Origin of the sequence: Paenarthrobacter sp. UW852 (assembly GCF_024608385.1) — a bacterium.
Taxonomy (GTDB): domain Bacteria; phylum Actinomycetota; class Actinomycetes; order Actinomycetales; family Micrococcaceae; genus Arthrobacter.
In genome coordinates, this window is the sequence record NZ_JAMSGY010000007.1 from 1 (window position 1) to 115,343 (window position 115,343).

96 protein-coding genes, 4 tRNA genes, 1 pseudogene and 2 riboswitches (1 of these 103 running past the window's edge) are annotated in these 115,343 nt (G+C 63.7%); of the genes and pseudogenes, 49 read left to right on the forward strand and 52 right to left on the reverse strand.

Features of this window, described 5'->3' with window-relative positions; translation table 11 throughout:
• Positions 1-303 precede the first annotated feature (303 nt).
• Genes NEK97_RS13135 through NEK97_RS13145 form a run of 3 tightly spaced genes read right to left on the reverse strand, consistent with a single transcriptional unit; the run spans position 304 to position 7,848 of the window.
• Positions 304-3,966: a 1,4-alpha-glucan branching enzyme gene (locus NEK97_RS13135; protein ID WP_257370338.1), complete on the reverse strand. Its 3,663-nt coding sequence runs from the start codon at positions 3,964-3,966 to the stop codon at positions 304-306.
• Position 3,967: 1 nt separating this feature from the next.
• Positions 3,968-5,764: a maltose alpha-D-glucosyltransferase gene (gene treS, locus NEK97_RS13140; protein ID WP_257370339.1), complete on the reverse strand. Its 1,797-nt coding sequence runs from the start codon at positions 5,762-5,764 to the stop codon at positions 3,968-3,970.
• A complete protein-coding gene (locus NEK97_RS13145; protein WP_308292484.1) occupies positions 5,764-7,848 on the reverse strand; it encodes an alpha-1,4-glucan--maltose-1-phosphate maltosyltransferase in 2,085 nt (694 codons plus the stop codon). Before NEK97_RS13145 ends, treS begins: the two co-directional genes overlap by 1 nt.
• Positions 7,849-7,973: 125 nt before the next feature.
• On the opposite strand from NEK97_RS13145, the gene glgP reads away from it, so the two are divergent.
• A complete protein-coding gene (gene glgP, locus NEK97_RS13150; RefSeq protein WP_257370340.1) occupies positions 7,974-10,598 on the forward strand; it encodes an alpha-glucan family phosphorylase in 2,625 nt (874 codons plus the stop codon).
• On the opposite strand, the gene NEK97_RS13155 is transcribed toward glgP, so the two are convergent.
• The 7 genes from NEK97_RS13155 to glgX all read right to left on the reverse strand — a co-directional run bounded on the left by NEK97_RS13155 (position 10,501) and on the right by glgX (position 18,524).
• Entirely contained in the window at positions 10,501-12,711 is a 2,211-nt protein-coding gene (locus NEK97_RS13155; RefSeq protein ID WP_257370341.1) for an ABC transporter ATP-binding protein/permease, read from the reverse strand. The genes glgP and NEK97_RS13155 overlap by 98 nt on opposite strands.
• Positions 12,712-13,210: 499 nt before the next feature.
• The gene (locus NEK97_RS13160; RefSeq protein ID WP_257370342.1) at positions 13,211-13,915 is read right to left on the reverse strand and encodes a peptidoglycan-binding protein; all 705 of its coding nucleotides are present in this window, start codon (positions 13,913-13,915) and stop codon (positions 13,211-13,213) included.
• Positions 13,912-14,769, reverse strand: coding sequence for a hypothetical protein (locus NEK97_RS13165; protein ID WP_257370343.1), 858 nt, complete (start codon positions 14,767-14,769; stop codon positions 13,912-13,914). The genes NEK97_RS13160 and NEK97_RS13165 overlap by 4 nt, the downstream gene beginning before the upstream one ends.
• Positions 14,770-14,953: 184 nt before the next feature.
• Positions 14,954-15,280: a peptidase inhibitor family I36 protein gene (locus NEK97_RS13170; protein ID WP_257370344.1), complete on the reverse strand. Its 327-nt coding sequence runs from the start codon at positions 15,278-15,280 to the stop codon at positions 14,954-14,956.
• A 259-nt stretch (positions 15,281-15,539) separates the two neighbouring features.
• Entirely contained in the window at positions 15,540-15,899 is a 360-nt protein-coding gene (locus NEK97_RS13175) for a barstar family protein (RefSeq protein WP_257370345.1), read from the reverse strand.
• Between the two features lie 6 nt (positions 15,900-15,905).
• Positions 15,906-16,385 carry a ribonuclease domain-containing protein gene (locus NEK97_RS13180; protein ID WP_257370346.1) on the reverse strand — a complete coding sequence of 160 codons (480 nt, stop codon included), beginning with the start codon at positions 16,383-16,385 and terminating at the stop codon, positions 15,906-15,908.
• Positions 16,386-16,409: 24 nt separating this feature from the next.
• Complete coding sequence (gene glgX / locus NEK97_RS13185; protein ID WP_257370347.1) at positions 16,410-18,524, reverse strand: glycogen debranching protein GlgX; 2,115 nt, start codon at positions 18,522-18,524, stop codon at positions 16,410-16,412.
• Between the two features lie 118 nt (positions 18,525-18,642).
• Between glgX and NEK97_RS13190 the strand changes: the two genes are divergently transcribed.
• Complete coding sequence (locus tag NEK97_RS13190; protein WP_257370526.1) at positions 18,643-19,452, forward strand: carbon-nitrogen hydrolase family protein; 810 nt, start codon at positions 18,643-18,645, stop codon at positions 19,450-19,452.
• Between the two features lie 256 nt (positions 19,453-19,708).
• Here the strand turns inward: NEK97_RS13190 and rlmB are convergent, their stop codons facing one another.
• From rlmB to NEK97_RS13220, 6 genes are all read right to left on the reverse strand, one after another.
• A complete protein-coding gene (gene rlmB, locus NEK97_RS13195) occupies positions 19,709-20,695 on the reverse strand; it encodes a 23S rRNA (guanosine(2251)-2'-O)-methyltransferase RlmB (protein ID WP_257370348.1) in 987 nt (328 codons plus the stop codon).
• An 80-nt stretch (positions 20,696-20,775) separates the two neighbouring features.
• Positions 20,776-22,230, reverse strand: a complete 1,455-nt coding sequence (gene cysS / locus NEK97_RS13200) for a cysteine--tRNA ligase (RefSeq protein WP_257370349.1) — start codon at positions 22,228-22,230, stop codon at positions 20,776-20,778.
• 35 nt (positions 22,231-22,265) lie between these two features.
• Entirely contained in the window at positions 22,266-22,622 is a 357-nt protein-coding gene (locus NEK97_RS13205) for a hypothetical protein (RefSeq protein WP_257370350.1), read from the reverse strand.
• Positions 22,615-23,139, reverse strand: a complete 525-nt coding sequence (gene ispF / locus NEK97_RS13210) for a 2-C-methyl-D-erythritol 2,4-cyclodiphosphate synthase (RefSeq protein WP_257370527.1) — start codon at positions 23,137-23,139, stop codon at positions 22,615-22,617. The genes NEK97_RS13205 and ispF overlap by 8 nt, the downstream gene beginning before the upstream one ends.
• Positions 23,140-23,153: 14 nt before the next feature.
• Positions 23,154-23,936, reverse strand: coding sequence for a 2-C-methyl-D-erythritol 4-phosphate cytidylyltransferase (gene ispD / locus NEK97_RS13215; protein WP_235520094.1), 783 nt, complete (start codon positions 23,934-23,936; stop codon positions 23,154-23,156).
• Between the two features lie 124 nt (positions 23,937-24,060).
• Positions 24,061-24,543 carry a CarD family transcriptional regulator gene (locus tag NEK97_RS13220; RefSeq protein ID WP_011690592.1) on the reverse strand — a complete coding sequence of 161 codons (483 nt, stop codon included), beginning with the start codon at positions 24,541-24,543 and terminating at the stop codon, positions 24,061-24,063.
• A 293-nt stretch (positions 24,544-24,836) separates the two neighbouring features.
• On the opposite strand from NEK97_RS13220, the gene NEK97_RS13225 reads away from it, so the two are divergent.
• Positions 24,837-25,388, forward strand: coding sequence for a hypothetical protein (locus NEK97_RS13225; protein ID WP_257370528.1), 552 nt, complete (start codon positions 24,837-24,839; stop codon positions 25,386-25,388).
• 103 nt (positions 25,389-25,491) lie between these two features.
• On the opposite strand, the gene NEK97_RS13230 is transcribed toward NEK97_RS13225, so the two are convergent.
• Positions 25,492-26,172 carry a response regulator transcription factor gene (locus tag NEK97_RS13230; RefSeq protein WP_211711390.1) on the reverse strand — a complete coding sequence of 227 codons (681 nt, stop codon included), beginning with the start codon at positions 26,170-26,172 and terminating at the stop codon, positions 25,492-25,494.
• Positions 26,169-27,425, reverse strand: coding sequence for a cell wall metabolism sensor histidine kinase WalK (locus tag NEK97_RS13235; protein ID WP_257370529.1), 1,257 nt, complete (start codon positions 27,423-27,425; stop codon positions 26,169-26,171). The genes NEK97_RS13230 and NEK97_RS13235 overlap by 4 nt, the downstream gene beginning before the upstream one ends.
• 199 nt (positions 27,426-27,624) lie before the next feature.
• Between NEK97_RS13235 and phoU the strand changes: the two genes are divergently transcribed.
• The gene (gene phoU / locus NEK97_RS13240) at positions 27,625-28,278 is read left to right on the forward strand and encodes a phosphate signaling complex protein PhoU (RefSeq protein ID WP_235520093.1); all 654 of its coding nucleotides are present in this window, start codon (positions 27,625-27,627) and stop codon (positions 28,276-28,278) included.
• A 94-nt stretch (positions 28,279-28,372) separates the two neighbouring features.
• Here the strand turns inward: phoU and NEK97_RS13245 are convergent, their stop codons facing one another.
• On the reverse strand, positions 28,373-29,119 hold the full coding sequence (locus tag NEK97_RS13245; RefSeq protein ID WP_235520092.1) for a phosphoglyceromutase: 747 nt from the start codon (positions 29,117-29,119) through the stop codon (positions 28,373-28,375).
• Between the two features lie 102 nt (positions 29,120-29,221).
• Between NEK97_RS13245 and NEK97_RS13250 the strand changes: the two genes are divergently transcribed.
• A complete protein-coding gene (locus NEK97_RS13250; RefSeq protein ID WP_257370351.1) occupies positions 29,222-30,043 on the forward strand; it encodes a class I SAM-dependent methyltransferase in 822 nt (273 codons plus the stop codon).
• A gap of 6 nt (positions 30,044-30,049) precedes the next feature.
• Here NEK97_RS13250 and NEK97_RS13255 read toward each other — a convergent pair whose 3' ends face one another.
• Both NEK97_RS13255 and NEK97_RS13260 read right to left on the reverse strand, forming a co-directional pair.
• Positions 30,050-30,391, reverse strand: a complete 342-nt coding sequence (locus NEK97_RS13255; protein WP_257370352.1) for a DUF2516 family protein — start codon at positions 30,389-30,391, stop codon at positions 30,050-30,052.
• A gap of 10 nt (positions 30,392-30,401) precedes the next feature.
• A complete protein-coding gene (locus tag NEK97_RS13260) occupies positions 30,402-31,586 on the reverse strand; it encodes a PLP-dependent aspartate aminotransferase family protein (RefSeq protein ID WP_257370353.1) in 1,185 nt (394 codons plus the stop codon).
• An 82-nt stretch (positions 31,587-31,668) separates the two neighbouring features.
• Between NEK97_RS13260 and tmk the strand changes: the two genes are divergently transcribed.
• Genes tmk through NEK97_RS13275 form a run of 3 tightly spaced genes read left to right on the forward strand, consistent with a single transcriptional unit; the run spans position 31,669 to position 35,056 of the window.
• Positions 31,669-32,358 (forward strand): dTMP kinase, encoded by a 690-nt coding sequence (tmk, locus tag NEK97_RS13265; protein ID WP_257370354.1) that lies wholly within the window; start codon positions 31,669-31,671, stop codon positions 32,356-32,358.
• Positions 32,355-33,506, forward strand: coding sequence for a DNA polymerase III subunit delta' (locus tag NEK97_RS13270; protein ID WP_211711397.1), 1,152 nt, complete (start codon positions 32,355-32,357; stop codon positions 33,504-33,506). Before tmk ends, NEK97_RS13270 begins: the two co-directional genes overlap by 4 nt.
• Positions 33,507-33,514: 8 nt before the next feature.
• Positions 33,515-35,056, forward strand: a complete 1,542-nt coding sequence (locus NEK97_RS13275) for an alpha/beta hydrolase (protein ID WP_257370355.1) — start codon at positions 33,515-33,517, stop codon at positions 35,054-35,056.
• Here the strand turns inward: NEK97_RS13275 and NEK97_RS13280 are convergent.
• Positions 35,053-35,784: an HAD family hydrolase gene (locus NEK97_RS13280; protein ID WP_257370356.1), complete on the reverse strand. Its 732-nt coding sequence runs from the start codon at positions 35,782-35,784 to the stop codon at positions 35,053-35,055. The genes NEK97_RS13275 and NEK97_RS13280 overlap by 4 nt on opposite strands.
• A gap of 202 nt (positions 35,785-35,986) precedes the next feature.
• Between NEK97_RS13280 and NEK97_RS13285 the strand changes: the two genes are divergently transcribed.
• The 5 genes from NEK97_RS13285 to NEK97_RS13305 all read left to right on the forward strand — a co-directional run bounded on the left by NEK97_RS13285 (position 35,987) and on the right by NEK97_RS13305 (position 40,459).
• Positions 35,987-36,059: transfer RNA gene (locus NEK97_RS13285), tRNA-Thr, on the forward strand.
• 213 nt (positions 36,060-36,272) lie between these two features.
• Entirely contained in the window at positions 36,273-37,295 is a 1,023-nt protein-coding gene (locus tag NEK97_RS13290; protein ID WP_257370357.1) for a DUF6454 family protein, read from the forward strand.
• A gap of 60 nt (positions 37,296-37,355) precedes the next feature.
• Positions 37,356-39,053: a phospholipase C gene (locus NEK97_RS13295; protein ID WP_257370358.1), complete on the forward strand. Its 1,698-nt coding sequence runs from the start codon at positions 37,356-37,358 to the stop codon at positions 39,051-39,053.
• A gap of 28 nt (positions 39,054-39,081) precedes the next feature.
• On the forward strand, positions 39,082-40,164 hold the full coding sequence (locus NEK97_RS13300; protein WP_257370359.1) for a glycerophosphodiester phosphodiesterase: 1,083 nt from the start codon (positions 39,082-39,084) through the stop codon (positions 40,162-40,164).
• 121 nt (positions 40,165-40,285) lie between these two features.
• A complete protein-coding gene (locus NEK97_RS13305) occupies positions 40,286-40,459 on the forward strand; it encodes a CsbD family protein (RefSeq protein ID WP_211711403.1) in 174 nt (57 codons plus the stop codon).
• 111 nt (positions 40,460-40,570) lie between these two features.
• Here the strand turns inward: NEK97_RS13305 and NEK97_RS13310 are convergent, their stop codons facing one another.
• The 3 genes from NEK97_RS13310 to NEK97_RS13320 form a co-directional block, all read right to left on the reverse strand.
• The gene (locus NEK97_RS13310) at positions 40,571-41,794 is read right to left on the reverse strand and encodes an amidohydrolase (RefSeq protein WP_257370360.1); all 1,224 of its coding nucleotides are present in this window, start codon (positions 41,792-41,794) and stop codon (positions 40,571-40,573) included.
• A 48-nt stretch (positions 41,795-41,842) separates the two neighbouring features.
• Positions 41,843-42,580, reverse strand: coding sequence for a hypothetical protein (locus NEK97_RS13315; RefSeq protein ID WP_257370361.1), 738 nt, complete (start codon positions 42,578-42,580; stop codon positions 41,843-41,845).
• A gap of 61 nt (positions 42,581-42,641) precedes the next feature.
• Positions 42,642-43,391 carry a DUF5058 family protein gene (locus NEK97_RS13320; protein ID WP_257370362.1) on the reverse strand — a complete coding sequence of 250 codons (750 nt, stop codon included), beginning with the start codon at positions 43,389-43,391 and terminating at the stop codon, positions 42,642-42,644.
• A 272-nt stretch (positions 43,392-43,663) separates the two neighbouring features.
• Between NEK97_RS13320 and NEK97_RS13325 the strand changes: the two genes are divergently transcribed.
• Positions 43,664-45,106, forward strand: a complete 1,443-nt coding sequence (locus NEK97_RS13325) for an amidase family protein (RefSeq protein WP_257370363.1) — start codon at positions 43,664-43,666, stop codon at positions 45,104-45,106.
• Here NEK97_RS13325 and NEK97_RS13330 read toward each other — a convergent pair.
• The gene (locus NEK97_RS13330) at positions 45,087-46,043 is read right to left on the reverse strand and encodes an Lrp/AsnC family transcriptional regulator (RefSeq protein WP_257370364.1); all 957 of its coding nucleotides are present in this window, start codon (positions 46,041-46,043) and stop codon (positions 45,087-45,089) included. The genes NEK97_RS13325 and NEK97_RS13330 overlap by 20 nt on opposite strands.
• A 246-nt stretch (positions 46,044-46,289) precedes the next feature.
• Here NEK97_RS13330 and NEK97_RS13335 point away from each other — a divergent pair, with 246 nt between their 5' ends.
• Positions 46,290-46,859: a hypothetical protein gene (locus tag NEK97_RS13335; protein WP_257370365.1), complete on the forward strand. Its 570-nt coding sequence runs from the start codon at positions 46,290-46,292 to the stop codon at positions 46,857-46,859.
• A gap of 22 nt (positions 46,860-46,881) precedes the next feature.
• Here the strand turns inward: NEK97_RS13335 and NEK97_RS13340 are convergent, their stop codons facing one another.
• Positions 46,882-47,820 carry a LysR family transcriptional regulator gene (locus NEK97_RS13340; RefSeq protein WP_235520076.1) on the reverse strand — a complete coding sequence of 313 codons (939 nt, stop codon included), beginning with the start codon at positions 47,818-47,820 and terminating at the stop codon, positions 46,882-46,884.
• A 241-nt stretch (positions 47,821-48,061) separates the two neighbouring features.
• Between NEK97_RS13340 and NEK97_RS13345 the strand changes: the two genes are divergently transcribed.
• Both NEK97_RS13345 and NEK97_RS13350 read left to right on the forward strand, forming a co-directional pair.
• Complete coding sequence (locus tag NEK97_RS13345) at positions 48,062-49,180, forward strand: PrpF domain-containing protein (protein WP_235520072.1); 1,119 nt, start codon at positions 48,062-48,064, stop codon at positions 49,178-49,180.
• A 33-nt stretch (positions 49,181-49,213) separates the two neighbouring features.
• Positions 49,214-50,644: an SLC13 family permease gene (locus NEK97_RS13350; protein WP_306673046.1), complete on the forward strand. Its 1,431-nt coding sequence runs from the start codon at positions 49,214-49,216 to the stop codon at positions 50,642-50,644.
• Positions 50,645-50,799: 155 nt separating this feature from the next.
• Here NEK97_RS13350 and NEK97_RS13355 read toward each other — a convergent pair whose 3' ends face one another.
• The 7 genes from NEK97_RS13355 to NEK97_RS13385 all read right to left on the reverse strand — a co-directional run bounded on the left by NEK97_RS13355 (position 50,800) and on the right by NEK97_RS13385 (position 57,192).
• Positions 50,800-51,639 (reverse strand): aldo/keto reductase, encoded by an 840-nt coding sequence (locus NEK97_RS13355; protein WP_257370366.1) that lies wholly within the window; start codon positions 51,637-51,639, stop codon positions 50,800-50,802.
• A gap of 121 nt (positions 51,640-51,760) precedes the next feature.
• On the reverse strand, positions 51,761-52,207 hold the full coding sequence (locus NEK97_RS13360) for a hypothetical protein (RefSeq protein ID WP_235520068.1): 447 nt from the start codon (positions 52,205-52,207) through the stop codon (positions 51,761-51,763).
• 8 nt (positions 52,208-52,215) lie between these two features.
• Positions 52,216-52,857: a bacterial proteasome activator family protein gene (locus tag NEK97_RS13365; RefSeq protein WP_257370367.1), complete on the reverse strand. Its 642-nt coding sequence runs from the start codon at positions 52,855-52,857 to the stop codon at positions 52,216-52,218.
• Positions 52,858-52,952: 95 nt separating this feature from the next.
• Complete coding sequence (locus NEK97_RS13370) at positions 52,953-53,144, reverse strand: YbdD/YjiX family protein (protein WP_257370368.1); 192 nt, start codon at positions 53,142-53,144, stop codon at positions 52,953-52,955.
• Positions 53,144-55,414, reverse strand: coding sequence for a carbon starvation CstA family protein (locus NEK97_RS13375; protein WP_257370369.1), 2,271 nt, complete (start codon positions 55,412-55,414; stop codon positions 53,144-53,146). The genes NEK97_RS13370 and NEK97_RS13375 overlap by 1 nt, the downstream gene beginning before the upstream one ends.
• Before the next feature lie 222 nt (positions 55,415-55,636).
• A complete protein-coding gene (locus NEK97_RS13380) occupies positions 55,637-56,179 on the reverse strand; it encodes a PadR family transcriptional regulator (protein ID WP_257370370.1) in 543 nt (180 codons plus the stop codon).
• Between the two features lie 29 nt (positions 56,180-56,208).
• A complete protein-coding gene (locus NEK97_RS13385; RefSeq protein ID WP_257370371.1) occupies positions 56,209-57,192 on the reverse strand; it encodes an NAD(P)H-quinone oxidoreductase in 984 nt (327 codons plus the stop codon).
• A 102-nt stretch (positions 57,193-57,294) separates the two neighbouring features.
• On the opposite strand from NEK97_RS13385, the gene NEK97_RS13390 reads away from it, so the two are divergent.
• From NEK97_RS13390 to NEK97_RS13405, 4 genes are all read left to right on the forward strand, one after another.
• A tRNA-Ser gene (locus NEK97_RS13390) sits at positions 57,295-57,385 on the forward strand.
• A 187-nt stretch (positions 57,386-57,572) separates the two neighbouring features.
• Positions 57,573-58,358 (forward strand): VOC family protein, encoded by a 786-nt coding sequence (locus NEK97_RS13395; protein ID WP_257370372.1) that lies wholly within the window; start codon positions 57,573-57,575, stop codon positions 58,356-58,358.
• Positions 58,359-58,536: 178 nt separating this feature from the next.
• Complete coding sequence (locus tag NEK97_RS13400; RefSeq protein WP_257370373.1) at positions 58,537-59,028, forward strand: septum formation family protein; 492 nt, start codon at positions 58,537-58,539, stop codon at positions 59,026-59,028.
• 180 nt (positions 59,029-59,208) lie between these two features.
• A complete protein-coding gene (locus NEK97_RS13405) occupies positions 59,209-63,741 on the forward strand; it encodes an ExeM/NucH family extracellular endonuclease (RefSeq protein WP_257370374.1) in 4,533 nt (1,510 codons plus the stop codon).
• Between the two features lie 67 nt (positions 63,742-63,808).
• Here the strand turns inward: NEK97_RS13405 and cycA are convergent, their stop codons facing one another.
• Both cycA and NEK97_RS13415 read right to left on the reverse strand, forming a co-directional pair.
• On the reverse strand, positions 63,809-65,275 hold the full coding sequence (cycA, locus tag NEK97_RS13410) for a D-serine/D-alanine/glycine transporter (RefSeq protein WP_257370375.1): 1,467 nt from the start codon (positions 65,273-65,275) through the stop codon (positions 63,809-63,811).
• Between the two features lie 144 nt (positions 65,276-65,419).
• Positions 65,420-65,518, reverse strand: a riboswitch (glycine riboswitch).
• Between the two features lie 74 nt (positions 65,519-65,592).
• Positions 65,593-67,554, reverse strand: coding sequence for an FAD/NAD(P)-binding protein (locus tag NEK97_RS13415; protein WP_257370376.1), 1,962 nt, complete (start codon positions 67,552-67,554; stop codon positions 65,593-65,595).
• A gap of 60 nt (positions 67,555-67,614) precedes the next feature.
• Between NEK97_RS13415 and NEK97_RS13420 the strand changes: the two genes are divergently transcribed.
• Positions 67,615-69,846 carry a prolyl oligopeptidase family protein gene (locus NEK97_RS13420; RefSeq protein WP_257370377.1) on the forward strand — a complete coding sequence of 744 codons (2,232 nt, stop codon included), beginning with the start codon at positions 67,615-67,617 and terminating at the stop codon, positions 69,844-69,846.
• Between the two features lie 65 nt (positions 69,847-69,911).
• Positions 69,912-69,999: transfer RNA gene (locus tag NEK97_RS13425), tRNA-Ser, on the forward strand.
• Positions 70,000-70,037: 38 nt separating this feature from the next.
• Here the strand turns inward: NEK97_RS13425 and NEK97_RS13430 are convergent.
• Positions 70,038-71,471 carry an MFS transporter gene (locus NEK97_RS13430; protein ID WP_257370378.1) on the reverse strand — a complete coding sequence of 478 codons (1,434 nt, stop codon included), beginning with the start codon at positions 71,469-71,471 and terminating at the stop codon, positions 70,038-70,040.
• Positions 71,472-71,584: 113 nt separating this feature from the next.
• Complete coding sequence (locus tag NEK97_RS13435; protein WP_257370379.1) at positions 71,585-73,750, reverse strand: ATP-dependent DNA helicase RecQ; 2,166 nt, start codon at positions 73,748-73,750, stop codon at positions 71,585-71,587.
• Between the two features lie 125 nt (positions 73,751-73,875).
• Here NEK97_RS13435 and NEK97_RS13440 point away from each other — a divergent pair, with 125 nt between their 5' ends.
• Genes NEK97_RS13440 through NEK97_RS13450 form a run of 3 tightly spaced genes read left to right on the forward strand, consistent with a single transcriptional unit; the run spans position 73,876 to position 76,254 of the window.
• Positions 73,876-75,294 carry a phosphomannomutase/phosphoglucomutase gene (locus tag NEK97_RS13440; RefSeq protein ID WP_257370380.1) on the forward strand — a complete coding sequence of 473 codons (1,419 nt, stop codon included), beginning with the start codon at positions 73,876-73,878 and terminating at the stop codon, positions 75,292-75,294.
• 9 nt (positions 75,295-75,303) lie between these two features.
• A complete protein-coding gene (locus NEK97_RS13445; RefSeq protein ID WP_257370381.1) occupies positions 75,304-75,759 on the forward strand; it encodes a hypothetical protein in 456 nt (151 codons plus the stop codon).
• 24 nt (positions 75,760-75,783) lie between these two features.
• Positions 75,784-76,254: an Rrf2 family transcriptional regulator gene (locus tag NEK97_RS13450; RefSeq protein ID WP_257370382.1), complete on the forward strand. Its 471-nt coding sequence runs from the start codon at positions 75,784-75,786 to the stop codon at positions 76,252-76,254.
• 121 nt (positions 76,255-76,375) lie between these two features.
• On the opposite strand, the gene NEK97_RS13455 is transcribed toward NEK97_RS13450, so the two are convergent.
• Positions 76,376-78,202 carry a phosphoenolpyruvate carboxykinase (GTP) gene (locus NEK97_RS13455; protein WP_257370383.1) on the reverse strand — a complete coding sequence of 609 codons (1,827 nt, stop codon included), beginning with the start codon at positions 78,200-78,202 and terminating at the stop codon, positions 76,376-76,378.
• A gap of 284 nt (positions 78,203-78,486) precedes the next feature.
• Here NEK97_RS13455 and NEK97_RS13460 point away from each other — a divergent pair.
• Positions 78,487-78,560, forward strand: a tRNA-Arg gene (locus NEK97_RS13460).
• 157 nt (positions 78,561-78,717) lie between these two features.
• On the opposite strand, the gene NEK97_RS13465 is transcribed toward NEK97_RS13460, so the two are convergent.
• Positions 78,718-79,446 carry a FadR/GntR family transcriptional regulator gene (locus tag NEK97_RS13465; RefSeq protein ID WP_235520029.1) on the reverse strand — a complete coding sequence of 243 codons (729 nt, stop codon included), beginning with the start codon at positions 79,444-79,446 and terminating at the stop codon, positions 78,718-78,720.
• Positions 79,447-79,766: 320 nt separating this feature from the next.
• Here NEK97_RS13465 and NEK97_RS13470 point away from each other — a divergent pair, with 320 nt between their 5' ends.
• The 12 genes from NEK97_RS13470 (at position 79,767) to NEK97_RS13525 (ending at position 93,991) form a co-directional block, all read left to right on the forward strand.
• Complete coding sequence (locus tag NEK97_RS13470; RefSeq protein WP_257370384.1) at positions 79,767-81,389, forward strand: ABC transporter substrate-binding protein; 1,623 nt, start codon at positions 79,767-79,769, stop codon at positions 81,387-81,389.
• Between the two features lie 93 nt (positions 81,390-81,482).
• Complete coding sequence (locus NEK97_RS13475) at positions 81,483-82,439, forward strand: ABC transporter permease (protein WP_255774092.1); 957 nt, start codon at positions 81,483-81,485, stop codon at positions 82,437-82,439.
• Positions 82,440-82,442: 3 nt separating this feature from the next.
• Positions 82,443-84,557, forward strand: a complete 2,115-nt coding sequence (locus tag NEK97_RS13480; protein ID WP_257370385.1) for a dipeptide/oligopeptide/nickel ABC transporter permease/ATP-binding protein — start codon at positions 82,443-82,445, stop codon at positions 84,555-84,557.
• Positions 84,554-85,360, forward strand: a complete 807-nt coding sequence (locus tag NEK97_RS13485; protein ID WP_257370386.1) for an ABC transporter ATP-binding protein — start codon at positions 84,554-84,556, stop codon at positions 85,358-85,360. The genes NEK97_RS13480 and NEK97_RS13485 overlap by 4 nt, the downstream gene beginning before the upstream one ends.
• A gap of 37 nt (positions 85,361-85,397) precedes the next feature.
• Positions 85,398-86,315 carry a dihydrodipicolinate synthase family protein gene (locus NEK97_RS13490; protein WP_257370387.1) on the forward strand — a complete coding sequence of 306 codons (918 nt, stop codon included), beginning with the start codon at positions 85,398-85,400 and terminating at the stop codon, positions 86,313-86,315.
• Positions 86,316-86,320: 5 nt separating this feature from the next.
• Positions 86,321-87,286, forward strand: a complete 966-nt coding sequence (locus NEK97_RS13495) for an ROK family protein (RefSeq protein WP_257370388.1) — start codon at positions 86,321-86,323, stop codon at positions 87,284-87,286.
• 11 nt (positions 87,287-87,297) lie between these two features.
• Positions 87,298-87,984, forward strand: coding sequence for an N-acetylmannosamine-6-phosphate 2-epimerase (locus NEK97_RS13500; protein WP_257370389.1), 687 nt, complete (start codon positions 87,298-87,300; stop codon positions 87,982-87,984).
• 247 nt (positions 87,985-88,231) lie between these two features.
• Positions 88,232-89,689, forward strand: coding sequence for an NAD(P)/FAD-dependent oxidoreductase (locus NEK97_RS13505; RefSeq protein ID WP_257370390.1), 1,458 nt, complete (start codon positions 88,232-88,234; stop codon positions 89,687-89,689).
• A gap of 70 nt (positions 89,690-89,759) precedes the next feature.
• Positions 89,760-90,602: an ABC transporter ATP-binding protein gene (locus NEK97_RS13510; RefSeq protein ID WP_257370391.1), complete on the forward strand. Its 843-nt coding sequence runs from the start codon at positions 89,760-89,762 to the stop codon at positions 90,600-90,602.
• A complete protein-coding gene (locus tag NEK97_RS13515; protein WP_257370392.1) occupies positions 90,599-92,635 on the forward strand; it encodes a YhgE/Pip domain-containing protein in 2,037 nt (678 codons plus the stop codon). The genes NEK97_RS13510 and NEK97_RS13515 overlap by 4 nt, the downstream gene beginning before the upstream one ends.
• Complete coding sequence (locus NEK97_RS13520) at positions 92,632-93,273, forward strand: TetR/AcrR family transcriptional regulator (RefSeq protein ID WP_257370393.1); 642 nt, start codon at positions 92,632-92,634, stop codon at positions 93,271-93,273. The genes NEK97_RS13515 and NEK97_RS13520 overlap by 4 nt, the downstream gene beginning before the upstream one ends.
• A 73-nt stretch (positions 93,274-93,346) precedes the next feature.
• Positions 93,347-93,991 (forward strand): hypothetical protein, encoded by a 645-nt coding sequence (locus NEK97_RS13525; protein WP_257370394.1) that lies wholly within the window; start codon positions 93,347-93,349, stop codon positions 93,989-93,991.
• 153 nt (positions 93,992-94,144) lie between these two features.
• Here NEK97_RS13525 and NEK97_RS13530 read toward each other — a convergent pair.
• Positions 94,145-94,498, reverse strand: a pseudogene (locus NEK97_RS13530) (FAD-dependent oxidoreductase); the annotation flags it as partial.
• Between NEK97_RS13530 and NEK97_RS13535 the strand changes: the two are divergent.
• Positions 94,455-94,580, forward strand: coding sequence for a hypothetical protein (locus NEK97_RS13535; protein WP_257370544.1), 126 nt, complete (start codon positions 94,455-94,457; stop codon positions 94,578-94,580). The pseudogene NEK97_RS13530 and the gene NEK97_RS13535 sit on opposite strands and share 44 nt — an antisense overlap.
• 43 nt (positions 94,581-94,623) lie before the next feature.
• Here the strand turns inward: NEK97_RS13535 and NEK97_RS13540 are convergent, their stop codons facing one another.
• Positions 94,624-95,535: an EamA family transporter gene (locus tag NEK97_RS13540; RefSeq protein ID WP_257370395.1), complete on the reverse strand. Its 912-nt coding sequence runs from the start codon at positions 95,533-95,535 to the stop codon at positions 94,624-94,626.
• A 72-nt stretch (positions 95,536-95,607) separates the two neighbouring features.
• Between NEK97_RS13540 and NEK97_RS13545 the strand changes: the two genes are divergently transcribed.
• The gene (locus NEK97_RS13545) at positions 95,608-96,531 is read left to right on the forward strand and encodes a LysR family transcriptional regulator (RefSeq protein ID WP_257370396.1); all 924 of its coding nucleotides are present in this window, start codon (positions 95,608-95,610) and stop codon (positions 96,529-96,531) included.
• Here NEK97_RS13545 and NEK97_RS13550 read toward each other — a convergent pair.
• The 3 genes from NEK97_RS13550 to NEK97_RS13560 all read right to left on the reverse strand — a co-directional run bounded on the left by NEK97_RS13550 (position 96,512) and on the right by NEK97_RS13560 (position 99,467).
• Complete coding sequence (locus tag NEK97_RS13550; protein ID WP_257370397.1) at positions 96,512-97,036, reverse strand: histidine phosphatase family protein; 525 nt, start codon at positions 97,034-97,036, stop codon at positions 96,512-96,514. The genes NEK97_RS13545 and NEK97_RS13550 overlap by 20 nt on opposite strands.
• 68 nt (positions 97,037-97,104) lie before the next feature.
• Positions 97,105-97,971, reverse strand: coding sequence for a winged helix-turn-helix domain-containing protein (locus NEK97_RS13555; protein ID WP_235519993.1), 867 nt, complete (start codon positions 97,969-97,971; stop codon positions 97,105-97,107).
• A gap of 563 nt (positions 97,972-98,534) precedes the next feature.
• Entirely contained in the window at positions 98,535-99,467 is a 933-nt protein-coding gene (locus NEK97_RS13560; RefSeq protein WP_257370398.1) for a hypothetical protein, read from the reverse strand.
• Between the two features lie 201 nt (positions 99,468-99,668).
• On the opposite strand from NEK97_RS13560, the gene NEK97_RS13565 reads away from it, so the two are divergent.
• The 6 genes from NEK97_RS13565 (at position 99,669) to NEK97_RS13590 (ending at position 108,624) form a co-directional block, all read left to right on the forward strand.
• The gene (locus NEK97_RS13565; RefSeq protein WP_235519987.1) at positions 99,669-100,409 is read left to right on the forward strand and encodes a response regulator transcription factor; all 741 of its coding nucleotides are present in this window, start codon (positions 99,669-99,671) and stop codon (positions 100,407-100,409) included.
• A gap of 3 nt (positions 100,410-100,412) precedes the next feature.
• Entirely contained in the window at positions 100,413-101,912 is a 1,500-nt protein-coding gene (locus NEK97_RS13570; RefSeq protein ID WP_257370399.1) for a HAMP domain-containing sensor histidine kinase, read from the forward strand.
• A gap of 109 nt (positions 101,913-102,021) precedes the next feature.
• A riboswitch (cyclic di-AMP (ydaO/yuaA leader) is annotated at positions 102,022-102,207 on the forward strand.
• 3 nt (positions 102,208-102,210) lie between these two features.
• On the forward strand, positions 102,211-103,065 hold the full coding sequence (locus NEK97_RS13575; protein ID WP_257370400.1) for a hypothetical protein: 855 nt from the start codon (positions 102,211-102,213) through the stop codon (positions 103,063-103,065).
• 131 nt (positions 103,066-103,196) lie between these two features.
• Positions 103,197-104,552 carry a glycosyltransferase gene (locus tag NEK97_RS13580; protein ID WP_257370401.1) on the forward strand — a complete coding sequence of 452 codons (1,356 nt, stop codon included), beginning with the start codon at positions 103,197-103,199 and terminating at the stop codon, positions 104,550-104,552.
• Positions 104,549-106,576, forward strand: a complete 2,028-nt coding sequence (locus NEK97_RS13585) for a glycosyltransferase family 39 protein (protein WP_257370402.1) — start codon at positions 104,549-104,551, stop codon at positions 106,574-106,576. The genes NEK97_RS13580 and NEK97_RS13585 overlap by 4 nt, the downstream gene beginning before the upstream one ends.
• Before the next feature lie 2 nt (positions 106,577-106,578).
• Positions 106,579-108,624 (forward strand): glycosyltransferase family 39 protein, encoded by a 2,046-nt coding sequence (locus NEK97_RS13590; protein WP_257370403.1) that lies wholly within the window; start codon positions 106,579-106,581, stop codon positions 108,622-108,624.
• A gap of 64 nt (positions 108,625-108,688) precedes the next feature.
• Here the strand turns inward: NEK97_RS13590 and NEK97_RS13595 are convergent, their stop codons facing one another.
• The 4 genes from NEK97_RS13595 to upp are packed head-to-tail and all read right to left on the reverse strand — an operon-like array spanning position 108,689 to position 111,921.
• The gene (locus NEK97_RS13595; RefSeq protein ID WP_257370404.1) at positions 108,689-110,080 is read right to left on the reverse strand and encodes a pyridoxal-dependent decarboxylase; all 1,392 of its coding nucleotides are present in this window, start codon (positions 110,078-110,080) and stop codon (positions 108,689-108,691) included.
• A 38-nt stretch (positions 110,081-110,118) separates the two neighbouring features.
• Positions 110,119-110,817 carry an HAD-IA family hydrolase gene (locus NEK97_RS13600; protein WP_257370405.1) on the reverse strand — a complete coding sequence of 233 codons (699 nt, stop codon included), beginning with the start codon at positions 110,815-110,817 and terminating at the stop codon, positions 110,119-110,121.
• Between the two features lie 30 nt (positions 110,818-110,847).
• Entirely contained in the window at positions 110,848-111,225 is a 378-nt protein-coding gene (locus NEK97_RS13605; protein ID WP_257370406.1) for a VOC family protein, read from the reverse strand.
• 60 nt (positions 111,226-111,285) lie between these two features.
• Positions 111,286-111,921, reverse strand: a complete 636-nt coding sequence (gene upp, locus NEK97_RS13610; protein WP_026542238.1) for a uracil phosphoribosyltransferase — start codon at positions 111,919-111,921, stop codon at positions 111,286-111,288.
• A 22-nt stretch (positions 111,922-111,943) separates the two neighbouring features.
• On the opposite strand from upp, the gene NEK97_RS13615 reads away from it, so the two are divergent.
• Positions 111,944-112,477: a nucleoside deaminase gene (locus NEK97_RS13615; protein WP_257370407.1), complete on the forward strand. Its 534-nt coding sequence runs from the start codon at positions 111,944-111,946 to the stop codon at positions 112,475-112,477.
• Between the two features lie 23 nt (positions 112,478-112,500).
• Complete coding sequence (locus NEK97_RS13620; protein WP_257370408.1) at positions 112,501-112,881, forward strand: VOC family protein; 381 nt, start codon at positions 112,501-112,503, stop codon at positions 112,879-112,881.
• 18 nt (positions 112,882-112,899) lie between these two features.
• On the opposite strand, the gene NEK97_RS13625 is transcribed toward NEK97_RS13620, so the two are convergent.
• The 3 genes in view from NEK97_RS13625 to NEK97_RS13635 are tightly spaced (at most 26 nt apart) and all read right to left on the reverse strand, a layout consistent with a single transcriptional unit that may run on beyond the window.
• Positions 112,900-114,114 (reverse strand): winged helix DNA-binding domain-containing protein, encoded by a 1,215-nt coding sequence (locus NEK97_RS13625; protein ID WP_257370409.1) that lies wholly within the window; start codon positions 114,112-114,114, stop codon positions 112,900-112,902.
• A 26-nt stretch (positions 114,115-114,140) separates the two neighbouring features.
• Positions 114,141-115,130 (reverse strand): glycosyltransferase family 4 protein, encoded by a 990-nt coding sequence (locus NEK97_RS13630; RefSeq protein WP_257370410.1) that lies wholly within the window; start codon positions 115,128-115,130, stop codon positions 114,141-114,143.
• Positions 115,131-115,343 carry the 3' portion of a 6-carboxytetrahydropterin synthase gene (locus NEK97_RS13635; protein WP_211711465.1) on the reverse strand. 186 nt of this gene lie beyond the right edge of the window, so 213 of the gene's 399 nt are visible here — the last part of the coding sequence; its start codon lies off the right edge, out of view — the gene reads right to left on this strand; its stop codon occupies positions 115,131-115,133. It lies immediately after the preceding gene.

The window sequence follows — 115,343 nt, forward strand, 5'->3', positions numbered from 1 at the left end:
CACAAGGGTCCAGGATCGCTCCGGAGCAACTTTTCAAACTTACCCGCTGCCCGCCTTCGGGTCAAATCGGCGAAGTTGACTTGATTTTCCTTGAGGATTCATGTCGGTTTCGCCTTCCTCCACTGGGGAGCAGCGCGGGTACTAACTATACACACACTCTGCCGGCTTGGCAAAGCCCCTGTCTCAGGACGGGCTTGCCTAACAACAACGCTCCCCCACCACAGTGGAGGAGCGTTGCCTGGAAGGGGGGATTACGTGAGAGAGCGTCGGCCGGAAGGGGTGATTACGTGAGAGAGCGTGGGTCTATTCGGAGGGCGCGAACCACGAGGCCCCAAGCGGCGGAAGCGTGACGGTGAGCGCGGCCGGCTGTCCATCGGTTCCCGGCGCGCTGGCCTTCAAGGTGCCGGCGTTGACGACACCCGAGCCGCCATACGTTTCGGCGTCGGTGTTCAGCACCTCCACCCACTCCCCTGCTCCAGGTACACCCAGGATGTAGTCCTTGTGCGGGCCGCCGGAGAAGTTGATGGCACAGACGAGCGGCTTGCCTTCATGGTCCCACCGGATGAAGGTGAGGACGTTGTGGTCCGCGTCCCCGCCGTTGATCCACTGGAAACCGCCGGCTTCGTTGTCGCGTTGGTACAGGGCCGGCGTGGACGTGTAGAGCCCGTTGAGGTCCTTGACCAGGAGCTGCAGCCCGCGGTGCGCCGGGATATCTGCAAGGAACCAGTCCAAGCCGTACTGCTCGGACCATTCGGCTTCCTGCCCGAACTCGGTACCCATGAAGATGAGCTGCTTGCCGGGGTGGGCCCACTGGTAGGCAAAGAAGGCACGGAGGTTGGCCAGTTGCTGCCAGCGGTCACCCGGCATCTTCCGCAGCATGGAGCCCTTGCCGTGAACAACTTCATCGTGGCTGATGGGCAGCAGGAAGTTTTCCGTGAACGCATAGACCAGGGAGAACGTGATGGTGCCATGGTGCCACTTGCGGTTGATGGGGTCTTCGGAGATGTACTTCAGCGAATCGTGCATCCAGCCCATGTTCCATTTGAGCCCAAAACCAAGCCCGCCGTGGTTGGTCGGTGCCGTCACGCCGGGGAATGCCGTGGACTCCTCGGCGATGATGATGGCTCCCGGGTGGGACTTGTAGACCGTGGCGTTGACTTCCTGCATGAAGGAGATGGCCTCGAGGTTTTCGCGGCCGCCGAACTTGTTGGGGCGCCACTGTCCTTCTTCGCGGGAGTAATCCAGGTAGATCATGGATGCCACCGCGTCCACGCGCAGGCCGTCGATGTGGAACTCCTCCAGCCAGTACAGCGCGTTGGCCACCAGGAAGTTCCGGACCTCGCTGCGCCCGAAGTCAAAGATCAGTGTTCCCCAGTCCGGGTGCTCACCGAGGGCGGGATCGGAGTGCTCATACAGGGGCTGGCCGTCGAACTTGGCCAAAGCCCAGGCGTCCTTGGGGAAGTGCGCCGGGACCCAGTCCAGGAGCACGCCGATGCCTGCCTGGTGCAGGGAATCCACGAGGAACCGGAACTCGTCCGGGTGCCCGAACCGGGAAGTCGGCGCAAAATAGGACGTCACCTGATAGCCCCACGAGCCACCGAAAGGGTGCTCGGCGACGGGCATGAACTCCACGTGGGAGAAGCCAAGCCACTTCACATAGTCGACGAGTTCCTTGGCCAGTTCCTTGTAGCCAAGGCCCAATCGCCAGGAGCCCAGGTGGACTTCGTAGACGCTCATCGGCGAATTGTGGGGATCCCTTTGTGCACGGGCAGCCATCCACTCTTCATCCTTGAAGCGGTAGCTCGGATCAACCACCCGCGAGGCAGTCAGCGGCGGAACTTCTGTCCCGAAGGCCAGGGGGTCCGCTTTCTCCACCCACTGCCCTTCTTTGGTCAGGATCTCGTATTTGTAGCACGCCCCTGCTACAACACCGGGAATGAAGAGTTCCCATACGCCCGAGGAGCCCAGGGAACGCATGCCGTGAGAGCGGCCGTCCCAGCCGTTGAAGTCACCCTTGACCCGGACAGCCTGCGCGTTTGGAGCCCAAACCGCGAAGGAGACCCCGTCCACTTCGCTCAGCGAGGACCGGTAGTGCTGGACATGGGCACCAAGGACGTCCCACAGCCGCTCGTGCCGGCCTTCGCCGATCAAGTGCAGGTCTACCTCGCCCACCGTGGGCAAGTAGTGGTACGGGTCATCAACGGTGACTGTCTCGGCGTCGTACGCCACTTCCAAACGGTAGTCCGGCACGTGGCCGGGCTGCAGCGGTTCCAGGACGGCAGCCCAGACCCCGTGTGCCTCGTGCGTCATGTCCGTGCGTCCGGCTTCGGTCACTACCGCAACGGACTTGGCCAAGTGCTTCACGGTCCGGATGGTGACGTGGCCGTGATCATCCAGATGGGCGCCGAGCACGGAGTGCGGTGCGTGGTAAGCCCCCGCTGCCACGCGTTCCAAGGTCTCGGAATCCACGTGCAGTGGGACTCGGGGCCGTTCGGTACGTGCAGAGCCAGTCATGTCATTACCTTCCGCTGTAGCTGCCGCATGCTTGCCGCGGCTTGTGTTGTCGAGGATTCGTCGCGATGCGTTGACCGGGATCGACAGCCAGTCGGGCCGGTTTCGCAGCTCGTAGACCACCTCGTATAAGGCCTTGTCCAGCCACAATGCCACAAAGAGCGGCGAGCGGCGGTCTATGGTTCCGGGGGTGACGTCGCTGTACCCCTCAAGGAAGGCGGCAGCGCAGTCATCCACCCAGGTTTCGGGCACCGAGGCGTCGGCGTTCTCGCGCGTGGCGGCGCCTGCGGCGTAGTCGAAGGACCGCAGCATTCCCGACACGTCCCGCAGGGGAAGGTCGGGCATATTGCGTTCGTCAATGGTGCGCAGCGGTTCCCCTTCGAAGTCCAGGATGGCCCAACGCCCTGCGCGGTCTTCAGCGCCCGGGACCCAAAGGATCTGCCCAAGGTGAAGATCGCCATGCACGCGTTGCAACTGCCCGACGTCGCGCGGGTTCAAAGTGTCCAGCAGTTCCTGAACATTCGCGTCATAAGGCCCGACGGCGGAGGCGGCCTCTGCCCAGGACTGACGGACCCGCCTGGCAACAGTGGCGATGATGTCCGGGCCCTGTGACTGACCGTCCAGAACGCCGAACGTTTCGGCCAGCCGGGCATGGACTGTGGCTGTCGCCGCTCCCAAGCCGCGGGCTTCCGCGGTGAAATCTTTCCCTGCCGCCGCGGCGTCGACGGCCAGGCGCCACGCATCCTGCCCACCCAGGAGGAACTCGTGGGCGACTGTCAGCTCACCGGTGGCGGTTGCGGAACCGTTCGACGCCGGTTGGTGCCACGAGCCGGTGATCCAACCAAGCGTCGCGGGAACCTCGCTGGTTCCGGCCGCCGTCAGTGCTGCGCCCAGCTCCACTTCCGGGTTCTTGCCGGCCGCCAGCACGCGGAAAACCTTGAGGATGGCGGCCGAGTCGCCGTCGTCGATGATGACCGAGGTATTCGATTGCTCACCGGAGAGGACTCGCGCAGAAACCGGATTCCTGGGGAGCGTGACCTTGCCGTGGGTGAGATGCCCCTGCGCCAGGCTGTCCTCCAAGGAGGCCTCGCTGCGCATGAAGTCCAGCCAAGCGGAAACGAACGCGGAGTCGTACACGGCGTCGTACACCAGTTGAAGCCCTCGTTCCGGATCAGTGAACTCACCCAAAAGCGCTGTGGGCGCGTCCACGAGCGGCTGGCTGCGGAAGCTCAACGGCACCTGGACAACGTCCGTCCGGGGACCGCCGTCGGCCGTCCGGTAGGTGACTGCCAACAACACCACCTCAAACGCGGCATCATCGGCGGCGGCTGGGAGTCTGAAACCGCCCACCTGCTCAACGGCAAAATCGGGGCTCTTCACCGGGAACCAGCGCTTGGTGGGGAGCCAGGTCCGGAGAAGACTTTCAATGGCGGGGTTGTTTGTTCCCTTGCTCATCTCATCCTTTGGTCGACACCACGGGGATCGCCTGGGTAAAAGGCGACGATGGATTGGAAGATGCCGAGCGCAGCCGCAGCCAATAGAAGCTGTGGCTGCCCAGCATCACGGTCAGGTTGCCGTTCTCGCCGACAGCCGGGAAGGGTTGGCCGCCGAAGATATCGCGCAGGCCGCGGCCCGCGAACTCGGGAAGGTCCAAGGTAGCTGCCACAGGGTGCTGCGAAAGGTTGAACACACACAGTATGGTTTCGGCGACCTCCCCATCCGGATTACCGGGCGGCAACTCACGCACGTACGCCAGCACTACCTCGTGGTCGGCCTCAATGTGGCGGAAACCGCCCAAGCCGAACACCGGATGGTTCTTTCGAACGCTGAGGATCTGCCGCGTCCAGCGCAGCAGCGAACCGGAGTGCGCCGCCTCCGCCTCAACGTTGGCCATGCTGTAGTTGTAAACCAGCGACTGGATGACCGGCAGGTACAGCTTTCCCGGATCCGCTCCGGAGAAGCCCGCATTCCGATCGGGGTTCCACTGCATGGGCGTGCGGACGGCGTCGCGGTCGTCCAACCAGATGTTGTCTCCCATGCCGATCTCATCCCCGTAGTAAAGGAAGGGACTACCAGGCAGGGACAGCAAGAGCGCATTGATCAGTTCGATCTCGGCGCGGGAATTATCCAGCAGCGGGGCCAGCCTGCGCCTGATACCGATGTTGGCCCGCATGCGCGGATCCGGGGCGTACCACCCCAGCATCGCGGCACGCTCCTCGGCCGGCACCATCTCCAGGGTGAGCTCGTCGTGGTTCCTGAGGAATGTGCCCCATTGGGCACCCTTGGGGATCTCGGGGGTCTCCCGCAACGTCTCGATGATCGGCGCGGCTTTCTGGTCGCGCAGGGCGTAATACAGCCGGGGCATGATCGGGAAGTGGAAGGCCATATGGCATTCAGGAGCTTCCTCGGTGCCGAAATACTCCACCACTTCATGCGGCGGCTGGTTGGCCTCCGCGATGATCACACGGCCCGGGTAGTTCGCGTCCACCATCCGGCGAAGATCCTGCAGGAAGGCGTGCGTGGCCGGCAGGTTCTCGCAGTTGGTGCCCTCTTCTTCGAACAGGTACGGAATGGCATCGGCACGGAAACCGTCGATGCCCTGGTCCAGCCAGAACCGGACCACGTCGAAGAGGGCCTCGATGACCTTGGGGTTCTCGAAGTTCAGGTCGGGTTGGTGGCTGAAGAACCGGTGCCAGAAGAACTGGCGGCGGATAGGGTCGAAGGTCCAGTTCGACTCTTCCGTATCAACGAAAATGATGCGGGCATCCTGGTACTTCTCGTCCGTGTCACTCCACACATAGAAATCCCCGTAGGGGCCCGTGGGGTCCTTGCGTGATTCCTGGAACCAAGGGTGCTGGTCCGAGGTGTGGTTCAGGGGAAGATCGATGATCACCCGGACGCCGCGGGCATGCGCCTCAGCCACCAGCCGCTTGAAATCGCTGATGGTCCCGAACTCGTCCAGCACCGAGGTGTAGTCCGCAATGTCGTAGCCGCCATCACGCAACGGGGAATGGAAGAACGGCGGCAGCCACAGGCAATCCACGCCCAGCCACTGCAGGTAGTCCAACTTCTCGATCAGCCCATGGAAGTCGCCCGAGCCGTCCCCGTTGGCATCCGCAAAGGCCCGCACCAGTACCTCATAGAAGACTGCCTTGCGGTACCAGTTCGGATCGTGCTGGAGACCTGGGGCGTTCAACTCGAAGGTGTTCTTCGGAGTGAAGTACTGGCTGGGGTTTTGCGGAGAGAAACTCACTAAAGCTGCCTCCGGATGCTCAGGATGTGTGCGGGTTCAACATGGGCGTCCAAGCGAACGTAGTTGTGCTCGCCCCACTCCCAGCTCTGTCCGCTGATCAGGTCGTCCACGCGGAAGCGGCCGTCCTCGTTGAAGTCCTCAGGGTCCAGCTGCAACGCTGCCAGGTCCAGGGACACCGTGCTCTCCCGGGCGCTGTGCGGATCCACGTTGACCACGATGATCAACGTGTCCTTGGTGCCGTCCGGAAGAGTCTTGTGCTTGGAGTAGACAATCGTGGCGTCGTCCGTGCTGTGGTGCAACGTCAGGTTCTGCAGGTCCCCCAACGCCACGTGGTCCTTGCGGATGGCGTTGAGCCGCGTGATGTACGGAGCAAGGGTCCGCCCGGACTCGGCCGCACCCTCCCAGTCCCGCGCCTTGATCTCGAACTTTTCGTTGTCGATATACTCCTCGGCGCCTGGGCGTGCCACATGCTCATACAGTTCGTAGCCTGCGTACACGCCCCACAACGGGCTGGCTGTGGAAGCCAGGGCTGCGCGGATCTTGAAAGCCGCCGGACCACCGTACTGCAGGTACTCGGTGAGGATGTCAGGGGTGTTGACGAAGAAGTTGGGCCGGAAATAGGCCGGGCTGACGTGGCTGACCTCGTAGAAGTACTCTTCCAGCTCCGTCTTGGTGTTGCGCCACGTGAAATACGTGTAGGACTGCTGGAAACCGGCCCGGCCCAGGGCATGCATCATGGGCGGGCGGGTGAAAGCTTCGGCGAGGAAAACGACGTCGGGGTGCTTCTTGTTGACCTTCCCGATCAGCCACTCCCAGAACCAGACGGGTTTGGTGTGCGGGTTGTCCACGCGGAAGACCTTCACGCCGTGGCTGATCCACAAGAGCACGATCCGCAGGATTTCCTTCGACAGGCCCGCGGGATCATTGTCAAAGTTCAGCGGGTAGATGTCCTGGTATTTCTTGGGCGGGTTCTCCGCATATGCAATGGAACCGTCCACACGCGTGGTGAACCATTCAGGGTTCGACGTTACCCAAGGGTGGTCAGGGGCTGCCTGCAAGGCGAGGTCCAGCGCTACCTCAAGCCCGAGCTCGTTGGCGCGGGCAACAAAAGCATCAAAATCCTCAAACGTCCCCAGCTCGGGGTGGATGGCGTCGTGGCCACCGTCCTTGGAGCCAATGGCCCACGGCGAACCCGGGTCGTTGGGCCCCGGAGTCAGGGTGTTGTTGCGTCCCTTTCGGTGCTGGAAGCCGATCGGGTGGATGGGCGGCATGTAGATAACATCGAATCCCATCTCCGCCACGGCGTCGAGCCGCTTCGCCGCCGTACGGAAATTGCCGGACGTCCAAACCCCGGTGTTGTGGTCGAAAACCGCGCCCTCGGAACGGGGGAAGAACTCGTACCAGGCGGCCCGACCGGCAAGGTCGCGCTCCACCTGCAGGGGGAAGCGTTCGGAAACAGTCACCAATTCGCGGATCGGAAGGCGCTCGACGGCGGCCAGCACCTGGGCGCTGAACCCGGCAGCAAGGCGCTCCTCGGCAGACTTGGAGGTGTCGGCCAGCACGACAGAAGCGGCACGAAGGGTGCGCTTGTCCGCCCCGCTGCGCCCGGCGTCGTCGGCTGCTTCGGCCAGGAGGGCTGCGCCCTCGGCGAGCATCAACTCGACGTCGATGCCGGCGGCGATCTTGACCTCTGCGTTGTGGTGCCACGTTCCGTAGCGGTCGTGCCACGCCTCGATGACGAATGACCATGCGCCAGTGCCACCGGGGGTGATGAGGCCCTCCCAGCGGTCAAGGCCCTTCCATTGTTCGCCCTGGGCGGGATTCAAGCGCACACGCTGGCGCTCCCTGCCTCTCGGGTCGAGCAGCACAGCGGACACACCAAGCTGGTCGTGGCCTTCACGGAAGACCGTGGCACCCACCACGAGGTCCTCCCCCGGCAGGGCCTTCGCCGGGAAACGGCCACCCTCCACCACCGGCTGAACAGCCGTGATGGGGAACCGGCCGAAACGAAGTCCGTCGGTGATGTCCGTTTTCGTCTTGGTTTTCAGGGCGGTGATGTTTCGCACGGTATTCGTCACAAGCACGACGTTAGCGACAAAAATCGGGAAATGCTAAGCAAACGACCTTTCTCCTCTGCGCAAGATGACTTTTACCTAAAAGAAACCCAATCCGGTTCCGACTGCCATGCCAGTCCGTTAGTGTGGCGCTCGTGAAGGCAATTCGAAGGTTTACAGTCCGCACCGTCCTCCCTGAGCCCATCAGGCCCCTGGCCCGCTTGGCGACCAACTTGCGCTGGTCCTGGCACAGGCCCACCAGGGAACTTTTTGCGAGCCTTAACCCGGCTCTCTGGGAGGCCTCGCAACACGACCCCATAGCCCTCCTGGGGTCGATCAGCCGCGAACAGCTGCAGGACCTCGCCAACAACGGCGACGTAGTGTCCCGCGTGCAGGACGCAGCAGCGGACCTGGACCGGTACCTCAGCGAACCGCGCTGGTACCAGGGCCTCGGAGAGGACGCTCCCGCCTGCATCGCCTACTTCTCCCCGGAATTCGGCATCAGCGAGGTCCTGCCGCAGTACTCCGGTGGCCTCGGCATCCTGGCAGGCGACCACCTCAAAGCCGCGTCCGACCTCGGCGTGCCGCTGATCGGCGTCGGCCTCCTCTACCAGGCCGGCTACTTCAAGCAGTCCTTGTCGCGCGACGCCTGGCAGCAGGAAACGTACCCCGTCCTGGACCCGGACGGCCTGCCGCTGACCCTGCTTCGCCACCCCGGCAAGGACGGCGTCCCGGGCAAGCCAGTCCACATTTCCCTGCCGCTGCCCAACGGCCGTGAACTCCACGCGCACGTGTGGCGTGCCGACGTCGGACGCGTTCCACTGCTGTTGCTGGACTCAAACGTTCCGTCCAACGACGAAGCTGCCCGTGGCATCACCGACCGCCTCTACGGCGGCGGCGGCGACCACCGCCTCCAGCAGGAACTGCTGCTGGGCATGGGCGGCGTCAAGGCCCTTCGCGTCTACCAGGAGCTCACCGGCACGCCGGCGCCCGAGGTTTTCCACACCAACGAAGGCCACGCAGGTTTCCTGGGCATCGAACGCATCCAGGAAGCCATGTCCAACGCCACCGATCCCCTCAGCTGGGATGAAGCCCTGGCCGCAGGACGCGCCTCCACCGTCTTCACGACGCACACCCCCGTGCCTGCAGGCATCGACCGCTTCGAAACCGTGCAGATCAAGCACTTCTTCGACGCCGGACTGGCGCCAGCCGTTCCCACCGACCGGATCCTGGAACTCGGCCGGGAAAACTACGAAGGCGGCAACCCCTCCGTCTTCAACATGGCCGTCATGGGCCTGCGCCTCGCGCAGCGGGCCAACGGCGTCGCCAAACTGCACGGCGTGGTTTCGCGCGAAATGTTCGCCGGGCTGTGGCCGGGATTCGACCACTCCGAAATTCCCATCACGTCCGTCACCAACGGCGTCCACGTACCCACCTGGGTGGACCCGCGCATCTCTTCCCTGGCCCGGCACCAGTTCGGCGCCGAAGCGGAAGCGCTGGGACGCTGGGACCTGGCCTACAACGTCAGCGACGAGGACGTGTGGGCGCTCCGCCGCGACCTGCGCGCCCAGCTCATCGACGACGTTCGACGCCGTCTCCGGGCGTCGTGGAAGAAGCGCGGCGCCGCGGACGCCGAACTTGGGTGGACCGATTCAGTGCTGGACCCCGACGTCCTCACCATCGGCTTCGCCCGCCGCGTCCCCACCTACAAGCGGCTCACCCTCATGCTGCGCGACCCCGCACGCCTGAAGGCCCTGCTCCTGGACCCCAAGCACCCCATCCAATTGGTCATCGCCGGGAAGTCCCACCCTGCGGACGATGCCGGCAAGAAAATGATCCAGGACCTGGTCCGCTTCACTGACGACCCCGCAGTCCGGCACAGGATCGTGTTCCTGCCCAACTACGACATCGCCATGGCGCGGACCCTCTTCCCGGGCTGCGACGTCTGGCTCAACAACCCGCTCCGCCCGCTCGAAGCCTGCGGTACGTCCGGCATGAAGGCCGCGATCAACGGCTCGCTCAACCTGTCCGTCCTCGACGGCTGGTGGGACGAAATGTACGACGGCGAAAACGGCTGGGCCATCCCCACGGCCAACAACAACGCCTCCGCCGACGAGCGCGACGACATCGAGGCATCCGCACTGTACGAGCTGCTTGAAACCCAGGTGGCGCCGCGCTTCTACGGCACAACCGTGGCCCAGGGTGCCGGTGCGGCAGGCCCGTCCGAGTCCAGCACCGAGACCGTGCCCACCCACTGGGTATCCATGATCAAGCACACCCTGGCCAACCTCGGCCCGGCGGTCTCGGCAGAACGCATGCTGCACGACTACGTGAACAACCTCTACTGCCCGGCCGCTGTTTCGGGGCGCCGCGCCGTGGCTGAATCGTTCAAGGAAGCGAAGGAACTCGCTGCCTGGACGTCGAAGGTGCGGAGCGCGTGGCCCGAAGTCGTAGTGGAACACGTGGACTCCGTTGGCGTCTCCGAGGAACCCCAGGTGGGCGACACCCTGCAGGTTAACGCCTACGTGGCCCTCAACAACCTGACACCCGACGACGTCTCCGTGGAGGTCGCCTTCGGCCGCGCCGAAGAGACCGATGAGCTGGAGGATGTGGTGGTGGCCGAGCTGGACTCCGTGGAGGACCTCGGGAACGGACGCCACCTCTTCAACGGCTCCCTGGTCATCAACCGCTCCGGCTCCTTCGGCTACACCGTCCGCGTGTTCCCGAAGCACTCGGCGTTGGCTTCCAAGGCTGAACTGGGGTTGATCGCGAACGCGTAGTCCTGATCCGTTGCTGGCCCGCTTTGCCGTTGTTGCCCAACAACGAATTAGCGGGCCAGCGACGTTTGAGTCGGATCCCAAAGCCTGTGGGCTTGCTAGCCCCGAATTGCAATAGCGGGATCCTTGCGGCTGGCGACCCAGCAGGATATATGGCACTCACAATACCGGTGGCCGTACCTAGAAGGATTCCGACGAGCCAGAGATCTGACGGCAACACAGGCGGCCAGGACTGGATCCAAGAGACCCCGAGCGTGGTCATGGTTCCGATGATGCCGCCAAGCAAACCTGCTGTTATTCCAACGATGAAGCCCTCAAGAATGAAGGACCGGCAAATCAGCCATCGACTTGAGCCGATCGCTCGTCGGAGGGCTACCTCTGCCGACCGGTTCTGAACCGTCAGGTACATCGAGGAAGCCGCAGTGATAACGGCCAGGAGCATCAGGACAAGCGACAGCAAAGCAATGAGGGACCCGAGGTCATTTGAGACACCCTGCCTGATCGACTGAATATCGGCGGTGACGTCCACCTGCGCCTTTCCGGGGTCGCTCGGCGAGTACGCCAGCGGTGCAACTTGCGCGATCGCAGCCGAGAAGCCCTTTTCAGTTCTAACTTGAATTTTTAGGTCGGTCCTGGATACGGCACGCATTATGCTGGCGTCTACGAAGACGGAGTTGGCGTACTCAGGAAAATTTGGACCGGGATCGAATACACCAATAACGGGCACGAGCCGGTCATCGATCCATATGCTCGCCCCCTCAACCGGACCCGTTTTCTTGCTATACGGGATGTCGAGCGCTTTTGCTGCCTTGGTCGAGACTACTGCGAGAGGACCAGCTCGTGGGTTGTCGAGGGCAGTCCGGCTGTTGTCGGGAATTAGCCGTATACCGAAGTCATCGAAGTAGTTCTTCGAGGAGGAATGAAGTGACAACGGCGTTTCAGGTTCCAGATCGGAAGGTCCAACCCGTGTAATACGTACGTCTGCCGGAACCGCTGAGTAAACATAGGATGCGCCAACTACATGAGGAACGCGGGTAATGCGATCTACCCCGGAACGAAGTTCATCGAAATCGCTCGGAAGCACAACAGGTCCGTCTCCGACAGTCATGGACAGAGTATCCTGTGACGCAATCGCCAGCCGAGTGTTAATGGCATTCGAAGTGGTTGAACTGATACCAAGGGCGCCAGTCATCCCGCCAATGGCGATGGCAAAGGCAAGGATGAGGAGGGTCGTTCGGATGGTACGAGCGGAGAGCGCGGTGAGCGCATCACCCCAATCATCCAAAAGGGACTGAGCGATGCGTGACGCCCATGACTGCTGGCTTGACATAACGAAGGGCGCTGGGTGGGCCGGGACCTTACGTCGCGGCCTGGGATGATTATTGGTTTCGGCGTCACTCGTGATTCGACCGTCCTGGATCTCGATCCGGCGATTTGCTTGGTTCGCCACATTCAAATCATGGGTGATGATAATTACGGTGACACCCTCGGAGTTGAGCTTCCGAAGGTATTCGATGACCCGTTGACCGTTGTCGGAATCAAGATTGCCTGTCGGCTCGTCGGCAAGGATGATCTGCGGGTGCGTTGCGATTGCTCTTGCTATTGCAAGGCGTTGCCGTTCTCCGCCTGACAGGAGTTTAGCTTGCACCATGCGCTTATGCTCCAGCCCCACGAACTCCAGCGCGTCCAATGCAGTCTCTGCTCGTTCGTCCATCGGCACGCCCTGGACCCGCAGCCCGATAGCGGCATTGCTTATCACGCTTTGGTCACCGATGACGTTAGACGACTGGAAAACAAACCCGATGGAGTCCAGGCGCACCGTGTCGAGGTTTCGTTCTGAAGCGGCTCCGGCGGCCTGCCCACGAATTACGAGGCGTCCGGAGCTGGGCCTGTCCAATAAGCCCATGATGTTCAAAAGCGTCGATTTCCCCGAGCCTGAGGGACCCACAATGGACACGAACTCACCGGACTGAATCGCCAGTGAGACGTCAGATAGAGCCGGGGGCCCGCCGCCTGGATATGTGCGCGAAACTCCTGCCAAGCTGATGGCCAATGTTTCATCGAATCCCGCTTCTCCCGCTCCATGTGCGAGGAGCGCCGATCGCGAAGTCGTCACGATATTTGGACCTCGTCCCCCTCGCTGAGATCACCAGTGACCGCGGCGAAACCTCCCCCTGACCGAAGAACCGTGATGGGGACGCGTGCTGCGGGATCCTTTGTACTTCTATCGCCCCCCGAACTTCTGAGAACGTAAGCCCCATCGGCATCCTGTCGAATACCGGATAACGGCACTGCGAGAGCCTGTGCCGCACTACCCTTACCTGCCACAGTGACGCTTAAATTGGGGGTCAACAAGGCCAGATCTGCCTTAGTTATGGCCTCTACCGTCACGGGATATCCCACACGTTGCCCATTACCCGCATCCGTAAATGGACCTACTGCTGTGATCCGTCCTGTCAGTTCCTTCTCCGCGACCCTGATAGTGACATCCTGCCCAGTCCTGTGGGATTCCGCCTGCTGGCCCTCAGCAATGAACTCGACGAAGTTGTTTTCGGTTTGAAACGTGGCCAGAGGGCTTTGGACGGTCACTTTCTGCCCTATTTCCAGCGCGGAGATTACGGTCGCGCTAGCGACGGGAGGGCCAGCAGTTGCCTGAACGGGATCGACACCGTAAAAGTTTTCGAGCCGTCTGGTGCCGGATTTTCCGGTGTAGCTCCTGGTTCGACTTGGTGACTCTTCTCGGCGGGCACTCGGCCGCTGTTCAAGGTGAAACCCTCGCTGGCAAAGAAAGAGGATGCTGCTGCTATGGTTGCGCTGTCCAAGTGACCAGTTTCGCGGGTGACGTACCCCATTTGCGTAAGCGCCCGTTGCAGAGCCAACACGTCATCTCCCTCATCGCCTTGAGAGAGATCCCCATACAACGGGAGCGGACCCGGCAGAACGAAATAGGGCTTGCCGGAAACTACCCCCGCAAGGTCGCCCCACTCTAACGCTTCCCCCGCCTTAAGCGTCTGACGCACGACAATTGGTTCTTGTCCCTCTAGATCGATGAGGATCGGCACTTCCGGTCCGGCTTTGATAACTCCGGCGAACGTTAGCCGATCGTCGACAATACGGTTTTCAACCCTTGCATAGACGGGGACTTCGGCCATAGAGTTCTCTGGCCGAATGACATCTGATTGATCAAAGACGCGCCCAGCCAGCAAGCCCACCCCCGCCGAAATGACTGCGGTCAGTGCCAAAAGGACGACCAGCCACCGTCGCGAGAGCCGAGTCAAGCCAACAGCTGCCGCCGCTCTCTTGGGCTGGGCATCCTTCACTGCGTCTCTTTCAACAACTTCTCAGCGGCATCCACGTACTTCTGGCTCTTCTTCTTGAGCTCAATAAGAACTGCCTCATTCTGCCTTATGAGCGGCAACTGGTAGCTTGCTTGAATATCGCCGAGCGTTTGGGTTAGCCGTACCTCCTGATTGCATTCGGCTTCAATCGTGGCGATTCGGATGCCCTCAGCCGCGTCCGCCTTCGACGGGTTTTGCTGATCTGTCCTCACCTGCAGGTCAAAGGACTGCTGGCTCGACCACATCGCGGTGGCGGCGTCCCGTCCCGGCGTCAAGCCGGCCGCTGAGATGCAATTGTCCCAGTTATCTTTGGCGGCTTTCCAGGCAGAGGTTTCTGATGCCATGCTCAGGCTCTTCAAGGCAATTTCTGCTGCAGTACCCCCGTTCATAAGATCGTCCGGTGGAGTGATTTCATCGATCTTGCTCTTTTCACTGGCGAGACACTCATATCTGGCGTCGCCCCACGCACCCGCCTCATCGTGCTTCCGGTTCGATTGAGAGTCTTCTCCAATAAGCCGGAAGCCGTGCTGCCTCACGCGATCAACGTTCCACACGCCAAAGTTCCGGTTCTCTGCCCTGGGATAAGCAGCGTTCGGATCGTCGATGAAGCCAAATTTCTTCATGCACGTAGTCATAATGACTTCCCGCGCGAGGAGAATTTGAGAGCGATCACGAGCCGAGATTTCATACGAATCGACAGGAAACACAATCAGAGAATTCTCGTAGTCCAGATTCACTTTTCCAGATGGGTCTGGGGTGATTGGACTGTCCGCGGCCCCAGAACAGGATGAAATAGCCAAAGCTACGGCCATGGCTAGCGAGACCGAAACAAGCACAGCCCAGCGCGTCCTTCGTTCAGGAATTCTTCTCGGCACTTCCGCTTCCAATCTCACTTCGAGCGCCTCGACTGAGTCGCCTAGCCACTTCTCAGACAGCAACTTTGACCTGCAGATACTTTGATCGGCAGGTCAAAGCATGGTGGTGCTCACTCTGTGCTAAGCGGACAGAGTGCTGCTGGACTTATCCCCGATGGAAGCTGCTGATGTTGTCATTCCACGTTCCCAGGAAGGGCACGTACCAACCCATGGCGCTATAGTCGTTGGAGCTGCCGAAGCCAGCTCCGCCGTAGTTAATGTCTTGCCACCAGGTTACGTAGTAGCCGACGTTTTTTACTGAACTCGCCTTATTGTCAAAGGACCCCATCCAGGTCGAATTGTCGGCTCCGTACGTCGCGCCGCCGTAATCATTATTATCGTAAAAGATACTGGCATTCGCCGACTGGCCGGCGGCAAAAAGGGCCCCAGTGGAAAGCGCGACGACAGCAGCCGCCCGTGAGAGCTTTTTCATATTTACTGATCCTCATTCAGCTCGTGCGCCATGAGGTTTGCAATTACGTCCGCGCGTTCCCCAATTCGCAAGTGACGAGGCACATAATTGCCTCTGCAAGAATGTATCTCCCGACACTTTTAATTTCAACCTTTTGAAACAAAGGGAACAAACAAAGAAATATTCAATTTTTCGCGTCACGATTGGGCCGCTCGCACCACTTAGGATATTTCGGCGGTTGCCACAACTCAGGTGGGAACCACTTGTGACGTCGGAGCGACTAGTTCTGGAAAACCGCGATCACTGCCAGGTCCCGGCCCGCGTAACGCTCTGCGTCCTGCAGGATCTCGCAGACCACGCCGAAGGAGCGGTCCGTTCGGTAGGCCGCCGGGACCTGCCAGATCATGGTGACCGGGCCGCCGTCGTCCTCTGACAAGGCGTCCGCGTAGTCGTGCAGGGAGTCGTTCAAGGCGTCCAGGTTCACGCCGTAGAACTCGGGGAAGTCGAGGACCTGGGCGAAGACTTCCAACACTGACTGCTTGGTGTTGGCGGGCGGTACCAGGAGGGTGCGGCGGCCGGCGTCGGAGACCTGTTCCTTGAGTTCTTCAAGGGTCCAAGTGTCTGCTGAATAGATTTTCATGGGCTCCTACTTGCCTTCGACAATGAACTTGAACGACTCGTAATGGTCGGCGGTGTAGTACTTGGCGGTGTCCTTGCCCACGATGATCCGGCGTGCGCCGCGGTTGGACGCGCCGGGTGTGACAACGGTGTACTCCTTATAGAAGCCGCTCGCCTTCTTAGGGAGAAGTCCTTCGAAATTACCGAAGTTTCCATCATCTTCACCGTACGGGTACGGACCACCCTTCGCGATCAGGGCCAGTGTCTGCCGGGCTTCCTTGGGGAGCTGCGACGCGTTGATCGTGGGCAGGCTGGAAGGGTTCGCCACGCCGGCCGCCGCCGTGGAAACGGCGCCAGGTACCGGCGTCGTGGTTTGCGCGCTGGAAGGCGTCGGCGGCGCGGTGGAGGGGGCGGTCAGGGCGCCGCCGCCCACCATGGCAACCACAAGAACGACGACGGCGATCACCAGCCCCGCGAAAGCCACCAGTTTGCTGCGGCTGCGGTTCATGTGGGGATTTCCTGTTCGGTGGGGCTACGTGCGGTAGACGTTGATGGTGTTGGCTTGCAGGATATCCCTCTCGCCCGACGCCACCAACGCGCCCTTGCGACGCTCGTGCAGCACCGATGTGGTGAAGCGGAGTTCAAACATCCGCTTGCCGATGCCCGACTCGCTCAGGATCTCGGGCAAGATCATCTTCACGTCGTGGTTGCTGCCGTTCACGACGATCAGGCCCCGGATCTCGCTGTCTTCATGGCCCATCAGCAGTTGGACCGAGCGGACGTTGGGATCGTTCCAGCGGGCCGGAGTCATCCGTTTGCCCTTGTCATCGAACCACTGCAGGCTCGCGTCATTCGCCTGGCCGGGGAAGCTCTCAGGCTGGTGCCGCAGGAACCACCTGCGAAGCCTGACCAGCTCCCGTGTGGTCCGGAACATGGCGTTGGCTTCCTGCGTGCGGCTCCAGTCGAGCCAGGCCGTGGGATTGTCCTGGCAGTAAGCATTGTTGTTGCCCTGCTGCGTTCGGCCAAGCTCGTCGCCGGCCGTGATCATGGGGACACCGAAGGACAGCAGCAACGTGGCCATCAGGTTGCGGATGGACAAGGAACGGGCGGCAACAATCGCCTCATTCTCGCTGCGGCCCTCCACTCCGTGGTTGTAGCTCCGGTTGTCGCCGTGCCCGTCGCGGTTCTGCTCACCGTTGGCCTCATTGTGCTTACGGTCGTAGCTGACCAGGTCCTTCAACGTGAAGCCATCGTGGGCCGTGATGAAGTTGACCGAGGCAAGGCGCGTGCGCCCGGATGATGCGAAGAGATTGGCTGAACCGGCCATGAGCTCGGCCAACGACGCCACGGAGCCACCCTGGCCACCGGCCTCAATGACGGCGCGGTCGGACAGCCAGAAGCTGCGTACGCCGTCGCGGAAGTGGTCATTCCAGTCCGACCAGCCCTGTGGGAAGCGGCCTGTCTGCCAGCCGCCGTAGCCTACATCCCACGGCTCAGCGATGAGCTTGACCTCAGACAACACCGGGTCTTCGGCGATGGCTTGCAGGAACGGGTGCTGGGGGTCGAACGTGTTCCCCGCGTCACGGCAGAGGGTCACCGCTAGGTCGAAGCGGAAACCGTCCACGTGGAAGTCGTTCACCCAGTAACGCAAGGAATCCAGGGCGAGGTCCACTACCACGGGATCGCTGAAGTCCAACGTGTTTCCGCAGCCGGTGGTGTCCAGGTAGCGTCCGTGGGCGTCGTGCCGATAGTACCGCTTCTCAGCCAACCCCCGGAAGCTGATGGCGGGCCCGTCAGGTCCGGCCTCGGCTGTGTGGTTGTACACAACATCGAGGATCACCTCGATGCCGGCCGCATGCAGCAACTTGATCATGCCCTTGAGCTCATCCTGCACGGCGTGCGGGCCAGCGTTCCGGGCGGCCTCGGTGGCGTAGTCGGCATGCGGGGCAAAGAATGCCGCCGTGTTGTAGCCCCAGTAGTTGGTCATGCCAAGGTCCTGCAGGTGCGCCTCATCCAAGTGGAAGTGGATGGGCAACAACTGAACCGCGGTAATCCCCAGCTCCGTGAGGTGCTGAATCATGACAGGATGCGCCATCCCCGCGTACGTGCCGCGGAGGTGCTCCGGGATGTCCGGGTGAAGCATCGTCTGCCCACGGACGTGGGCTTCATAAATCACGGACGTCCGCATGGGTGTCCTTGGCGGCTGGTCGTCGCCCCAATCAAAACTGTTGTCCATGTGGACGCTCGTGAGGAACTCGCCCCGCTGGTCCACAGCGCGACCGTAAGGATCGAGCAGCAGCCCGGTCCCGCCGTCGTCGTCCAGGTCCAAAGCAGGAACCGGCATGGGGAGGCCAGCCTCTGCGGGTGCCTCGCGGAAACCATAACGGGTGCCGGGCGGCATTCCGGCGATCAGCCCGAAGTGCACGCCATCTTCCACATTGGGAAGAACCTGCGCGCGCCATGGGGCACCCGGGGACTGGAAGGCAACCTCCACCCGCTCCAAGTCAGGCGCGAAGACGGCCACATTCACTTCATGGTCCTGCGCATCCGTCGCACCGGAAAGGCCGGACTGGGGCGTGCTCAGTCCGAGGGGCCGGGGACGCGACGCGTCGACGGCAGCTTCTGTGTCAAAGATAGGCATAACCATTGATTGCAAGTTTAGTTCCACGCCCACTATGTGCCGCGTCCGGCGCTCATGTGACGACGTTCGGCCCAGTGAATTCATTGCTTGGCATACTGGAACGGAGACAACTGGAGGTTCAATGGTGCGCGTTGCACTCGCCCAAGTCATCACCGGCCGGGATCTGACCGAAAATCTGCGGCTCCTGGAGGAGTACGCCCGCCGCGCCAAGGAGGGCGGAGCCGGGCTTGTGGTTTTCCCGGAGGCCATGATGCGCGCGTTCGGGAACTCGCTGTTGGACATCGCCGAACCCCTCGACGGACCGTGGGCCAGCCGCGTGCGCGCCCTCGCTGCGGAGCTTGATGTGGTGATCGTCGCGGGTATGTTCACACCCGGCACTCCCTCCGAGGCGGGAAATCCGCGGGTGCGGAACACGCTTCTGGCCACCGGCCCCGCCGTCGAGGCCAGTTACGACAAGATCCACCTCTTCGACGCGTTCGGCTTTGCGGAATCGGACACCGTTGAGGCCGGTACAGACCCGGTGACGTTCGACGCCGGCGGCGTCACCTTCGGTTTGGCCACCTGCTACGACATCCGTTTTCCTGCACTCTTCACGGCCAACGCCCAACGCGGCGCCGTGGTGAACATCGTGTCCGCGTCATGGGGATCAGGACCCGGCAAGGCCGAGCAATGGCAGCTTCTGGCCAGGGCCCGCGCCGTGGACACCACCACGTTCGTGCTCGCTTGTGGCCAGGCCGACCCAGCCACCCAAGGCATCGAAGCCAAAGGCACCGCGCCCACGGGAGTCGGGTACTCCGCCGTCGTATCCCCCTTCGGCCAGGTCCTGGAATCGCTCGAAAGCGAACCCGGCCTCATCTTCGCCGACCTCGACCCCGCCGATGTCGAAGAAGCCCGCCAAAAACTCCCCGTACTGGCCAACCGCCGCGACTTCTAGCCCTCTCTCACATCCCTACCCCTTGAGCCCAACGCTCCTCCACATCCCGGCGAGAACTGAGCGAGCGTCCACCCCAAACAGGCGGGAAGTGAGCGAGCGTTGGGTGCAGGCACGCGAAAGGCGCCGCAGGCGTCATCCGGAAGCGTGCGTCCAAGCGAGGACGGGGCCCACGCCGTCAGGGTTCCCTTGCCGAGCTTGCGAGGCTAGGGGGACGGTGGGGAGCACGCGGAGGATGGCGCTTGCGGCGCCTTAGGGCCTACTTGGCGGCGCGCTGCCTCGACACTTCGTACAGCGAGATGCCTACGGCCATGGATGCGTTGAGCGACTCCATGGACGAGTCAATCGGGATCGACACGATCTGGTCGCAGTTTTCACGGACCAATCGGCTGAGGCCCTTGCCTTCGGAGCCAACCACGATGCATACCGGTTCGGTGGCTACGGTCAGGTCGGGCAACGAAACATCGCCGTCCCCGTCCAGGCCCAGGACGTAGATGCCCATGTTCTTGAACTGCTTGAGCGCGTTGTTGAGGTTCGACGCGCGGGCCACGGGCACGCGGACAGCGGCACCGGCGCTGGTCTTCCAAGCGGACGCTGTCACGCCGACGGAGCGACGCTCGGGGACGATCACGCCGTGGCCGCTGAACGCGGAGACGGAGCGGATGATTGCGCCGAGGTTGCGGGGGTCGGTGATGCCGTCGAGGGCCACGAAGATGGGGGCGTTGGAGATGTGCCCCTTCTTCCATTTGGCGATGGTTTCCTCGGCGAGGTCGTACGCGTCCTGGTATTCGTAGGGCGGGATCTGCAGTACGAGGCCCTGGTGGACAGCCTCTTCAGTCATGCGGTCGAGCTCGGGCTTGCCGGTTTCGAGCAGCGGGATGCCGCGCTCGGCTGCGAGCTTCAGGGATTCCTTGACGCGGTCGTCCATCTCAATGCGGATGGCTACGTGCAGCGCCTTGGCCGGGATACCCGCGCGGAGGGCTTCGACCACGGAGTTGCGTCCAGTAACCAGTTCTTCCGTCGCGCGGCCCTTGGGACCTGAGCGTGCGCCTGTGCCCGGACGTGCCGGCCCGCGCTTGGCGGCCGAGCGCTCCGCGAGCTGCTTGTTCTTGAATGCCTTGTGGTAGGTGCGGTCCTCCGCCTTGGGCGTGGGACCCTTGCCTTCCAGGGCCTTGCGGCCGTGGCCACCGGTTCCGGTGGTGGGGCCCTTCTTCTGCTTGACCGACCGGCGACCATTATTGGCCATGAGATTCCATCCTTGATTTCGTGAGTAAGTCTGGAATCAAGTCTACTGACCCAATGCAATTCGGCCGTCGAGGCCCCTTGTCAGTCGCGCTTAAGGCTCCAGGTAGCGCCGTCCGCACCATCTTCGACGACGACGCCGGCGGCAGCGAGCGTGTCACGGATGGCATCCGACGCAGCCCAGTCCTTGTTGGCCCTCGCTGCTGCGCGCGCCTGGAGCTGGGCTTCTACCAGGACTTCCAGCGCGGCGTGCTCCCGGCCCCGGGTAGCTTCGGGCTGGGTGACGGAATCCAGGCCAAGGACCTCTGTCATGGACATCACGGAATCAAGCGCAGCCTTGGTCGCCTCGAGGTCACCGGAGGCCAGCGCGGTGTTCCCAGCGCGGACGGTTTCGTGCAGCACACCGAGCGCCTGGGGCACGTTGAGGTCGTCGTCCATGGCGGCAATGAAGGCATCGGGCATGGAACTTTGGGGTGCGATCTCGACGGCGTCCCGACCCACCTTTGTCGTGGCCTTGGAGATGAACCCGTCAATGCGTTCCACGGCCGCGGCGGCTTCCTGGAGCGAAGTGGGCCGGTAGTCCAGGACGGAGCGGTAGTGTGCTTGGCCGAGGTAGTAGCGGACCACGCGTGGTGAGGCGAGCTCCAGCATTTCCGCGGGGCTTACTGTGTTGCCAATGGACTTAGACATCTTTTCGCCCTCGAAAGTGACCATGCCGTTGTGCATCCAGAAGTTGGCGAACTCATCCCCTGCAGCTTGGGACTGCGCCATCTCGTTCTCGTGATGCGGGAAGCGGAGGTCCAGTCCCCCACCGTGGATATCGAAACGTGTGCCAAGGTACTTGGTCACCATGGCGGAGCACTCGAGGTGCCAGCCCGGACGGCCCGCACCCCACGGCGAATCCCACTTCGCGGTGGCGGGCTCGCCTTCTTTGTAACCCTTCCACAGCGCGAAGTCGCGGGCGTCGCGCTTGCCCCGAGGATCGGCGTCGGCTGCGCCTTGCATGTCATCAATGTTCTGCCGCGTCAGGGAGCCGTACTTGCTCCAGGAGCGCACGTCGAAGTAGACGTCGCCGGAATCATCCAAGGCGGGGTAGGCATGGCCGCGGTCGATGAGTCGCTGGATGAGTGCGTGCATCTCGGGGATGTGGCCGGTTGCGCGTGGCTCGTAGGTGGGCCGCTGGACGCCCAGGGATTCGTAGGCTTTCTCGAATTCCTGCTCATAGCGGTAGGCCAAAGCCCACCATTCCTCGGCATGCTTGGCAGTGGGTTCAGCGTCCCAGTCCGGACCAAACGACTGCTGGGACTTGGCCAGGATTTTGTCGTCAATGTCGGTGACGTTGCGCACCACGGTGACGCGGAGGCCGCGGAATTCCAGCCAACGGGTCAGCTGGTCGAACGCGATGGCGGACCGGACATGACCCACGTGAGGCATTCCCTGGACGGTGGCTCCGCAGTAGTAGACGCTGGCCTTGCCGTCTTCGAGGGGAACGAAGTCGCGGACTTCGGCGGAGGCAGTGTCATAAAAGCGCAGGGTCACCGCTCCAGATTAGCCGATGACGCGGCGTGACCTGCCTACTTGCAGTATTCGCCGATCTTGTTGAACTGCACCTTGAGCTTTTCCTGTTGCTCCTGGGTGGCCGCCCCCAGCGACGAGGCAGCAGCCTTGTCCATGATCGCGGCCATCTCCTTGATGGGATCGGCGATTTCAGGAGCCAGCTTCTCCCCCAGCTCATGGTAGTGCTCAGCGAGCTGCTTTGACTGCTGCTGTTGGTTACCGTCCGGTTTGAAGGCGTCACCATTCAGGAAGTCGCAACTGGCCTTCACGTCCATCCTTGGCGCCCCTGCACAGCCGCCCAGCAGGAGCACGGCGGCAAGCCCTGCGGACAGCAGCACGGCGGGACGTACGACGCCGGTAGGTGACTTAGGCATGCGGCGCACCTTTTGCGGGTCCCGGGTGGGGGCTGGCAGCCGGGTAGACGAGGGCAGTGGCGACGGCGGAGATACCTTCGCCGCGTCCGGTGAAACCCAAACCGTCGCTGGTGGTGGCCGTGACACTGACCGGAGCGTTGGCGGCCTGGCTCAAAACCCGCTGGGATTCCTCGCGCCGGGGGCCGAACTTCGGTCTGTTGGCTACGAATTGGACAGCGACGTTGCCGATTTCAAAGCCTGCCTCACGCACGATCCTGGCGGCTTCCCCGAGAAGCCTGACCCCCGACGCCCCGGCGTACTCGGGGCGGTCCGTGCCGAAGTGCGTTCCGAGGTCGCCGATGCCACAGGCGGAGAAAAGCGCGTCCGCAGCTGCGTGGGCGACGCAATCGCCGTCGGAATGGCCTGACAGCCCTTGCTCACCCTCCCAAAGAAGCCCGCCCAACCAGAGCGGCTGGGGGTCGTCGTCGGGGGCAAAGGCGTGGACATCGATGCCGATGCCGGTCCGGGGCAGCAGCATGTTCTCGGCAGCCACTATCCCTCCACCCACCGGATGCCCAAGGGACCTTCGAGGAGACCTTCAGCGATGATGAGGTCCAGCGGCGTCGTGATTTTCAGTGATTGGCTGGCCCCGCGGACCGCATGAACGGGGACGCCCAGGAGTTCGACGAGCATGGCGTCGTCGGTGACGGCCGCGGCCTGCTTCCCGTCGAAGAGCCCGGCAGCCTCGTGGGCCCGGAGCAGCGTAGCCAGTTCAAAGCCCTGCGGGGTCTGTACGGCGCGGAGCTCTTCGCGGGGAGCCGTGCCGGTGACCAATTCAGGGGCGATCAAGGCATCCGCACCGTCGGTCCCGGCGACAGTCTTGATCGTGTCGACCACGGGCATTGTGGGGATGACGGCTTTAGCGCCTGCGGCCAAGGCCTCGGCCACCCGCTCGAAGACGCGCTCCGGGGCCAGTGCGCGCGCGGCATCGTGCACGAGGACGAACTCGGTCCCGTCTTCCAAGGCAGCCAAAGCGGCGCGGACGGAATCGGCGCGGGTCGATCCGCCGTCGACGACTGAAATTTCAGGGCCACCGTCAACGAGGTCAACGGTGAATTCGGCGATCAGCGCGCGGAGGGCAGTGTCGCCCTGGGGCACGGCGACGCAGACCTGGCGTGCGACGTCGGATGCCACCACGCCACGCAGGGCGTGCATCAGGATGGTTTCCCCGCCCAGCGGAACCTGGGCTTTGGGCATGCCGTATCCGAGGCGTTCGCCGGAACCGGCTGCCACCACGATCACGGCCGTAACGGCGCGCTTGGAAGGATGAGTCATGCGCCCAAGGTTATGCGCATTCTGGCTGGAATACCCACATGGCGGGCGGGTTCCGTGGAACGGCGGCCACGTTTTTGGGCAAAAAGAAACCCGGCGGCGCTTTCGCACCACCGGGGCTCAATTCTTAGGAAGCCAAGACCTCGTCAAGAACGCTTGCAGCCTTCTCTTCATCCGTCTTCTCAGCCAGGGCCAGTTCTGAAATCAGAATCTGCCGCGCCTTGGCCAGCATGCGCTTCTCGCCTGCGGAAAGGCCGCGATCGTGATCACGACGCCAAAGATCGCGAACGACCTCTGCCACCTTGATGACATCGCCCGAAGCAAGCTTCTCCAGGTTCGCCTTGTAACGACGTGACCAGTTGGTAGGCTCTTCAGTGAACTCGGCGCGGAGAACGTCAAAAACGTGCTCCAAGCCTTCTTTGCCCACTACGTCCCGGACCCCAACAAGGTCAACGTTCTCTGCTGGAACTTCAATGGTCAGATCACCCTGAGCCACCTTGAGCTTGAGATACATCTTCTCTTCGCCCTTGATGGTGCGCATCTTGATTTCCTCAATTTTTGCTGCACCGTGGTGAGGGTAAACTACTGTCTCGCCGACCTCAAAAACCATGTGGACTTTCCCCTTTCCCGCAGATTAGTCTATCACGATTAAGGCATACGACTGGCATCGAACGAGCTCTCCAGCCGCGCCAATACTGGGAAAGAGGCCCAAAAGGGATTCGTCCAACCTCTTGACGTAATCATGGAAAGATGCATCGAACAGGGAAGCTGTCGGACAAATCGTTCCCGTTGACTGCGCCACATACGCTCCCCGAATCCTTATTTCGACGGGTTTGCCGATAGGCTATGGCTGAAAAGTGTTCCAATGACTCTTGAGGAGTAGGTGTCGTGCGCAATACTGCGATGAACCCTGTCCAGCGCGGCAAGCTGGCAATTGCGGCGGCTGCAATCGGCGTCGGTCTTCTGTCCGTCACCGGTTGCGGATTCGTCAACGCCCAGCAGACTACCCACCAGTACTCGGCATCGGACGGGATCAAAGCTGATCTCGGCAAGCTGCAGCTGCGCAACATGCTGATTGTTGCTTCGGGCGAGAAGGAATCCGGCCGAGTCATCGGTGCCGTATTCAACCAGTCCAACTCCGACGCAACGCTGACCATCAGCGGAGCGGACGGCGCCCAGACGGAAATCCCCGTCAAGGCAAAGTCGGAGACCTACCTGAACGAGGAAAGCGACGCTGCCGTACTCAGCACGGCCGGCGCTGCACCCGGCGGCCTGGCGAAGGTCACGGTCCGCAGCGGTTCCGACTCCGCCCAGATCAACATTCCTGTTGTCAACGGCACGCTTCCCGAATACAAGAAGTACCTTCCGTCCAGCTCGGCAACGGCTTCGCCGTCCGGATCGGCCACGCCGTCCACCACTGCTACCTCCACGGAGTCGGCAGCAGCCGGCCACTAGCAGGCGGCACACGAAAGCCATACAACAAAAGGAAGGGTTCCGCCGCGGCGGAACCCTTCCTTTTGTTTTTTACCCGCCAACGCGCCTATGCGGGGGCGAAGGCTTACGGCTCGAACTTGTAGCCCAGGCCCCGCACAGTCACCAGGTAGCGCGGCAGCGAGGGATCCGGCTCGATCTTGCTGCGTAGCCGCTTGACGTGGACGTCCAGGGTCTTGGTGTCCCCCACGTAGTCCGAACCCCAAACGCGGTCGATCAATTGGCCACGCGTCAGGACCCTGCCGGAGTTCCGGAGCAGCATTTCCAGCAGCTCAAACTCCTTCAGCGGCAGGGACACCTGCTCGCCGTTCACGCTCACCACGTGGCGCTCGATGTCCATGCGGACAGGACCGGCCTGCACGGTGGACGTGATCAGCTCCTCCGGTTCCCCTTGACGGCGAAGGACGGCGCGGACCCTGGCTACAAGCTCACGGGAGGAATAAGGCTTGGTGACGTAATCGTCGGCGCCGAGTTCCAGGCCCACTACCTTGTCGATCTCCGAGTCCTTGGCGGTCAGCATGATCACAGGAACGCTGGAGCGTTGACGCAGTTGGCGGCAGACTTCGGTGCCCGGAGTGCCCGGCAGCTGGAGGTCAAGGAGCACCAGGTCGGCGCCATTCCGATCGAACTCCACCAAAGCGTCGCTGCCGTTGTCCACTACCTCAACGTCGAAACCCTCCTTGCCCAGCAAGTAGGAAAGGGGATCGCTAAAGGACTCCTCGTCCTCAACTATCAAAATCCGGCTCAAGCGCTGGCTCCTTGCTCTTGGGCACCGCTGGTGCCCGTTTTTTCACTCGCGTTTTGGCTCGCGTGATGGGGTTCGACGGCGGCCGCGGCCGCCGGAAGTTCGTGCGCCGTTGGCGGCAGGCCGGCGTCGTCGTCCTGGCCCTCCATCTCCGGCAGGCGGACAGTGAACGTGGAACCCTGGCCGGGCTGGGACCAAACGGTCACCTCGCCGCCATGGTTGGAGACCACGTGCTTGACGATGCTGAGGCCAAGGCCCGTACCGCCGGTGTGCCTGGAACGCGCGGCATCCACGCGGTAGAAGCGCTCGAAGACGCGTTCCTGGTCCTCGGGAGTCAGGCCCTCGCCCTGGTCCGTGACGGAAATGGCCACGACGCCTTCACGGGTCCTGACGCCGACGCCGACCCGCGTGTTCTCGGGCGAATAGCGGATCGCGTTGTCGATCAGGTTCCGCAGGGCCGTCACCAGGAGGTCGCGGTCACCGAAAACCAGGGACTCGGAATGGCCACCCACCACGATCTGGATGTTCTTGCTTTCGGCTGGGAGCTGCGAGCGGTCCACGGCTTCGTTGATGACTGTGTTGATGTCCACAGCGTGCCCTTGCTGGGCCACGTTGGCGCCCTGCAGGCGGGAAAGTTCAATGATGTCCTGGACCAGGGCCGCGAGCCTGCCGGATTCCTTGTGCATGCGCTTGGCAAAACGCCGCACCGCTTCTTCGTCGTCGGGCGAGGCTTCCAGTGCCTCGGCAAGCAACGAAATGGCGCCCACAGGCGTCTTGAGTTCATGGGAGACGTTGGCCACGAAGTCGTTCCGGATCTCCTCCGTGCGGGTGATCTCGGTGCGGTCGTCGGCCAGGAGCACGATGTATTCCCAGCCGAGCATGGCAGCGCGGACCTGGACCACGATGGTGCCCTTGCCCAGCGGGCCACGCGGAAGCTCGTACTGTTCCTCCAGGATCACGCCATCGCGGCGGACCTTCGCGGTCATGTCCAGAAGTTGCTTGTGCACCACGGTGTGGCCGCGGACCAGGCCGTAGGCGTAGGCGGCGGGACTTGCGCGGACCACGCCATCTATGGCGTCCACAACCACGAAGGCACGCCCGACGACGGCAAGGACTTCCGCTGCGCCTTCAGGAAGCAGGGGTTCAGTGACGTCGAGGTCGACAATGCTCCGCTGGCGTTCGCTGATCTTGAATGCGAGCATGCCAAAGACGCCCAATGACAGGCCAACGAGGCCTGCGACGACACCTATGAGCAATGGATCCACGGGTCCAGCTTATGCTGTTGAAACACGGCCGAGCATGGATCCGGGGCCAAACGCGGACGGTTCAACTAACGTTCATCTAAAGGTGCCGAACAGTTCACTGACCCCTGACACAGTTACTGGTTGGACTGTCAATGGTTTTGAGATCCGGCCCCCATCATGGGAACGGGATCTCCAAGGAAAGGACGCCTTAGTGCGCAAGGTTTTTCAGGCGGAACTTACCCAGGTAGGTGACGACCTCATCGAGATCTCCAAGCTGGTTCACGAAGCAATCACGAAGGCCACAACATCCTTCGAAGGCGCCGACGTGGATCTGGCCCAGGACGTTATCGCAGCGGACGCCCGCATCGACTTCCTGCAGAACAGCCTCGACGAGCGCGCCATCGACATCCTGGCGTTGCAGGGTCCCGTGGCCAGCGACCTCCGCATGATCGTCGGTTCGCTTCGCATGAGCGCTTCGCTGGAGCGCATGGGCGACCTCGCCCGCCACGTAGCCCAGCTGGCACGCCTCCGTTACCCGGCAACGGTCATCCCCGCGTCAATGACCCAAACCTTCAAGGCCATGGCGCAGCACGACATTGAGATCACCGCGAAGGTCATCGAGCTTCTCGAAACCCGCGATCTTGAGGTTGCCCGCGACATCCTGAAGATCAACATCGCCGTGGACGACCTCCACCTCAGCGTCTTCAAGGCGATCGCTTCCCCGGACTGGACTGAAAGCCCGTCCACCACCGTGGACGTTGCCTTGGCCAGCCGCTACTTCGAGCGCTTCGCTGATCACGGCGTTTCCGTCGCCCGGAAGGTCACCTACCTGGTGACGGGCGAATGGCAGCCCGAGGGCTTCTAGCCTTACAACTGAAAATACGACGGCGGCCGGTCACCTTTCTCGGAAAGGTAACCGGCCGCCGTCGTTTTGCGGCGCGGCGAAGAACCGCGAAGCCTTATTTTTTGCCCTGGTTGGCCACCGCGAGGATGGCCTGGGCTGCTGCTTCGGGGTCGAGGTAGGTTCCGCCCGGGGTGATGGGCTGGAAGTCCTCGTCCAGTTCGTATACCAGCGGGATGCCCGTGGGGATGTTCAGCCCGGCAATGGCTTCGTCGCTGATGCCGTCCAGGTGCTTGACCAGTGCGCGCAGGGAGTTGCCGTGTGCGGTGACCAGGACGGTCTTGCCGGCCTTGAGGTCTTCCTTGATGTCCGATTCCCAGTACGGGAGGAGGCGCACAAGGACGTCCTTGAGGCACTCGGTGCGCGGCAGGGCGTCGCCGAGGTCCGCGTAGCGGGGGTCGTGGGCCTGGGAGAATTCGCTGTCGTCGGACAGGGGCGGCGGCGGGGTGTCGTAGCTGCGGCGCCATTCCATGAACTGCTCTTCACCGAACTCGGCCAGCGTCTGGGCCTTGTCCTTGCCCTGGAGGGCACCGTAGTGGCGTTCGTTGAGGCGCCAGTCGCGCTTGACGGGGATCCAACCGCGGTCGGCCTTGTCCAGTGCCATGTTGGCGGTGTTGATGGCGCGCTTCAGGAGCGAGGTGTAGAGGATATCCGGGAGGATGTTGTTCTCAACCAGGAGTTCCCCACCGCGTACTGCTTCTTTGCGGCCTTGGTCGTTCAGGTCAACGTCCACCCAACCGGTGAACAGGTTCTTGGCGTTCCAGTCGCTGTGGCCGTGGCGCAGCAGAATCAGCTTGTAAGTCATGGTTTTTATCCTAGCCGAGGGGTCCGGTGCCGTGCCGGGCGTTACGGCATGCGCACCCGTTACACGCTTGGGGCGGGCATCGGACCCGATAAAGTGTTGGCCGTGGTGCAAAAAGCGGAACGGGTGGGCTCTCCCCGGAGTCGGGGCGGGAAACCCGTTGGCAACATCACCCGTGGCACCACCAACCCCAACCGGATGCGCCGCCTGGATCGTTGGCTGGCCGGGCCACAGGCGTGGCGGCTGCGCGCCGCCGTCGAGCCCTTGGTGGTGGACCTGGGCTACGGCGCTTCGCCGACCACCGCCGTCGAGCTTTTTGAACGGCTCCAGGCCGTCCGCCCGGATGTGCGGGTCTGCGGGATCGAGATCGAACCGGTGCGGGTGCGGATCGCTAAGGCCCTCGAACGGCCAGGGCTGAGCTTCCACGTGGGCGGCTTCGAGCTCCCCGTGCCCGGCAATCCAGTGTTGGTCCGGGCCTTCAACGTGCTGCGGCAATACGAGGAGGCCGACGTCAAAGACATCTGGGCCTTGGTGCAGTCCCGGTTGGCCCCCGGGGGCCTGTTCATTGATGGAACGTGCGATGAAATCGGCAGGCGCGTCACGTGGGTGGCGCTGGATCCGGAGCGACCGTTGAGCTTGAGCTTTTCCGTGCGGTTCGGGAGTTTCGAATTGCCCTCGGAGGTAGCTGAACGGCTTCCCAAGGCACTGATTCACCGCAACGTGCCCGGCGAACCGGTCCATGCTTTCCTGCAGGCCATGGACAAGGCGTGGCTGGAGGCGGCTCCCCTGGCGTCGTTCGGGAACCGGCAGCGCTGGACGGCTATGTGCCGTTCACTGCGCGACGCCGGGTGGCCGCTTCAGGACGGGCCAGCCCGGTGGCGCCTTGGCGAACTTACCGTCGCTTGGGACGCGGTGGCGCCGAAATAACGCTGTTTACCAGGGGCCGTATGGTCCGACGTTGCGGTTGCCGCCGCTGCCGGCTTCCTTGAGCGCGGGACGGACGTCGGCGAGGTAGACGGAGGCTGCGGTCACGGCAGCGATGCCGAACAGGCCAAGCCCGTTGCCTCCAGTGAAGACCGTCAACGCGCCGATGGCGAAAGCGACACCTGTAAGGGCCAGCCAGAACGTCTTGGTGCGCTTGGACGCGGCCACGAACAGCGTGGGCCGGTGCCGCAGGCAGTCCGCGAAAGCCCACACTTCAAGGGCGAGGGCCACCAATCCCAAAATGAAGTAGACCGCGTTGGTGACAATAGCGATCAAGAATTTTCCGTCCACGCCCTTTAGCCTAGCTGTCCAAAGACTTCAGCGCTTGGTCCAGGTCCGACCAGAGGTCTTCGACACTTTCGATCCCGACACTCAACCGGACCAGGTTCTCCGGAACGCTGACCGGCTCAGCCGCGTGCCGGCGTCGACGTTCTATAAGGGACTCCACCCCACCCAACGAGGTGGCGGGGAGCCAAAGCTGCAGGCCCCGGACCAGTTCGTCCGCGGCCTCAGCGCCGCTTCGGTGGTGGTCACCGGCGATCTGGATACACAGGATGGAACCGAAGCCCTTCATCTGATCCTTGGCACGCTGGTGGCCTGGATCGGTGGCCAGACCGGGGAAACGGATGGTTTCCACGCGTGGGTGGGTGCTGAGGCGTTCGGCGAGCGTGGCCGCCGAGGCTTGCGAACGTTCGATCCGCAGCGCCAGCGTACGCAGGCCCCGCAGGGCCAGCCATGCTTCAAAGGGTCCGGCGATGCCGCCGTGGATGATCCGGTGGTGCAGCAGCGTGGCCCGCAGTTCCGGGTTGGACGTCACCAACGCACCGAGGACGACGTCGGAATGCCCGGCGAGGTACTTGGTTACCGAGTGGAGGACGACGTCGGAGCCCAGGCTCAGCGGCTGCTGCACCAAGGGCGTCGAAAAGGTGTTGTCCGTGACGACGAGGGCGCCCACGGCGTGTGCAGCGTCAGTGAGGGCGCGGATGTCGGCGATGCCGAGCATGGGGTTGGTGGGGCTCTCAAGCCAGAGGAGGTCGGCTTTCTTGCCCTCCTCGGGGCTGATCAGGGCCTTGACAGCGTCCGTGTCCGTGATATCAACGGTCCGCAGCTCCAGGAAACCCTTCTCCGCCAACTCGGTGGCCATCACCAATGAGCCCGAGTAGCTGTGTGAAGGCATGACCACTACGCCGCCGGCCGGAACCAGCGAAAGCGCCGAACTGACGGCTGCCAGGCCGGACGCGTAGAGCAGGCCGGGAAGGGATGCGCCCTCGAGCTTCGCCAAGGCATCCTCGAAAGGGTCCCACGTGGGGTTGGCGTAGCGTCCGTAGCCGCGGTCCCCGTCGTTCAGGGAGCCGGTACCGAAGTATGTGGAGGAAAGGACGATGGGCGGATTCACGGGCTCATCATGGGCACGCTCCGGGCGGCCAGCAGCCACCACAACGGTTTCCGGGGACAATTCGGCAGCGCGCTGATCGGAAAGGCTCATGGTTTTAGCGTAGCCGCGGCCAAGGCTGTGGATGAAAGGCGTTACGCGCCTTGATGTCAGTGAAGCTCGGTAGGCTAGACGCGTGAGTATTCCGAGAGCAGGTCTTTTTATCGCCTTCGAAGGCGGGGACGGAGCGGGCAAGTCCACGCAGGCCGCCCGGCTCTCTGACGCCCTTGAGTCACGCGGACTTTCCGTGCTGCGAACCCGCGAACCCGGCGGCACTCCCATTGGCGAGAAACTTCGCTCCCTGGTCCTGGACCACGGACACGGCACCATCGATGCGCGCACCGAAGCCCTCATGTTTGCCGCAGCCCGCGCCGCACACGCCAGCCAGGTCATCCGGCCGGCCCTTGCCGAGGGGACGGTGGTCATCACGGACCGCTACGTCGATTCGTCGGTTGCCTATCAGGGCGCTGGCCGCGGTTTGGGCGCCGAAGGCGTTTTGACCCTTAATGAATGGGCTACTGAAGGGCTGCATCCGGACCTGACAATACTGCTCGACGTCGATCCCGCCGCCGGCCGCCAGCGCCGCACCGCAGGAGACGCCGCCGAGGACCGGCTGGAGTCGGAACCTGACCACTTCCACTCCACTATCCGCCACGCGTTCCTGGACCGGGCAGCGGCGGACCCGTCAAGCTACCTGGTACTGCCGGCGAACGCGGACATCGAGTCGCTGACCGCCAGGATCCTGGACCGGGTGGAGTCGTTGTTGGCTGGCCACGTTCCGGACGTGCCTGTTTCGGACGTGCCTGTTTCGGACGTGCGTCCGTGAGTGTCTGGGACGACCTCCAGGGGCAGGCGCCCGTCGTGGCGCAGCTGAAGCAGGCGGCGCAGGGCGAAACCGGCCTCACGCATGCCTGGCTGTTCACCGGTCCTCCCGGGTCCGGCCGTTCCAATGCAGCCAAAGCGTTCGCTGCTGCCCTGAACTGCGAGCAGGACGACGTCACCCGTCGCGGCTGCGGCGAATGCGCGGCCTGCCACACGATTCTGGGCGAGACGCACTCGGATGTGACGTTCGTGCGGACCGAAAAAGTCACCATTACTATCGACGAAGCCCGCGAACTCGTGTCCAAGGCCGGAGACCGGCCAGCCACGGGCCGTTGGCGGATCATTGTGGTGGAGGATGCGGACCGCATGGCGGAGCGCACCACCAACGTGTTGCTCAAGGCCATCGAGGAACCCACGCCACGCACCATCTGGATGCTGTGTGCCCCTTCGCCGGCCGATGTCCTGGTCACTATCCGGTCGCGATGCCGTCCGGTGAGCCTGCGGCTCCCGCCGGCCTCCGATGTCGCGGACCTCCTGGTAAGGCGCGACGGCGTTGATCGCCAACTTGCGGACCGTGCTGCGCGTGCTGCGCAAAGCCACATCGGTATCGCCAGACGTCTGGCCCGTGACGCCGACGCCAGGGAGCGTCGTTTGGAAACCGTCCGGATTCCCTTGGGGCTCCGGGGCGTCACGGCTGCCGTGATGATGGCCGAGAAACTTGTGAAGATCGCCACCGACGAAGCGAACAGCTCCAATGACGAACGCGACGCGGCAGAGAAGATTGCCCTGCTCGCTAGCCTTGGCGCCCCGGAATCCGGAACGCTGCCGCCCTCCATGCGCAGCCAGGTAAAACAGCTTGAGGATGACCAGAAGCGGCGCGCCAAGCGCTCCATCACGGACTCGCTGGACCGCACTTTGACGGATTTGCTGTCCTTCTACCGGGACGTGCTGATCATCCAGTTGGGGAACGCCGTGGAGCTGGTCAACGTTGAGCTCAAGGGCGAGCTGGAAGAGTACGCCGGTCGTTCAACCCCGGAAACCACCCTTGCCCGGATGGACGCCATCAACAAAGCACGTGTCCGCATCACCACCACCAACGTGGCCCCGCTGTTGGCCGTCGAGTCCATGGCTACCAGCCTCATCCAGCAATAGGAGAATCCATGAAGTCCGCACCACGCCGGTTCGCAGCGCTGTGCGTCGCTCTCGCTTCCTTGCTGGTACTGAGCGCCTGCACCCTTCCGTTCATGCCCACCCCCACGGCCAAGCCGTCCACCAGCACGGTGGACCCGTCCATCGCCGCTTCGGCTCCCAAGGGTTTGGAGAAGTTCTACTCCCAGTCCGTGGAGTGGAGTTCATGCGAGGACGGATTCCACTGCGGCAAAGTCCAGGTGCCCTTGGACTACGCAAACCCCGACGCCGGCGATATCTCGCTGTCCATCATCAAGCTGCCCAGCACCAGCAACAAGCAAGGCACCGTCCTTGTGAATCCTGGCGGACCGGGCGGCTCCGGTGTGGACTTCGTGAAGGACGCAGGCAAGACCCTCCTGACGGAAAAGCTCCGCGCCAACTTTGACGTGGTGGGCTTCGATCCGAGGGGCGTGGGCCGTTCAGCCCCCGTGACCTGCATGACCGATGCCGAACGGGATGCTGCCCGCGCGAAGGTCTTCAGGAAAGACACTGACCAAGGACTTGAAGCCGCTTTTGCCTTCAACAAGACGTTGGCACAGCAGTGTTCCCAGCAAACCGGCGCGGTCCTGGGCCACATAGACACCGTGAGTGCTGCCAAGGACCTGGATGTCCTGCGCGCTGTCATGAACGATGCGAAGCTGAACTACCTGGGCTTCTCCTACGGGACTTTCCTTGGGTCCACCTACGCCTCGCTCTTCCCGGACAACGTGGGTCGCCTGGTCCTGGACGGGGCCGTGGATCCCTCCATCAGCAATGAAGCCTTGACTGCGGGACAGGCAAAGGCCTTCGAACGGGCCATCCACACCTACGTGGCCAACTGCCAGCAGCAAAACTCGTGCCCGCTCAGCGGGTCCGTGGACAACGGCGTCCAGGAGATCAGGGACCTCATCAACGCCGTGGACCAAAACCCGCAAACGGCGAAGGACGGCCGCCTGGTGACCAGCAACGACTTTGTCAATGGCCTGATCCTGCCGTTGTACAACGACCAAAGCTGGCCAGCCCTCACCCAGGCACTTGACGCTGCGTTTTCCGGCGACGCTTCCCCCATGATGCGGCTCGCAGATCTGGGAGCGGACCGCGAAGCCAACGGCACCTACAGTTCCAACTCCGCCCTCGCGTTCCAAGCCATCAACTGCCTGGACTACCCCATGGTCAGTGATCCCGCCGCAATGCGGGCAGAGGAAGCCCAGCTCAAGCTGGACTCCCCCACGTTCGGTTCCTTCTTCGCTTATGGCGGTGTCAACTGCAGGGACTGGCCGTACCCGCACACACGGACACCGGCACCTGTGGAGTACAAGGGATCCGCACCAATCGTGGTGGTAGGCACAACCGGCGACCCCGCAACTCCCCTGGAATGGTCCGAGTCGTTGCGCAAACAGCTGGGAACCGCATCCCTGGTCACATGGGAAGGTGAGGGGCACACCGCCTACGGCCGCAGCAACACCTGCGTCAGCAACGCCGTCGACGACTACTTTGTCGACGGGAAGCTGCCGCAGGATGGCCTGAAATGCTAGAGGTGCCTGGCTTCGCGCTTTTCCACCAGGAGCGGGAGCTGCTTGATGGAGTCCACCACGGCGGTTGCGCCGGCAGCGCGCAGGGTGGCCTCCGAATGCGAGCCGGTCAGCACGCCGGCGATGAGCGACGCCCCTGAACGTACGCCCGACACCATGTCCGAACTCGTGTCCCCGACTACGGCCACCTCCCGGACATCGTCGAGATCCAACGCGAGCACGGCCGTCAGGATCATGTCCGGGTAGGGTCGGCCCCGTCCGGCGTCCGCGGGGCACAGGCTAAGATCCGCGAGCCCCATCCAGCCGAGCGATTCAAGCACGGTATTCTGCGTGTGGCGGCCAAAGCCGGTGGCAAGGCAGATCTGCATGCCGGATTCACGCATCCACAGGATGGCGTCCTCCGCCCCCGGAATGGCGCGTACGCCGCCGTCGTCGATCATCTCGTCGTAGGCCTTCTCGAAGACCTTGTTGGCGCTCTCTGCGGTGGCTGCATCCTCAAAAAGGTGGCTGAATACCGTCATTTTCGAGAATCCCATAGTGTCGCGGGCGTAACCAAGCATGCTCTCGAACCGGCTGCTGCCGGGTTCTATGCCATGTTCCACTAGTGCCCGGGACATGGCCCGCTCCGTACGGCCGTCGTCGGTGATGGTGGTGCCCACCATGTCCACCACCGCGAGCCGCAGCCTGTTGGGTGTGTGGCTGGCGTCCGTGATCAATGCGTCCCCGGTCATTGGGCGGCTCCTTCGGCTTGTGTGCGTGGCACGGTTGGTTCCCCAGCTTCAGGCCGCCGGGAGACCGCAGCCTGAACCCGGCCCGACATGCGGGTGAACATCCCCGCAACGGCCGCCGCCGCCCTCGTTTTGACCCGGGCGCGCTGCCTCTATTACAGTTATGTCTTGCGTGATCGCCCGGGAAACCGGTGATGAACGCGGTGCTTCCTTAGCTCAGTCGGTAGAGCGTTTCACTCGTAATGAAAAGGTCATCAGTTCGATTCTGATAGGAAGCTCTGAGCAAGCCCCGGATAGCCCTCCTTCAACGGCTATCCGGGGCTTTTTGCTGCCTAAGGCCCGTAAGCCTGACGTGGAGCGACCTCTCACGTGCCCGTACTGCCGTGGTTCCACCCTTCAGATGGGCGCTGTTCACCATCGCGCCACTTCCGGTTAATTACCCATAAGTAACTTTGGAGTTCCTGTTGAGACCCCAACCTTAAGAGGCCCCCATGAGCTCCAAAACCACCCGGCGCGCCATCACAACGGTCGCGTCCCTGATACTTGCCGCAGCGGCGATCGCCAGCACCACGGCAGCGCAGGCCAATGAACCGGGCAAGGGCGCAAGCCCCGCGGAAACCGGAACCCACCACGAAACGGATACCGCACTGGCCGACGCCTTCAACCACGTCGACCGAAACACCGCCTGGCAGCAGACCTCCAAGTTGAAGCTGAACTTCCCGACCTATCACACCGAAGGAATTGCCTACAGCCAGGACCACATCTTCCTCTCTGCCGTGCAGATCACGGAACCCACCGTCAAATACACGGCACCGCAGGACGGTTACGACCGCACCCCTGGCAAGGGCATCGGCCACCTGTTCGTCATGGACCGGTCCGGGAACCTGCAACAAGACATCATCCTGGGCGAGGGCGACATGTACCACCCCGGCGGCATCGACTTTGACGGGACCAATGTTTGGGTTCCAGTCGCCCAATACCGACCCAACAGCAGCGCCATCATCTACAAGGTCGACGCCACGACCCTGGCTGTGCACAAGCAGTTCGAGGTCAAAGACCACTTCGGCGGCATCGTCCTGGACAAGCAGACCGGCCACCTGGTCGGCAACACCTGGGGCTCGCGCCGGTTCGCCGAATGGAACCTCCAGGGCAAGGAACTGTCCACTTGGGACAACCCGAACTACTTCGTCGACTACCAAGACTGCCAGTACGTCCCCAACGCCAAAATGCTCTGCGCCGGGGTAACCAACCTCCCGCAGACCCCCGCTGCCGGCGGCACCACGGCAACCTACGAACTTGGCGGCATGGCCATGATTGACCTCAAATCCCACGAGGTATCCCGCGAGGTGCCGTTCCAGCAGTGGTCCACCGCCGGGCACGTGGCCACCCGCAACCCGTTCAAGATGACCGCCGACGGGAACCACCTCACCATGAAGGTCGCCCCGGACAACGGCGAAGAAGGCAACGGCACCGAAATCCTCACCTACGAAGCCGACGTCGCGCCCGCCAAGTAACACGCCCAAGACCCGCCGCCCCGCGGCAATCCACACCCAAACTGAACGATTGGATACCCCATGCCTATTCAGGCACGCGTTACCCGCAAACGAGTGGCCGCCGCGACCGGCGCGGCCGCCCTCGCCGCCTCAGCCCTGGCGGCTGGACTGGTCGGATTCGGCGTGGCCCCGGCCACCGCCCTTGAACCCCAGGGCGATACCGCCACGCCGATCAAGCATGTGGTGGTGCTCTTCCAGGAGAACGTCTCCTTTGACCACTACTTCGCGACGTACCCCAACGCGGCGAACATTCCGGGCGAGGCCCAGCAGGGCTCCGGCACACCGGCTGCCGCATTTAAGGCATCCGAGGACACACCGAAGGAAATCAATACTCTCGCCAAGGCTGGCCTGCTGGCTCCGAACAACCCCAACTCGGTCCAACCGGCGCGGCTGTCCCCGATGCAGGCTGTCACCTGCGACCAGGACCACGAGTACACCGCCGAACAGAAGGCGTACAACGGCGGGCTGATGGACAAGTTCGTGGAGTTCACGAGCAAGGATGCATGTGCACCGAACCAGTACGGGCGCCCCGGGCTGACCATGGACTACTACGACGGCAACACCGTCACCGGAATCTGGAACTACGCCCAGAACTATGCCATGAGCGACAACCACTTCAGCACCGTCTTCGGGCCTTCCACCCCCGGCGCGCTGAACCTGGTCTCCGGCCAGACCCACGGTGTCAAGGAATTCACGGCAGCCGGCCAGCCTGTGAACCCCACCGCCAGCGACTACACGGTCCGCGTCCCCGACTCCAACGGCGTCGGGACCATGATCAATGACCCGGACCCGGTCTACGACGACTGCTCCAACAACAGCCACGCCAAGACCAGCAACCTCGCCGGCATGACCGGCAAGAACATCGGCGACCTGCTCAACGACCAGGGTGTGTCCTGGGGCTGGTTCCAGGGCGGCTTCGCACCCACCGCCGCGGCAACCGCCACGACGCCCGCTGCCTGCAAGAGCACCCATAACAACGTCGCCGGAGTCTCCAGCACGGACTACAACCCCCACCACCAGCCCTTCCAGTACTACGCATCCACTGCCAACCCCCACCACCTGGCCCCAGCCTCCGACGCGGAAATCGGGCACAACGGCCAGGCGAACCACCAATACGACCTCACCGACTTCACCAAGGTCGTCAACAGCGACAACATGCCCGCTGTGTCCTTCCTGAAAGCCTCCAACTACCAGGACGGCCACGCCTCATACTCAGACCCGGTCGATGAGCAGAACTTCATCACCAAGACCGTCAACGAGATCCAGCAGTCCAAAAACTGGGACAGCACCGCCGTCGTTCTCGCCTACGACGACTCCGACGGCTGGTACGACCACGTCGCCGCCCAGCCCAAGAACGCCTCCAACAGCCCCGACGACGCCGCCTGGTGCCAGAACGCCGCGGCCAACGGCGTCCCCATCGCCGGCGGGTACGCTGACCGCTGCGGCCCCGGCCCGCGCCAACCGCTCGTAGTCATCTCCCCCTATGCCAAGAAAAACTTCGTGGACCACAACGAAACCGACCAGGCCTCGATCCTGCGCTTTATCGAAGACAACTGGCATACCGGCCAGATCGGCGACGCCTCAGCGGACGCCGCCGCCGGAACCATGAACGCCATGTTCAACTTCCACCACGAACGCAACGACAACGTCCTGCTCAACGAACAGACCGGCGCCATCGCCAACATCACCCACAAAGGCCACGACAACAAGCGCAACTAGGCGCCACCCGACCCACTTTGGAGAACCCATGAAATACACGAAGCTGCTGACCGCGGCCGCCATTACCGCCGGCCTCGCCCTGGGAACATCCCTCCCGGCCCACGCCTCGGACACCAACCCCCACGGCACCGACAACCACTTTGACCTGCAAGCGCACCGCGGCGGCATCGGCCTGACCGTCGAATCCACGCTCGCCTCTTTCGCCAAGGGCATCGAGACCGGCGTGTCCACCCTGGAGATGGACCTGCAGATCACCAAGGACGGCCGGGAGGTCATCACCCACGACCGGAAGATCAGCGGCCAGAAATGCAAAGACACCGCACCCGTCACCCCGGGTGACCCGTCCTACCCGTACGTCGGCAAGTACATCAAGGACCTCACCTTCGACCAGGTCCGCAGCCTGGACTGCGGCTCCCAGACACTGCCCCAGTTCCCCGGCCAACAGCCCTCCCCGGGCGCGAAGATGCCCACCCTCGCCGAAGTTTTCGACCTCGCCAACCGCTACCGGGCCAGCCAGGTCAAGTTCAACATCGAAACCAAGGTCGAAGCCGGCGCACCCGAAGAGACCGCGCCGCGCGAACAGTTCGTCGAGGTGGCCCTGCGCGAAATCAACAAAGCACACATGGCAGAACGCGTCTCCATCGAAAGCTTCGACTGGGGCTCGCTGCGCCTGGTGAAGGAACGCCAGCCCGGCATCCGCACCGTCGCACTGACCAACAAGGACTTCCTCCAGGCCGGACAACCGGGCAAATCCCCCTGGCTCGGCGGCATCGACGCGGACGACTTCGGCGGGGATCTGGTGGACGCTGCCGCTTCCCTCGGCTTCGACGCCATCTCCCCCGTCCATGGCACACCCCAGAACGGCACCGTCACAGACCCCGGCTACGTGCCCTACGTGAACGCCGACATGGTGGCCCGCGCCCACGCCAAGGGAATGCAGGTCATCCCCTGGACCGTCGATGACAAACCAACCATGCGCAAACTCATGGACGACGGCGTGGACGGCGTCATCACCGACTACCCGGACCAGCTGCGCGCGGTTATGGCCGAACGGTCCCTGAAGCTGCCCAAGCAATACACTCTGCAACCGGGCATGTCAGCCGCCAAATAGCCCGACGCAGGTCTTCATTGCCCGCGGCTTCGAGTTACCAGACTTGCCAACCAGATACTAAGACTGCTTAGTATGGAGGCAGCCGAATACGAACGGCTGCCGAACCAGAGGAGGAAACACCATGGGACTGGGCGACAAGATTGAGAACGCTGCCGAAAAGGCAGGCGGCAAGGGCAAGGAAGCTGCAGGCAACGCCACCGGCGACGAAAGCCTGAAGGCTGAGGGCCAGACTGACCAAGCCAAGGGCGATCTGAAGCAGGCCGGCGAAAAGGTCAAGGACGCTTTCAAGGACTGACAAGACATCACGGGAAAGGCGCGCTCAGCGAACGGGCGCGCCTTTTTCGTGCCTGCAGCTGGCTGGGTTGGAGCAGCAGACTATGCGCAGGCAGCCCGGCGCATGCGTCCCTCAGTTCCCGAGCCGGGACAACAAAACCGCGACGGCGGCAGAGACTCCCCCGGCCAGTGAACCTTCCAGCTCGGGAGCGAAGAAGGGCGAGTGGTTGACCGGGACAGGCCCTTCAAGCCCGGCAACCGGCGTCCCACCGAACATCCAAAACACCGACGGAACACCGATAGCAGTGCCGAGGTGCCCGAAGTCCTCGCTGCCCATCATCGGAGGAGTGATTTCCACCGACTCGGCCCCCAACGCCAGCCGCAGCGCCTCCAGCACGGGAGGAACGGCGTCGGGGTCGTTGAAGCACTGCGGGAAACGGTACATTTCCTCGATGTCCGGCCCGGGTGCACCTGACGCGGCGGCCTCGGCCGTAACGATGCGACGGACCGCGGCAAGGACCTGGCGACGGACGTCCTCATCGAACGTGCGAATGTTGAGCGTGAACTCGGCCGACGCCGGAATGATGTTCTCCTTAAGGCCCGCATGGAAGGTCCCAACGGTGACGACGGCGGACTTCCGCGGGTCGAGCTCGCGGGACACGATCCCCTGCAACCGGGTGACCATGTGTGCGGCCATGACGATCGGATCAATGGAATCCTGCGGCTGTGAGCCGTGTGATTGCTGCCCATGTACGGTGACCCTGAGTGAATCGGCCATGGCAGCGACCGGTCCGCTGGAGATCGCGACAGTGCCCACCGGACGTGGCATGACGTGCTGCCCGAACACCACTTCCGGCTTCGGCGCCTTGTCCCATAGTCCGTCGTCGAGCATGGCAAGCGCGCCGGCTGCAGTCTCCTCGCCGGGCTGGAAGATCAGCACCAGCGTTCCTGACCAGACGTCCCGGTTGTCTGTAAGCACTTCGGCGGCACCCAACAGGCTGGCCACGTGCGTGTCGTGGCCGCAACCGTGCATGACGGGAACCACCGTGCCATCCGGGAGCGTGCCAGTGTCCGTGCTTGCATAGTCGAGGCCGGTTGCTTCCTCGATGGGAAGGCCATCGGAGTCGGCGCGGAAGGCCACCACTGGTCCGTCGCCGTTCCGCAGGACGCCCACAACGCCGGTTCCTCCGCAGCGGAAGTGCTCGATGCCGAGCCCGTCCAGCTGCTCCTCGATCACGGTGGCGGTGGCGAACTCCTGCATGGACAGCTCCGGGTGTGCGTGGAGGTGCCGGTACAACTCGTGGAGCTTGGCTGTCTGGTTGGCGTCGAGCATGGGGAGGGTAGCTGTGGCTGTCATTTGTCCTGTCTTCCTTCGCGGGTGATGGCTCTGTTCTGTGGGCTGCTGCTACTCGATGTGGATGGGCTTCGCCTCAGCGATGGTGGCCTTGCTGCGGAAGAACCAGGCCAACAGGATGGTCCCCAGAACGGCGATGGCGGTGGAAACCATGGCGAGTGACGGCACCAGCGGCAACACCACGAACACGACGACGGCCGAGACCAGCAGGGCGAACACGGTGGTGCGGGGCTGCTTCATGGACACGATGGCCTGGACCAGCACGGCACCCAGCACAGTGGGCAGCACATACAAGCGGGTGACCATCAAAACCGAAGGCGGGATGACGCTGATCAACCACGTGCCCAGGAGCCCAACAAAGATCGCCAGCGAGGTCAGGTGGACTACCGCGGCGCCACAGATGGCGACGACGGCGGCAAGTTCAGCCCGCTTGCTGCCCGGCTTTGCGCCGATGTTGGTTTGGGCGATCAGCGCGGCAGGCAGGAGCTTGTTGGAGATGTTGCCGATCATGAACGCCTGGTACATCGCGGCTGGCCCCAGGATCGGATAGTACGTGAGCGGCTCGACGATCCAGATGATGCCGAACGTTGCAGCGACGGCCGCAAAAGCGACCCAGAGCTGCGCCGGTCCAATATCGAGGCCGGTGGCGAAGACAAGGTACAGCGGACCGGCAACGGAAATCAGCAGGCCGGCGATCATGGTGATTTGGCCCCAGCGGGACGTGGTGCGGTTGAAGTCCGCCATGGAGGCGGTGCTGGTGGTGGTGGGATCAGAGGTGATGGAAGACATGGGGTGTTCCTTTCGTGCCCGGGTCAGGTGCCGGTGTGGAGGACGACGGCGGCGGGCCGGCTCAGGCGCCGGCGGCCAGATAAGCGGCGGCCAGGCCGATGACGATGGAAATCCCGAGACCCCACTCCCGCAGCCAGCTCTTGCCCAACTTCTTGGCCAGCAGGAGGCAGGTCCCCATAACGGCCGCGGAGACGATGAAGGACAGCACATGGATGCCGGACTTGGGCAACTCGGTGAGCCCCAAGCAGGAGAAAGCTCCGATCAGTGCCGCCGCCGGGACGATGGCCATGGCCGCGGGGTTGATGGAGCGGATCTTGGCGTCGCCTTTGCGCAGCAGCGGCGTCAGAATGAGGGTGGCGAGCATCCACATGGCTCCGCCGATGCTCATGGCGAAGAACGCGACGGCGAAGACACTTTGCGTATAAGTGGCGTCCCCAAGCTTGGCGCCCATGGACCCTGCTGCGATGCCGGCGGCCGAAACGTCGTAGGCTGCGGAGCCGATCAGGCCGATACGGGACAGGACCGCCGGGGCTCCGAAAAGGCCCAGGAGTGCAATGGCTACAAGGGAGACAGCCAGGGAGGGGCCAATGGCCGATACGGCGCCCGAACGGAATGAGGTTTTGATGTCCTGCGTACTCATGTCCACGGAGGGGGCTGCGCGTCGCGCCGCTTTCATGAAGATCACGGATTGGATGATGATGACGCCGAAGACGCCGGCCACGCAGATCCACAGCACGGGATTGTTGGCGATGGCCATGATGTCGGTGGAGTCAGTGGGGGCGAGGGGTTGAAGTGCCAGGGGTTGGAACAAAGGAACCTCCGGGTGTTGGCCCCGCGGCAACTCCGTGACCGAACCACGCTGTGCGGTATGCGGCGCCGTAGGGCTAATCCTTACCCTCCGACCAGATCGGCCAGCGGGTTACCAACACCTTCTGCTATGAGCCGGATCACACACAAGAGCTGACGGAATCAGCCACATGAATGGCCGAATCGGTCAAAGCTTGCCATCACTCGATCGAGACTTCCCTACCTCGGTGTGACCCGGCACACTTTCAGGCAGTAGACATCCAGCAAAGGAGCACCATGTCCGACACCATTGGCGAGCTGTCCGCCGTCGAACTTTCCGCAGCAATCCGGGGGAAGAAAATCTCGGCGCGGGAAGCGTTGGCCGATCACCTGGACCGCATTGCCGAAGTGAACCCCGTGATCAACGCCGTGGTGACCCTGGACGCCGACGGCGCCCAGGAGTTGGCCCATCGCGCCGACCAGCTGACGGCTTCGGGGGCTGACCTGCCGCCCCTCCACGGCCTGCCCATGACGCACAAGGACACGAACAACACCGCCGGGATGCGCACCACCCAGGGCTCCCTCGCCTTGCGCGACTTCGTACCCGACGCCGACGACCTCATCATCGCGCGGCTCAAGGCAGCCGGCGTGGTCAGCACAGGGAAGTCGAATGTTCCCGAGTTCGGCGCGGGCTCGCACACGTTCAACGACCTCTTCGGCACCACTACCAATCCCTACGCACCAACCCTGAGTGCCGGAGGCAGCAGCGGCGGGGTGGCCGCCGTCGTAGCCTCCCGCGTCCAAAACATCGGCGACGGCAGCGACATGGGCGGTTCGCTGCGCATCCCGGCTTCCTTCTGCAACGTGGTGGGTTTCAGGCCGTCGACGGCGGTCATCCCCATGCCGTCCGATGTCAACGCCTTCGCGTGGCTGGGAAGGACCGGACCGATGGCCCGGAGCGTGGAGGACATTGCGTTGTTCATGTCCGTCACGGCAGGCAAGGATCCGCGGGTTCCGCACCCTGAGGGCCTGGATCCTGAGGTTTTCCGCTCCAGCATGGAGACGGACATGCGCGGCGTGCGGATCGGCTGGTCCCGCGACTTTGGCATCGGCGTGCCTGTGGAGCCCGAAATCGTGGAACATCTGGAACGGCAGCTTTCCGTTTTCGAGGAGCTCGGGGCGATCGTGGAAGAAGCGACTCCCGATTTCAGCGAAGCGGACCTGGTGTTTGGCAACACGCGCGCCATGGACTTCGCTGCTGGCCTGGGGCCCCTCCTGGCCCGCGCGGGGGACGTGATCAAGCCTGAAGTGCACTGGAATGTGGAAAAGGGGTTCGCGTTGACGGCCCGGGACCTCATTGAAACGGCGGCAGCCCGGACCCGGTTGGAACGTGGCATCCAGGACTTCTTTGGCCGATACGATCTGTTCGCCAGCCCGTGCGCCCAGGTGCTCCCCTTCGACGCCGCCCTCCGATATCCCTTGGACGTTGCCGGCGTACCCTCCGAGACCTATCTGGATTGGATGCGATCGGCCTGCCTCCTCTCGGCCACCGGCCTTCCTGTGCTCAGCGTGCCGGCGGGATTCAGTTCCTCCGGGCTGCCCATCGGCCTCCAGTTGGCCAGCAACCACTACACGGATATGCAGCTGCTCCGCTACGGCCACGCCTTCGAGCAGCGGACCCGGTACGCCGCCGTCGCGCCTGTTGTGAAAGCCGAGCCTGTTACCACGGCGAGCGCATGACCCGTCCCCCGCGCTTTCGCGCGTCCAGCAGGATCGACACGTCCACGCCGGTGGCCTCCTGGGCCCACTCTGAGTCCGTGATGAAACGGTAAAGGGAGGACATGTCCTCCACAGTGACGTCGGCCATGATCTGGTAATTGCCGGCGATCGCGGCTGCATACCGGACCGTGGGAAGTTCAGCGAGGCTCTTTCCTACACGCTCAACGTGCTGCGGCGAAGCCCTGATCCAGAGCAGCGCCTCAACAGACAGGCCAAAGGACGCAGGCTCAACAATCGCCCGCACATGGACCTGGTTGTTGGTCAGCAGCCATTCGCTTCGCCGCCGCGCGGTGGCCTCCGACACCCCTACCCGACGCCCCAGCGCTTCGAAGCTCATCCTGCCATCAGCGCACAGTGCGTCGATGAGTTCGTTATCCTGGCGGCTCATGTGCTGCTGCCTGACCAGGATGCCGGAGTCCTGCGCGAGGTTCGAACGCAACGCCTCGGCCTTATCTGCCGGAAGGACTTCCGGCCGCCAGCCGCGAATCGTGCGGAAGTATCGGAGCACCGGATAGCTGGTCGAATCCCTGAGCCCAATGGTGGATGGGAGTTCATCTGACAGGACGTCCCCCATCCGGCCCGTTTCGGTGAGGACTTCGGCCACGCAGTCGCCCGTGCCCGTTGTGGTGTAGACGAACGTGGTGTCACCGCGCTGGGAAAGTGCATTCGCGGCTGCGCGCACTGTCCCGGGCAGGCACCGCATCTCCACCAACACCACCGCGGGCCTCGGCCTGATCCCCACTACCGCTACGGCACCGGACTCCAGCAACTGCGATCCGCGTCGGGCGACGGTCCGCTCGGCCTCCCCCAGCACGGCGGCCATCTTGCGCCAGGGACATCTGGGATCCAGTTGCAGGGCAGCCACGATCTGCCGCTCCAATGCGTCAAACACCGCCATGCAGGCTCCGTCCGGTCTGTGCTGGTGAACTGGGCGTATGCGCCCGGGGGCTCCTCCGGGCAACTGCCGAGAGGGGTTCCTGCCACAGTTTAGGGACAACTGCGGGCAGAAACACGTCGAGGCCGACGGCGGGAGGCATGACAGCGCGCATGAACCCTTACGCTGTCTTGGAGGACGGGCAAGGCGCCATTGTCATCAGCCTCGACAACTACTGTCCTTGACGACGACCCAGGAGACATTCACTGCATGGAACCGTACGGACATCCGCCACCTCAACCGTTTCCCGGCCAGCATCACCAGCATCGCCCGCAGTACGACCCGCCACAGCAGTACGGCCCACCACAGCAGTACGGCCCGCTACAGCCCAAAAAGAAGAGCAAACTCGGGTGGATTCTCGGTGGCATCGGCATTTTCGTGCTGATCCTCCTGTTCGCGGGGTGCTCCGCCCTGGTCAACTCCATCAACGGCGGTGGGAGCCACGCCGAGAAGGCCAAAGCTGTCATGGCCGCGGCCGACAATGCACCGGAGGGCGACTGGGTTCTCACGCACCGGAGCGATCCGAAGGTAGAGGCCGGCTGTCTCTCCATCGACACCGCCTGCATTAAACTCCGGGCCGAGTGGAGGGTTGATCATCCCGTCAGCCTCAACGACGTTGCCACCCGCATAGGGATGGACGTCAGCAAATCGAAGCTGTCAGAGGACGGCTGCATCAAAGAAAACGACCCCGACGGAGGCGGCACGGACGAAGTATGCATAGTGGAAGAAGAATGGCCCGCGGACGGCTATCGGGTCATCCTTAACATGTCCCGGCGGTAGGCCGACGCAGCAAGCCCCTCGGCTACAGGTAATCCCCCGCGCGCTCACGCGCTATCTCCAGCAGGGTGGAGTGGAAGGCCACTTCCGCCGGTGCGTAAACCTTGTCCTGGCGTTGGGCCAGCAGTACCCGACGCAAAGGTGCGGCGGAACCCAAGCTGATAACCCTTACGTCAGGGTGTTGGAGTGCGACGGCGGTTTTGGGCACCATGGCCACGCCCATCCCCACGCTCACCATGGCCTGGGCTTCCTGGTAGTCGTTGGCCAGGAAGCCGATGGTTGGTTCGAACCCGGCTTCGTGGGCTGAACGTTGCAGCACTTCCACCACGGGGTGGGCCTCCGCCCGAACGATCCAGGATTCCTTGCGCAGCTCCTCCATTCGGATCTCTTCGCGCCCCGCTAGGGGGTGTCCGCGGGACACCAGGATCACCGTGCTCTCCTGGAAGACTTCAGTGACCCGAATCGAGTCATCCTGGAATCTGTTCCACGGGTAGTCCCAGAGGAGGCACAGGCCAGTGACGCCGGACTGCAGGTCCGATACCAGGTCATCGAAACGCGCACTGCGCACGGACAGGCCAATTGCCGGGTAGCGCTTTTTGAACGCCCTGATGACTACCGGGAGGAAGGATCCGGCAAGGGTAGGGAAGGTTCCGACTGTCAGCGACCCGCGCTTGAGTCCAGCGATTTGGTCCAGGTCCGATTGGGCCGCACGCATCTGGCCAACGATCTTGCGGGCGTGGCCAGCCAGCACTTGGCCCGCTTCTGTAGGGACCACCCCACGTGAGCGGCGGTTGAGGAGCGGTTGCCCCACTTCCTGTTCCAGTTTCCTCAGCTGCTGGGAAACCGCCGAGGGAGAGTAAAGCATGAGATCCGCGGCCGCGGTGATGGAACCTTGCTCAACAACCTCGACCAGCAGCGCTAGCCGTCGAATATCAAAAAGATCCTGGCCCTCATCGTTAAGCAACGGTTCACCCTTCCTAGGAATTCATTCATTCTATACAGGCTGCCGTCGATACCACGGGATAAAAGGGTTTTCAGCGGGCGTAAACGCCTCCCCCTTCGTCCATTCAGGACTGCTCGGCTAGTGAATGAAGCATTGCTTCATCCCACTCAAGATATCCAACATTGTCTTCAAATGTGATGTGCCTCAATCTCGAAGTATGCCCTTGAACGAGCCTGGGCGACAGAGAAGCAAGGAACTGACCATGAACATCGAAGCGGAATGGATGCGCGGAGGCACCAGCAAATGCTGGGTCTTCGAGAGCGGGCAATTCGGTGAGACTGAAACCAGTCCGGATGCGCTGCTCCCGCGGCTGTTCGGCAGCCCCGACCACCGGCAAATCGACGGTGTGGGCGGCGCGACGTCGACAACCAGCAAAGCGATGATCGTTCGCCGCCCAGCGGACGACGACGTGGATGTCGAGTTCACCTTCGCCCAGGTGGGAATCGAGGAAGCCACCGTGGACTGGGGCAGCAACTGCGGCAACTGCTCAGCCGTGGTGGGCTTGTATGCCATCGAGAAGGGCTGGGTCACACCCACCGGGGAGATCACCCGGATCGTCACGCGGAATACCAACACAGGCCAGATCATCATCCAGCGGATATCCACCCCGGCCGGGGCCCTCCCGATCGTCCCGCAGGCGGAGATGCCCGGCGTTCCGTTCCCCGGGTACCGGGTGGGCCTTGGTTTCCAGGACCCTGCCGGTAAAACCACGGGCCAGCTTCTTCCCACCGGCTCCCCGACGGAGACGATCACTGCAGGCGGGACACGCTGGACTGCTTCGCTTGTCGACGCCGGAGCGCCGGTAGTAATCGTCCGGGCCGAAGAGCTCGGCCTGGACCCTGAGCGCTACGACAGCTGGTTGGCCGGCGTCGAACTGCAATTGGAGACACTCGAGACGATTCGACGCCAAGCAGCAGTACGCATGGGGCTCGCCGCGTCCACCAGCGAAGCGGCACGGGCCATCCCGAAAGTCGCCATCGTCGCCCCGCCCGCCCAGTCCGACGCCGGCAGCGACGTCAGCGTCATGATGCTCTCCATGGGCAAGCCGCACCCCGCCCTCGCCATCACGGGAAGCATCGCACTGACGCTCGCAGCCGGCACACCAGGCACCGTTTTGTACGACATCACCGAACATGACCTTCGGCCAACCCTGAAGCTGCGGACGCCGGCCGGCGTGATCGAGACATGGAGCGAGGAAAAGGACGGTTCCCTGATCATTGGCGTGGATCGGACAGCCCGCACCATCGCAACCACCACCATCCACCTCCCCGAGACGCTCGACAACACCGTCGACGCCTCACTTGCCGGCGCTACCCGCTGAACAGCCAGCGCTACTCGATGAAGAGAGAGCACCATGACTAACACCGCAGAAAAGACTGCACCAAGCCCCACAGTTGAAGCGCGGCCCAAGCGCCGCCGTCGTATCCTGCTGGTGACGGCTGTCGCCATCACCGTCTTGGGTCTTGCCGCCCTCCTGTTCGGAGGTGTCCTTGGCAGCCCTGCGGCGGCCTCGGGATCGGAGCCGACCTTGACCGCAACGCAGATCATCCCGCTCATCATCCTGGTGGTGATGTTCGTGGTGGCAACCAAGTGGCCGCTCAACATCGGTGTGATGGGGCTGGTTGCTTCCTTCGGCGTCGGCTATTTCGTCCTTGGCATGTCCGACAAGGAGATCCTGGAAGAGTTCCCGGCCAGCATCGTGCTGACGATCATCGGCGTCACGTACTTCTTCAGCATGGCGCAGCGGAATGGCTCCATCGACATCATTGTGCAGACATGCGTCCGCCTGGTCCGCGGCAAGACCATGCTGCTGCCTTGGGTCTTCTTCCTCATGGCCGCAGCCCTGACTTCATTGGGCACGTTCTCCCCCGCAGCTGTGGCACTTCTGGCTCCGGCGGCGCTGGGGCTGGCCTATGAGTCGCGCATCCATCCCGTCCTCATGGGGGCCTTCGTCATCAATGGCGCCCATGCCGGAGGTTTCTCGCCCCTGTCCGTGGCTGGCGTATTGGTTCACGACATCGCCATGAAGAACGGCTTCCCGATCGACCAGGGGTCACTGTTCCTGGCAAGCTTCGCCCTGAACTTCATTCTTTCGGCGCTGACGATCGTACTGTTTGGGCTGCTGGGCAAACTCCGGGACAAGCACGCCAACGAGTACTCCGCGCTGGACACCCCGCGGATGGGACGCCCCAATGGACAGCAGTTCCTGACCCTGGCCCTGATCCTGGCAATCCTCGTGTGCACCTTGGGGTTCCACATGCCCATCGGCTTCGTTGCCCTGTCCGCCGGCCTTCTCCTGGCACTGGTAAACATCAAGGAGCACCAGACGTTCATCGGTGGCATTTCCTGGTCCACCGTCCTGCTGGTGGCCGGCATGATCACCTACGTCTCCCTGCTCCAGCACGTCGGCGTCATCGACACCCTCGCCGAGCAGGCACTCGCCCTGGGCGCACCCCTGCTGATCGCCTTGGTCCTCTGCTACGTCATTGGCGTCGGATCGGCCTTCGCCTCGTCCACCGCCCTGCTGACCGCCTTCATCCCGCTGGCGGGGCCCCTGCTGGCAACCAGCTCACTCAGCGCTTCCGGAACGGTCGCGGCCCTGGCGATTGCAGCCACGGTGGTAGACGTTTCGCCGTTCTCCACTGACGGCGCACTGGTAGTGGCCAACGCACGGGAGCACGACCGCCAGCGCGTCTACAAGCAGCTGATGATGTACGCCGGTGGAGTCGTCCTGGTTGCCCCGGCACTGGCTTGGGCAATCCTGGTACCCACCGGCATCATGTAGGCCTGCCGGAGCAATATCCGGCAAGCGCGGGAAGGCCCTGCACTCCATCGCAACAGGAAACCCGACGGACGGGCGCAGGGACTTCATGCGCTAAGGACAAAGGCAGGACGCTCACAGAGCGTCCTGCCTTTGGCTTACCCGGGAACGGGCGGATATCAGGCGAAGTCGGAGACCGCCGGGTCCGGACCGATGCGACCCTCAGAGCCGCGGTCCAGGCCGTTGATGGCCTCGACGTCGGTAGCGTCCAGCGTGACGTTCAGGGCGGCGAAGTTCTCCCGGATACGTGACTCGGTGACCGACTTGGGGATGACGACGTTGCCGATGGCCAGGTGCCATGCGATGACCACCTGTGCCGGCGTGGCGTCGTGCTTGGCAGCGATCTCAGCAATGGTGGCGCTCTCCAACAGCTCGCCACCCTGGCCCAGCGGGGACCAGGCCTGGGTCAGGATGCCCTTGGACGCGTTGAACTCGCGCAGCTCGGACTGGTTGAAGAACGGGTGCAGCTCCACTTGGTTGATGGCCGGCACTACGCCGGTCTCATCAATGATGTGCTGCAGGCCTTCCTTGGTGAAGTTGGAAACACCGATGGACTTGACCCGGCCGCGCTTCTGGAGCTCGATGAGGGCCTTCCAGGTGTCAACGTACTTTTCCTGCTTGGGCTGCTGCCAGTGGATGAGGTAGAGGTCCAGGGTCTCCAGGCCGAGGCGATCCATGGATTCCTCGAAAGCCTGCAGCGTGGACTCGTAGCCCTGGTCGGCATTCCACAGCTTGGTGGTGATGAAGATTTCTTCGGCGGAAAGGCCGGAGGAGGCAATGGCACGGCCGACGCCAGCCTCGTTGCCGTAGATCTTGGCGGTATCGATGTGGCGGAACCCGGCCTCGAAAGCCTGGCGCACCACCTTTTCGGCTACATCGTCTTCAACTTGCCACACCCCGTAGCCGAGCTGGGGGATGGTGTTGCCGTCGTTGAAAGTAAGTGTTGGTGACGAAGTCATGTTTGCCATACTGCCAGCACGGCGTATCGAAAAGCGCCAATTATTACGCAGATCAGCTATGCGCTTAACTTATTGCGTCCGAGGAATAAAGGCGCACGCCTGTAGTTGCGCACGCTGCACACTATGCGTCTTGGGAGAGTTCCCGCTCAGCGTCAGCGACCTGCTCGAAGACGGCCTCCGCGCGACGACGGACCGAAAGCGCGCCCACCGGCACCGGGCCGACCGCCAGCCTCAACATTGCCGCAGCTTCCGCTGTCGTCGCAAGGGAGTTCCCAGCCTTGGACAGCGCACGGTGCACGCCCGCCAGCGCGCCGGGAACATCCAGTCCGTCACTGGGCGAACGTCGTTGCGCCTCAACGCAAATAGCCCTGACACGCGGCGACAAACCGGCCAGTTCATTGGCGATCACCACCAGTTCGTTGTACAACTGCTCGTCATCTACGCCCTCAAGTACCTGGTGGTACCGGTCCAATCCCCGATGGAAGCGGTCGTGGGCGCGGCGCCAAAGCCCCTTGCCGAGCTCAACATCGTCTTTCCGCCCCTGCCGGACGGCCCCAAAGAAACCCACCCCCAGACTCAGAGGTACTGGCCCGGGCCGTGGTCGGGATCTTCGGGACGTCCCTGCGGAACGCCGGGCGCGGCGGCCCGCTGCGGTTGCCCATTTTCCCCGATAACGATTCCCGGAGCGATGACGGTTCCAGGTGGGAGCTGCCGCAGGTGCATCTGGGCGGCTGCGTGTTCTTTGGCGGCTTGTTGGGCCGCAATGGCGGCCTGGATCCCATGGAAAAGACCCTCAAGCCAGCCCACCAGCTGGGCTTGGGCGATGCGGAGTTCGGCGTCGGAAGGCGCCTTTTCCTCCGGGAACGGAAGGCTGATGCGCTCCAGTTCCTCGATGAGTTCCGGCGCAAGCCCATCTTCGAGTTCCTTGATGGAGCGTTCGTGGATTTCTGCCAGGCGTCCGCGGGCAGCATCGTCCAATGGTGCTGCCTTAACTTCTTCCAGGAGCTGCCGGACCATGGTGCCGATCCGCATCACCTTGGCGGGCTCGTCCACCAGTTCGTGGAGGCCACCGCTCCTGGGCTTGGCATCGTCCGCAGGTTGCCCTTGAGTCTGTGGCTGGCCAGGGGCCTGTGCCTCGCCCTCGTCCAGCATGGTGCCCTCCACGGGGGTGTCGTCCGAAGCCTCATCCTTGGGCTGAATGTCGTTCAGATCGCTCATTGGTTCATACTCTCATGTGGTTCGGGCGAACCCAGGTCCGAGTCATCATTTTTGGACTTCGTTCGTAGCGAAACAGGCGACCACCGGCGCTGGTGTCAGCAGCACCTTCCCTGCGGGTTGCTGTCCTGCCGGTCCATCCGGTCCCGCCAGAACTCGCGTTCGGTCATGGCGGGACCGGCATGGCCGGTAGCAGCGAAATGCTCAAGATACTTCGCGTACGCATCAGCACCCATAAGCGAACCCATGTATGCCGCGAAGCCCCGGAAGCCGTTGGCGATGGCGTTCATCAGTGGTGTCCGGCTTTCTCAGTGCGTTTCCCAACGGGTAGCGCGTTCCATTCGGCGAGCAAAGCCTTCTCCGCCGCAGTGGGGATCAGCCCCGCGGGGGCGAAGACCTTTGAAGGGACAGCCGGGTCCTCGTGACCCTGTCCCCCACCGGCGCGGATGGCTTTGATGGTGGCCAGGAGGGCGGTGAGAATCACGATGATGCTCAAGACCACAAAGATCACTGACAGCCACCCCTGGATAGCCGTATTCCGGATCACCGCTTCCATGGCCGCCACCGATTTGGCGGTTCCGAATTCCGTCTTCCCATCAGCCAAGGCCTTGGAGAACGCCTGGTTGTTGGCAAAGTATCCTACGGCCGGGACGGGCGAGAAGATCTTATGGAAGCTGGCCGTAATGGTGACGACGGCGGCGAACGCCAACGGGACAGCGACGATCCACAGCCATTTGAAGGTGCCCCGTTTGGCCACAATGGCCATGCACACCGCCAAGGCGATTGCGGCGAGAAGCTGGTTGGCAATACCGAACAGCGGGAAGAGGGTGTTGATGCCACCCAAAGGATCCGTGACACCCATGATCAGCACCGCACCCCAGGCTGCCACCATGATTGCCGTGCACAACCACGCACCGGGCCGCCATGAGGCTTCCTTGAACTTGGGAACAAAGTTGCCGATGGAGTCCTGCAGCATGAACCGGGCAACACGCGTGCCCGCGTCCACTGCGGTCAGGATGAAGAGTGCCTCGAACATGATGGCGAAGTGGTACCAGAAAGCCATCATGCCGGGGCCGCCGATGAACTGCTGCATGATGTGCGCCAGGCCAACAGCCAGCGTCGGGGCACCACCGGAGCGCGAGATGATGCTCTCCTCGCCCACGTCCTTCGCTGTCTGGGCCAGGACGTCGGGGGTGATGTTCACGTTTGCCAGGCCCAGGCTGTTGACCCAGGTGGCTGCGGTTTCAACCGTGCCGCCGGTCAGGGCCAACGGAGCATTCATGGCGAAGTAGATGCCGCGATCGATCGAGATCGCTGCTACGAGCGCCATGATGGCCACGAAGGACTCCATCAGCATGCCGCCGTAACCGATGAAGCGCGTCTGCCGCTCCTTCTCGATCAGTTTGGGGGTGGTGCCCGAGGAAATGAGCGCGTGGAACCCTGACAGCGCGCCACAGGCGATGGTCACGAACAGGAACGGGAACAGTGCACCGGAGAAGACCGGCCCGTTCTCGCGGCTGGCGAACTCGCTGAACGCCGGCACCGTGATTTCCGGACGGACCACGATGATGGCAAGCGCGAGCATCACGATCACGCCGATCTTCATGAACGTCGACAGGTAGTCCCGCGGCGCAAGGAGCAGCCAGACGGGCAGGATCGCGGCGATGAACCCATAGATGATGAGGCCCCACGCGATGGTCACCTTATCCAGGTGGAAGAAGGCCGCACCCCACTCGGTGCCAGCCACCGCACCGCCGCCAATGATGGCGGCCATGAGGAGCACGAAACCGATGATGGACACTTCCATGACCTTGCCCGGCCGGATAAAGCGCAGGTAAACGCCCATGAACAACGCGATGGGGATGGTCATGCCGACGGAGAACACACCCCACGGGCTCTCACCGAGGGCGTTGACCACTACGAGCGCGAGGATGGCCACGATGATGATCATGATCAGCAGCGTGGCGACCAGCGCTGCGGTACCTCCAATAACACCGAGTTCTTCACGGGCCATTTGGCCCAGGGACCGTCCACCGCGGCGCATGGAGAAGAACATCACCAGATAGTCCTGCACCGCGCCGGCAAGAACGACGCCGAGGATGATCCAGATAGTGCCCGGCAGGTAACCCATTTGGGCCGCGATGACAGGTCCTACCAGCGGGCCAGCGCCTGCAATGGCAGCGAAGTGGTGGCCGAAGAGCACGTTGCGGTCTGTTCGGACATAGTCCTTGCCATCCGCCTTGTACTCAGCAGGAGTGGCCCGGCGGTCGTCCGGTTTGAGCAGGTACCGCTCAATGACCTTCGAGTAGAACCGGTAGCCGATCAAGTACGTGCACACCGCGGCGAAAACGAACCAGATGGCATTCACTGTTTCGCCACGGACCAACGCGACCATGAACCATGCCACCGCCCCAAGGAGCGAAATCGCCACCCAGAGCCCAATCTTGGCCGGCGTCCAGTTACGCTCTTCAGCCTCACTAACGGAATCATCCACGGCCGGCGATGGCAGTGTGGGATCCAGTCCTTCCGCGAGTCCGGTTTGGTCAGGAACCTTGCCCATATCTCCTCCTTGAGAACTGCTGCGGTGATGGGAAATGCTGTTGTGGCGAAAACCGCGGTGGGGACCGCTTCGCCACGTGCCTTCCAGCACAGTAACAACTGCTACCGACAAGTAAAGGCCGTACACGCGTGCGGGACCCTGGCCCGCGGTGAGCGGTCACAGCCATGCGACGGACGACCATTCCTGGACGCCCAGCAAACTCGCGCCTCGCACCGGAAGACGCTAAACCGCTCCCGCGTTGCCCTGCGCCTGGACCATCCGTGCCTCACAAAGGTCCAGCCAGCGCACCTCCGCTTCGGCCTGGAAGATCAGCGAGTCCAGCACCAGCAGCCATGCAGTATCGGACGATCGCTGATTGGCGGAAACCGCCTTACGGGCCTGCGTATGTTCCTGCAGGGCACGGAGTGACACTTCGCGCTGTGACTGGATCACTTCCGAGGCGTCCACACCAGGAAGGGTAACGGCGAGCGCCAGCTTGATGGCGATTTCGTTCCGCGGCGGACTGCCCCGGTCAACCGCCCCCGCGAACCAGGCCACGACTTCCTCAGCCCCGGCGTCAGTGATGCTGTAGACGACGTGGCCACCGCCGTCGTCGCCGTCCTTGCTGACCAGGCCGTCACGCTCCAGGCGGTCCAGGGTGGTGTAGACCTGCCCGATGTTCAGCGGCCAGGCGGCAGCTGTTCGGTCCTCGAATTCGACCCGCAGCTCATAGCCGTACCGCGGCTGGTCCTGGAGCAGGGCCAGCAGGCTGTGCCGGATGGACATTGGACTCCTTGCTGCGGTGGATTGACTGGTCAGAGCAGAAGCAGGACCTTGCCCACGTGGTCGCCGGAGTCAAAGTACCGGTGCGCGTCCTGCACTTGGTCCAGCGGGAAGGACTTGGCCACCAGGGGCCGGATCCTGCCATCGGTGATCATGGGCCATACGGACTCGCGCACGGCGGACATGATGATGCCCTTCTCGGCCACGGACCGGGGCCGGAGGGCCGTTCCGATGACGGCCGCCCGTTTGCTGAGGAGCTGCCCGAGGTTGATGTCCGCCGTGGTCCCGCCCTGCAGCCCGATGACGATGAGCCTGCCGTAGTCGGCAAGGGCGTCAATGTTTTGCTGCAGGTATTTGGCGCCGACGACGTCGAGGATCACGTCAGCGCCTTTGCCACCGTTTTGTGCCCGAAGGCTTTCAGCGAAGTCCTCTTCGGTGTAGTTGATGGCGATGTCGGCGCCCAGGAAGGCCTTGGCGGTGCCGACCTTCTCGTCCGTGCCGGCTGTGGCCGCAACTTTTGCGCCGTAGGCCTTGGCCAACTGGATGGCCATGGTGCCGATGCCGCCCGTTGCCCCGTGGATGAGGACCGTCTCACCGGGTTGCAGTTGGGCGGTCATGATCAGGTTGGAGTACACGGTGGCAGCAACCTCGGGCAAGGCGGCTGCGGTGATGAGGTCCACGCCGTCGGGAACCCGGAGCACTTGCTCGGCTGACACCGCGACCTGCTGGGCGTAGCCGCCACCGGAAAGGAGGGCCACAACTTTGTCTCCCACGGAGAATGCCTTGGTGACGCCCGGACCGAAGGCGGCGATGCGGCCGGACACTTCAAGCCCGGGAATCTCTGAAGCCCCGGGGGGTGGCGGGTAGAAACCGCGTCGCTGCTGGACATCTGCCCTGTTCAGGCCTGCGGCCACGACGTCGATCAGGACTTCGCCCTCACCCGGCACCGGAGCAGGGACCTCCCGGACCTCGAGGACTTCGGGCCCGCCTGGCTCTGAGATGTAGACGGCTTTCATGACGAACTCCCGGTTTCTTGCTTGTCCGCCGGCCCCGGGGCGGGGACCGGACAGACGTGATGTTTTGGAACAGCCAACTCCCTATGAAACACTACTAGGCGAGGAAGGTTGTCCGAGCGGCCTAAGGAGCTGGTCTTGAAAACCAGTGTGCGGTAACCCCGTACCAAGGGTTCAAATCCCTTACCTTCCGCCAATGAATGCCCCGGGTTCCAAACCCGGGGCATTTTTGTGCCCGTGGTCCCAGTGCGGCCGGGCTAACTGAGAACCTGCAACCGGAACATCATTGAAACTGTCAGACCCCCCGCATAGTGTTCTACCTGTCTCCACACCTCTGACCTAAACCGCAGCTTTACCGCGGAACTACAACAGGAGCCTGACCTATGCCTACGCCTGACATCACCCCCGGCGCACCGTGCTGGATCGATCTGATGACGTCCGATACAGAGAAAGCCAAGGAGTTTTATAACGCCCTCTTCGGCTGGACGTACGAAGCCGGCGATGAGGAGACGTACGGCGGCTACATCACCGCATCCAAGGACGGAAAGCTGGTGGCCGGCATCATGCAGAAGCGAGCTGACATGGGTGCCATGCCGGACCTCTGGTCCACCTACCTGCGCACGGATGACATCAAGGCCACCACGGAATCCGCAGCGGCCAACGGCGGCCAGGTCTACATGGAGCCAATGGATGTTCCGGAGCAAGGCAGCATGGCCATGTACGGCGATTCCTCGGGCGCATCCATCGGTGCCTGGCAATTCGGTCAGATGAAGGGTTTCGAAGTAGCTGCAGAACCGGGCTCACCGGCGTGGCACGAACTCCTTGCCAAGGACTACGACTCAGCCGTGTCTTTCTACCAGAAAGTCTTCGGCTGGGACACGAATGTCATGAGTGATACCCCGGAGTTCCGCTACACCACCCTGGGCGCAGGAGACAACGCGAAGGCGGGCATCATGGATGCCGCCGGCGTACTCTCTGACGAAGTACCGTCCATGTGGAGCGTCTACTTCGCGGTTGAGAACACCGACGCCACAGTAGAGCAAGCCCTCGCCCTGGGAGCAACAGTCATGCATGCCGCGGAAGAAACACCGTTCGGCCGCCTGGCGACGCTCATTGATCCCACCGGCGCAGTATTCAAGGTCATCCAGGACCTGGGCCAGTCCGCTTAGACTTTTGATTTCCGGGTGGTGCCCGGCGCCTCCTACCCAGGGGCGCCCGGCTCCACCCGCCCACCGCCGATCCTGGGGGATCGTTCGGCGTTGGTGCCCTGACCGGTCCCTCATTGTTTGGCCGCAGAGTGGGCATCCACGATCTCCCCCTGCGGTCCTTGGGGAACGAGGACCTGAGTTGCAGCACCTTTCACAAACCATCAAAGCCACCGCCGTGTTGTGCTTGGCGACCCTGGCCCTGTCGGGTTGTTCGCTGATCAGCAGCGGGGACGCCAAGCGGGACGAGTCCGGAAAACCCACCGAAACATCTGTTGCGGATGCCTTCAAAGTGAAGGTGGGCGACTGCATCGCGGAGCCTTCCGGCACTGAGGTCAAGGACGTGTCCATCATTCCTTGCGAGCAGGAACACGATCTCGAGGCGTACGCGGCGAAGAACATTGTGGCCGACACCTACCCGGGCCAGTCCGAGGTTGAGAAGCAATCCGAAGAGTTTTGCGGTTCCGAGTTCGCAAGCTTCGTGGGCGTGCCCTTTGATTCATCAACCCTGGAACTGACCTACTTCTACCCCACTATCGATACGTGGAAGGCCGATGACCGCGAGATCGTCTGCCTGATCGGCGGCGCGTCCGGCGCAGCTACGTCCGGGACCCTTAAGGGCGCCGCCAAGTAAAGAAGGACAGTGGGGGCACTCTCCGGACACCACTGGTCCACTTCCCATTCATCCGTTCGTGTTCTGCTACGTCTGAGGCAGCTTTACCCCGGAGTAACTTCCGGGAACAGCGCCCACTTCACAAGAAGGTGGGCGTCGTCCACAGGGCCATACAGGGCTCCCTAATGAAAGTTAGAGCGGATGCACCAACACCATTGGAAATTACTGGCGGGAACGGCCTTGTCGGCGGGGTTGCTTGCAGCCCCGTTGACGGCTGTCCCGGCCATGGCGGCGGACGATCCCGCCACGCTGGCGGGCACATCGCCGGTGGTCATCAACGAGGCCTATCTCAGCGGCGGAAGCAGCGGCGCGGCCTTCAAGAACAAATTCGTGGAGCTCTACAACTCCTCCGACGCGCCCGTCAGCTTGGCTGGCTGGTCCTTGCAATACCGGTCGGGCACCGCCACCGCAGCACCGACGGGAATCACTCCGTTGACAGGGAGCATCCCGGCCAAGGGCTACTTCCTGGTCCAAGGGGCCAGCAACAGCGCCTCCTCTACGGCGCCGGCCCTCCCCACGCCGGATGTTCAGGCTTCCGGAACCCTGAACCCGAGCGGAACCACCGGGACACTGGTCCTGGCGAAGCAGAGCACCGCCGTGTCCCCACTTCCCGCGGGTTCAGTGACGGCCAACGCCGCCATCGCCGATCTCCTGGGTTACGGAACGTCCAACACTTTTGAGACTGCGCCTGCAACGGCTCCCGCCAGTAATTCAGACGTCAAGAGCCTCAACCGGACCAACGGCGTTGACACCGATTCCAATGCCGCTGATTTCACCCTCAGCGCCACCATCACCCCCACGCCTTCGGCTGGCACCACGCCGCCCACCGATCCTGGGCCGCAACCGGGTATCAAGACCATCGCGGAAATACAAGGCACCGGCACGGCCAGCCCGTTAGTCGGCAGCACGGTAACCACCCGCGGCAAGGTCACCGCCGTTTACGCCACCGGCGGGTTCAACGGCTACTACGTCCAGACCCCCGGCACCGGCGGCGACGCCGCAGGGGCGGCCAGGACGGCGTCGGACGCTTTGTTCGTCTATTCACCCACGACGGCGGCCACGGTCCAGCCGGGCGACTACCTGGAACTCACCGGCGCGGTCAGCGAATTTGCCAACCAAACACAGATCACAGTGGAAGCCGCGGGGCTGAAGAAGCTCGCCGAAGCGGCACCCGAGGTCAAGGCCACGCCGTTCGCGTTGCCGGCGAACGAGGCCGCCCGCGAGAGCCTCGAAGGGATGCTTGTCTCGCCTCAGGGTGACTTCACGGTTACGGACAACTACTCCCTGAACCAGTACGGCGAGATTGGCCTTGCCGCCGGTAAGTCGCCGTTGGTCCAGCCGACGGCGGTGGCTGCTTATGGCTCCCCCGAGTATGCCGCCGTGGTGGCAGATAACGCCCTGCGCGGCATCAAGCTCGACGACGGCGCGTCCACCAACTTCCTCAAGGACGCCGCCACTAAGGCCCAGCAATTGCCCTACCTGACCCCTTCGGACCCCGTACGTGTCGGTTCGCCCGCCACGTTCAAGACCGATGTCATCCTGGGGTACGGGAACAATTCGTGGAAGTTCCAGCCGCTGACGGCGCTGAGCCCCGCAAACGCCGCGTCCGTCCAGCCTGCAACCTTCTCTTCCACCCGCCCCGAAGGTCCTGCAGACGTGGGTGGCAGTCTAAAGCTGGCCTCCTTCAATGTGCTGAACTACTTCCCCACCACGGGTGACCAACTCACTGGCTGTGTTTTCTACACCGACCGCGACGGCAACCCGATCACCGTCAAGGATGGCTGCAACGCCCGCGGCGCTGCCAACGCAGAGAACTTCGAGCGCCAGCAGGCCAAGATCGTTGCCGCGATCACCAAATCGGGCGCCGACGTCGTGTCCCTCGAGGAGATCGAGAACTCGGCCCAGTTCGGCAAGAACCGCGACGACGCCCTGTCCAAGCTCGTGGAGTCCCTTAACGTCAAGACTCCCGGCGTGTGGGATTACGTGCGCACACCAGCGAACGCTCCCCCGCTGAGCGATGAAGACATGATCCGCACCGCATTCATCTACAAAAAGGCCGCGGCCGAACCTGTCGGCGAGTCCATCATCCACAACGACACCGTGGCTTTCGCCAGCGCCCGTAAGCCACTGGCTCAGGTGTTCAAGCCGGTTGGCGGCAGCGATGACAAGAAATTCATCGCGATCGTGAACCACTTCAAGTCCAAGGGCTCCGCAGCGACCCCGGACGATACCGACAAGGGCCAGGGCGCCTCCAACGTTGCCCGCACCAAGCAGGCCGAATCCCTGCTGGCTTTCTCCAAGGACCTCCAGGCCTCCAAGGGCACTGACAAGGTCTTCCTGATCGGTGACTTCAACGCCTACTCCAAGGAGGACCCCATCAACGTCCTCACCGGCGCAGGGTACACCGACCTTGAGGTCGGCACCGGAAAGCACTCCTACCTGTTCGGCGGCATGGTGGGCTCCCTCGACCACATCCTGGCGTCCCCGGCAGCCCACAAGGTTGTCACGGGAACCGACATCTGGAACATCAACTCCGTGGAGTCAGTGGCGCTGGAATACAGCCGGTATAACAACAATGTGACCAACTACTATGCCCCGGACGAGTTCCGGGCCAGCGACCACGATCCCGTGGTCGTGGGCCTTAACCTGACTCCGGACGCGCCGGCCACCGTTGACCTGCAATTCCTGGGCATCAACGACTTCCACGGCCGGATCGACGCCAACACGGTGCTCTTTGCCGGAACGGTTGAGAAGCTCCGTGCAACAGCAGCGCCCGGCGCGACTGCCTTCATTTCCGCGGGCGACAACATCGGCGCTTCCCTCTTCGCATCCTCGGTTGCGAAGGACCAGCCCACCATCGACGTCCTGAACGCACTTGAGCTGCAGGCCTCCGCTGTGGGCAACCACGAGTTCGACGGCGGCTGGTCAGACCTGCGCGACCGCGTCATCGCCGGAGGCAACAACGCAAAGTTCGCCTACCTGGGCGCCAACGTTTACCAGAAGGGCACCACCACCCCGGTCCTGCCGGAGTACAAGGTCCTGGACATGAACGGCATGAAGGTAGCGGTCATCGGCACGGTCACCCAGGAAGTTCCTTCCTTGGTAACCCCTGCGGGGATCACCGATCTTGAGTTCGGCGACCCCGTGGACGCCATCAACCGGGTGGCTGCGAAGATCAAGGCCGAAAAGCTGGCGGACCTTATCATCGTCGAAAACCATGACGGCGCCGCTTCCGGTACCCCCGAGGGCGCCACGTTGGAACAGGAAGTTGCCGCGGGCGGCCCGTTCGCCAAGCTCGTCAACGAAACCACCCCTGACGTAGCTGCCATCTACACCGGGCACACCCACAAGGAGTACGCCTGGGACGCGCCCGTACTTGACGCCAACCGCCAACCCACCGGCAAGACCCGCCCGATCGTGCAGACCGGCAACTACGGCGAGAACGTGGGCAGCGTAACGCTCACCGTCGACACGGCAACCAAGTCCGTCACCGCCTACAAGGCAGCAGTCGTGGACAGGACCACCGAAACCGCTGAAAGCCTCGTCGCGGCCTACCCGCGGGCGGCCGCAGTGAAAACCATCGTGGATAAGGCCCTGGCCCAGGCTGCTGAAATCGGCAACCAGGCCGTGGGTGCCGTGACCGCCGATATCACCACAGCATTCACCCCGGACCCTGCCGGAGGCGCCCCCAAGCGGGACGACCGCGCCAGCGAATCCACGCTGGGCAACCTGGTAGCGGACTCCCTGGTGGACACGCTCAAGGCGCCCGAACTCGGCGCGGCGGAAATCGGCGTCGTCAACCCCGGCGGCCTGCGCAACGAGCTGTACTACGCGCCGGATGGCACCATCACCTACGCCGAGGCCAACGCGGTCCTGCCGTTCGTGAACAACCTGTGGACCACGTCCCTGACGGGTGCACAGTTCAAAACGCTCCTGGAGCAGCAGTGGCAGACCAACCCGGACGGTACCGTACCAAGCCGCCCGTACCAGCAGCTGGGGGTGTCCAAGAACGTCAACTACACCTACGATGCTGCCCGTCCTGCGGGTGACCGGATTACCGGCATCTGGGTCAATGGCGCTGTGATCGACCCCGCAAAGCAGTACAGGATCGGTACCTTCAGCTTCCTGGCAACCGGCGGTGACAACTTCCGGGTCTTCAAGGAGGGCAGCAACACGAAAGACACCGGCCTGGTGGACCGTGACGCCTGGATCAAGTACCTTCAGGCGCACAACCCCGTCTCGCCGGACTTCGCGCGCCGCTCAGTTGCTGTGGCAAACTCCACCGCAGCCGAGGTCAAGGCTGGCGAATCCATCACGCTGGCGGTCTCCAAGCTGAACCTGACCTCCATCGGCAGCCCTGCGAACACCTTGCTGAAAGCGGTCTTTATCGACGCCAAGGGCGCCTCCGTGGCACTCGGGGACGTCCCGTTATCCGCCGGCGCGGCGACCGTCAACGTGAAGGTGCCCGCTGCAGCGGCCGCAGGTACCGGCACCCTGGTGCTGACCGCCGTCGAGTCCGGAACGGTGGTGAAGGCCCTGGTCAAGGTGGCAACGAGCGGACCCAACCCGCCGCAGTGCACCCCGCCCACCAAGCCGTCCAAGTGGTACGACATTGTGGGATGGCTGCGGTACGGCATCGAATGGTTGCAGTACCAGAAATGCCTGAGGGGCTAAGCGCCCAGTAGCATGCCCCCAAGAGACAGGCCCCTCACGATTGGTTCGTGAGGGGCCTGTCTTGTGGTTACTTGTTTGCCGGCTCCGGGTCCTGGACCCTGGCAGCATCGCTGCGCAGCTCGGCCTGGAAAGCGGCGTACCGGGCCAGGTGGGCCGGACGGCGTCGGAGTACCGCCCAAGCGACCCCCAAAATCACGAACCACAGGGGCGTTGCGAGCAACGCCGCGAGCGTGTCCGGCTGGGTGGTCAGCGCCCACAGCACGAAGGCAAAGAATGCGAACACCACCCACACCATGGCCACTCCACCCGGCATCTTGAACGCCGAAGACTCGTGAAGGTGGGGACGGCGCTTCCGGAACGCCAGGTAGCTGGCCAGGATGATCGACCACACGAAGACGAAGCAGACGGCAGACACGGTGGTCACCATGTCGAACGCCTTGCCGACGTCCTGGCCGGCGTACATGAGCACGACGCCGGACAGCAACAGGACGCAGGACAGAAACAGTGCGTTGCGGGGTACTTTGCGTCCGGAGAGCGCGCCGAAGACCTTGGGGGCATCGCCTTCCTGGGCCAGGCCGAACACCATGCGGGACGTGGAGTAGATCCCGGAGTTGGCTGAGGACATGGCGGAGGTGAGGACCACCAGGTTGACGATCGTGGCTGCTGCGCCCAGGCCGGCCAGTGAGAACATGGCAATGAACGGGCTGTGACCGGCAGCGAACTGGGTCCACGGGGTGACTGACATGAGGATGATCAGCGCGCCCACGTAGAAGAGGAGCACGCGGATGGGAATCGAGTTGATGGCCTTGGGCAGGTTCTTTTCCGGGTCCTTGGCCTCGGCCGCAGTAGTGCCCACCAGTTCGATGCCTACGAAAGCGAAGACCGCGATCTGGAATCCGGCGACGAAGCCCATGAATTCGTTCGGGAAGAAGCCTCCATGGCTCCAGAGGTTGGTGAAGCTGGCGGGTCCGGCGTCGGACTGGAAGCCACTGAAAATCATGAACAGGCCAACAATGATCAAGGCCGCGATGGCGACGATCTTGATGAGGGCGAACCAGAACTCGGTTTCGCCGAATGCCTTCACCGTTGCCAGGTTCAGCAGCAACAGGATGCCGATGGTAATGAGACCCGGCACCCAGAGGGGAAGGGAAGGCCACAGCTCCTGCGAATAGCCTGCGATAGCGATGACGTCCGCGATCCCCGTGATGACCCAGCAGAACCAGTATGTCCAGCCGGTGAAGAAGCCGGCCCAGGGGCCCAGGAGGTCAGCTGCGAAGTCGCTGAAGGATTTGTAGTTCAGGTTGCTGAGCAGCAATTCGCCCATGGCACGCATGACGAAGAACAGCATGAAGCCGATGATCATGTACACGAAGATGACGGACGGGCCGGCGGCGGAGATGGTCTTGCCGGAGCCCATGAAGAGGCCTGTTCCGATTGCTCCGCCGATGGCGATGAGCTGGATGTGGCGGTTGCTGAGCTGGCGCTCAAGATGCGGTGAATCGGTACCGGTTGAGGGTGGGCGCTGAATCGTCAAAGGAACTCCATCGTTCAGGCGGCACTGGGTGCCACAAGATTCGGGTTCCTCCCCGCTCTGTAGATGGACCTGAGAGTTTCCGCAGGCGTGGGCCTGCTTGCACCTTCGGTGAGCCCGGCGTTCCGGACTGCTTTCCAGAGTTGCCTCGCCGCGGCGGTACATGGGCCTGAGAGATTCCTGGGGAGGGTTTGCTCCTACGGCGCCTGTGGTGATGTACCGGCAGGGCTCTCCCGCCGCGGATCAAAAGCGCGCACCACCAGTTCGGTGATGCAGCTCACACACTAACGAAGGCCGGGCGGCACTGCAACCCTGGGTCCTCAGCGGGCCAGAATGCTACGCGCAATCTCGTCGGCGTCCCGCAGGGTCCGCTGTCCGCTGGCATAGGCCTGCCCGGTTCGGGGCCGGGCCTCCGCCGCGATGGCCGTGCCCCACTGTGAGGCGGACAACTGTAGGCCCAGCACGTATAGGTTTTCGGTGACCGCCCCGTTCGCCGCCAAGGGCCGGTAGGGATGTGGCACGACGTCCAAACCCGTGGTCTGCATCGGGGTACCTTCGACGCTCATCATGATCTTGGTTCGGACCAACCCGTCAGCCATGAGCTGCTCCAGCAGCGGTGACATATTGATGCCCACCCTGTTGGCAGGCGACATCGCCTCGATCAGGGTCCGGGCTTCCACCGGCGCGTCGCGCACCCACGGCGAAACCGCACGGAACAGTTTCGCGCTCCGGTCCACACTGAACTTCGGGTCCGGGCCAACAAAACTTACGACGCCGGCCCGCGCCAGTGCGGCCAGCTGCTCCGAACGCAGCGCGGGTGCCCCACTGGCCAGCCCCTCTACGAAGGACTCAAACCAGCCGCGAAGCCCTGCCAACCAGGATTCGTCGGTGATGCCGCCATCGGCCACCACCGATTTCAGGATTGCCCGACCGGTGTGGAGTGCTCCGATGGCCATCTTCACAGGGTCCGATTCGCCCAAAGCCGATCGGCGCGCGTCATCATCAAGGTATGCCGTGATGGCCGCGTCCAGCTCCCGCCTGGACGCAAAAGTACGCCCTGCCAGCGGCGCGGCTAGCCCGCGAAGATTCAGCCGACGGGACGCGACGACGTGCTTTTCCACGAGATCGCCCACGTCGTTCTCCCACTTCGCTGTGGTGTGCGCGTGCGGTTGGAGTGCGTCCTCGAGGTCCGCCAGGAACTGCGCGGGGTCCTTGATCGCAGTGGGTTGTGAGCGGGCCAGCGTTGAGTAATACGCCCACAGCGCATCACGGTGCAGCAGCGGCCAAAGATCGTGGTCGAAACCGGGCTGGATTCCGGCCGCGCGAAACCGGTCCACGGCGTCTTCGGTCAGGTAGCGCATGGTGATGCTGCTGGGGTAGTAACCCGCCAGCCCCGCCTTGGCCCGGTAAGGGGTGCCCCGCCGGGAGGCAGCAATAATCCTGGGTTCCCGGCCCGATGCCCGATACTCCAACACCCCTGCCCCCGGAGAACCGGCCTCGACGAACTTCCCGCCGCGGCCCTCCGTCAGCTGTCCCATGACGTCGAAGAAGTTCAATCCCATTCCGCGGATCAGCACCGGCTCGTTATCCGGCACCGCCTCCCAGTCAACGTCGGCGGGTGGCGCCGGCGGAAAATAGAGCAGTCCTTGCTCCTCCGCCGCGCTCTTGAAAGACCTTTGCTCGGGATTCAGCCGGGACTCGATATGACCTAACGCGAGGACCACGGAGCCGACGGTGAGGGTGGCACCGTTGGCGAGTTCGACGTCGAACGCGTTTTTTGTTCCGTCCTTCACCGGTCGCGCCGCGACGGCGGAGGTCTCATGGAACGTGACCTTGACGCCGTCGGGCAGCCGCTCGAGCAAGCCATCCAGGGTCTGGCGCAAGTACCGCCCATACAGGGCACGGCTGGGGAAGTCATGCGATTCGAGGGTGGCAAGCTCCGCCTTTTCGGCGTCGTCCAGTCCCAAGCCATCACGACGCCGGGCCTCGCGCCACTTGTCGAACGAACCACCGGCCAGCGGAGGAGCGAGCTCAGGGTCCTCCGGGATGAGCGTCGGATAAAACGACTGGGTGTTCATCAGGTAGAGCCGGGACTGCCCCGGCTGCCACACGTGGCCCGAACCCGCGGGGAAAGGATCCACCACGTCGATGTGCAGGGTGGCCCCCGACGCGCGCACAGCATGACCCCCGGCAGCCCAATTCGCGAGCAACCGCTCAAGGACGCTGGTGCCCCGGGGGCCAGCCCCCAGCAGGGCAACACGGTTGGTTTCGGATTTAGCCACGCTCAAGCCTAACTTCTGCGTGACTTGCTTACTGTTGAAAAGTGTTGCTTGGATGGGGCAATGACCACCACAGAAGCTGATCAGACGCCACTTCCCGGGAACGAGGCTGCGCCAGGCCGTCCCCGCCACGCCGCTGAGGTTGCGCTTGAACCCACGGATGAAAACATCTGGCTCGAAGACATCCATGGCGAAGAGCAGCTTGCATGGGTCCGGGAACAGAACGCGCGAACCGAAGAATTGCTTGAGGACGCTGAATACTCCGCCGTCGAAGCCGGAATCCTTGAGGTCCTGGACTCAACGGACCGCATTGCCATGGTCTCCAAGCGCGGCGGGTTCTACTACAACTTCTGGAAAGACCAGGAACACCCCAAGGGTCTCTGGCGCCGCACCACGTGGGAGAGCTACCTCACCGACGCTCCTGAATGGGACGTCCTCCTGGACGTTGATGCGCTGGCTGCAGCGGAGGGCGTCGAATGGGTCTTCCATGGGGCCGGTTTCCTCCGCCCTGCGGACGGAAACGAGTACCGGCTGGCCATGGTGTCGCTGTCCCCGGACGGCGGCGACGCTGACCGCCACCGCGAGTTCGACGTCGAATCGCGCACCTTCGTTGAGGGCGGCTTCGACCTCCCCACCGCCAAGGGCAGCGTCAGCTGGCTCGATGCCGATACCCTGCTGGTCTCCAGCACCGCGGACGGGCTCCCGGCCACGACCTCCTCGTACGCCCGGACCGGCGTCAAACTCCGCCGCGGGGAGGCCTTGGCTGATGCTGAACGGCTTTTCGAAATCCCGGAAGACCACATGCTGGCCATGGTGGCCCACGATTCCACCCCCGGCTTTGAGCGGACTTTTGCCGTTGACTACATCGACTTCTACAACCGCAGTACGTGGGTGCTGCGGGACGGATCCTGGGTGGCCATCGATGTACCAACCGACGTCAACATCAGCGCCCACCGCGACTGGCTGCTTTTCCGCCCCCAGAAGGACTGGGACGTTGATGGCACTGTTTACCCGTCAGGGTCCTTGCTCGGGGCTGCCTTCGAGGACTACCTGGCGGGCACACGTTCCTTGACGGTGCTGTTTGCGCCGGACGAGCACACATCCCTGCAATCCTGGAGCTGGACGCGGGACTACCTCCTGCTGAACCTCCTCCGCGATGTCTCCTCGGAGATCCGGGTGTTGAATCCGTCAGTCCTCGACTCCCATGGAGCGTGGGCTTCAACGCCGCTGGACGCCTGCCCTCCGCTGCACGACGTGAACGCCTACGCCGTGGACGACGAAGACCCAGGCTCCGCCGGCAACGACTTCTGGCTCGTGGCCACCGGTTTCACCACGCCCACCACCCTGACCCGTGGAACGCTCTCCCCTGCCTCGTCCCAAGGCGAGGACGGCGGCGTGGTGAGCGAGCACTCGGTAGTGAAGCGGTCGCCGTCGTTCTTCAACGAATCGGACTATGAAGTCCAGCAACACTTCGCCGTCTCGGCGGACGGAACCAAGGTCCCCTACTTCCAGGTCGCCTCCAAGGACCTGGTCCTGGACGGCCAGAACCCCACCCAGCTCTCCGGCTACGGCGGGTTCGAGATTTCCCGTACACCCGCATACAGCGGCACGATTGGGCGGGCCTGGTTGGAACGGCGGACGCTTGGAGCCCCCTCCGACGACGGCACTGCCGCGCACTCGCGTGGCGGCGTGTACGTAGTGGCCAACATCCGTGGCGGCGGCGAATACGGACCCTCCTGGCACCGCGCCGCGCTCCAGGAGAACCGGCACCGCGCCTATGAGGACTTCGCCGCGGTCGCGAAAGACCTCATCTCCCGCGGCGTCACCAGTCGACGCCGGCTGGGCTGCGTAGGTGGTTCCAACGGTGGGCTGCTGGTGGGAAACATGCTCACCCAGTATCCAGAACTGTTCGGCGCTGTTTCCTGCGGCGTTCCGCTCCTGGACATGCGCCGCTACACCAAGCTGTCCGCCGGCTACTCCTGGATTGCCGAGTATGGCGACCCCGACGTGCCTGGACAGTGGGAGTTCATCCGCACGTTCTCGCCGTATCACCTCCTCCACGACGGCGTGGAATATCCCGAAACCTTCATCTGGACTGCCACGTCCGACGATCGGGTGGGACCCGTCCAAGCCCGCAAGATGGCCGCCCGCATGCAGGCCATGGGTATCCCGAACGTCTGGTTCCACGAGGCCTTGGAGGGCGGCCACGCGGGAGCATCGGACAACCGGCAGGCTGCCGCGCTGCAGGCACGGAGCAACCATTTCCTGTGGCGTTCGCTGGCCGGGAGCAACTGACCAACAACTGGTTTTGCGCTGGAGTGCAGGTTCTGCGTATCCTTGGTGGGCTAGCAATAGCAAAGGGAGACGTGCCAGAGCGGCCGAATGGGCTTCACTGCTAATGAAGTGTGGGGCACAACTCCACCGGGGGTTCAAATCCCCCCGTCTCCGCGAATCGGTCCCGGTTTTCGAACCGGGACCTTTTGCGTTTAACCCCGCTTCGCTCCCCCACTCACTTCGGCGCCCGCGTGCCGGTGCAAGGCCAGGCTGTCCACCGTGCTGATCAGCATCAGGACGGCCATGGCAATGAACGCCCCCTTATATGCCGCTACCTGGTCACCGCCCAGGAGATGCGTCGCTTCGAACAGCCGCAGGAACAAAGCTCCCACCGCGATGCCGGCCGCGGCAGCCAACTGAACCAGCGTCGCGGAGATCGCGTTGGCCGAGGGCAGCTGTTCCGGGACGATGTCCGCGTACTGCACCGAGGCGTACGCCGAGAATCCGATGGAGCGGAAAGCTCCGCTGAAGAGCAGCAAAGCGAAGATCACGGGCTCGGGAGTTTGGGCATCCAGGAACGCGCACAACGCAAACGTTACGGCGGAAGCGAACGAAGCGAAGACGAGCACCGGCTTGAACCCGAAGCGCCTGATCAAGGGCGTGGTGGCCGGCTTGATTCCGATGTTGCCAACGAAAACGGCGGCGACCATCACACCGGCTTTGAGGGGGTCCCAGCCAAAGCCATCCTGGAACATCAGCGGCAGCAGAAACGGCACCGAACTGATGGTCAGCCGGTAAATGAAACCGCCCGTGGAGGTCGCCCTGAACGTCCTGGTCCGGAACACTCCGAGGTTGAACAGGGGAACGTCGGCTTTCCGCATCCACCAGACAGCACCCGCGAGTGACAGCAGCCCTGCGGCGACCACCATGACGGCGATCGCGTTGGATGCGTGGCCGCCCAATGTTTCCAAACCCACCACCAAGGCACCCACACCCAGGGTGGTCAGCAGGAGCCCAAACCAGTCAAGGCGGCGCTTGGAGTCGAACTGGGTCCGGGGCACCAGCCTGAGCGCAGCAATGAACGCCGCCAGGCCAAGGGGCACATTGATGATGAAGATCCAGTGCCAGGACAGGAAGGTAGTGAGCGCGCCACCGACCATCGGAGCCAGTACAGGGGCGAGCAGTCCGGGCCACACCAAATAGGCGGTGGCCCGGAGGAGCTCGGATTTGGGAGTCCCGCGCAACACCACCAGGGTGCCAACGGGCACCATCATGGCCCCGCCCATGCCCTGGGCCACCCTGCTGAGGGTAAGCATGGACAGGTCTGTGCTCACGGCGCACAGCAGGGAGGCGACGGTGAACACCGAGATGGCGAGGCAGAAGATCCGGCGGGCACCGAACCGTTCAGCCAGCCAACTGCTGAGCGGGATTCCCATCGCAACCGTCACCAGGTATGCGGTCATGGTGATGTTGATGTCGGCCGGTGCCACGCGGAAATCGGAGGCGATGCTGGGGATTGCTGTGGTGAGGATGGTGCCGTCGAGGAACTCCATGAAGAACGTTGCAGCCACCAACAGGGCCAGGCGCGGCCGCCAGCTGGTTTCGCCGGGGGTGTCGACTTCTGTGTTGCTGGGGTTTGTGCTCATGGCTCCGGTCCAGGATCTGGCTGTGGGCCCGTGACAGGCCGCTGGCGTGTTGGCTCGATCCTATAGAGGCACAGTGGGAGCGATCACAACATGACGTTCTTTACCCCGCCTTCCTATCCCGCTTGCGCCAAGGCCAGGGGTAGAACGGCTCCCACACCGGCTTGGCGCAAGGCCAAGGCCGAAACTGTCATGGTCCAGCGGCTGTCGATAAGGTCGTCCACCAGCAGCACTGGCTGGCCTCCAGTACCAGCCAGGGCCTGGGCAAGGTCCGGGCCCACAACAAGCCGGTCCCAGACGCCGGCAAGCCTGTAGGCGCTGTTGCCTCCTCGGGCGCCGGTGGGCCCACCGTGTTGGGGCTGCAGCTGGCCCAGGTAGGGCATCCGCCCGATGCCGGCTATTCCCTGTGCCAGGGACTCCACCAGCTGCGGCTTACTCCTGGACGGGATGCTGACCACGGCTGCGGGTCGACCCACTCCGCTCCAAGGAGTTCCGCCTTCAGCTCCTGACCACTCACGAAGCACCTGGACACAGGCTTGCAGCATGGCCGGATCCACGGCGCGGTCCGGGGAACCAGCAGCGAACAATTCTCGCAGCGCCCCACCCCAGCCCAGGTCCGTCAGCCTGGCCAGGACCCGGCCTTCTGAGACGCTTTGGTCAGGTTTGATCTTGCCCTTGACGGCCACCCCCAGCCGATCCATGCCGCTGGGCCATTGGAGTCGCGGCTCCACGGCGATACCGGCGCGTCGTAGGGTCTGGCCAGCGGCATCGGCTGCCGAGGCTGCCACGTCCACGGGGAACCATCGGCCGGCACAGTTGTCGCAGCGACCACACGCTGCTGCGGTCTCGTCGTCGAGGACGGACGTGATGTACTCCATGCGGCATCCAGCCGTGTCCTGGTAGATCACCATGGAGTCCTGCTCGTCCACCCGCGCCTCTGCGATGCGTGCGTACCGCTCGGCGTCGTAATGCCAGGGGCTCCCGGTTGCTCTCCAGCCGCCGCCAACGCGTTCAACTGCCCCGTCCACGGCAAGGACCTTAAGGAGGAGTTCCAAGGGCGTGCGGCGGAGGTCCACGCGGGCCTCCAGAGCGACGGTGGACAAAGCTGAGCCTGCTTCCCCGAGGGCACCAAGCACGGCATCGGCCTTTTCAGCGGACGGCATGGAAGCCGTTGCAAAATACTGCCAGATCTCGCGGTCCTCTGAGCCTGGAAGCAGCAGCACGTCTGCATTGGCCGCTCCTCGGCCTGCGCGGCCAACCTGTTGGTAATAGGCAACGGGCGATGATGGTGCACCAAGGTGGATGACAAAACCCAGGTCCGGCTTGTCGAATCCCATGCCCAGCGCTGATGTGGCCACGAGCGCCTTCACCTGGTTGTCCTTAAGCAGTTGTTCTGCGCGCTCCCGGTCTGCAGGGTCCGTCCGGCCTGTATAGGACAAGACGTTGTGCCCGGCCTCAGCGAGGAGCCTGGCTGTGTCCTCCGCAGCTGAAACGGTGAGCGTGTAAATGATGCCGCTGCCGGGCATGTCTTTTAGATGGGTCAGCAGCCATCCCAGGCGGTCCCTGGAATCAGGCAAGGACAGGACGCCCAGGCGCAGGGACTCCCGCCCCAGGGCCCCACGGATGGTCAGTACTCCGGCACCGAGCTGTTCCTCTATGTCGTGGACCACCCGGGAGTTGGCCGTAGCCGTGGTGGCCAGCACCGGAACCGACTCCGGCAATTGGGCAATGAGGTCGGCGATGCGCCGGTAGTCGGGCCGGAAGTCGTGACCCCAGTCCGAAATACAGTGGGCCTCGTCAATAACCAGGAGGCCGGTACGGCGAATGAGCTCCGGAAGCTGGTTTTCCCGGAAAGATGGGTTGGTAAGGCGCTCCGGTGAAACCAGAAGGACATCAACTTCGTCGGCGGCCAGCTGCGCCAGGACGGTATCCCATTCGAGGGCGTTTGCAGAGTTGATGGCCACGGCACGCACTCCTGCCCTGGCGGCTGCAGCCACCTGGTCCCGCATGAGTGCCAGCAGCGGGGAAACAATCAGCGTTGGTCCCGCGCCCCGGCGCCGTAGAAGCAGGGATGCCACGAAGTAGACGGCGGACTTCCCCCAACCTGTCCTCTGGACCACCAGTGCCCTGCGGCCGGCATCGACCAACGCTTCAATAGCTTCGTACTGGCCGTCGTGGAACCGGGCTTCCGGGTGTCCCACCAACTCCCGCAGGCACGCCAGGGCCTGCTGTTCGGTAGGTGATTGCACGGAAACGGCAGCATTCGGGGAGTTGTTGGCCATGAACCCAGTATTCCAGCCACCCCCGACGCCCATCACCCGCGGACCTGGCTATGTGGATAGTGATTATCCACATAGCCCCCCGCCCGGTTCATGCCCCATTGCGTAGCCACAGTAGGATTGAGCGCGTGACTAGCGAGCAGAACAAGACATTCGACCTCTCGGCATCCTTCAAGGCGTACGACGTCCGGGGAATCGTGGGTGAATCCATCACGGCTGAAATTGTCGAGGCCGTAGGCGCTGCGTTCATCGACGTCCTGGGCCTTGAAGGCGGCACCGTTCTGGTGGGCGGCGACATGCGCCCTTCGTCCCCTGAGTTCAGCCAGGCTTTTGCCAACGGGGCAGCCACCCGGGGCGCCAACGTCCGGTTGCTGGACCTGATCTCCACCGACGAGCTCTACTACGCCTGCGGGGCCCTGAACGCAGCCGGAGCCACGTTCACAGCCAGTCACAACCCAGCCGAATACAACGGCATCAAGATGGCCAAGGCCGGCGCGCAGCCCATCTCATCGGAATCGGGCCTGAAGGAAATCCAGGCCCTGGCCGAGGAATACCTCAACACCGGCATCATTCCCGCAGCCGAAACCCGCGGAGAGATCAGTGTCCATGACGTCCTAAAGGACTACTCCGAGTACCTGCGCCAGCTCGTGGACCTCTCCGGCTCGCGTCCCCTGAAGATCGTGGTGGACGCAGGCAACGGCATGGCCGGACTGACGACCCCCGCAGTTCTCGGCGATAAATTGCTCCCTGCCCTGCCTTTCGAGATCGTGCCGCTCTATTTCGAACTCGACGGCTCGTTCCCGAACCATCCCGCCAATCCCCTCGAACCGGAAAACCTCCGCGACCTGCAGGCCGCCGTGGTCAAGCACGGTGCCGACATCGGCTTGGCATTCGATGGTGACGCTGACCGCTGCTTCGTGATCGACGAGAAGGGCGAGCCCGTCTCCCCGTCCGCCATCACCGGCATGGTGGCCAGGCGTGAAATCGCCCGTGCCCGGGCAGCAGGCGAGGAAACCCCCGTGATCATCCACAACCTCCTCACCTCCAAGGCCGTACCGGAACTGGTGGCCAAGGACGGCGGCCGTGCCGTACGCACCCGTGTGGGCCACTCCTTCATCAAGGCTGTCATGGCGGAGGAAGGCGCTGTCTTCGGCGGCGAGCACTCCGCGCACTTCTACTTCCGGGACTTCTGGAACGCTGACACAGGCATGCTCGCAGCCATGCACGTCCTCGCTGCCCTCGGCGAGCAGGACGGCCCGCTCTCCGAGCTCGGCCGCCAATACGAGCCCTACGTTTCATCCGGAGAAATCAACTCCGAGATCGAAGACAAGGCCGGGGCCGTGGAGCGGGTCCGCGTGGACTTCGAAAGCGAAGACATCGACATCGACCACATGGACGGCTCCACGTTCACTGCAAAGGACGGCAGCTGGTGGTTCAACCTGCGGCCTTCCAACACTGAACCGTTCCTGCGCCTGAATGCCGAAGCCAAGGACCAGCCCACCATGGAGAAGATCCGCGACCGCGTCCTGGCTCTGGTTCGGGCCTAAGGCCAAGCCATGACCGACCAGTCCACCGGCGAGACGTTGCCGGAAGAATCCGACCAGGACCGCGAGCTCCGGGAGACACTGGGCACGGCGCTGGGGACCGCGCAGGAGCACATCCAGCAGAACGGTGGTTTCTTTCCGTTCGGCGTGACGCTCTCGAACGATGGTGAGTTCCGGATCGTCATGATCGCACCTGGTGAGCCGGACGAAAATGGTGACGTCGATGCGGGGCAGATGCTGACCGACATCCACCAGCTCCTGCGCCAAGGGCGCGACGACTTCAAGGCTGTGGCCCTTGTCAGTGACGTCACGTTGCCGGACCATGGTTCGGACGGCATCCATGGTGCCGCCGAACACAGGAATGGCGAAGCCCGGGCAGCCATCATCCCGTACTCCCCCACCGCAGAGGGTTTTGCCTTCCGTCCTATGGAGCCCGATACCCACGAGCCATCCATCTGGGTGGACTAGACCCTACTCACATGAGCTGATCCCATGAAAATCAACGCGTTCGCAGACGTTAGCCTCCGCGCCATCATGGTGTTGGCCGCGGCCCCCGAAGGCATGTTGTTGACCACACAGGCCGTGGCCGACGCCGTGGGGACGCCGTACAACCACGTCAGCAAAGCCATGGTCCGGCTCCGTGCTTTAGGTTTCATTGACGTCGAGCGTGGCCGGCTTGGTGGTTCACGGCTCAGCGAACACGGCCGGCGAGCCACAGTCGGCGAGGTCCTGCGCCACTTGGACAGCCGGCAGGATCCAGCCGAGTGCCAATCCCCCACCAAGAATTGCCCGCTCATCAACGAGTGCGAACTGCGCCGGGCCATGACCCGGGCCAGGGAGGCCTTTTACCGCGAACTCGACTCCGTGGTCATTTCCACCCTTCCGCATGCGCGCCAAATGAACCCGGTGTTCCAATCCATCGGGCTCCGTCCGGAGTTCCGAACACCCGCCCCACTTACATAACCGCCGCGCGGAACGATACCGTTCCTGACCTGCGCGAAGAACGACGGCGGCCCGCCACCTTTCCAACGAAAGGTGACGGGCCGTCGTCGTTCACTTAAGAACGCCGTTGTTCCTAAGAGGTCTAGCCCAGACGGGACTTGAGCCCATCCAGCTCGGACTGGAGTGCCGCCGGGAGCGATTCGCCGAAGTTGGCGAACCATTCCTCGATGGACGCCAGCTCGGTTGCCCATTCTTCAGGATCGACGCGCACGGCTGCCTCGACCTCTGCCGGGGTCATGTCCAGCCCTTCGAGGTCGATGGATTCGCCGGTCGGTACGAAACCGATCGGAGTCTCCACAGCGTCAGCCTTGCCTTCGAGGCGCTCGATGGCCCACTTCAGCACGCGGGCGTTGTCACCAAAGCCCGGCCAGGCGAAGCCACCCTCAGCCGTGCGACGGAACCAGTTGACCAGGAAGATCTTGGGCAGTCGCTCCGGGTTGGCCTTCGCGGACAGGTTGACCCAGTGGTTCAGGTAGTCGCCCGCGTCGTATCCGATGAACGGCAGCATGGCCATGGGGTCGCGGCGGACAACGCCAACGGCACCGGCTGCAGCAGCCGTGGTTTCCGAGGACAGCGTGGATCCCATGAAGATACCGTTGGACCAGTTGCGGGCCTCGGTAACCAGCGGAATGGTGGTCTTGCGGCGGCCACCGAACAGGATGGCGGAGAGCTCAACGCCTTCCGGGCTGAAGTACTCTTCGGCCAGCATGTCGATCTGGTCGATCGGCGTGCAGAAGCGGGAGTTCGGATGCGCGGCGGGGGCGTCGGAGTCCGGTGTCCAGGACTCGCCGCGCCAGTCGGTCAGGTGCGCCGGAGTCTCCTCCGTCATGCCCTCCCACCAGACGCCACCGTCATCAGTCAGTGCGACGTTGGTGAAGATGCTGTTGCCCTTGGCGATGGCACGCATGGCGTTGGGGTTGGTGCCCCAGCCGGTGCCGGGAGCGACGCCGAACAGGCCGGCTTCGGGGTTGACGGCGCGGAGCTCGCCTTCCTTGCCGAAGCGCATCCAGGTGATGTCGTCGCCCAGGGTCTCCACCTTCCAGCCCTTGATGGTGGGGTCGAGCAACGCGAGGTTGGTCTTGCCGCACGCGGACGGGAAGGCAGCAGAGATGTAGTAGGTCTTCTGCTCCGGGGAGGTCAGCTTGAGGATCAGCATGTGTTCAGCCAGCCAGCCCTCGTCGCGGGCCATCACCGAGGCGATGCGCAGGGCGTAGCACTTCTTGCCGAGGAGGGCGTTGCCGCCGTAACCGGATCCGAAGGACCAGATGGAGCGCTCTTCGGGGAAGTGGACAATCCACTTGTCCGGGTTGCAGGGCCAGGCGACGTCGGCCTGGCCGGCTTCCAGCGGGGCACCGAGTGAGTGCAGGGCCGGGACGAAGAAGGCATCGGTTTCGGTGATGCGGTCCAAGACGTCCGTGCCAATGCGGGCCATGATGCGCATGGAGGCAACAACGTAGGCGGAGTCGGTGATCTCGACGCCAAACTTGGGGTCTTCAGCATCCAGGTGGCCCATGACGAACGGAATGACGTACATGGTGCGGCCACGCATGGAGCCGGCGAACAGACCGCGCAGCTTCTGCTTCATCTCGGCCGGGGCCATCCAGTTGTTGGTGAAGCCTGCGTCGCGCTCGTTTTCGGAGCAGATGAAGGTCTGCTCTTCCACACGGGCAACGTCAGCCGGGTCAGAGAATGCCGCGAAGGAATTCGGGAACGTCTCCGGGTTCAGCCGCTTGAGCGTGCCGGCCTCGACAAGCTCGTCGGTGAGTTTCTTGTTTTCTGCTTCGCTGCCATCGACCCAGTGGATGCGGTCCGGCTGGGTCAGCTCGGCAACTTCCTCAACCCAAGCCAGCAGGCGTGCATGCGTAGTAGGTGCCTTCTCAAGCAGCGGCAGTCGCGCCAGATCGCCCATTGTGGTTCCCTTCCTCGGGTTCAGTGGTGTGTCCTAAACGATAGGGGCCGCGGACCAGACCAATGGGCTGTCAGACATCGGACAACCGTGGGACCGAAAAGTAAAAACGCCTAGAAATCAGGGGCAATGGCTCGCCAGAGGCAGATTTAAGTGACTAAGGTCACGTAGACCGGTCTAGTTGCGCAGATTACAGCTTTTCGATTTGGAACTTCACATGAACTTCTGTAAAGTTTATTGAGGTTCGAGGGGGTCAGAGAAACAGACCGCCGAGAATCACACGAAATGCGCCCATAGCTCAGCTGGATAGAGCGTCTGTCTACGGAACAGAAGGTCAGGGGTTCGAATCCCTTTGGGCGCACAAATAAAGACCCGCACCGGTTCGCCGGTGCGGGTCTTTTGTTTTGCTCAGCATTAGTTCGCACAGCGCGAGGTGAGCCGCACGCACAAACGGAACGGGCCGCCGTCGTACTTCAGGTGAAAGTACGACGGCGGCCCGTCACGTTGCGAGCGGAGGGTCAGTCGCCCACGGCCTCGCCGATACGGCGGCGGATTCCGTCGAAGTGCCGGTTGAGCAGCTCGGAGGCTGAGGCCTTGTCCCCGGCGGCAACGGCGGCGTAGATGTTGCGGTGCATGGCGGCGGTCTTCATGAGGTCCTCGTTGCCCGGACCGATTTCGACGTGGATCTTCCGGTAGACCTTCCAGAAAACACCCATCAGGTTGATCAGGAGCTCGTTGTTGAGCGGCTCGAAGAGCCTGCGGTGGAATTCAGCATCGGCGGCCACGAAGTTTTCGCCGGCAGCGGCGAGATCCTCCATCTGCTTCACGGCTTCCTCAATGGAGGCAAGCTGTTCGGGTGTCATGACGTCCATCGAAGAGCCGATCAAGCCCGACTCCAACGCCTGGCGCACATCGACGAGCTGCAACGCCTCAAGCCCCTGGTGCCGCAGCGACAACCGGCCCCTGAAGGTGAGGCCGTCGGCGAGGGCGTCAAAATTGCTCGGGGCCACGAACATGCCGAAGCCATGCCGGATCTCGATGACACCCAGGGCTTGCAGGACCTTGAGGGATTCGCGCAGCGTATTGCGCCCGACTCCGAGAGCCACCGACAACTCGCTCTCTGTCGGCAGTGGATCGCCCGCCTCCAGCTCGCGCTCGAGGATCAATTCCATAATGTCCGACTGCAAGGCACGAAGCCGGGCCTGTGCACTGAACCGCGCCTGCGGAACTACACCGGAAGTTGTCATGGCTTTCTCCTTGCCGCTGCATCACCCGGGAAGCCTGGGCGATGCGGTGTTAATATTGAGGCGAGCTTAGCGCCCACCGCAGATTGAGTGACTCGCAACATACAATATCGGATGTCCCACCTCCTTGATAAGTATGTTCAGGGATTTCGCTGGGATTTCCCCTCAGGACCGGCCGCAGCCGGAAAACCGCCGGGCGCGCGGACGAGGCCAGGCCGCCCACTCTCACTTGACGTTCTCTTGTGACCGCCCTTACAGTTTCCATACGAGCATCGGACGTCCTACATCCGATAACCCACGAAACGCGATTGGTGAGGCACCCTATGAGCAAGACGATCAACAGCCTGCCGCTGGTCAATGACGCCAGCCGCCGGAACTTCCTGAAGCTAAGCGGCGCAGTTGGTGCAGCAGCCGCCTTCACGGCAACACTTTCTGCGTGCGGCGGCGCTGCCAGCACGACCACCGGCACCAGCACCAACACGGCCGCCGTCAACAAGGACCTCACCATCGAGGCAGGCATTTCCTACGCGCTCTCCACGGGTTTCGACCCGCTGAGCTCTTCGGGTGCGACGCCGATGGCTGCCAACCTGCATATCTTCGAAGGCCTCATCGAGCTGCACCCGGCCACACGCGAGCCCTACAACGCCCTGGCCGCAGCGGACCCCAAGAAGATCAACGACACCACCTATCAGGTGACCATCCGCGATGGCGCAAAGTTCCACGACGGCTCCCCCGTCACCACCGAGGACGTCGCTTTCTCCTTCACCCGCGTGATGGACCCGGCGAACAAGTCGCTGTTCTCCCAGTTCATCCCCTTCATCCAGGACGTCAAGCCTGTTGATGCCAAGACGGTGGAATTCACCCTTAAGTACGCCTTCCCCGGCTTCGGACCCCGGATCTCCGTGGTCAAGATCGTCCCCAAGGCACTCGCTACCGACCTGAAGGCGTTCGACGCCAAGCCAGTCGGCTCCGGACCGTACAAACTCATCTCCGCAGTCAAGGACGACAAGATCGTCTTCGAGGCATTCGCCGACTACAACGGCCCCAAGCCTGCACTGGCCAAGGGCATGACCTGGCTGCTGCTCTCTGATGCCGCAGCCCGCGTCACCGCAGTCCAGTCCGGCCGCGTCCAGGCCATCGAAGACGTTCCCTACCTGGACGTCGATGGGCTGAAGTCCAAGGTGAAGGTCGAATCCGTCCAGTCCTTCGGCCTGCTGTTCCTCATGTTCAACTGTGCCAAGGCACCGTTCGACAACAAGCTGGTCCGCCAGGCACTGCACTACGGCCTGGACAAGGAAGCCATCATCAAGAAGGCCCTGTTCGGCAACGCCAAAGCCGCTACCTCCTACTTCCAGGAAGGCCACCCGGACTACGTCAAGGCCAAGAACGTTTATGGCTTCGACACGTCCAAGGCCGAGGAACTCCTGAAGCAGGCCGGCGTCACCACCCTCGAATTCGAACTCCTCACCACAGACACCGCCTGGGTTAAGGACGTTGCGCCACTGATCCTCGAGTCCTGGAACAAGATTCCCGGTGTGAAGGTCACGGTCAAGAGCCTCCAGTCGGGCGCCTTGTACAGCGACCGTGTTGGCAAGGGCGACTACAGTGTGGTCGCTGCCCCCGGCGATCCCTCCGTCTTCGGCAACGATGCAGACCTCCTGCTGAGCTGGTTCTACTCGGGTGCCACCTGGATGGACAAGCGCGCTTTCTGGACCACCCCGGAGCGCACCAAACTGCAGGGCCTCATGGACAAGGGCTCCCAGGCCTCGGGCGATGACGCCAAGAAGATCGTCGGCGAAATCGTGGACATGGTCTCCGAAGAGGTCCCCCTGTACCCGGTCTTCCACCGCCAGCTTCCCAGCGCCTGGGACGAAAAGAAGCTCAACGGCTTCCAGCCCCTTCCCACCACCGGCCTGTCGTTCGTCGGCGTCGGACGCACTGCCTAAGCAATCCTTCGCGTTGTGAGGCCTGCTCTGCAGGGTTAAACCCCCAAAAACCCTGCAGAGCGGGGCCCACAACCAGATCAACCGGAGAACAAATTGGTCACGATATTGCGTCTGCTTGGCCGCAGGCTTGCAGCATTGCCATTGATGATCCTGGGCATCACGTTGCTCGTCTTCCTCGTCCTTCAGGCCGCTCCCGGCGACCAAGCCAGTTCAGCCCTCGGCGACGGCGCCAGCGAAGAAGCGAAGCAGCAATACCGCCAGGACAATGGCCTGAACGACCCCCTGGTCCTGCAGTACTTCCGTTTCCTCGGCAAGCTCCTGCAGTTCGACCTCGGCGTCACCACACCACCGGCCAAGTCGGTGGCATCCATGATCGGCTCGGCTTTCCCGCTGACCCTTCAACTCACCTTCCTTGGCGTCCTCATCGCGATCGTCCTCTCCCTGGCCTTTGGCATCATGGGCGCCCTGTACCGCGACAAGTGGCAGGACCAGTTGGTCCGCGTCTTCTCAATCGCCGCAATTGCCACGCCGTCGTTTTGGCTGGGCATCCTGCTGATCCAGTGGTTCGCCCTCGGTGAGAACCCCATGTTCCCCTCGGGCGGAATTGCGACGCCGGAATCCGGCTTTGGCGGCTGGCTCAACTCCATGGCCCTCCCGGCTTTGGCCCTCGGCATTCCCGTGTCCGCGTCCCTGATCCGTGTGGTCCGTACCTCCATGGTGGAAGAACTGGACCGCGACTACGTCCGGACCGCCATCGGCAACGGTGTCCCCTACCGCGAGGTCGTCTCCAAGAACGTCCTCCGCAACGCCCTCGTCACACCGGTGACCGTGCTGGGACTGCGCGTTGGCTACCTGCTGGGCGGCGCCGTCGTGATTGAAATGATCTTCGCCTTGCCCGGCATGGGCCAGCTGATCCTCAACGGCATCACCAACCTGGACGTCAACCTGGTCCAGGGCGTGGTGCTCACCATCTCGGTCACCTTCGTTCTGGTGAACATCGTGGTGGACCTTCTCTACCTGCTTATCAACCCCCGAATCAGGACGGTATAGCTCATGCGCAGCAAGCTCGCAGAACGGCTAAGTGCCCCGGTCATTCGTTTCAAGGCCCTGCCCTGGGGCTCCCGTATCGCCCTGCTTTTCCTCGTGCTGATTGTGCTGGCGGCCATCTTCGCGCCCGTCATCGCCCCGCATGATCCGCTGGAAACATTCATTCCCGCCACGCCTCCGGGCGCCGAGCACTTCTTCGGCACCGACCGCCTGGGTCGGGACATTTTCTCCCGCCTGCTTTTCGGCGCACAGTCGTCGCTGATGATCGGCCTCGGCGCCGTGGGCCTGGCCATTCTGGCCGGCGCGCTTTTGGGTTCCTTTGCCGCCACGTCCAGCAAGTCCGTCAATGAAATCATCATGCGGCTCATGGACATCCTCATGGCGTTCCCGGGCATCGCCCTGGCCGCTGTGCTGCTGGCAGCGTTCGGCAACTCGGTGCCCACCATCATCGTCGCGATCGCCATCATCTACACCCCGCAACTTGCCCGGGTGGTCCGCGCCAACGTGCTGGCCCAGTATGGCGAGGACTACGTCCGTGCCGAGCGGGTCATCGGAGCCGGCCGCTTCTACATCCTGGTCAAGCACATTGTCCGCAACACTGCCGCTCCCGTGCTGGTGTTCGCCACGGTCATGGTTGCCGACGCCATCATCCTCGAAGCCTCGCTGTCCTTCCTGGGCGCAGGCGTCCAGGATCCCGCACCGTCATGGGGCAACGTGATCTCCTACGGCCGCAACCTGGTCCTGTCCGGCGGCTGGTGGGCCACTACGTTCGCGGGCCTCACCATCCTTTTGACCGTTCTTTCCTTGAACATCCTGGCCGAGGGCCTCACCGACGCCATGGTGAACCCGAAGCTTCGCCGCGCCCCCGTGGTGAAGGACGACGACGGTTCGGCTGCAGTTATTGCCGTGGACACCGAAGTTGGTACATCCGTTGCCCAGCCTTCAGTGGTTGAGGAACACGAGCTCGACGGCGTACTGGCGGGTTCCAGCGTCGGCGCCACTTCCGAGGTGGGCGCCTCAGCCGTCCTCACCGATGTGAAGCTCGCCGCCGCCAACCCGCACCTCCTCCTGGACCGCGAACTGGAACTCCTGGCAGCAATCGAAGCGAAGCGCACCGACCGCCTCCCGCAGGTACCGGCAGGCTCACGCAACGTGCTGGAAGTAAAGAACCTGTCCATCCGCTTCCCAGGCCGCTTCGGCGACATCGCGATCGTAGACAACGTGTCCTTCACTGTCCGCGAGGGCGAAACGATGGGCCTTGTGGGCGAGTCCGGTTGCGGCAAGTCCATCACCTCGCTGGCCGTCATGGGCCTGCTCCCCAAAACCGCGGAGGTCACGGGCTCCATCAAGTTCGATGGCAAGGAACTCTTGGATTCCAGCACCAAGCACAGCGATCCCAAGGCCTACGTTGGCCTGCGCGGTGAGCAGATCGCCATGGTCTACCAGGACGCCCTCAGTTCGCTGAACCCGTCCATGAAGATCAAGGACCAGATGGAGCAGCTCACCAAGCGAGGTGGCCGCAAGACACCCGCGGAACTGCTGGAGATGGTGAAGCTGGACCCGGTCCGGACACTTGCCAGCTATCCGCATGAGCTCTCCGGCGGCCAGCGACAACGTGTGCTGATTGCCATGGCGTTGTCCCGTTCCCCCAGGATCGTGGTGGCCGACGAGCCGACTACCGCCCTGGACGTCACTGTCCAGAAGCAAGTTGTGGATCTGCTGAACGAGCTGCGGGAACAACTCGGGTTTGCCATGGTGTTCGTCAGCCACGACCTCGCGTTGGTGGCCTCCCTGGCCCACCGCATCACTGTGATGTACGCCGGCCAGGTGGTGGAATCCGCGCAGGCTTCCGAGCTTCTGCGGAACCCCAAGCACGAGTACACCCGTGGCCTGCTGGGTGCCGTCCTGTCCATTGAAGCGGACGCCGCCAGGCTCCACCAGATTCCGGGCACCGTGCCATCCCCGCGGGACTTTGCCACGGGAGATCGCTTTGCCGCCCGGTCGCTGCGCCCCGACGCCGATCCCCACCAAAAGCTGGTGCTCACTTCGGTGGCCTCGGCCAATGGCGATGACGATGCCGACCACTACTGGGCAAGCCACCTGAAGGAGGACGCACGATGAGTGAATCAACCGGCAAACCGGTCATCGAGCTCAAGGACGTCAAGGTCTACCACCATGCACGGACCGGTGGCCTGTTCCGCCCTAACATCGTCAAAGCGGTAGACGGCGTCGACTTCACCATCAGCCGCGGCGAAACCGTCGGCATCGTCGGTGAGTCCGGCTGCGGCAAGTCCACGCTTGCTTCGGTGCTCGTGGGACTGCAGCCGCCGACGTCGGGAAAGGTTTTGTTCCACGGAAAGCCGGCCATCAAGCGGAACGCAGCCATGCGCAAGGCGTTTGGCCGCTCCGTTTCCGTGGTCTTCCAGGACCCGGCCACGGCGCTGAACCCGCGCATGACCATCCAGGACATCCTCACCGATCCGCTGCAAATCCATGGCATCGGCAACGCTTCCTCCCGTGCCGCCAAGGTCAAGGAACTGTTGGCGCTGGTTGGCTTGCCGCAATCGGCGGCCGAAGTGACGCCGTCGCAGGTTTCCGGTGGCCAGCGCCAGCGCGTGGCGATTGCCCGCGCGTTGGCCCTGGACCCGGACATCATCGTGGCGGACGAACCGACGTCGGCCCTGGACGTTTCGGTCCGCGCGCAGGTCCTGAACCTGCTCTCCGACCTGAAGACCCAGCTGAATCTGGGAATGGTGTTTATTTCCCACGACATCCAGACTGTCCGCTACGTTTCGGACCGGATCTGCGTCATGTACTTCGGCAAGATCGTCGAGCAAGGCTCCGCTGCGCAAGTCTTCGACAACCCGAGCAACGACTACACCAAGAAGCTGCTGGGCGCCGCGCCGAGCCTCCTTCACATCTAGTTTTTCCCTTCACAAGTTACAAACAACGGAGATTTCTGTGTCCACTCAATTCCAGGGCGTCATTCCCCCGGTCATCACCCCCCGCCACGCCGACGGCAGCATCGACACCGCGTCGCTGAAGAACGTCACCAAGCACCTGATCGACGGCGGTGTGTCCGGCCTTTTCGTCCTGGGCTCCTCCGGCGAAGTCCCCTACCTGACCAACGACGAGCGCGAGCTGGTGGTCTCCACCATCGCCGACGCCAACGCCGGTGCGGTCCCGCTGATCGTGGGCGCCAACGAGCAGACCACCACCCGCGTGATCGAGGAAGCCCGCAAGGTGGTTGACCTTGGTGCCGACGCGATCGTGGTGACCTCCATGTACTACGCAATCGGCAACGCAGCGGAGACGGAGACCCACTTCCGCGACATCCACGCCGCCATCGGGAAGCCGATCTTCGCCTACGACGTTCCCGTCCGCACCCACTTCAAGCTGCCCACGGATCTTTTGGTCCGCCTCGGCCGCGACGGCGTGATCGCCGGCGTCAAGGACTCCTCCGGCGACGACGTCTCCTTCCGCCAGCTGCTCCTGGCTGCCAAGGACATCCCCAACTTCGACATCTTCACCGGTCACGAAGTAGTGGTGGACGGCGCCCTCCTTGGCGGCGCGCAGGGTGTTGTCCCGGGGCTCGGCAACGTGGATCCGGCCGGCTACCGCCGCCTGTTTGATGCTGCGCAGGCCGGCGACTGGGCTACGGCGGCCCGCGAGCAGGACCGCCTGGCCGACGTCTTCGAGATCGTCTACACCCCCAACGGACGCGTCTCCGGAGGCGCAGCCGGCCTGGGTGCGTTCAAGACCGCGCTGCAGGTGATGGGCGTCATTGAGTCCAACACCATGAGCTCGCCCATGCTCAGCCTGAACGATTCCGAGACTGCTGCGATCCGGGAAATCCTGGAACGCAACGGGCTGGTCTAACCTTCATGACCCACGTGATCGGCGTTGACCTCGGCGGCACCAAGACTGCCGCCGGGGTTGTCTCCCCCTCTGGCGAAGTTGTGATGACGGAGACCATTCCGACGTTGAACCGGGGCGGTGGCGGAGCGATCCTGGACGCCACCGCTGCGCTGATCGCAGGTCTGGTGGAGCGCGCTGCCGACGCCGGGCATACAGTGTCCGGCGTCGGCGTCGGCTCCGCTGGGGTCATCGACGCTTCTTCCGGGGTTGTGGTTTCCGCGACCGACGCAATTTTGGGCTGGGCGGGCACTGCGCTGGTTTCCGGACTCTCTTCACGCCTCGGCCTTGCTGTTCGGGCCGTCAATGATGTCCACGCTCATGCCCTCGGCGAGGCATGGCTGGGAGCCTCGGCCGGTGCGGCCAGCTCACTGATGGTCGCGTTCGGCACAGGGGTTGGCGGCAGTTTTGTGCTGGGTGGCTCCCCGGTCCTGGGGCACCGTTTTGTTGGCGGGCATGTGGGTCATTTCGCTTCACCTTTCGCGGTTTCCGACGGCGTTCCGTTGCCTTGTGTTTGTGGTTCGGCCGGTCACGTTGAGGCGATAGCTTCCGGGCCTGCGATCCATGAGGCGTATCTGCGCGGTGGCGGCTCTGCTGTGTCAGCGACCGACACGCGCGGCGTGTTCGCGCTGGCCGCTGCTGAAGATCACGACGGCGGTGCCTCCTTTGGGGCCAGCCGCGCCGCCGCTGTGCGCGCCATCCACGTCGGTGCCCGCGCAGCCGGCCAGGCCGTGGGCGGCCTCATTAACATCCTGGACCCAGAAACAGTGGTGATCTCCGGAGGACTGGCCGATGCCGGCGAGCTCTGGTGGAAACCCATGGAAGCTGCCCTACGCCAGGAACTCTTGGCCCCCTTGGCTGCAGTCCCCGTGCTCAGTGCGTCCCTGGGCAACTCCGCTGCCATTATTGGCGCCGCAAAACTCGTCCTTCTTTAAAGGGAGACATCATGATCCTCACCCCTAAAAACCTTGAAGCCCTCCGCTCTCAGCTGATCGTCTCCTGCCAGGCCTACCCGGGTGAGCCCATGCGTGATCCCCGGACAACGGGCCAGGTGGCGGCATCCGCTGTGATCGGCGGGGCTGCGGCGATCCGCGTCCAAGGGTTGGCCGATGTGCAGTTCACACGCGCCGCCGTCGAGGTCCCTGTCATCGGACTGTGGAAGGACGGGCACGACGGCGTCTTCATCACCCCCACACTCCGGCACGCCCTTGCGGTGGCGAACGCAGGGGCGCACGTTGTGGCGATCGATGGAACACGCCGGACCCGTCCGGATGGGCTGTCCTTGTCCGCCACCATCAGCGGTATCCAGGCTGAGTCGCATGCACTGGTCATGGCTGACTGTGGCTCGTTCGATGACGCCGTCGCCGCCGTCGAAGCCGGGGCGGACCTGATCGGCACCACGTTGTCCGGCTACACCGGCGAGCGCGCCAAGACGGATGGGCCGGATCTGGAGCTTCTTGAGAAGATTGCGGCCGCCGATCTGGGCAAACCCCTGATCGCCGAAGGCCGTATCCATACTCCCGCCCATGCCCGCCAGGCCCTCGACGCCGGCGCGTTCGCCGTGGTTGTTGGCACGGCAATCACCCACCCGGCCAGCATCACGGGCTGGTTCAAGGGCGCGATGCACGCGTGAGCCTGCGTTGTGAGGCCCGCTCTGCACCCTAAAACCCCCCACCAAACCCGCAGAGCGGGCCCCACAACGCGGTGTCGGGCTAGATTTTGCGAGGCCCACTCTGCACCCCAAAACCCCCCACCAAACCCGCACACCAGGCCCCACAACGCACCACCCACACATGCGAGGCCCACTCTGCGCCCCAAAACCCCCACACACCCCGCACACCAGGCCCCACAACGCAGGGCTCCCGGCGTAGGCTTTCCCCATGACTGCCGAGAGCTCCCGCGAGTACGACGTAATAGTGATCGGCGCAGGCGCCGTTGGGGAAAACGTGGCGGACCGGGTGGTCCGGGGCGGCCTGTCGGCGGTGATCGTGGAGAACGAGTTGGTGGGCGGCGAGTGTTCCTACTGGGCGTGCATTCCTTCGAAGGCGCTCCTTCGCCCGGGGAGTGTGCTGCACGCGGCCCAGGTCATCCCGGGCGCGTCCGAGGCCATCACCGGGGTGGTGGACGCGAAGGCCGCACTGAAGCATCGCGACTGGTTCACCAACAACTGGGAAGACGGCAGCCAGGTCGAATGGCTGGACAGCGCCGGCATCGACCTCATCCGTGGCCGCGGCCGGATCACGGGGGCCCGCGAGGTCCAGGTGGACGGCCTGGACGGAAACAGCTACGCCCTGAAGGCGCATCATGCCGTAGTGGTGGCAACGGGTTCCACACCCACCATCCCGGGGATCGCGGGCTTGGAAGACGTACCCTTTTGGACGACGCGCGGCGCCACGGCAGCCAAGGAGATCCCCAAACGCCTCGTGGTCCTGGGCGGTGGAGTGGCTGGCGTTGAAATGGCGCAGGCGTTCGCGCGGCTTGGATCCGATGTGGCGGTTGTCGCCCGCGGACGCCTCCTGAGCAGCTATCCGGAGGAAGCGGCCAGCCTTGTCCTGGCGGGCCTCCGCGCCGACGGTATCGATGTCCGCCTCCACACTGACGTGGACAAGGTGGAAAAGAACGACGACGGCTCGGTAACAGTCACGCTCGACGGCGCAACGCTCCAAGCCGATCAACTCCTGGTCGCTTCAGGAAGGCACCCGTCCTTGGCCAACCTTGGCCTGGACAGTGTGGGCATCGAAGCGCCTGACGGCAAACCCCTCAAGCTCACCACGGACGCCAGCGGGCTCGTCGACGGTCCCGCCAGCGATGGCACCAGTGGGCTGTGGCTCTACGCGGCCGGGGATGCCGCGGGCAAGGTGCTCCTGACCCACCAGGGCAAGTACGAGGCCCGCGCCACGGGGGACGCCATTGTCGCCCGGGCCAACGGCAAGCTCAAGGGCACTCCGCAGCCGTGGAGTCCATGGGCCCACACTGCCAACGACCACGCTGTACCAAGTGTCGTGTTCACTGATCCCGAAGTTGCTTCCGTGGGACTGAGCCTGGAGCAGGCCCTCCTGCAGGGAAAGAACGTCACGGGCGTCGAGTTGCCCATCAACGTATCCGGTTCCCAGTTGCATTCCCCCGACTACAAGGGGTGGGCACAGATGGTGGTGGACGAGGACCGGAAGGTGATCCTCGGTGCAACGTTTGCCGGTCCAGGCGTGGCTGAGCTGCTCCACTCCGCCACCATCGCGATCGTGGGAGAAGTTCCCTTGGACAGGCTGTGGCATGCGGTTCCGTCTTACCCGACCATCAGCGAGATCTGGTTGCGCCTGCTGGAAAAGTACGGACTTTAGAGTCTATTTGAACTGACCAGTCAGTTCAGTTAGACTTTTCGCAGACACCATTTCTGCGAAAGGCTTCATTGTGCTGTCCGTACAGCAACTCCAGATCAACGGCCGCCGGGGCGATCTCCTTCCGGCAACGTCCCTCGCCGTGAGCCGCGGGGAACTCCTGCTGGTGGCCGGCGAAGGCCAAGACCAGCGGACAGCTTTGGCATTGGCCCTTAGCGGCCGCATGAAGCCCAGCAATGGCGTCCTCAGCTGGGACAACAACACCAAGACCAAGAAGATCCGCCTCGCGAGCGCCCTGGTTGACTCCCCCGGCGTCAACGAGCCGGAGCAGCACCTCAGCGTCCGGGACCTCGTCACCGAGGACCTCTCGCTCATCCCGCGCCGCTACCGTGGAGCGCTGCTGAGCAAGCCATGGCTGAAGGTCAACAGCTTTGAAGACATCGCCGACCTGTGGATCAAACAGCTGCCTGCGGGACGGCGCCTGGAACTCCTGTCCGCGCTCGCCCTGGCTGACCCTGCCACCGACCTCCTGGTAGTGGACTCCCCCGACCGGCACAGCGCCGATCCGTCAACGTGGTTGCCTCGCCTGCAGGCCCTGGCGTCCGACGCCGGGCGGCCGCTTGCGGTGGTAGCCGTGGTCGGCGCCCTGCCGGACATCTGGACCGGTGCGGCCGCGGTGATCGGTAACTCAGTTTCGCACCCGCCCGAACCGGAATCGGAACCCGCCCCCTTGGCGCCCGAGCCGGCTGCCGCCGTCGAGCCCCAGCACGCCGTCGAGCCCCAGCCCAGCGCAGAGCCCCAGCCGCACGCAAAGCACGCCGGCGACGCGGCACCCGAAGCGGCCGAACCCGCCGCCGAGACGGCCGAACCCCTCGACGAACCCGAAACCCAAAACCTCCAAAGGACTGCAAAGTGACTGTTCTGCGGCTCGCCCGCTCCGAACTCAAGCGCATGACCGGCGGGCTCCTGCCCAAGCTGACCATCCTCGCCCTGACCATGGTTCCGTTGTTGTACGGTGCCGTGTACCTTTACGCGAACTGGGATCCGTACGGCAACCTGAACCAGATCGACGCCGCCCTGGTGGTCGAGGACACCGGTGCCACCACCAAGGACGGCAGCGAACTGCAGGCGGGCAAGAAGGTGGCGGACAGCCTGGTGGAAGGCCATGTCTTCAACTGGAAGCAGGTCGCCAGCGCCGAGGATGCGGACGCCGGCGTCAAGACCGGCGAATACGCCTTCGCGCTGCGGATCCCCAAGGACTTCTCCGCAAACCTGGCATCCCCGGGCAGCTTCGACGCCGCCAACCAGGCCATGCTGCACGTGACCACCAATGACGCCAACAACTACCTGTTGAGCACTATTGTGGACAAACTCACCACCGCTGTGCACTCCACGGTCGCCAAAGAGGTGGGCGAAGAGACAGCCAACCAGCTCCTCACCGGTTTCGGCACCATCCACGCTTCAATCGTCAAAGCAGCGGACGGCGCAGGACAACTCGCCGATGGTGTCGGCAAGCTCAGCGACGGCGCCGCGACCCTCCATGACGGCACCACGCAACTGGTTGCCGGCGCCGACCAGCTGGTCGCCGGCCAAACGAAACTGCGCGACGGCGCGGTACAGCTCAACGGAGGCGCCAGCCAGCTGAGTTCCGGCCTGACAGAGCTCAAGAACAAGACCTCCACGCTGCCTGCAGACTCCCAGAAGCTGGCTGACGGCGCGGCACAGGTCGCCGCCGGAAACGCCCAGTTGAACGCGAAAGTCCAGGACGTCGTGGGTCAGCTCGAAGCCGCGGACAAGGGTCTGCGCACCAGGGTTGTGGAGTCCAACACCCGGCTGGTGACGTCCGGTGTGCTCACACAGGAGCAGGCTGACAAGGTCCTGGCCGATTTCGATGCCGCTGCTGCATCCAACCCGGTCCAGGACGCCAAGGCGAAGATCTCCGGCGACGCCGCAAAGATCCAGCAACTCTCCGACGGCTCGGCCGCGGTGAGCGCCGGAGCCTCAAAGCTTGCAGCCGCCACCCCCACGCTCACAGACGCCATCTCCAAGGCAGCCGCTGGCGCCGGCCAGCTCCAAACCGGCGCGTCCACCCTCGCCGCCGGTCAACAGTCGGCGCTCGATGGGGCGGTAAAGCTCGACGACGGCGCCCGCCAACTGGACGACGGCGCCGGCCAACTCGCGAGCGGCGCAGTGACCGCCTCCGATGGCTCGCACACCCTGGCCTCCGAACTCGCGAAGGGCGCGGGAGACATCCCCAACCCGAACGACGAGCAAAAGAGCAGCGTCTCCAAGGTGATCGCTGATCCCGTCGCAGTGGAGAACGTCTCGCAGGCCAAAGCCAACTCCTATGGCGCCGGCCTTGCACCGTTCTTCCTGACTCTTGCCTTGTGGATCGGCGTGTTCATGCTGGTCCAGGCCATGCGGCCCATCACCCAGCGCGCCCTTGCCTCGAACGCACCTTCGTGGAAGATTGCCGTGGGCGGCTGGTTGCCGTTCTTCGTGGTCTCCGTTTTCCAGGCCACGATCCTCACACTCGTAGTGAACCTGGGCCTGGGTCTCAACGCCTCGCACCCGATCGGCATGTGGCTGTTCATGCTGGCAGCCGTCATGGCGTTCACCGCGATCATCCAAGGCATTGTGGCCCTCCTCGGGACGCCCGGCAAGTTCGTGGTGCTGATCCTCCTGGTCCTCCAGCTCGTTTCCTCCGGCGGCACCTTCCCTTGGCAGACCACGCCGATGCCGTTGCATGTGGTCCACGAGATCATGCCCATGGGCTACGTTGTCACGGGTATGCGGCACCTGATCTACGGCGGTGAGCTCAGCATGATCTGGCCTACCGTACTGGGCCTGCTTGGGTACACTTTGCTGGGAGCGGCGCTGTCCACCCTCGCCGTCCGCAAGCACAAGATGTGGACCCTTAAGACCCTGAAGCCGGAGATCGCAGTATGAGCACCAGTGAGCCGCTCTCTTCGGATTCCGCGGTGGGCGGGAGCAAGAAGCTTCGGCCCGAACGAACCAACGCCACCAAGCAACGGTTGTTCGAGGCCTCCATGGAGCTGATCGGCGAACGCGGCGCTGCCGGAGTGACAGTTGACGAAATCGCCGCCGCCGCCGGGGTTTCCAAAGGATCCGTCTACTACAACTTCGGCAGCAAGTCCGACCTCATCGCCCAACTGCTGCGGCATGGCGTGGACATCATGCTGGTCCGGCTCCAGGACGTCCAAGGCCAGAGCAGCGACCCGCTCGAATCCATGAAGAACATGGTGGGTCAGGCGATGGACTTCATGGACGACTACCCCTCGTTCGCCCGCCTGTGGGTCAGCGAAAACTGGCGCACGCCGGGCGAATGGAGCGCGGTGTTCACGGAACTCCGCGCCGAACTCCTCGCAGTCATCGGCTCGGCGGTGGAACGGGTGGCAGAGGGCTACAGAGTGGACGAGTCGATCGCCCGCGGGAGCCTGGAAGCAGCCATCTTCGGTGCGATCTTCGTCGTGGGGCTCGACCAGCAGACCTACAACCCGGAACGAACCCGCGACCAAAGCGTCGCGGCTGTGATGACCATCATGCACGGGTACGTCATCAAGTAAGACGGTATCCAACTGCAATCTACGACGGCGTGGCGTGGCCACTTGGTCGGCGATGATTAACCTCATGCGTCACATGGGGAACAGCGGAAAGCTAGCGGTCATTGCCGCCTTCGTATCCCTGGGGCTGTTGGTGCTCGCCGCCGTCGTCCTCGAGGAACTGGTGCTGTACCTCTTCCTGGGCGCCGTGCTGCTCTGCTACCTGTCCTGCATCGTCCAGCTCTTCAACCGACGCAGGTACCTGGTGGTTCTCCTCGGCGCAGCGGGCACCAGCCTGTTCATCGGATTCAGCATCGCCTTCCTTCGGATGTGGGGCCTGGCGTTCAACCAGGACACCAACGCCATGGGAAGCGCCGTCAGCACCGAAGACTCGGACATCTACTTCTACCTCGCCGCCGTGGCCGGTGTAGGCACCTTGGCGGTGATGTTCCTCGGAGCCGTGGTGCCGTCCTTCGGATCGCGGGCACCTGCTCCCGCCAAGCGGCCGGCAGCCGGAGCCAAGCGAAATCCCGCTCCACGCAAGCCCGCGGCGCGCCCGGCTGCGACTGTTGCTCGTCCTGGTACGCCTGCCAAACGCCCGGCCACGACGGCTGCACGAGGCGCCGGAACCGCCAACCCCACTGCCGCCAAGCGTCCCACGGCACCCCGGACCCCTGCAGCGGCAGCCAAGCGACCGGCGTCGAGCTCTTCTTCCCAACGCAGGCCGGCACCCAAACGCTAAGCCCTGCGTTGTGAGGCCCGCTCTGCGCGCTGACGCGAGAGCTAAAAACGCAAAGCAGGCCCCACAACCGAACCACGCCACGTTGCTGGGCCCGCCCGCTCTGCGCGCTTACGCGAGAGCAAAACACGCAAAGCGGGCCCCACAACGGGTGGGTCAGGAGTCGAAACCCAACCCCACGGCGTCGAGCGCTTTGAGGATGAGGTTCCGTTTGCCCTGGTTGTGGTCCGCCCTGTCCATGGACCAGCGAGTCAGGTTGATGCCCAAGGAAGCCAACGGTTCTGGCGGGAAGGGCAAGGGCCGTTTCCTGACCATTTCCACACGCGTGCGTTCAGTGTCCAGACCAGCCAACAGGTCCAGGAGCACATCGGCCGCGAACGCCGTGGCACCAACTCCGAGTCCCGTGAAGCCAGCAGCGTAAGCCACCCTGTTCCTGCGCGCGGTGCCGAAGAAGGCACAGAACTGCGTGCTCGAATCGATGGGCCCTGCCCACTTGTGCGTGAACTTCAGCACCCAGGTGAAGCACGTGATGTTCGAGCTGGAGGGCCAGGCTGAGAAGGACTGGCACCGAACCATCTTTACTTTGCGCTGATCCCCTCCCGTTGCGGGGCCTGCTCTGCGCGCTAAGGCGAGAGCTAAACGCGCAAAGCAGGCCCCGCAACGGGGATGTCCGGGCGTTTCCGCGAGGCGCCGAGCACTGCGGTCGCCACGCCCAGCAGCAGGATCAGCCCGCCCAGGACTTCGGCCACTGTGGGAACCTCGTTCAGGACCAGCCAAGCCGCCGTCATGCCCACCACCGGGACCAGCAGCGTGAAGGGCACGACGTCGGAACTTGGGTAGAGCGACAACAGACGGTTCCAGATGCCATAGCCCACCAGCGATGCGAACACTGCGGTATAGATCGCACTCAGGATCGTGGCTGCCTGAAGGTCCGAAAGCGTCGCCCACACCGCGTCCGGACCGTCCACAACGAGCGACAATCCTGCCAATGGGACGGGCACCACCGCACCGGACCACACCACCAGGCCAAGCCCGGACTTGGCCTTCGAGTGCCGCGCCACCACGTTGCCCACCGCCCATGACAACGCCGCTGCGAGCACGATCATCAGCGGGAGCACCGGGGCTACTGCGCTGCGCCCCAAGGCCACCACCGCCAAGCCTGCGATGCCAAGCACTACCCCGGCCAGTTGGCGGCGGCTGGGCCTCTCACCGAGGAACCTGGAAGCCAGCAAAATGGTGAACAAAACCTGCGCCTGGAGGACCAGGGACGCCAGGCCAGCCGGCATCCCCAGTGCCATGCCGAGATAGAGGAGCCCGAACTGGCCGGCACTCATGAAGAGTCCGACGCCGACAATCGCCTTCCAGCCGACGTCGGGTTTGCGGATGAACAAGATGAAGGGGAACACGACCAGGAGGAAGCGGATGGCGACGAAGAGCAACGGCGGCACATCCCGGCCGTTCGCGTGCAGGCCGAGGTCGATAGCGACGAAGTTGATGCCCCAGAGGACGGCTACCAGGACGGCGAGAGCAGAGTGGCGAAGGTTCACAAGTCCACTCTGGACCCCGCATCCTTGAAGCACCAGCATTGATTTCCGCATGGAACCACGTAGATTTGCTTCATGATCGACATCTCGGCCTTAAGGGCGCTGGTCGCCGTGGAACAGCACGGTTCGGTGGTGGCCGCCTCCGACGTGATGGGCTATAGCCCCTCGGCAGTCTCGCAGCAGATCAAGAAACTGGAAAAACAGACAGGCGTTGCTGTACTGGAGCGCAATGGCCGCGGCGTGCTGCTGACGGAGCGGGGGCTGGCGCTGGCAGGCTATGGTCGTCGCATCATGGGCGAGCTCGAGGAACTGCAAGCTAACCTGCTCGCCGACCCTGCCAAACCCACGGGGCTGCTGAGGATGGCGGCATTCTCGACCGCCTGCCGCGGACTGGTGGGACCCATGCTCGGGCGACTCGCCGCATCCCACCCCACCCTGGACATCACTGTGCTGGCAGAGGATCCCCGCGAAGCCGTGCAAAGGGTGGCCTCCGGAGAAGCTGAGCTCGCAGTGGTCCACAACTGGAACTCGGTGCCTTTGGTCATCCCCGAGAACCTGGTACACGAGGACCTGTGCGTGGACCAGGCCGATGTGCTCGTCAACAGCACCCACGCACTCGCGGCGAGGGCCGCCGTCGAGCGTGAAGACCTGCTGGACGAGACCTGGATCAGCACCCCGGCGGGCGCAATCTGCAACGAGGCGCTCCTGCAGATTTTCGCAGGACTGGGGCGGGTGCCTGACATCCGCGTGTACGACCCCGACTTTTCCACGCACATCGCCATGGTGGAGCAGGGGGTGTCCGTGGCACTTGTTCCGCGGCTCGGCAGGCCTCCGCTCCCATCCGGCGTGGTCGCCATTCCGGTGATGAACCCCACCCAGCAGCGCTCCGTTGGAGTGGTGTACCGCAAGACCATGACGGCCAGCCCCAACATCCGCCTGGCCGTACGCATGCTGCGCGAAGTCGCGGCGGAACAGCTTCCTAGTGGCGGGGCACCTTAAAGTGCGTCAGCCGGGCATCCTGGCCATCCAGCTCCGCCCACGGTTTTTCCGTCTCCAACACCGTCAACGCACTGGTTGGGTAGCGAGTGGCGGCGTCCATGTAGGCATCGTGATCGGAATCGCGGGACGCCAAGTGCATGGCGAGGTCCTGCACTCCGGGCATATGCGAAATGACCATCAGCGTGGTTACGGTGTCCGGAACGTGATTGATCACCGTCAGCATGCGGTTCGCTGAGGCAGCATACAGGCCGTCCTCCAGCTTCGGAGTGGGAGCCTTCTCCCCCAACTCGTTGCACACCCAGGTGCACGTCTGGCGCGTCCTGAGCGCGGACGAGCACAGGATGAAATCCGGAACCACCCCGTGCTTGAGCAACCACTGTCCGGCCAACGGGGCTTCCCGGTGGCCGCGTTCCTCCAAGGGACGCTCATGATCGGGCACGCCCACCGGCCAGTCCGCCTTGGCATGCCGCATGATCACAAGGCGCTTTAGGTGATGGTCGCTCATGCAACAACCCTATCGAAAGCAAAAGCGCCCGCCCCAAGGGGACGGGCGCTTTCGGCTGAAACCGCAGATCAGATCGAGTATTCAGGAGCGGCCCAGACAATGACTTCGGGGTGCTCGTAGAAGCGGTAGCCCTGGCCGCGGACCGTGCGGACGGTGTTGGCGAGGCGGCCCAGCTTGGAGCGCAGCCGGCGGATGTGAACGTCGATGGTGCGCTCGTTGGGCACTTCCTCGGCGTTACGCCACAGGCCTTCGAGCAGTTCATCGCGCCCCACGGTCCGGGTGCCGTTCTCAACGAGGTAGTTGAGGAGCTCGAATTCCTTGAACGTCAGGTTCAGCGATTCGCCGTCCAGGTGAACTTCACGCCGGGCGAGGTCGATCAGCACGCCGGACGGGCGGGACTCCTGCTGCGGCGCCGGACGGGCAGCTTCGGTGCGCTGCCTTGAGGCAACCGTGGGGTCACCGAAGGTGGAACGCACGACGTCGAGGGCGGACCCGGGCGCGCCGGCGGGGGCCACTGCCACGGCAGCGTAGCTCTCCGCGCCGGTCACCAAAGACTGCGCGTAGGCGCGGATTTCCTGGGCAAGCTTGGCGATGGACGTTCCTGCGGCGGCTGCGGTTTCTTCGTCAATACCCATGTAGAGCACGAAGCCGCGGGCTACGTTGTCGTTGGCAACGGGGCGCAGCCGGTCGGACTGGGCAATGACCGGCGTGGGAGCGGTCATGGGTGCCGGCTCTGCGGCGGGCACGGCGCGCAACTGGCCGTAGGAGTTGGGGTTGTAACCCTGCGGGACGTAGCCCGGAGCCTGCTGGCCGGCGCCTTGCGGGGCCGCAGAGTAGCCGGGACGGTTGCCGAACCCAGGGCGGAGTCCTGCGTTTGACGCGGCCTTGTTGGCGTTACGGACGGAGATGTGGACGTATCCAGATGCAACTGACATGGAGTGCTTACCTCAAAAGTGAATAGCCGTCATCGCGGCTTCGAATGCTGGTTGTCCCCGCAATGAGTTTGGGGAGGGGCGCCCAACGCTGGGCTAGGGGGCGAATGCCTGAAACTTCTTGGGGTGGAAAGTTAGGCTTGCATTCGACAACAGCGGTCATCGTGGCCAGCGGGTGTGCTGGGCCAGGTTGCTGCGGCTGCAGGTGCTGTTGAGTTCTTGTTCACATTGGAAGTGTGCAACGTAACAATGGCAACACGCAAGTAACAAAGCGCCGAACCGTCCACATTTTGAGACGTCCGGGTCTATTGTGCCGCAAATCACAATTCATAATGGCCCGGAAATGAACGGCATTTCATTCGGTACGGGCAGGAAGTAACGGCCATTTACTGAATTATCTTCGGAGGATGAGGCAGAATGTGGCCTCCGCTTTCCATCAACCAAGTCCACGCGGAATCTCACGATCTGAAACAGTTGTTGTCCAATCGGCGCCAGTTCCGATCTCGAATTTTTTTGCTTTCAGTCTGTTGGAAGCGGTGAAAACGGGCGCGGCAAGCGCCGTTTTCTCAGGACGTCGTCCCTGATCCGGACGTGGAGCCCTGCCCCGTGGAAGACGTCGCGGCGGTCAGCCTTACCGACGACGCGTTGTATGCATCCCCGCTCTTGGTAGCCGTGACCCGGACCGTCGCACCTGACGTGATGTCAGCTATGGTCAGGCTGTTCGAGGTGCCGCCACGCTGCCGGGTTCCTTGGGCAACGGCAGTGTCCGCGCCGAGGACGTAGGTCCGCGTAAACCCGTCAGTGCTCTTGACGGTCAGCGAGTTGGAAGAAACCTCGCTGACAACTCCCACCTGATCGGCCATGGACACGTACTCGTTGTCGCGGAGGATGACGTACTCCGAATGGATGGCGGCATTCAGGCCCCCTCCGAATCCATCGGGCGCCAACCCGCCCATCGGGCCTGGCATTCCTTGGCCGGTTCCATCCTGGCTTGGTCCGTTTTGCCCTGTTCCGCCCCGACCCAGCCCCTGTCCCGGTACTGCCTGACCCTGTTGCCCGCCCATGCCGCCGGCCTGGCCCGGGGAAACGTTGGCAGCATCCGCAGAGCCTGCATTGCCCAGGGAGTAGAAACCGACGGCCGTACCTGCCGCTACCGCCACGGCAACACCAGCCACTATCAGCGTCCTCTTGACGGTCCACCGGTTCCGCACTCCCTCCTTGTCGTTCGCCCCGTCGTTCGCCTTATCGTTGTCCACGAGCGGCAAGCCCCAGCCGGAACCGTTGCTGCCGGGTTGGCTGCTTGGGGGCTGAGCAGGCGGGGCCTCGCCCCACGCCCAGGACGACCCGGGGTTGCGGTCGATGGGTTGTGCGGGCGGCGTCCGGACGGCTTCAGGCTCCTGGCCTCCGGGCTCCCGGCCTGCGGGGGTCGCCTGCTGGGGTAGCCGCGGCGCTGGGTCTTGGGGGAATTGCTGGTTCTCGGGGAATTTCTGCTCGCTCATGATGCTCTTTCTTGTCTGTTGTTGTCCGATTACGCCCCAGCGTCAGTCCGCCGGCTGTGCGGAAGCTGTGTTGAGGAGTAGTTGATCCTGTGACCTGTGGATTGCCGTGCCCCGGAGCTCCCACCTCGCTAGTGTTGACTTCACAGGGTCCTCACAGGAGCGGCTCAGCCCGGGCAAACCAGCAGAATGGAGAGTTGTCACATGGCATCCCCGCACTCCATGACCAACAACCTCCCCCAGCTCACCCACCCCGATGGCTCACCCATCCGCGCCCTGGTGGTAGATGACGAGCCAAGCCTTGCCGAGCTCATGAGCATGGGCCTTCGCATGGCCGGCTGGTCGGTGGGCGTGGCCGCTGATGGACCCCAAGCCGTAAAGCTCGCCAAGGAATTCCGCCCCGACGTCCTGGTGCTTGACGTGATGCTCCCCGGTTTTGACGGCGTGGAAGTCCTTAACCGGATACGGGCCTTCGCCCCGGAGGTTCCTGCCCTGTTCCTGACAGCAAAGGATGCCGTGCAGGATCGCATCGTGGGCCTCGCGGCCGGAGGAGACGACTACGTCACCAAACCCTTCAGCATGGAAGAAGTGCTGCTTCGCCTGCACCGGCTGGTCCAGCGCTCAGGTGTCGCTGCGATGGACACCGCTGAGCTCGTTGTGGGTGATCTGATCCTGAACGTGGACACCCGGGAGGTCACCCGCGCCGGGGAGGACATTGCCCTGACGGCAACCCAGTTCGAACTCCTGCGCTATCTCATGGAGAACCCGAAACGGGTGGTAAGCAAAGCACAAATCCTTGACCGGGTGTGGGACTACGACTTCGGCGGCCAAGCCAACATCGTGGAGCTGTACATTTCCTATCTCCGCAAGAAGATCGAAGCGAAACACCCGCCAATGATCCATACCGTTCGCGGAGCCGGCTATGTCATCAAACCTGCGGACTAAGTCTTGAGCGCACTCTCCGGGGTTGCCAGAAGCCAGCAGCGCAATTGGCTCAATCCCTCCACCTGGCATTTGCGCACTCGCCTGGTCCTGGTGGCGATGGCTTTGCTGGTGGCCATTTGCGGCGCAGTCGGGGTGGTCAGCTACGCCTCGATGGACATGGTCTTCAACAAGCAGCTCGACAGGCAGCTGGAGCAGGCCTCGCTCCGCGCGGACCTATTCGGCAGACCGCCGTCGAGCTTTCCAAACTCCCCGACAGGACGCCCGGACCCGCTGGAGGCCCGCGGCCAGGCGGCCGGCACGCTGAGCGCCCGTATCGACGGCTCAACGGTGCGCAGCTCCGGGTTGATCGACGCGCGGGGCAATCGCGTCTCCTTGTCCGCCGACGATGAGCAGGTCCTGCTCGCGCTGCCGACAGGTGACGGCCCGGTTGACCGTTCGCTGTCCAACGGCGATTACCGGCTTATGGCCGTGAAGACCAATTACGGCGACGTGATCGTCACTGGCCTGCCGCTCGCGGACAAGCAGACCGCAGAGGCTTCGCTGGTCTGGACCATGGTTCTGGTGTCACTGGGCGGCCTGGTGGTGATCGGCCTCGTGGGGACGGTGATCATCCGTCGCACCATGCGGCCCCTGGAGCAGCTTTCCGATGTCGCCACCAAGGTTTCACGGCTGCCTCTCGACGCCGGTGAAGTGGCACTTGCCGTGCGTGTCCCGCCGTCGGCCTCCCATCCCGGGACCGAAGTGGGGAGCGTGGGCCACGCCCTGAACCAGATGCTGAACAACGTCTCCAGCGCGTTGGAGGCCCGTCAGGAGAGCGAGACCAAAGTGAGGCAGTTCGTTGCCGATGCCTCGCACGAGCTCCGGACGCCGCTGACCGCCATCCGTGGCTACACCGAGCTGCTTCGGATGACCGAGACCTTTACGGACGACGGCAGGAAGTCCTTGGCCCGGGTGCAAAGCCAGTCCGAACGCATGACTACGCTGGTGGAGGACCTGCTGTTGCTGGCGAGGTTGGACGAGGGCCAGCCGTTGAAGGTCACGGACGTGGACCTGACCCAGTTGGTGGTCGAGACCGTGAGTGACGAAAAAGTCATGGCGCCGGACCACATCTGGCAACTGCAGCTCCCCGGGGAGCCCGTCACCGTACGCGGCGATGCCACGCAATTGCACCAGGTGCTGGCGAACCTGCTCTCGAATGCCCGCAAACACACCGACCCGGGAACAACGGTGGTCACTGGAGTCATGCTCTCCGCGGATGGCAGCGCAGTGGTGACCGTGACCGACAACGGTCCTGGCATACCGCAGGAATTCCAGAGCCGCATCTTCTCCCGTTTTGCCCGTGCCGACGCGGCGAGATCGGGCTCGGAAGGGACCTCGGGGTTGGGCTTGTCGATAGTGGAATCCATCGTTCAAGCGCACGGCGGAAGCGTCGAAGTGACGTCCAGGCCGGGGCGCACCGAGTTCGCCCTGCGGCTGCCTACCGCCACTACCGAACGCCTGTAAAGAATCCGGCAAGACGACTCACCGACTTCGTGATCTCTGTTACCTAAATGTGACTTCTGCGGAAACCTCCTGTACCGTCGAAAGGGTGGGTTGCCCCTAACCGGCCCACATCCGGGATGCGCCGAGCTCTGCCACTTCCCGGAGTCCGATCTTTCACCGAGGCAGAGACGGGGGACCCAGAGTCTCCGGGCCCAGGCATTTTGCCGGCCCTTGGGGTGAAGCCGCAGCGTGATGCGCGGCCGGATGACCTCATCCGAACCCGACAGCTAACTCCGCAGGCGCTGAGAGGTAATCACAAATGTCTGAATTTAACGATCAGACGCGCCCTTCCGCGCGTCACCGCGACAAGAACGACACCCAGTTGACCAAGTCGCAGACCGTCCTGAAAAAGGCCGCCCGTGAGGGCAAGTCCGGCAAGCGCATGCCTGTTGTAGCGGGCGTCATCGCCGCTGCACTGGGCGTTGCATCGCTGGGTACCGCCGCCAACGCGGCCTTGAACCTCCCCGAGGCAAGCCGTGTAGCCGGCACCCAGGCCGCTGCACAGGTCAGCACCAACAAGTCCGCTGAAGTTTCCGCTTCGATGGACGCCGCAGCTGCCAAGGGTGCGGCCGACCGGGCTGCTGCAGACAAGGCTGCCGCCGACAAGGCCGCAGCCGATAAGCTCGCCGCTGATCAGGCCGCTGCCGCGCAGGCTGCCGCCGACAAGGCAGCTGCCGATCAAGCCGCTGCCGAGAAGGCTGCTGCCGACAAGGCCGCTGCTGACGCTGCCGCCAAGCAGGCCGCCGACGCTGCTGCCGCCGCCGCTGCCCAGGCTGCAGCCGCTGCTGCCGCCCCGAAGGCAGTGGACGATCCCGCCGCTGCAAAGGCCTACGCCGCCAGCATCCTTGGCAGCTACGGCTGGGGCGCGGGCGAAATGACCGCCCTGAACACGCTGTGGGAGAAGGAATCAGGATGGCGGACCACTGCCACCAACGCTTCCAGCGGTGCGTACGGTATTGTCCAGTCGCTTCCGGCCGGCAAGATGGCTTCTGCCGGTGCGGACTGGCAGACCAACTACCAGACCCAGATCAAGTGGGGCCTGAACTACATCAAGGAACGCTACGGATCCCCGTCGGCTGCCCTGGCCTTCCACTTGGCCAACAACTGGTACTAAGCCAAGAGCTTTCCCGAAAAGCCGCTCCCGCTCCGGGGGCGGCTTTTCGCGTTCCCGGGACGGGAGACTTACACAGTCGCGTCACAGCTTCCGCCTAAAGCACTCACAATCGGCGGCCCCACTGTGAATGCATGACGCTCATAGATCCCGCCACCAGTGCGCTGCCGAACCCCGCCCATGCGGGGACCTTCGCCGCTCCTGCCTTGCCTTACCGGCAGCCGCGGCGCTTTCCCGTGGACACGCGGACCACGGTCCCTGTCCTGGACGTCACCATTCCCGTCCACAACGAAGAGACCGACCTCGAGGAATGCCTGCGCCGCTTGCACGGGCATTTGGTGGAGACGTTCCCGCATACGTTCCGCATCACGGTCGCGGACAATGCGAGCACGGACAACACATTGAAGATCGCCGAGCGCCTGGCCCGTGAACTCCCCGAAATCGGCGTCATGCGCTTCGAGGAGAAGGGCCGGGGCAACGCCCTCCGTCAGGTCTGGCTCGCCTCCCCGTCCCCGGTGCTCGCCTACATGGACGTGGACCTCTCCACTGATCTTGCCGCCCTGGCACCCCTGCTGGCTCCCCTGATCTCCGGCCACTCGGACCTCGCCATCGGGACCCGGCTCTCCCGCAACTCCCGTGTTGTCCGCGGGCCCAAGCGCGAGTTCGTCTCCCGCAGCTACAACGTCCTCCTGCATACGCTCATGGGCGCCCGGTTCTCGGATGCCCAATGCGGTTTCAAGGCCATCCGGGCAGACGTCGCCCACAGGATCCTCCCCCACACCCTGGACAACGCCTGGTTCTTCGACACCGAACTCCTGGTCCTGGCCGAGCGCTGCGGTCTCCGCGTCCATGAAGTCCCCGTCGACTGGACGGACGATCCGAACTCAAGTGTCGACGTCGTACGAACCGCCCTGGCCGACCTCCGCGGAATGGCGCGCCTGACGCGCGACCTCGTCACCGGGCGCATCCCTGTCCCCGAGCTGCGCGCGGCCTTGGCCCGCGGCCCATTGCCGGCGTCGTCGCGAACATCGGAATCGACCCCACGAGCCAGCCTGTTCGGGCAACTGGTGCGCTTTGCGGCGATCGGCGCGGCGTCCACAGTGGCCTACCTGCTGATCTTCCTGCTGTGCCGGGGATTCATGGACCCGCAGCTCGCCAACTTCCTGGCCCTGATCGTGACGGCCGTCGCCAACACAGCCGCCAACCGGCGCTTCACGTTCGGCATCCAGGGCGGCAGCCACGCCCGCCACCACTTTGAAGGCTTGATTGTTTTCTGCATCGGCCTGGCACTCACCTCGGGCGCGCTGGCCCTGGTGCACGGAACCACGACGCCGGACCGCTGGCTTGAGGTGGCAACGGTAGTTGGCGCGAACCTCGCCGCGACCGTGGCCCGCTTCCTGTTGTTCCGCCTGTGGGTGTTCCGCCGACCCGCCACACCGGCCCCTCAAACCGAGGGTTCCGACAAGACCACAGAGGTGCCAGCGAAATGATCACCGCCCTTCAGCCAAGTCATGCCGTTGACGAACCTGTGAAGTCCCCGGAAACACCAACCCGCCTGCAGCGCCTCGTTTTCGGACAGCAACCACGCTGGGTACGACCGTCCGCCGCCGGGCTTCTGGTGGGGACCGCGTTCCTCTATCTCTGGAACCTTGCCGCCACCGGATACGCCAACTCTTTCTACGCCGCAGCTATCCAAGCAGGCACCAAGGACTGGACAGCACTCTTTTTCGGCTCCCTCGATGCTGGCAATGCGATCACGGTGGACAAGCCGCCGGCTTCTCTCTGGATTCCGGCCTTGGTTGGCAGGATCTTCGGCTTCTCCCCTACCAGCATGCTGGTTCCGGAGGCTCTCATGGGGGTCGCCGCCGTCGGGCTTCTGTACCTGACGGTCAAGCGCGTGTCCGGTCCCGCGGCAGGGCTCCTTGCCGGTGGCGCTTTGGCGCTGACCCCCGTTGCTGCCCTGATGTTCCGCTTCAACAACCCCGACGCCATGCTGACGTTGTGCCTGGTGTTGGCCGCATACCTGACAACCCGCGCCATTGAGAAGGCCGGCTGGAAATGGTTGGCCGCGGCAGGCGCAGTGGTGGGGCTGGCTTTCCTGAGCAAGATGCTCCAAGGGTTCCTGATCGTGCCGGGTTTGGCACTGGCCTATCTGTGGGCCGCTCCCACAACTCTGGGCAAGCGGATCCTGCACCTCCTTGCTGCGGGCGCGGGCATCGTTGCCGTGGCGGGTACCTACATTGCGATCTTCCAGCTGACTCCGGCGTCGGCCAGGCCCTATATGGCCGGCTCGGAGGGAAACAGCTTCCTGGAACTCACCTTCGGCTACAACGGGCTGGGGCGCATCACCGGTTCGGGTGAGGGCGGCGCCGGCGGCGGCATGCCCGGCGGTTCCGGTGCGGACGGCGGTCTGCCGGGCGGCGGGGGCTTCGGTGGCGGTGGCTTCGGTGGCGGTGGCTTTGGTGGCGCTGCGGGACTGGGCCGTATGTTCGGGACCAGCTTTGGCGGTGAAGTCTCATGGCTCCTGCCCGCGGCGTTGATCCTGCTGGTGGCCGGGCTGTGGTTTACCCGCCGCGAAGCCCGCACGTCGCGAAGCCGCGCTGCCCTGCTGATGTGGGGCGGCTGGCTGGTTGTCACGGCCGGCATCTTCAGCTTCATGAGCGGCATCGTCCACCCGTACTATGCAGTGGCCTTGGCACCGGCTATTGCCGCACTTGTCGGCATCGGATGCGTCGAACTCTGGCGCGGCCGGGCGTCGTGGATGCCCCGGATCGTGCTGGCAGTGGTGGTGCTGGGAAGTGCGCTGTGGTCCGCGGTACTCCTCGGCCGGGATGCCTCGTGGCTGCCGTGGCTGCGTATCGTGGTGGTGGTTCTTGGTGTCCTTGCTGCAGCCGCTCTCCTGCTTCGTGTGGATCAACTGGGTGGCACCAGGCTCAAGGGTGGCCTCCGGCGGCTGCCTGCTGCCGCCGTCGTCGTGATGTCGTTGCTCGCCGGCGGCCTCGGAACCGGGGCATGGACAGTGGCTACTGCGGCGACTCCGCACTCGGGTTCAATTCCGACGTCGGGACCTGCCGGTGCGGCCAGCGGCGGCTTTGGCGCCCGGGCAGGACTGGACACCCGAGCAGGACTGGACACTGGAAGCCGCGACTTTGGTGGTGCAGGAGGCGGTCCGGGCGGGAGCACCGCGAACGCCGAGCTGACGGCGCTACTGAAATCCACCACCACCAAGTGGTCTGCCATTGTCTCCGGAGCCACCCAGGCCGCTGACCTGGAACTCGCCACGAACACCAGCGTGATCGCACTTGGTGGCTGGAACGGCGGCGACCCCTACCCCACGCTGGCCCAGTTCCAGGACATGGTAGACACAGGCCAGATCAGCTACTTCATCTCCGGCGGCGGCATGGGCGGCGGCATGGGCGGCCGCGGTGGCAACTCCGAGGTCGCGGCGTGGGTAGCTGCAAACTACCAGGCCCAAACCGTTGGCAGCACTACCGTCTACAAGCTGGTGGGCTGACCATGACCACGTACTTCAAACCGCTGACCGAACCAGCAGGACAGGCGAGCACGGCACAAAGCAGCCGTCTGGCGCCAGGAAGCCGGGCCGGACATCGCAGCAACCGGGGCCCCGTCCGGCACCGCCTCGAACTCACGGCAGTCCTTTTGGGAACTGCAGTCCTTTACATCTGGGGCCTTGGAGCTTCCGGCTGGGCCAACGCATTCTACTCCGCTGCTGCCCAGGCAGGCTCGCAGGACTGGACAGCGTGGTTTTTCGGCTCCTCCGACTCCGCCAACTCCATCACCGTGGACAAACCTCCGGCGGCACTCTGGATCACTGGACTGTCCGTCCGAATGTTCGGCCTGAGCTCCTGGAGCATCCTGGTTCCGCAGGCGTTGATGGGGGTGGCGACGGCGTGGATCATGTACCTGGCCATCCGCCGGGCAGCGCTCCCTGCCACGGACAACCTCCGCTTGGCGCACCGCGCTGGCCTCCTGGCTGCCGCGGTCCTGGCCCTGACGCCGGTAGCCACGCTCATGTTCCGCTTCAACAACCCGGACGCATTGTTGGTCCTGCTCATGACAGCCGCGGGCTATGCCGTGCTCCGTTCCATCCAGGACCGGAAACTGCGGTGGCTCATCCTTGCCGGGGTATTCCTGGGCTTCGGATTCCTGGCCAAGCAGCTTCAGGTCCTCCTGGTGGTTCCGGGCTTCGGGCTCGCCTATCTTGTCTGTGCTTACCCTAGGCCGGGCCGGCGGGTACTCCACCTCTTGGCCGCAGGGGGCGCGATGGTGGCGTCGGCTGGTTGGTGGATTGCCGCCGTCGAGCTTGTCCCCGCGAACCTGCGCCCCTACATCGGCGGCTCGCAGAACAACTCGATCCTGGAATTGACGTTTGGCTACAACGGCTTGGGGCGCCTCAACGGCGACGAGACCGGCAGTGTGGGCGGTGGCGGCAACGGGTGGGGCACTCCGGGCTTGCTGCGCATGTTCGGCACGGAGTTCGGCGGCCAGATCGCGTGGCTCATTCCGAGCGCACTCATTCTTGGCGGCGCACTCCTGTGGCTGGGCCGCCGAGCGCCGCGAACGGATGTGGTCCGTGCGTCGGTCATTGTGTGGGGTTCATGGCTGCTGGTGACCGGCCTGGTGTTCAGCTACATGCAAGGCATCATCCACCCCTACTACTCGGTGGCGCTGGCTCCGGGAATTGCCGGGCTGGTGGGCCTGGGCGGCGTGCTGTTGTGGCAGCGGCGCTCCCGGCTCCCTGTCGCCCTGCTGCTTGGGGCGTCACTGGTGGCCGCGGGGTTCACGGCCTTCGCCCTCCTGGGCCAGGCTCCGGCGTTCCTTCCGTGGCTGCGGTGGGTGGTGGTTCTTGGCGCCGTGGTCCTGGCCGCCGCCGTCGTCGTGACCGGCCGCTTGCGCCAGGTTTGGGTGACGCGTACGACGGCGGGCCTCGCCGTCGCTGTTGCACTCGCCGCGCCGCTGGCCTACTCAGTGGCAACCGCCGCCACGCCCCACACGGGTGCGATCGTGAGCGCAGGGCCGGCCACTGCTGGATTCGGGCCCGGTTTCGGCCGCAACACGTCAGCGCAAGGTATCAGGAGGCCTGGCACGCAACAGGGCACGGGCCAGGCGCCCGGCGGGCAGGGTTTTGGTGGCGGCGGTACTAACGGTGGCGGTTTTGCCGGCGGCGGGCAAGGCGGCGCCATGGGCGGGCTGCTCGGTGCCACCACACCATCCTCCGACTTGGTAAGCGCCCTCAAAGCCGACGCCGACAACTACACGTGGGCGGCCGCCGTCGTGGGTTCCAACAACGCAGCCGGCTACCAACTGGCTGCCGGGCTGCCGGTCATGGCGGTTGGCGGGTTCAACGGAACGGACCCTTCGCCGACGTTGGCGCAGTTCCAGCAGCTCGTGGCCGACGGGAAGATCCACTACTTCATTGGAGGCCGCCTCATGCAGGGCAACGGCGGTTCGGACGCTTCCAGCGAGATCGCTGCCTGGGTGGCCGCGAACTACCAAGCCACCACCATCGGCGGAGCCACGGTGTACGACCTGGGCGGCTGAGCGCTCCTCGTCCGCCGCGCGGCAAAGGGTGCGAAAATCCCGCCGGACAACACCTGGAGTAGGGCTATGCTTCCGGTTCTGCCTCCAGTGCGCGGCGGACGGCGGCGATCGAGGCTGCGACGTCCCCGGCGTCCGTGGTCCAGTTGCTCACCGAGATCCTGAGGATTTCCCGGCCCCGCCACGACGATCCGGACATCCACACTGCGCCTTCGGCCATGAGCCGTTGCGTCACGCGGTGGGTGCGGTCATCGCTGCCGAAGCTCACGGAGACCTGCGTGAAGACAACATCGTTGAGCACCTCCACGCCGGGAATGGCCGCGAGTCCCTCTGCCAGCGCTCGGGCATTTGCCGCCAAGCGCTCCACCATGGAGATCACGCCATCCCTGCCCAACTGCCTGAGCGCCGCCCACACCGGGATGCCACGGGCGCGTCGGGACATTTCCGGTACCTTCTCCAGAGGGTCCCCCAGCCCTGCTTCGGTGGCGATCAGGTAACTGGTGTGGACGCTGAAAGCCCTCCTCAAGGACTCGGGCCGGGAAACTATGGCAAGCCCGCAGTCGTACGGGACGTTCAACGTCTTGTGGGCGTCCGTGGCCCACGAGTCGGCCTCCTCCACACCGGCAAGCCGTTCCCGCAAGGTCGGGCTGATGGCCGCCCATAAGCCGAACGCGCCGTCCACATGGACCCACGCTCCGCGGTCGTGTGCCACGGCGATGGCTTCCGTCATGGGGTCAAAGGCGCCGGAATGCAGGTTGCCCGCTTGCAGGCACACCAGTGTTGGCCCCGGTTGCTCATCCATGGCTTCGGCCAATGCGTCCGGGATGATCCGCCCTTCCCGGTCAGCGTCCACGGGGACACAGGCTCCCAAGCCCAGGTATCGCAATGCGAGATCCACAGCGGCATGGCGTTCCCGTCCCGCGAACGTGGTGATCCGCGGGCCTCCGTTGAGTCCCAGCGCCTCGAGGTCCCAGCCGGCCTCGTCCATCAGGTACTGACGACCAGCCGCCAGTCCAACAAAGTTCGCGGTGGTGGCACCCGTGGTGAATCCGACGTCGGCCGTTGCCGGGAGGTGCAAAAGGTCCAGAAGCCAGGAGGCCGCCGATTCCTCGATTGCTGCGGCAGCGGGGGTGGCGAAACGGAGACCTGTGTTTTGATCCCAGGCCGAGACGAGCCAATCAGCGGCCATCGCTGCCGGCAGGGTTCCGCCCATGACCCATCCAAAAAAGCGGCCTGACTGGATTGCCATGAGGCCTGGCTCAGCCAGTGCGGCGAGCTCATCCACCACTTCTGCCGCATCAGTAGGCCCATCCGGGAGTCGCGGCAAGATGCTTCCGGCAACCTGATCGGCGTCGGATGAAGGGCGGACGGGACGGGTAGGCACCGACGCGAGCCAATCACCGGCGTGGACCATGGCCCGCCCCAATGCAGCACCGTACGCCTCCGGCATCGCAGACATGGGCACAGCCTACTCCCGGCAAGCCGGGCCGAACAGGGCTAGAGAGTGAGCGTCAGGAGGTGACCGCCGTCGTCGTCCTTTACAGCGGTGACCGTCACCGCGGAGTAGTCCGGGATCCGCCACATGCCTGGTTCCAATTCCGCATTGTGCCTGGCGGCGGCCTTGCCTACCACCACAGTGCGCATCCCTGCGGCACGCGCAGCTGCGATCCCGGCAGGTGCGTCTTCGAAGACCACGACGTCGGCCGGGTCGGCTCCCAGCAGCGCGGCGGCTTTGAGGTAACCCTCCGGATGGGGCTTGCCGCGGGTGACAGACTCCGCGGTCACGGCGGTGGAAGGCATGGTCAGCCCGGCTGCCCGCATGCGGATTTCGGCCAGGATGCTGTCAGCAGAGGTAACCAACGCAACGGCATCGTCCGGAAGTGCTTTCAGAAGGGCTTCGGCACCGGGAAGGGCAATCACGCCATCTGTCCGGGACCTTTCCATCTCGCCAAGTTCTGCCGTCAACGCTGCGAAGTCGGACCCGGCCGGCGCATACCGCCGCACCGTGTCGCCGGCCTGGACGCCGTGCGAGGTGCGGAGGATCTCGTCAAAGTCCAGGCCGTAGCGCTCAGCGAATTCCAGCCACACTTGCTCGACGATCGCCGTGGAATCAACCAGCGTGCCGTCCATGTCGAAGAGGACGGCGCGGACAGTCAGGACGGGTGGCTGGGAAGGGCGTGCGGCAGCTTGGCTCATGGTTCCATCCTGCCGCACGCTGAGGGGATGTCAGCCGTTGGGCCGCTGCGGGAGGTACTGAAGTGCCCACTTGTTGCCGTCTGGGTCCGCAAAGTAGACGAAGTGGCCCCAGGCCTGGATGTCGATGTCGCTGACGTCCACTCCGTTGTCCTTGAGCTGCTGGTGGGCCTTGTTGATGTCGCTGACCACGATTTGCAGGCTTGGAGCTGTACCCGGAGGGGCGTCGTTCAGGCCCTCTCCAATGCAGATGGAGCATGCCGAGCCCGGCGGTGTCAGTTGCACGAAACGGATGTCCTCCGAGGGACGCTCGTCGTAGTCGGCGTTGAAACCAACCTTGTTGACGTAGAAATCCTTCGCGCGATCGACGTCGGAGACAGGGACATATACCAGTTCAAGTTTCCAGTCCATGCGCCACAGGCTAGCGGGCTGGTTTGAAAACCGGTAGGGGTCAATCGTTCCCTGTGGAGATCAGCCGGCCACGCCGTAGAGGCGGTCGCCGGCGTCGCCCAGGCCGGGCACGATGTACGACTTCTCATTGAGCTTCTCGTCGATGGACGCCAGGACAATGTTGACGTTGGCGTCGGAAAGCTCTTCTTCCAGTTTCGCCAGTCCCTCAGGAGCAGCAAGCAGGCAGATGCAGGTGACGTCGGAGGCGCCGCGCTTGAAGAGGAACTTGATGGCCTCGCGCAGGGTGCCGCCGGTAGCAAGCATGGGGTCCAGGACGAAGATCTGGCGGCCGGTGAGGTCTTCGGGAAGGCGCTCGGCGTAGGTGATGATGTCCAGGGTTTCTTCATCGCGGGCCATGCCCAGAAAGCCGACCTCGGCGGTGGGGACCAGCTTGGTCATGCCCTCCAGCATGCCAAGGCCTGCGCGCAGGATGGGGACCACCAGCGGCGTCGGCTTGGTGAAAGCCGTACCGATGGTCTTGGTGACGGGGGTCTCGATTTCGACCGGCTGCGTCTTGACCTCGCGGGTGGCTTCATAGGCCAGGAGGGTGACGAGTTCTTCAGTGAGTTGCCGGAAGACCGGTGAAGGGGTGTTCTTATCCCGCAGAACGGTGAGCTTGTGAGCGACCAGCGGGTGGTCCACGACGAGTGTGCGCATCCCCCAAAACTATCATTGAGACATGAGCGCCACCGAGCCGTATCACGCAGACCACATGGCCTGGATGGGCCTTGCCCTGGACGAGGCCCGGTTGGCGCTGAAAACAGACGACGTACCTATTGGCGCAGTGGTGTTGGGGCCCGACGGCGGCGTGCTGGGTTCCGGACGCAACGAACGCGAAGCGCACGGGGACCCGACGGCCCACGCTGAGGTAGTTGCAATCCGCCAAGCGGCTGCTTCGCTGCGCCAGCGCGCTCATGATGCGGGCGCCGGCGGTGACGGCTGGCGGCTTGAGGACTGCACCTTGGTGGTGACCCTTGAACCGTGTGCCATGTGTGCCGGGGCTATCGTCCTGGCACGGATTCCGCGCGTGGTTTTTGGCGCGTGGGACGAGAAGGCGGGAGCGGTGGGATCCGTGTTCGATATTCTCCGCGAGCGTCGTCTCAATCATTGGGTGGAGGTCTACGCCGGTGTGCGGGAGGAAGAATGCGCGGCCCTGCTGAAGGAGTTCTTCGCCTCTCATCGCGTGCCCGGCGGGAGTAACTACCCGGCCTGATCCTCTTCTTTGCGGGAGTAGCAATGCCAGTCTCTTTCAACCACACCATCGTCTACGCAACGGACAAGCACGCCTCAGCCGAATTTCTGGCGCGCATCTTCAGCCTTCCGAAGCCGCAACCCATGTGGTCCTTCGTCACGGTGTTGTTGGACAACGGTGTCACGTTGGACTTCCTTGAGGCGTCCGGGGAGATAGCGCCGCAGCACTACGCCTTCCTGGTCAGCGAAGAGGAGTTCGACCAGATCTTCCTGCGAATCACGGCGGAGCACATCCCCTATTGGGCCGACCCCGCCCGATCCCGTGCGAACCAGATCAACCACAACGACGGCGGCCGCGGAATCTACTTTTCCGATCCGGACGGCCATTTCCTCGAGGCGATCACCCGCCCGTACGGTTCGGGCTGAGCTGGTTCCTTGAAGGCGTCAGCGTCCGGCGGCCTCATCCAGGGCGTCGATCCGCACTTGCCGTGATGCCGGCGAGTCAAGGCTGAACGAGCGGAAATCGCCGAGTTCTTCCCGGATCCACGTTTCCACCTGCGTGATCCTCTCGCGGACCGCCTCCGTCGGCTGATCGAAGGTCCAGGCGGCGATCCGTTCCTTGCCGGGATCGTACTGCCACAGCCCCATGATCCTCCCCCGGTCCAGGATGGGGTGATCCGGGAGGTCGGCTTGAAGCGCAAGCGTGGTGTCCAGGACTTTCTTGCCCTTGTCCTCGTCGGCGAACATGTCCACGGAGTTCCTTCTGTGGAGGACCAGTGAGTCTGTGCCTGCCAGCAGCTGGATTTGTTCGTCGCCCGGCACTTCGAAGTCCGCCAAACGATCGACGTCGGCGGGCAGCATCCACAGTACGTCCCCGTTCGCTGTTGGCACCTCCACAGCCCCCATGCCAGCGAGCGCCGCTTTGCTCTGCGCCACGGTAAACGCGGTGAACCACTGGGTCTGCTTAAAGGTCGCTCCGCCAGTCCAGCGCAAGTACCGTTCGAGCAGGAGGCGGCGGGCGCCGTCGTCGTCCATCCCGCTGGGCTGCAGGCCCCAACCGGTGTAGGCGTAGCGCTGCTGATCGAGGCGGCCGTTGACGGGGACGCGGCGGATACGGCCGTCCGCCTGCAGCAGCCCGAGAGCAGTTGGCAGTGTGGTGGAGGCACCCTTCTTCTTGCCTTCCTCTCCCAGGCTGCGGACCGAATCGCCCAGTACGTCCCTGAGCTGTTTGGGGTCCATGGGGCTGCTGGATTCCTTGAGGGCATGCTCTACTTCGCCCTCAAGGAGGGTGATTTCGCCGCGCTCTACGCCCAGCCTCGCCAACACTTTGAACGGGGCAATCGCGGCGTCGCGGCCGATCTGGAGGGCCCACGCGTAGTCGGCCTGCCCCAGGACGTAGGTGCATCCGCGGGCTGTAGGGAGTTCATGGATTTTCAGGGCTTTGACGTCCTGGTCTGCCTGATCGCGGCTGATCCCCGCCCGCGCGAAGAGCGTGAGGTACGGGTTGGCGCCACCCACCGAACGCGCCCATCCGGCGTGGTCAAGAACTTCCTCGGAGGTCTTGCCGATCAGTGAGCCGTCGAGGCCTTGTTTGTGCCAAGCCCACGCCCGAAGGCGCTCGGGAGTGAGGGTGGCTGCGGCGGGAGCGGTGGCGGTCATGGCCCCATTCTGCCCCTAAGCCGCTGCTAGGTGATGGCTTTTAGGACCGTCGCGGCAGTGGCGTCCCAGCTCTGCAGGCTGTCACGGGCTGAGCTGGCTGCTCCGCGCCAGCGCTGCTGAAGGGCGGGGTCGGTCAGCCAGTTCCGGAGAGTCATTGTCAGGTTGTGGGGGTCGCTGAGGTCCAGCGCCGCGCCCGCTCCTGTGTCACCGAGCGCTTCAACTGCCCCGGTCCCCCGCCGGACAATCACCGGGACGCCGTGGGCCAACGATTCGGTCACGACCATGCCGAACGACTCGGACTCCGACAGGAGGACGCTGAGGTCGGCTTCGTGCCACTGGTCCTCAAGTTCCTGTCCCGTCAGCTCGCCGGTCAAGGTGACGCGGTGCTGCAGCCCGTGATGTTCGACGGCGTCCCTCACCTTTGCCGCGTACGCCGGGTCGGCGTCGCGGGAGCCGATCAGGGACGCGGTCCATTCCAGGTCTTGCAACTGGCTGAGGGCCTCGACCAAGAGCGTTTGGCTCTTGTTGGGAAGCAATGCGGCCACCGAGACGATGTGCTTCGGTACGGATCCGGCACTGGCACCGGCCGATGCTGTGCCCGGCGTCGCCACCACCGCATCCAGTGCCCCGTGCTTGGCCACCAATTCCGCGACTGAATGGGCGCTCGGGCAGATGATGCCCGTCGCCGCAGCCAGCGCCTTGGCTTCGAGGTCGCCGTGCTCCGCCAAAGCCATGTGCGACAGGATCCAGACCCTCGTTCCATCACCCACTGCGCGCGCAACCTCATCCGGGGCCCCACTCGCCACCAGGCCGTCGGCAATCACTGTTGTACCGCCGTCGAGGGCTTCCGCGAACCGCTGCCTGTCCGCTGGGCTGCCGACCGGCCAATCGCCGTCGACCGTGACAGTCTCAACTTCCGCGTCTAAGGCGGTCAGGTGCTCCGCCAGTTTGGCGTTGTACTTGTTGCCGCCGGAGCCGTGGCGGACGTTCCCCGGGACCAGGAAGCGGACGTGCATCTACTTGGCCGGGAGCTCCAGCGAATAGCCGGCCCAAGCGTCCGGGTTTTCGCGGAGGACGACGTCGATGCCGCTGAGCGCGGGGCCGTCTTCAGTGTCCTGGATCCGGGCGGCCATGGCGTCGGCGATGTGCTTGGCGAGGGCCTCGGTGGTGGAGAGCTTGCCCTTGAAGGCCGGGTGCTCGTCGAGGTTCTTGTAGTTCAGGTCCGCCAG

Excerpts from the sequence above, each read along its gene's own strand:
- NEK97_RS13585 (WP_257370402.1), top strand. The coding sequence starts at position 104,549 with ATGATCACCGCCCTTCAGCCAAGTCATGCCGTTGACGAACCTGTGAAG.
- NEK97_RS13560 (WP_257370398.1), bottom strand. The coding sequence starts at position 99,467 with ATGAGCGAGCAGAAATTCCCCGAGAACCAGCAATTCCCCCAAGACCCA.
- NEK97_RS13470 (WP_257370384.1), top strand. The coding sequence starts at position 79,767 with ATGAGCAAGACGATCAACAGCCTGCCGCTGGTCAATGACGCCAGCCGC.
- NEK97_RS13225 (WP_257370528.1), top strand. The coding sequence starts at position 24,837 with ATGAACCCTGTCCAGCGCGGCAAGCTGGCAATTGCGGCGGCTGCAATC.
- NEK97_RS13595 (WP_257370404.1), bottom strand. The coding sequence starts at position 110,080 with ATGTCTGCGATGCCGGAGGCGTACGGTGCTGCATTGGGGCGGGCCATG.
- NEK97_RS13405 (WP_257370374.1), top strand. The coding sequence starts at position 59,209 with ATGCACCAACACCATTGGAAATTACTGGCGGGAACGGCCTTGTCGGCG.
- NEK97_RS13480 (WP_257370385.1), top strand. The coding sequence starts at position 82,443 with ATGCGCAGCAAGCTCGCAGAACGGCTAAGTGCCCCGGTCATTCGTTTC.
- NEK97_RS13430 (WP_257370378.1), bottom strand. The coding sequence starts at position 71,471 with ATGAGCACAAACCCCAGCAACACAGAAGTCGACACCCCCGGCGAAACC.
- NEK97_RS13350 (WP_306673046.1), top strand. The coding sequence starts at position 49,214 with ATGACTAACACCGCAGAAAAGACTGCACCAAGCCCCACAGTTGAAGCG.
- NEK97_RS13550 (WP_257370397.1), bottom strand. The coding sequence starts at position 97,036 with ATGAGCGACCATCACCTAAAGCGCCTTGTGATCATGCGGCATGCCAAG.
- NEK97_RS13565 (WP_235519987.1), top strand. The coding sequence starts at position 99,669 with ATGGCATCCCCGCACTCCATGACCAACAACCTCCCCCAGCTCACCCAC.
- NEK97_RS13545 (WP_257370396.1), top strand. The coding sequence starts at position 95,608 with ATGATCGACATCTCGGCCTTAAGGGCGCTGGTCGCCGTGGAACAGCAC.
- NEK97_RS13245 (WP_235520092.1), bottom strand. The coding sequence starts at position 29,119 with ATGACTTACAAGCTGATTCTGCTGCGCCACGGCCACAGCGACTGGAAC.
- NEK97_RS13465 (WP_235520029.1), bottom strand. The coding sequence starts at position 79,446 with ATGACAACTTCCGGTGTAGTTCCGCAGGCGCGGTTCAGTGCACAGGCC.
- NEK97_RS13335 (WP_257370365.1), top strand. The coding sequence starts at position 46,290 with ATGGAACCGTACGGACATCCGCCACCTCAACCGTTTCCCGGCCAGCAT.
- upp (WP_026542238.1), bottom strand. The coding sequence starts at position 111,921 with ATGCGCACACTCGTCGTGGACCACCCGCTGGTCGCTCACAAGCTCACC.
- NEK97_RS13380 (WP_257370370.1), bottom strand. The coding sequence starts at position 56,179 with ATGTCCATCCGGCACAGCCTGCTGGCCCTGCTCCAGGACCAGCCGCGG.
- rlmB (WP_257370348.1), bottom strand. The coding sequence starts at position 20,695 with ATGGCCAATAATGGTCGCCGGTCGGTCAAGCAGAAGAAGGGCCCCACC.
- NEK97_RS13300 (WP_257370359.1), top strand. The coding sequence starts at position 39,082 with ATGAAATACACGAAGCTGCTGACCGCGGCCGCCATTACCGCCGGCCTC.
- NEK97_RS13525 (WP_257370394.1), top strand. The coding sequence starts at position 93,347 with ATGGGGAACAGCGGAAAGCTAGCGGTCATTGCCGCCTTCGTATCCCTG.
- NEK97_RS13435 (WP_257370379.1), bottom strand. The coding sequence starts at position 73,750 with ATGGCCAACAACTCCCCGAATGCTGCCGTTTCCGTGCAATCACCTACC.
- NEK97_RS13385 (WP_257370371.1), bottom strand. The coding sequence starts at position 57,192 with ATGAAAGCCGTCTACATCTCAGAGCCAGGCGGGCCCGAAGTCCTCGAG.
- NEK97_RS13590 (WP_257370403.1), top strand. The coding sequence starts at position 106,579 with ATGACCACGTACTTCAAACCGCTGACCGAACCAGCAGGACAGGCGAGC.
- NEK97_RS13325 (WP_257370363.1), top strand. The coding sequence starts at position 43,664 with ATGTCCGACACCATTGGCGAGCTGTCCGCCGTCGAACTTTCCGCAGCA.
- NEK97_RS13580 (WP_257370401.1), top strand. The coding sequence starts at position 103,197 with ATGACGCTCATAGATCCCGCCACCAGTGCGCTGCCGAACCCCGCCCAT.
- glgX (WP_257370347.1), bottom strand. The coding sequence starts at position 18,524 with ATGGTTATGCCTATCTTTGACACAGAAGCTGCCGTCGACGCGTCGCGT.
- NEK97_RS13375 (WP_257370369.1), bottom strand. The coding sequence starts at position 55,414 with ATGGGCAAGGTTCCTGACCAAACCGGACTCGCGGAAGGACTGGATCCC.
- NEK97_RS13615 (WP_257370407.1), top strand. The coding sequence starts at position 111,944 with ATGAGCGCCACCGAGCCGTATCACGCAGACCACATGGCCTGGATGGGC.
- NEK97_RS13330 (WP_257370364.1), bottom strand. The coding sequence starts at position 46,043 with ATGGCGGTGTTTGACGCATTGGAGCGGCAGATCGTGGCTGCCCTGCAA.
- NEK97_RS13260 (WP_257370353.1), bottom strand. The coding sequence starts at position 31,586 with ATGAGCCTTTCCGATCAGCGCGCTGCCGAATTGTCCCCGGAAACCGTT.
- NEK97_RS13605 (WP_257370406.1), bottom strand. The coding sequence starts at position 111,225 with ATGGACTGGAAACTTGAACTGGTATATGTCCCTGTCTCCGACGTCGAT.
- NEK97_RS13505 (WP_257370390.1), top strand. The coding sequence starts at position 88,232 with ATGACTGCCGAGAGCTCCCGCGAGTACGACGTAATAGTGATCGGCGCA.
- NEK97_RS13295 (WP_257370358.1), top strand. The coding sequence starts at position 37,356 with ATGCCTATTCAGGCACGCGTTACCCGCAAACGAGTGGCCGCCGCGACC.
- NEK97_RS13175 (WP_257370345.1), bottom strand. The coding sequence starts at position 15,899 with ATGAAAATCTATTCAGCAGACACTTGGACCCTTGAAGAACTCAAGGAA.
- NEK97_RS13485 (WP_257370386.1), top strand. The coding sequence starts at position 84,554 with ATGAGTGAATCAACCGGCAAACCGGTCATCGAGCTCAAGGACGTCAAG.
- ispD (WP_235520094.1), bottom strand. The coding sequence starts at position 23,936 with ATGACTCATCCTTCCAAGCGCGCCGTTACGGCCGTGATCGTGGTGGCA.
- NEK97_RS13395 (WP_257370372.1), top strand. The coding sequence starts at position 57,573 with ATGCCTACGCCTGACATCACCCCCGGCGCACCGTGCTGGATCGATCTG.
- NEK97_RS13205 (WP_257370350.1), bottom strand. The coding sequence starts at position 22,622 with ATGCCTAAGTCACCTACCGGCGTCGTACGTCCCGCCGTGCTGCTGTCC.
- NEK97_RS13450 (WP_257370382.1), top strand. The coding sequence starts at position 75,784 with ATGAAAATCAACGCGTTCGCAGACGTTAGCCTCCGCGCCATCATGGTG.
- NEK97_RS13290 (WP_257370357.1), top strand. The coding sequence starts at position 36,273 with ATGAGCTCCAAAACCACCCGGCGCGCCATCACAACGGTCGCGTCCCTG.
- NEK97_RS13455 (WP_257370383.1), bottom strand. The coding sequence starts at position 78,202 with ATGGGCGATCTGGCGCGACTGCCGCTGCTTGAGAAGGCACCTACTACG.
- NEK97_RS13180 (WP_257370346.1), bottom strand. The coding sequence starts at position 16,385 with ATGAACCGCAGCCGCAGCAAACTGGTGGCTTTCGCGGGGCTGGTGATC.
- NEK97_RS13495 (WP_257370388.1), top strand. The coding sequence starts at position 86,321 with ATGACCCACGTGATCGGCGTTGACCTCGGCGGCACCAAGACTGCCGCC.
- NEK97_RS13520 (WP_257370393.1), top strand. The coding sequence starts at position 92,632 with ATGAGCACCAGTGAGCCGCTCTCTTCGGATTCCGCGGTGGGCGGGAGC.
- NEK97_RS13310 (WP_257370360.1), bottom strand. The coding sequence starts at position 41,794 with ATGACAGCCACAGCTACCCTCCCCATGCTCGACGCCAACCAGACAGCC.
- NEK97_RS13420 (WP_257370377.1), top strand. The coding sequence starts at position 67,615 with ATGACCACCACAGAAGCTGATCAGACGCCACTTCCCGGGAACGAGGCT.
- NEK97_RS13600 (WP_257370405.1), bottom strand. The coding sequence starts at position 110,817 with ATGAGCCAAGCTGCCGCACGCCCTTCCCAGCCACCCGTCCTGACTGTC.
- NEK97_RS13280 (WP_257370356.1), bottom strand. The coding sequence starts at position 35,784 with ATGACCGGGGACGCATTGATCACGGACGCCAGCCACACACCCAACAGG.
- NEK97_RS13630 (WP_257370410.1), bottom strand. The coding sequence starts at position 115,130 with ATGCACGTCCGCTTCCTGGTCCCGGGGAACGTCCGCCACGGCTCCGGC.
- NEK97_RS13315 (WP_257370361.1), bottom strand. The coding sequence starts at position 42,580 with ATGTCTTCCATCACCTCTGATCCCACCACCACCAGCACCGCCTCCATG.
- NEK97_RS13500 (WP_257370389.1), top strand. The coding sequence starts at position 87,298 with ATGATCCTCACCCCTAAAAACCTTGAAGCCCTCCGCTCTCAGCTGATC.
- NEK97_RS13575 (WP_257370400.1), top strand. The coding sequence starts at position 102,211 with ATGTCTGAATTTAACGATCAGACGCGCCCTTCCGCGCGTCACCGCGAC.
- NEK97_RS13170 (WP_257370344.1), bottom strand. The coding sequence starts at position 15,280 with ATGAAAAAGCTCTCACGGGCGGCTGCTGTCGTCGCGCTTTCCACTGGG.
- ispF (WP_257370527.1), bottom strand. The coding sequence starts at position 23,139 with ATGCTGCTGCCCCGGACCGGCATCGGCATCGATGTCCACGCCTTTGCC.
- NEK97_RS13305 (WP_211711403.1), top strand. The coding sequence starts at position 40,286 with ATGGGACTGGGCGACAAGATTGAGAACGCTGCCGAAAAGGCAGGCGGC.
- NEK97_RS13555 (WP_235519993.1), bottom strand. The coding sequence starts at position 97,971 with ATGTCAGTTGCATCTGGATACGTCCACATCTCCGTCCGTAACGCCAAC.
- NEK97_RS13355 (WP_257370366.1), bottom strand. The coding sequence starts at position 51,639 with ATGACTTCGTCACCAACACTTACTTTCAACGACGGCAACACCATCCCC.
- NEK97_RS13620 (WP_257370408.1), top strand. The coding sequence starts at position 112,501 with ATGCCAGTCTCTTTCAACCACACCATCGTCTACGCAACGGACAAGCAC.
- NEK97_RS13275 (WP_257370355.1), top strand. The coding sequence starts at position 33,515 with ATGAAGTCCGCACCACGCCGGTTCGCAGCGCTGTGCGTCGCTCTCGCT.
- NEK97_RS13625 (WP_257370409.1), bottom strand. The coding sequence starts at position 114,114 with ATGACCGCCACCGCTCCCGCCGCAGCCACCCTCACTCCCGAGCGCCTT.
- NEK97_RS13365 (WP_257370367.1), bottom strand. The coding sequence starts at position 52,857 with ATGAGCGATCTGAACGACATTCAGCCCAAGGATGAGGCTTCGGACGAC.
- NEK97_RS13135 (WP_257370338.1), bottom strand. The coding sequence starts at position 3,966 with ATGAGCAAGGGAACAAACAACCCCGCCATTGAAAGTCTTCTCCGGACC.
- NEK97_RS13345 (WP_235520072.1), top strand. The coding sequence starts at position 48,062 with ATGAACATCGAAGCGGAATGGATGCGCGGAGGCACCAGCAAATGCTGG.
- NEK97_RS13220 (WP_011690592.1), bottom strand. The coding sequence starts at position 24,543 with ATGGTTTTTGAGGTCGGCGAGACAGTAGTTTACCCTCACCACGGTGCA.
- NEK97_RS13370 (WP_257370368.1), bottom strand. The coding sequence starts at position 53,144 with ATGAACGCCATCGCCAACGGCTTCCGGGGCTTCGCGGCATACATGGGT.
- NEK97_RS13445 (WP_257370381.1), top strand. The coding sequence starts at position 75,304 with ATGACCGACCAGTCCACCGGCGAGACGTTGCCGGAAGAATCCGACCAG.